General features: G+C 64.9%; 102 protein-coding genes (1 of these 102 only partly in view). 69 read left to right on the top strand and 33 right to left on the bottom strand.

Translation table 11 applies throughout. The annotated features are described in order from the left end of the window. Positions 1-28: 28 nt before the first annotated feature. The 34 genes from fliN to XH81_RS33830 all read left to right on the top strand — a co-directional run bounded on the left by fliN (position 29) and on the right by XH81_RS33830 (position 28,542). Complete coding sequence (fliN, locus tag XH81_RS33995; protein WP_018318435.1) at positions 29-418, top strand: flagellar motor switch protein FliN; 390 nt, start codon at positions 29-31, stop codon at positions 416-418. 2 nt (positions 419-420) lie between these two features. Beyond that, positions 421-1,461, top strand: a complete 1,041-nt coding sequence (locus XH81_RS33990) for a flagellar motor switch protein FliG (RefSeq protein ID WP_028145748.1) — start codon at positions 421-423, stop codon at positions 1,459-1,461. Positions 1,462-1,474: 13 nt separating this feature from the next. Continuing rightward, positions 1,475-2,560, top strand: coding sequence for a flagellar biosynthesis protein FlhB (gene flhB, locus XH81_RS33985; protein WP_028145747.1), 1,086 nt, complete (start codon positions 1,475-1,477; stop codon positions 2,558-2,560). 64 nt (positions 2,561-2,624) lie between these two features. Continuing rightward, positions 2,625-3,026, top strand: coding sequence for a flagellar basal body rod protein FlgB (flgB, locus tag XH81_RS33980; protein ID WP_038950165.1), 402 nt, complete (start codon positions 2,625-2,627; stop codon positions 3,024-3,026). An 11-nt stretch (positions 3,027-3,037) separates the two neighbouring features. After that, positions 3,038-3,454: a flagellar basal body rod protein FlgC gene (flgC, locus tag XH81_RS33975; RefSeq protein WP_028145745.1), complete on the top strand. Its 417-nt coding sequence runs from the start codon at positions 3,038-3,040 to the stop codon at positions 3,452-3,454. 2 nt (positions 3,455-3,456) lie between these two features. After that, positions 3,457-3,786: a flagellar hook-basal body complex protein FliE gene (locus XH81_RS33970; RefSeq protein WP_028145744.1), complete on the top strand. Its 330-nt coding sequence runs from the start codon at positions 3,457-3,459 to the stop codon at positions 3,784-3,786. A 17-nt stretch (positions 3,787-3,803) separates the two neighbouring features. Next, positions 3,804-4,592 (top strand): flagellar basal-body rod protein FlgG, encoded by a 789-nt coding sequence (gene flgG, locus XH81_RS33965; RefSeq protein ID WP_028145743.1) that lies wholly within the window; start codon positions 3,804-3,806, stop codon positions 4,590-4,592. A gap of 13 nt (positions 4,593-4,605) precedes the next feature. Then, complete coding sequence (gene flgA / locus XH81_RS33960) at positions 4,606-5,082, top strand: flagellar basal body P-ring formation chaperone FlgA (protein ID WP_038974583.1); 477 nt, start codon at positions 4,606-4,608, stop codon at positions 5,080-5,082. Continuing rightward, complete coding sequence (gene flgI, locus XH81_RS33955) at positions 5,079-6,209, top strand: flagellar basal body P-ring protein FlgI (protein ID WP_028145741.1); 1,131 nt, start codon at positions 5,079-5,081, stop codon at positions 6,207-6,209. The genes flgA and flgI overlap by 4 nt, the downstream gene beginning before the upstream one ends. Before the next feature lie 67 nt (positions 6,210-6,276). Then, complete coding sequence (locus XH81_RS33950; protein WP_028145740.1) at positions 6,277-7,044, top strand: MotE family protein; 768 nt, start codon at positions 6,277-6,279, stop codon at positions 7,042-7,044. Further along, positions 7,045-7,752, top strand: coding sequence for a flagellar basal body L-ring protein FlgH (flgH, locus tag XH81_RS33945; RefSeq protein ID WP_028145739.1), 708 nt, complete (start codon positions 7,045-7,047; stop codon positions 7,750-7,752). It begins immediately after the preceding gene. 42 nt (positions 7,753-7,794) lie between these two features. Then, a complete protein-coding gene (locus XH81_RS33940; RefSeq protein ID WP_028145738.1) occupies positions 7,795-8,238 on the top strand; it encodes a flagellar basal body-associated FliL family protein in 444 nt (147 codons plus the stop codon). Then, positions 8,235-8,975: a flagellar type III secretion system pore protein FliP gene (gene fliP / locus XH81_RS33935; protein WP_018318447.1), complete on the top strand. Its 741-nt coding sequence runs from the start codon at positions 8,235-8,237 to the stop codon at positions 8,973-8,975. Before XH81_RS33940 ends, fliP begins: the two co-directional genes overlap by 4 nt. Positions 8,976-9,239: 264 nt before the next feature. Beyond that, positions 9,240-10,145, top strand: a complete 906-nt coding sequence (locus tag XH81_RS33930) for a flagellin N-terminal helical domain-containing protein (protein ID WP_028145737.1) — start codon at positions 9,240-9,242, stop codon at positions 10,143-10,145. Positions 10,146-10,408: 263 nt separating this feature from the next. Further along, entirely contained in the window at positions 10,409-11,320 is a 912-nt protein-coding gene (locus XH81_RS33925; protein WP_028145736.1) for a flagellin N-terminal helical domain-containing protein, read from the top strand. 334 nt (positions 11,321-11,654) lie between these two features. Continuing rightward, positions 11,655-13,280 carry a flagellar basal-body MS-ring/collar protein FliF gene (gene fliF, locus XH81_RS33920; RefSeq protein ID WP_018318450.1) on the top strand — a complete coding sequence of 542 codons (1,626 nt, stop codon included), beginning with the start codon at positions 11,655-11,657 and terminating at the stop codon, positions 13,278-13,280. Beyond that, complete coding sequence (locus tag XH81_RS33915; RefSeq protein ID WP_028145735.1) at positions 13,277-13,969, top strand: hypothetical protein; 693 nt, start codon at positions 13,277-13,279, stop codon at positions 13,967-13,969. The genes fliF and XH81_RS33915 overlap by 4 nt, the downstream gene beginning before the upstream one ends. Positions 13,970-13,975: 6 nt before the next feature. After that, a complete protein-coding gene (locus XH81_RS33910; RefSeq protein WP_028145734.1) occupies positions 13,976-15,301 on the top strand; it encodes a MotB family protein in 1,326 nt (441 codons plus the stop codon). Then, on the top strand, positions 15,298-16,476 hold the full coding sequence (locus XH81_RS33905) for a chemotaxis protein (protein WP_028145733.1): 1,179 nt from the start codon (positions 15,298-15,300) through the stop codon (positions 16,474-16,476). The genes XH81_RS33910 and XH81_RS33905 overlap by 4 nt, the downstream gene beginning before the upstream one ends. After that, the gene (locus tag XH81_RS33900) at positions 16,473-17,801 is read left to right on the top strand and encodes a flagellar hook-length control protein FliK (RefSeq protein WP_271596770.1); all 1,329 of its coding nucleotides are present in this window, start codon (positions 16,473-16,475) and stop codon (positions 17,799-17,801) included. Before XH81_RS33905 ends, XH81_RS33900 begins: the two co-directional genes overlap by 4 nt. Further along, on the top strand, positions 17,752-18,333 hold the full coding sequence (locus tag XH81_RS33895; RefSeq protein ID WP_095425967.1) for a transglycosylase SLT domain-containing protein: 582 nt from the start codon (positions 17,752-17,754) through the stop codon (positions 18,331-18,333). The genes XH81_RS33900 and XH81_RS33895 overlap by 50 nt, the downstream gene beginning before the upstream one ends. A gap of 90 nt (positions 18,334-18,423) precedes the next feature. Next, positions 18,424-19,656, top strand: coding sequence for a flagellar hook protein FlgE (locus XH81_RS33890; RefSeq protein ID WP_038970824.1), 1,233 nt, complete (start codon positions 18,424-18,426; stop codon positions 19,654-19,656). Between the two features lie 34 nt (positions 19,657-19,690). After that, a complete protein-coding gene (gene flgK / locus XH81_RS33885; RefSeq protein WP_271596769.1) occupies positions 19,691-21,169 on the top strand; it encodes a flagellar hook-associated protein FlgK in 1,479 nt (492 codons plus the stop codon). Positions 21,170-21,172: 3 nt separating this feature from the next. Then, the gene (locus XH81_RS33880) at positions 21,173-22,219 is read left to right on the top strand and encodes a flagellar hook-associated family protein (protein WP_028145729.1); all 1,047 of its coding nucleotides are present in this window, start codon (positions 21,173-21,175) and stop codon (positions 22,217-22,219) included. Positions 22,220-22,274: 55 nt separating this feature from the next. Beyond that, on the top strand, positions 22,275-22,619 hold the full coding sequence (gene flaF / locus XH81_RS33875; RefSeq protein WP_028145728.1) for a flagellar biosynthesis regulator FlaF: 345 nt from the start codon (positions 22,275-22,277) through the stop codon (positions 22,617-22,619). Further along, on the top strand, positions 22,619-23,029 hold the full coding sequence (gene flbT, locus XH81_RS33870) for a flagellar biosynthesis repressor FlbT (RefSeq protein ID WP_038950148.1): 411 nt from the start codon (positions 22,619-22,621) through the stop codon (positions 23,027-23,029). The genes flaF and flbT overlap by 1 nt, the downstream gene beginning before the upstream one ends. Positions 23,030-23,043: 14 nt before the next feature. Then, positions 23,044-23,466: a flagellar hook assembly protein FlgD gene (gene flgD / locus XH81_RS33865; protein ID WP_018318461.1), complete on the top strand. Its 423-nt coding sequence runs from the start codon at positions 23,044-23,046 to the stop codon at positions 23,464-23,466. Next, complete coding sequence (gene fliQ / locus XH81_RS33860) at positions 23,463-23,729, top strand: flagellar biosynthesis protein FliQ (RefSeq protein ID WP_018318462.1); 267 nt, start codon at positions 23,463-23,465, stop codon at positions 23,727-23,729. Before flgD ends, fliQ begins: the two co-directional genes overlap by 4 nt. A gap of 75 nt (positions 23,730-23,804) precedes the next feature. After that, positions 23,805-25,886, top strand: a complete 2,082-nt coding sequence (gene flhA / locus XH81_RS33855; RefSeq protein WP_028145727.1) for a flagellar biosynthesis protein FlhA — start codon at positions 23,805-23,807, stop codon at positions 25,884-25,886. Further along, positions 25,883-26,635, top strand: coding sequence for a flagellar biosynthesis protein FliR (fliR, locus tag XH81_RS33850; RefSeq protein ID WP_271596768.1), 753 nt, complete (start codon positions 25,883-25,885; stop codon positions 26,633-26,635). Before flhA ends, fliR begins: the two co-directional genes overlap by 4 nt. A 7-nt stretch (positions 26,636-26,642) precedes the next feature. Next, positions 26,643-27,062, top strand: a complete 420-nt coding sequence (locus tag XH81_RS33845; RefSeq protein WP_028145725.1) for a hypothetical protein — start codon at positions 26,643-26,645, stop codon at positions 27,060-27,062. Next, positions 27,059-27,532 (top strand): rod-binding protein, encoded by a 474-nt coding sequence (locus tag XH81_RS33840; RefSeq protein WP_028145724.1) that lies wholly within the window; start codon positions 27,059-27,061, stop codon positions 27,530-27,532. The genes XH81_RS33845 and XH81_RS33840 overlap by 4 nt, the downstream gene beginning before the upstream one ends. Before the next feature lie 42 nt (positions 27,533-27,574). Further along, complete coding sequence (locus XH81_RS33835) at positions 27,575-28,087, top strand: hypothetical protein (protein ID WP_028145723.1); 513 nt, start codon at positions 27,575-27,577, stop codon at positions 28,085-28,087. Beyond that, complete coding sequence (locus tag XH81_RS33830; protein ID WP_028145722.1) at positions 28,084-28,542, top strand: hypothetical protein; 459 nt, start codon at positions 28,084-28,086, stop codon at positions 28,540-28,542. Before XH81_RS33835 ends, XH81_RS33830 begins: the two co-directional genes overlap by 4 nt. A 303-nt stretch (positions 28,543-28,845) precedes the next feature. Here XH81_RS33830 and XH81_RS33825 read toward each other — a convergent pair whose 3' ends face one another. Then, positions 28,846-29,616: a response regulator transcription factor gene (locus tag XH81_RS33825; protein WP_028145721.1), complete on the bottom strand. Its 771-nt coding sequence runs from the start codon at positions 29,614-29,616 to the stop codon at positions 28,846-28,848. An 820-nt stretch (positions 29,617-30,436) separates the two neighbouring features. Here XH81_RS33825 and XH81_RS33820 point away from each other — a divergent pair. Beyond that, positions 30,437-31,393, top strand: coding sequence for a hypothetical protein (locus XH81_RS33820; RefSeq protein ID WP_028145720.1), 957 nt, complete (start codon positions 30,437-30,439; stop codon positions 31,391-31,393). Positions 31,394-31,407: 14 nt separating this feature from the next. On the opposite strand, the gene XH81_RS33815 is transcribed toward XH81_RS33820, so the two are convergent. Then, positions 31,408-31,986, bottom strand: a complete 579-nt coding sequence (locus XH81_RS33815) for a MarR family winged helix-turn-helix transcriptional regulator (RefSeq protein ID WP_028145719.1) — start codon at positions 31,984-31,986, stop codon at positions 31,408-31,410. Between the two features lie 729 nt (positions 31,987-32,715). Between XH81_RS33815 and XH81_RS33810 the strand changes: the two genes are divergently transcribed. Continuing rightward, on the top strand, positions 32,716-33,603 hold the full coding sequence (locus XH81_RS33810) for a dienelactone hydrolase family protein (RefSeq protein ID WP_028145718.1): 888 nt from the start codon (positions 32,716-32,718) through the stop codon (positions 33,601-33,603). Positions 33,604-33,662: 59 nt separating this feature from the next. Here XH81_RS33810 and XH81_RS33805 read toward each other — a convergent pair whose 3' ends face one another. Next, positions 33,663-34,931 (bottom strand): serine hydrolase domain-containing protein, encoded by a 1,269-nt coding sequence (locus XH81_RS33805; RefSeq protein WP_028145717.1) that lies wholly within the window; start codon positions 34,929-34,931, stop codon positions 33,663-33,665. Positions 34,932-35,053: 122 nt separating this feature from the next. Further along, on the bottom strand, positions 35,054-35,902 hold the full coding sequence (locus XH81_RS33800; protein ID WP_028145716.1) for an SDR family oxidoreductase: 849 nt from the start codon (positions 35,900-35,902) through the stop codon (positions 35,054-35,056). A gap of 146 nt (positions 35,903-36,048) precedes the next feature. Here XH81_RS33800 and XH81_RS33795 point away from each other — a divergent pair, with 146 nt between their 5' ends. Continuing rightward, the gene (locus XH81_RS33795; protein WP_028145715.1) at positions 36,049-36,783 is read left to right on the top strand and encodes an HAD family hydrolase; all 735 of its coding nucleotides are present in this window, start codon (positions 36,049-36,051) and stop codon (positions 36,781-36,783) included. A 24-nt stretch (positions 36,784-36,807) separates the two neighbouring features. Here XH81_RS33795 and XH81_RS33790 read toward each other — a convergent pair whose 3' ends face one another. Together XH81_RS33790 and XH81_RS33785 are read right to left on the bottom strand one after the other, a co-directional pair. After that, positions 36,808-37,215: a nuclear transport factor 2 family protein gene (locus XH81_RS33790; RefSeq protein ID WP_028145714.1), complete on the bottom strand. Its 408-nt coding sequence runs from the start codon at positions 37,213-37,215 to the stop codon at positions 36,808-36,810. A gap of 98 nt (positions 37,216-37,313) precedes the next feature. Then, positions 37,314-38,798 (bottom strand): mannitol dehydrogenase family protein, encoded by a 1,485-nt coding sequence (locus tag XH81_RS33785; protein ID WP_028145713.1) that lies wholly within the window; start codon positions 38,796-38,798, stop codon positions 37,314-37,316. A 140-nt stretch (positions 38,799-38,938) separates the two neighbouring features. Between XH81_RS33785 and XH81_RS33780 the strand changes: the two genes are divergently transcribed. The 6 genes from XH81_RS33780 to uxuA all read left to right on the top strand — a co-directional run bounded on the left by XH81_RS33780 (position 38,939) and on the right by uxuA (position 45,212). Then, positions 38,939-39,754: a FadR/GntR family transcriptional regulator gene (locus XH81_RS33780; RefSeq protein ID WP_028145712.1), complete on the top strand. Its 816-nt coding sequence runs from the start codon at positions 38,939-38,941 to the stop codon at positions 39,752-39,754. 81 nt (positions 39,755-39,835) lie between these two features. Next, positions 39,836-40,801 carry a sialic acid TRAP transporter substrate-binding protein SiaP gene (locus XH81_RS33775; protein ID WP_370093434.1) on the top strand — a complete coding sequence of 322 codons (966 nt, stop codon included), beginning with the start codon at positions 39,836-39,838 and terminating at the stop codon, positions 40,799-40,801. A 114-nt stretch (positions 40,802-40,915) separates the two neighbouring features. Beyond that, positions 40,916-41,494, top strand: a complete 579-nt coding sequence (locus XH81_RS33770; protein ID WP_028145710.1) for a TRAP transporter small permease — start codon at positions 40,916-40,918, stop codon at positions 41,492-41,494. A gap of 4 nt (positions 41,495-41,498) precedes the next feature. Next, complete coding sequence (locus XH81_RS33765) at positions 41,499-42,905, top strand: TRAP transporter large permease (RefSeq protein ID WP_028145709.1); 1,407 nt, start codon at positions 41,499-41,501, stop codon at positions 42,903-42,905. Then, complete coding sequence (locus XH81_RS33760; RefSeq protein ID WP_028145708.1) at positions 42,902-43,951, top strand: L-idonate 5-dehydrogenase; 1,050 nt, start codon at positions 42,902-42,904, stop codon at positions 43,949-43,951. The genes XH81_RS33765 and XH81_RS33760 overlap by 4 nt, the downstream gene beginning before the upstream one ends. 73 nt (positions 43,952-44,024) lie before the next feature. Beyond that, positions 44,025-45,212, top strand: a complete 1,188-nt coding sequence (gene uxuA / locus XH81_RS33755; RefSeq protein ID WP_028145707.1) for a mannonate dehydratase — start codon at positions 44,025-44,027, stop codon at positions 45,210-45,212. A 33-nt stretch (positions 45,213-45,245) separates the two neighbouring features. On the opposite strand, the gene XH81_RS33750 is transcribed toward uxuA, so the two are convergent. Then, entirely contained in the window at positions 45,246-45,935 is a 690-nt protein-coding gene (locus tag XH81_RS33750) for an aspartate/glutamate racemase family protein (RefSeq protein ID WP_028145706.1), read from the bottom strand. A 1,414-nt stretch (positions 45,936-47,349) separates the two neighbouring features. Between XH81_RS33750 and XH81_RS33745 the strand changes: the two genes are divergently transcribed. From XH81_RS33745 to XH81_RS33735, 3 genes are all read left to right on the top strand, one after another. Continuing rightward, on the top strand, positions 47,350-49,011 hold the full coding sequence (locus XH81_RS33745; protein ID WP_028145705.1) for a thiamine pyrophosphate-binding protein: 1,662 nt from the start codon (positions 47,350-47,352) through the stop codon (positions 49,009-49,011). 3 nt (positions 49,012-49,014) lie between these two features. Beyond that, positions 49,015-50,280: an NAD(P)/FAD-dependent oxidoreductase gene (locus tag XH81_RS33740; protein ID WP_028145704.1), complete on the top strand. Its 1,266-nt coding sequence runs from the start codon at positions 49,015-49,017 to the stop codon at positions 50,278-50,280. Positions 50,281-50,657: 377 nt separating this feature from the next. Continuing rightward, the gene (locus XH81_RS33735; RefSeq protein WP_028145703.1) at positions 50,658-51,437 is read left to right on the top strand and encodes an SDR family NAD(P)-dependent oxidoreductase; all 780 of its coding nucleotides are present in this window, start codon (positions 50,658-50,660) and stop codon (positions 51,435-51,437) included. 120 nt (positions 51,438-51,557) lie between these two features. Here XH81_RS33735 and XH81_RS33730 read toward each other — a convergent pair whose 3' ends face one another. From XH81_RS33730 to XH81_RS33720, 3 genes are read right to left on the bottom strand one after another with little or no spacing between them, the layout of a single operon-like run. Next, positions 51,558-52,352 carry an IclR family transcriptional regulator gene (locus XH81_RS33730; RefSeq protein WP_028145702.1) on the bottom strand — a complete coding sequence of 265 codons (795 nt, stop codon included), beginning with the start codon at positions 52,350-52,352 and terminating at the stop codon, positions 51,558-51,560. A 17-nt stretch (positions 52,353-52,369) separates the two neighbouring features. Further along, a complete protein-coding gene (locus XH81_RS33725) occupies positions 52,370-54,103 on the bottom strand; it encodes an FAD-dependent oxidoreductase (protein WP_028145701.1) in 1,734 nt (577 codons plus the stop codon). An 8-nt stretch (positions 54,104-54,111) separates the two neighbouring features. Further along, on the bottom strand, positions 54,112-55,326 hold the full coding sequence (locus XH81_RS33720; protein WP_028145700.1) for an ABC transporter substrate-binding protein: 1,215 nt from the start codon (positions 55,324-55,326) through the stop codon (positions 54,112-54,114). A gap of 390 nt (positions 55,327-55,716) precedes the next feature. Here XH81_RS33720 and XH81_RS33715 point away from each other — a divergent pair, with 390 nt between their 5' ends. The 7 genes from XH81_RS33715 to XH81_RS33685 all read left to right on the top strand — a co-directional run bounded on the left by XH81_RS33715 (position 55,717) and on the right by XH81_RS33685 (position 61,604). Continuing rightward, positions 55,717-57,018 carry an MFS transporter gene (locus XH81_RS33715; RefSeq protein WP_028145699.1) on the top strand — a complete coding sequence of 434 codons (1,302 nt, stop codon included), beginning with the start codon at positions 55,717-55,719 and terminating at the stop codon, positions 57,016-57,018. Between the two features lie 209 nt (positions 57,019-57,227). Next, positions 57,228-57,686 carry an Hsp20 family protein gene (locus XH81_RS33710; RefSeq protein ID WP_028145698.1) on the top strand — a complete coding sequence of 153 codons (459 nt, stop codon included), beginning with the start codon at positions 57,228-57,230 and terminating at the stop codon, positions 57,684-57,686. An 85-nt stretch (positions 57,687-57,771) separates the two neighbouring features. Next, the gene (locus tag XH81_RS33705; protein WP_028145697.1) at positions 57,772-58,263 is read left to right on the top strand and encodes an Hsp20/alpha crystallin family protein; all 492 of its coding nucleotides are present in this window, start codon (positions 57,772-57,774) and stop codon (positions 58,261-58,263) included. An 86-nt stretch (positions 58,264-58,349) separates the two neighbouring features. Then, positions 58,350-58,685: a hypothetical protein gene (locus tag XH81_RS33700; RefSeq protein WP_028145696.1), complete on the top strand. Its 336-nt coding sequence runs from the start codon at positions 58,350-58,352 to the stop codon at positions 58,683-58,685. 155 nt (positions 58,686-58,840) lie between these two features. Beyond that, on the top strand, positions 58,841-59,947 hold the full coding sequence (locus XH81_RS33695; RefSeq protein ID WP_095426126.1) for a trypsin-like peptidase domain-containing protein: 1,107 nt from the start codon (positions 58,841-58,843) through the stop codon (positions 59,945-59,947). Between the two features lie 126 nt (positions 59,948-60,073). Next, a complete protein-coding gene (locus XH81_RS33690) occupies positions 60,074-60,859 on the top strand; it encodes a fumarylacetoacetate hydrolase family protein (protein WP_028145694.1) in 786 nt (261 codons plus the stop codon). 361 nt (positions 60,860-61,220) lie between these two features. Next, positions 61,221-61,604, top strand: coding sequence for a hypothetical protein (locus XH81_RS33685; RefSeq protein ID WP_049801823.1), 384 nt, complete (start codon positions 61,221-61,223; stop codon positions 61,602-61,604). Between the two features lie 61 nt (positions 61,605-61,665). On the opposite strand, the gene XH81_RS33680 is transcribed toward XH81_RS33685, so the two are convergent. Next, on the bottom strand, positions 61,666-62,517 hold the full coding sequence (locus tag XH81_RS33680) for an HpcH/HpaI aldolase/citrate lyase family protein (RefSeq protein ID WP_271596767.1): 852 nt from the start codon (positions 62,515-62,517) through the stop codon (positions 61,666-61,668). Continuing rightward, a complete protein-coding gene (locus tag XH81_RS33675; protein WP_333909114.1) occupies positions 62,517-63,020 on the bottom strand; it encodes a MaoC family dehydratase in 504 nt (167 codons plus the stop codon). Before XH81_RS33675 ends, XH81_RS33680 begins: the two co-directional genes overlap by 1 nt. 181 nt (positions 63,021-63,201) lie before the next feature. On the opposite strand from XH81_RS33675, the gene XH81_RS33670 reads away from it, so the two are divergent. Continuing rightward, positions 63,202-64,368, top strand: coding sequence for an acyl-CoA dehydrogenase family protein (locus tag XH81_RS33670; RefSeq protein WP_028145691.1), 1,167 nt, complete (start codon positions 63,202-63,204; stop codon positions 64,366-64,368). A 33-nt stretch (positions 64,369-64,401) separates the two neighbouring features. On the opposite strand, the gene XH81_RS33665 is transcribed toward XH81_RS33670, so the two are convergent. The 3 genes from XH81_RS33665 to XH81_RS33655 form a co-directional block, all read right to left on the bottom strand. Next, a complete protein-coding gene (locus XH81_RS33665; protein ID WP_028145690.1) occupies positions 64,402-65,976 on the bottom strand; it encodes an AMP-binding protein in 1,575 nt (524 codons plus the stop codon). 33 nt (positions 65,977-66,009) lie between these two features. Beyond that, a complete protein-coding gene (gene upp / locus XH81_RS33660; RefSeq protein ID WP_028145689.1) occupies positions 66,010-66,645 on the bottom strand; it encodes a uracil phosphoribosyltransferase in 636 nt (211 codons plus the stop codon). Between the two features lie 250 nt (positions 66,646-66,895). Then, complete coding sequence (locus XH81_RS33655; protein WP_028145688.1) at positions 66,896-67,363, bottom strand: hypothetical protein; 468 nt, start codon at positions 67,361-67,363, stop codon at positions 66,896-66,898. Positions 67,364-67,963: 600 nt separating this feature from the next. On the opposite strand from XH81_RS33655, the gene XH81_RS33650 reads away from it, so the two are divergent. Genes XH81_RS33650 through XH81_RS33620 form a run of 7 tightly spaced genes read left to right on the top strand, consistent with a single transcriptional unit; the run spans position 67,964 to position 76,130 of the window. Further along, the gene (locus XH81_RS33650) at positions 67,964-68,053 is read left to right on the top strand and encodes a K(+)-transporting ATPase subunit F (protein ID WP_018641117.1); all 90 of its coding nucleotides are present in this window, start codon (positions 67,964-67,966) and stop codon (positions 68,051-68,053) included. Between the two features lie 3 nt (positions 68,054-68,056). Next, positions 68,057-68,185: a hypothetical protein gene (locus XH81_RS33645; RefSeq protein ID WP_256379457.1), complete on the top strand. Its 129-nt coding sequence runs from the start codon at positions 68,057-68,059 to the stop codon at positions 68,183-68,185. Then, positions 68,182-69,885, top strand: a complete 1,704-nt coding sequence (kdpA, locus tag XH81_RS33640) for a potassium-transporting ATPase subunit KdpA (RefSeq protein ID WP_028145687.1) — start codon at positions 68,182-68,184, stop codon at positions 69,883-69,885. Before XH81_RS33645 ends, kdpA begins: the two co-directional genes overlap by 4 nt. Positions 69,886-69,903: 18 nt before the next feature. After that, positions 69,904-72,018, top strand: a complete 2,115-nt coding sequence (gene kdpB, locus XH81_RS33635; protein ID WP_028145686.1) for a potassium-transporting ATPase subunit KdpB — start codon at positions 69,904-69,906, stop codon at positions 72,016-72,018. A 56-nt stretch (positions 72,019-72,074) separates the two neighbouring features. Beyond that, the gene (locus tag XH81_RS33630) at positions 72,075-72,680 is read left to right on the top strand and encodes a K(+)-transporting ATPase subunit C (protein ID WP_028145685.1); all 606 of its coding nucleotides are present in this window, start codon (positions 72,075-72,077) and stop codon (positions 72,678-72,680) included. A gap of 40 nt (positions 72,681-72,720) precedes the next feature. Then, positions 72,721-75,444: a sensor histidine kinase gene (locus tag XH81_RS33625; protein WP_028145684.1), complete on the top strand. Its 2,724-nt coding sequence runs from the start codon at positions 72,721-72,723 to the stop codon at positions 75,442-75,444. Then, positions 75,441-76,130 (top strand): response regulator, encoded by a 690-nt coding sequence (locus XH81_RS33620; RefSeq protein WP_028145683.1) that lies wholly within the window; start codon positions 75,441-75,443, stop codon positions 76,128-76,130. The genes XH81_RS33625 and XH81_RS33620 overlap by 4 nt, the downstream gene beginning before the upstream one ends. A gap of 136 nt (positions 76,131-76,266) precedes the next feature. Here the strand turns inward: XH81_RS33620 and ku are convergent, their stop codons facing one another. Then, the gene (ku, locus tag XH81_RS33615; protein ID WP_028145682.1) at positions 76,267-77,151 is read right to left on the bottom strand and encodes a non-homologous end joining protein Ku; all 885 of its coding nucleotides are present in this window, start codon (positions 77,149-77,151) and stop codon (positions 76,267-76,269) included. Between the two features lie 118 nt (positions 77,152-77,269). Here ku and ligD point away from each other — a divergent pair, with 118 nt between their 5' ends. Beyond that, complete coding sequence (gene ligD, locus XH81_RS33610) at positions 77,270-79,954, top strand: DNA ligase D (RefSeq protein WP_028145681.1); 2,685 nt, start codon at positions 77,270-77,272, stop codon at positions 79,952-79,954. A gap of 150 nt (positions 79,955-80,104) precedes the next feature. On the opposite strand, the gene XH81_RS33605 is transcribed toward ligD, so the two are convergent. Continuing rightward, positions 80,105-80,269: a DUF3309 family protein gene (locus XH81_RS33605; RefSeq protein WP_018318514.1), complete on the bottom strand. Its 165-nt coding sequence runs from the start codon at positions 80,267-80,269 to the stop codon at positions 80,105-80,107. Positions 80,270-80,449: 180 nt separating this feature from the next. On the opposite strand from XH81_RS33605, the gene XH81_RS33600 reads away from it, so the two are divergent. Continuing rightward, positions 80,450-80,767, top strand: coding sequence for a polyhydroxyalkanoic acid system family protein (locus tag XH81_RS33600; protein WP_028145680.1), 318 nt, complete (start codon positions 80,450-80,452; stop codon positions 80,765-80,767). Positions 80,768-80,769: 2 nt separating this feature from the next. On the opposite strand, the gene treY is transcribed toward XH81_RS33600, so the two are convergent. The 6 genes from treY to XH81_RS33570 are packed head-to-tail and all read right to left on the bottom strand — an operon-like array spanning position 80,770 to position 94,779. Continuing rightward, positions 80,770-83,556, bottom strand: coding sequence for a malto-oligosyltrehalose synthase (gene treY / locus XH81_RS33595; RefSeq protein WP_028145679.1), 2,787 nt, complete (start codon positions 83,554-83,556; stop codon positions 80,770-80,772). A gap of 1 nt (position 83,557) precedes the next feature. Next, positions 83,558-85,309 (bottom strand): malto-oligosyltrehalose trehalohydrolase, encoded by a 1,752-nt coding sequence (gene treZ / locus XH81_RS33590; RefSeq protein WP_028145678.1) that lies wholly within the window; start codon positions 85,307-85,309, stop codon positions 83,558-83,560. Next, positions 85,306-87,384, bottom strand: coding sequence for a glycogen debranching protein GlgX (gene glgX / locus XH81_RS33585; RefSeq protein WP_028145677.1), 2,079 nt, complete (start codon positions 87,382-87,384; stop codon positions 85,306-85,308). Before glgX ends, treZ begins: the two co-directional genes overlap by 4 nt. Before the next feature lie 3 nt (positions 87,385-87,387). Beyond that, on the bottom strand, positions 87,388-89,535 hold the full coding sequence (glgB, locus tag XH81_RS33580) for a 1,4-alpha-glucan branching protein GlgB (protein ID WP_028145676.1): 2,148 nt from the start codon (positions 89,533-89,535) through the stop codon (positions 87,388-87,390). After that, positions 89,528-92,821 carry a maltose alpha-D-glucosyltransferase gene (gene treS, locus XH81_RS33575; protein WP_028145675.1) on the bottom strand — a complete coding sequence of 1,098 codons (3,294 nt, stop codon included), beginning with the start codon at positions 92,819-92,821 and terminating at the stop codon, positions 89,528-89,530. Before treS ends, glgB begins: the two co-directional genes overlap by 8 nt. An 11-nt stretch (positions 92,822-92,832) precedes the next feature. Next, complete coding sequence (locus XH81_RS33570) at positions 92,833-94,779, bottom strand: maltotransferase domain-containing protein (RefSeq protein ID WP_271596766.1); 1,947 nt, start codon at positions 94,777-94,779, stop codon at positions 92,833-92,835. 204 nt (positions 94,780-94,983) lie between these two features. On the opposite strand from XH81_RS33570, the gene malQ reads away from it, so the two are divergent. Further along, on the top strand, positions 94,984-96,945 hold the full coding sequence (gene malQ, locus XH81_RS33565) for a 4-alpha-glucanotransferase (protein ID WP_028145673.1): 1,962 nt from the start codon (positions 94,984-94,986) through the stop codon (positions 96,943-96,945). A 45-nt stretch (positions 96,946-96,990) separates the two neighbouring features. After that, on the top strand, positions 96,991-98,793 hold the full coding sequence (locus XH81_RS33560; RefSeq protein WP_038950968.1) for a glycoside hydrolase family 15 protein: 1,803 nt from the start codon (positions 96,991-96,993) through the stop codon (positions 98,791-98,793). Between the two features lie 84 nt (positions 98,794-98,877). On the opposite strand, the gene XH81_RS33555 is transcribed toward XH81_RS33560, so the two are convergent. From XH81_RS33555 to XH81_RS33530, 6 genes are read right to left on the bottom strand one after another with little or no spacing between them, the layout of a single operon-like run. Next, positions 98,878-99,690 (bottom strand): Cof-type HAD-IIB family hydrolase, encoded by an 813-nt coding sequence (locus XH81_RS33555; RefSeq protein WP_028145671.1) that lies wholly within the window; start codon positions 99,688-99,690, stop codon positions 98,878-98,880. 25 nt (positions 99,691-99,715) lie between these two features. Further along, positions 99,716-100,246, bottom strand: coding sequence for a gluconokinase (locus XH81_RS33550; RefSeq protein ID WP_038970791.1), 531 nt, complete (start codon positions 100,244-100,246; stop codon positions 99,716-99,718). After that, on the bottom strand, positions 100,233-100,982 hold the full coding sequence (pgl, locus tag XH81_RS33545) for a 6-phosphogluconolactonase (protein ID WP_161966367.1): 750 nt from the start codon (positions 100,980-100,982) through the stop codon (positions 100,233-100,235). Before pgl ends, XH81_RS33550 begins: the two co-directional genes overlap by 14 nt. Then, entirely contained in the window at positions 100,982-102,493 is a 1,512-nt protein-coding gene (gene zwf / locus XH81_RS33540; protein WP_028145668.1) for a glucose-6-phosphate dehydrogenase, read from the bottom strand. Before zwf ends, pgl begins: the two co-directional genes overlap by 1 nt. A 37-nt stretch (positions 102,494-102,530) precedes the next feature. Beyond that, on the bottom strand, positions 102,531-103,529 hold the full coding sequence (gene gnd, locus XH81_RS33535; RefSeq protein WP_028145667.1) for a phosphogluconate dehydrogenase (NAD(+)-dependent, decarboxylating): 999 nt from the start codon (positions 103,527-103,529) through the stop codon (positions 102,531-102,533). 13 nt (positions 103,530-103,542) lie between these two features. Beyond that, a complete protein-coding gene (locus XH81_RS33530) occupies positions 103,543-106,392 on the bottom strand; it encodes a bifunctional transaldolase/phosoglucose isomerase (protein WP_038950965.1) in 2,850 nt (949 codons plus the stop codon). Between the two features lie 304 nt (positions 106,393-106,696). On the opposite strand from XH81_RS33530, the gene XH81_RS33525 reads away from it, so the two are divergent. The 4 genes from XH81_RS33525 to XH81_RS33510 all read left to right on the top strand — a co-directional run bounded on the left by XH81_RS33525 (position 106,697) and on the right by XH81_RS33510 (position 112,435). Beyond that, positions 106,697-107,362 (top strand): STM3941 family protein, encoded by a 666-nt coding sequence (locus XH81_RS33525; protein ID WP_028145665.1) that lies wholly within the window; start codon positions 106,697-106,699, stop codon positions 107,360-107,362. Between the two features lie 297 nt (positions 107,363-107,659). Continuing rightward, positions 107,660-109,603: a PrkA family serine protein kinase gene (locus XH81_RS33520; protein ID WP_028145664.1), complete on the top strand. Its 1,944-nt coding sequence runs from the start codon at positions 107,660-107,662 to the stop codon at positions 109,601-109,603. Positions 109,604-109,622: 19 nt separating this feature from the next. Beyond that, on the top strand, positions 109,623-110,900 hold the full coding sequence (locus tag XH81_RS33515) for a YeaH/YhbH family protein (RefSeq protein WP_028145663.1): 1,278 nt from the start codon (positions 109,623-109,625) through the stop codon (positions 110,898-110,900). Next, a complete protein-coding gene (locus tag XH81_RS33510) occupies positions 110,897-112,435 on the top strand; it encodes a SpoVR family protein (protein WP_028145662.1) in 1,539 nt (512 codons plus the stop codon). The genes XH81_RS33515 and XH81_RS33510 overlap by 4 nt, the downstream gene beginning before the upstream one ends. A gap of 250 nt (positions 112,436-112,685) precedes the next feature. Here XH81_RS33510 and XH81_RS33505 read toward each other — a convergent pair whose 3' ends face one another. The 4 genes in view from XH81_RS33505 to XH81_RS33490 are tightly spaced (at most 59 nt apart) and all read right to left on the bottom strand, a layout consistent with a single transcriptional unit that may run on beyond the window. After that, positions 112,686-113,120 (bottom strand): DUF1801 domain-containing protein, encoded by a 435-nt coding sequence (locus XH81_RS33505; protein WP_095426002.1) that lies wholly within the window; start codon positions 113,118-113,120, stop codon positions 112,686-112,688. A gap of 14 nt (positions 113,121-113,134) precedes the next feature. Further along, entirely contained in the window at positions 113,135-113,329 is a 195-nt protein-coding gene (locus XH81_RS33500; RefSeq protein ID WP_085967818.1) for a hypothetical protein, read from the bottom strand. Between the two features lie 59 nt (positions 113,330-113,388). Continuing rightward, complete coding sequence (locus XH81_RS33495; protein ID WP_028145659.1) at positions 113,389-113,820, bottom strand: SRPBCC family protein; 432 nt, start codon at positions 113,818-113,820, stop codon at positions 113,389-113,391. After that, a protein-coding gene (locus XH81_RS33490) for an ArsR/SmtB family transcription factor (protein WP_028145658.1) crosses the window boundary here: on the bottom strand, positions 113,817-113,999 show its 3' portion. It continues 141 nt past the right edge of the window; only the last 183 of its 324 coding nucleotides appear in the window; the start codon falls outside the window, past its right edge; it ends in the stop codon at positions 113,817-113,819. The genes XH81_RS33495 and XH81_RS33490 overlap by 4 nt, the downstream gene beginning before the upstream one ends.

The raw sequence follows: 113,999 nt of genomic DNA, 5'->3' as shown, positions 1-113,999 counted from the left end.
GAGCGGAAATACCAAGAGGCGATACCAGATGGCGCAATCCTTCGACTATGACTCTGCCACGCGAGCACCTGCCGCCGACGAGGGGCATACCGACACGACTCCGCTGGAGCGGCTCGCGGAGATCGCCGCGCGCACGGCGGAGGAGAGCGGCAAGTTCGCCAATGTCGATGCGATCCTGCGCATTCCGGTCACCATGCAGGTGGTGCTGGGATCGGCGACCATTCCGGTGGCGAACCTGATGAAGCTCGGGCGTGGCGCGGTGGTTCCGCTCGATCATCGGGTCGGCGAGCCCGTCGACGTCGTCGTCAACGGCCGCATCGTCGCCCGCGGCGAGGTGGTCGTCGTCGAAGAGGACAATTCCCGCTTCGGTGTCTCGCTGACGGAGATCGTCGGGCCGCTGGGGCAGGGTGACAGCTGACCATGGCGGCACAGGTCGGCATCGCTCCCGTCAAGCAGCGAGGCGTTGCCACGCTGGGCGGTACGGAAAAGGTCGCGGCGCTGCTCCTGGCCATGGGCCGGCAGGCGGCCGCGAGCGTGCTCTCGCAGTTCGAGCCGCAGGAAATCCGCGTCGTCACCAAGGCCGCGGCCGAGCTGCGGCCGATCACGGCGCAGGAGCTCGAGGGGATCGTCGAGGAGTTCGCCCAGCAGTTCTCGATGGGCGCCAACATTCTCGGCACCATCGGTGGCCTGGAAGCCGTGCTTGGCGACGTGCTTCCGGCCGACCAGGTCTCGGCGATCATGACGGACCTGCTCGGCAATTCGAGCCGCTCGGTATGGGACCGCGTCTCGTCCGTGTCCGAAAACTCGCTTGCGAGCTACCTGTCCAAGGAGCATCCGCAGACCGCGGCGCTGATCCTGTCCAAGGTCAAGCCGGCCTGCGCCGCCAAGGTCATGAGCCAGCTGCCATCGAGCCTGCGCAACGAGCTGATGCGGCGCGTGCTCAGCCTCAAGCCGATCGCCGACGACGCCATGAGGGTGCTCGAGAAGACGCTGCACGAGGATCTGACGCTGAACTTCGCCCGCAATCTCGGCGCCGACACCTACGCCCGCGTCGCCGACATCATCAACAAGATGGAGCGCGGACATATCGAGGACATGCTGAAGAGCCTGTCGGAGAAGCGGCCGAAATCGGCCGAAGTGCTGAAGGAGCTGCTGTTCACCTTCGACGACGTCATCAACCTGGCGCCGAAGGCGCGCACCATGATCTTCGACCAGGTGCCGACCGATCGTATCGTCGTCGCGCTGAAGGGCACCGACAAGCATTTCCGCGAACTGATCCTGTCCGCGGTTGCCTCGCGCGTCCGCCGCGTCGTCGAGCATGAGCTCGCCATCGGCGAGCCGTCGAACCAGCGCGACGTGCTGGAGGCGCGTCGCGTCATCACCGACCTGGCGCTCGACCTCGCGGAGAAGGGCGAAATCGAGCTCAACCCCGATCAGGAGGATGAGCTGGTCTTCCGCTGACCGCTGAACGGGCATGGCAGAATCATCCGATCAGGAGAGCAAGACAGAAGAGCCGACCGAGAAGAAAGTCCGTGATGCGCTCGAACAGGGCAAGATCCCGGTCTCTCGGGAGGCCTCTATTTTCGCCTCGATGGCCGCGCTGATGGTCATTCAGGCGTTCCTGATCGGCCAGGGCGTGCAGCAATTGACGCCGACGTTGAAGAACCTCCTGGACGATCCCGAAGGCTTCCCGCTCTCGACCGGCGCGGACGCGCAGAACCTGCTCACCGTGGTCGGCCTCGAGGCGCTGCGCTTCCTGGTGCCGCTGGTCGTCACCCTCGGCGCGTTCGGGCTCGCCGCCTCGCTGCTGCAGAACGCGCCGGGCCTGGTGCTGGAGCGCATCAAGCCTGACCTGTCGCGGATCTCTCCGATCAGCGGCTGGAGCCGTCTGTTCGGAACGCAGGGACTGGTCGAGTTCGCCAAGTCGCTGTTCAAGCTGGCCGCGGTGACCTCCGTGGTCGCCTTCGTGCTGCGCGCGTCGGAGGCGAAGGCGTTCGAGGCGATGTACACCGATCCGGTTGCGCTGCCGGAGATGATTCTCAACATCGCGATGCGGATCGTCTCGGCGATCTGCATCGCAACCATCGTCCTGGTGGCGATCGATCTCGCCTGGGCGCGCTTCCACTGGCGGCGCCAGCTGCGCATGACCAAGCAGGAGATCAAGGACGAGCACAAGCAGGCGGAAGGCGATCCGCTGATCAAGGCGCGCCTGCGCTCGCTGGCGCGCGACCGCTCGCGGCAGCGGATGATCGCATCCGCATCGCGCGCGACGCTGGTGATCGCGAACCCGACGCACTTCGCGATCGCGTTGCGCTACAAGCGCGAGGAAAATCCGGCGCCGCTCGTGGTGGCCAAGGGCATGGACGTGATCGCGCTGAAGATCCGCGAGGTCGCCGAGCAGAACCGGATTCCAGTGATCGAGAACAAGGCGCTGGCGCGCGCACTCTACGAGGCGGTGCAGGTCGATCAGGTGATCCCGGCGGAATTCTTCCGCCCCGTCGCCGAGATCATCTACTTCCTCCAGTCGAAGCAGGCGTCGCGGACCGAGAAGGTCCAGTAGAATTCAGAGGACGACGTCCGGCCCAACAGCTTGACGAAAGCTTAACGCCCTAGGCTTCTCCCGAATGGACCAGAACGGGGCTGTCGTGGGACCGCTTTATCTCTTCGAACTCGCATCGTCGCAGGCGCGGTACCTCGAGCTCCGCCAGTCGACCATCGCCACCAACGTCGCCAACGCCAACACGCCCGGTTTCAAGGCGCGCGACGTCGAGCCCTTCAACAAGGTGCTCGACGGCATGCCGGTGAGGCTTGCCACGACGTCGCCGTCGCACATGCAGCTGGCCGCGGCCGAGACCGACACGCGGGCGACCGCGAAGAAGGACAGCTGGGAAGTGGTTCACTCCGGCAACTCCGTCAGTCTCGAACAGGAAATGATCAAGGGCAGCGACGTCAGTCGCGATTACTCGATGAATTCGGCAGTCGTGCGGTCGTTTCACCGCATGCTGCTGTCGAGCGCGAAGAGCTGAGGTGAATTGAGATGCTGGACTCACTTCAAGCGTCATTGACGGTCGCGAGCTCCGGGCTCGAAGCGCAGTCGACGCGTATGCGCATCGTCTCGGAGAATTTGGCGAACGCGACCTCGACGGGGCGTACCGCCGGCGCCGATCCCTATCAGCGCAAGACGATCACCTTCGATGCTGCGATGGATCGTGCCTCGGGCTCGCAGCTGGCGAAGGTCAAGGAGATCGGGGTCGACACCACGCCGTACCGCGTGGAGTACGACCCGGGACATCCCGCTGCCGACAAGGCCGGCTACGTCAAGCTGCCGAACGTCAACATGATGATCGAGATGGCCGACATGCGGGAAGTCAACCGGTCCTATGAAGCCAATCTCCAGGTCGTGAAACAGGTGAGGTCGATGCTCGGCATGACCATCGACCTCTTGAGGAGCTGACAATGCTTGAGGCAATTTCATCCACTGCGATTTCCGCCGGGCAAGCGGCGAGCCGTGCGACCGAGGCGCAGGCCATCGCGCCGGCGGCTCCGACCGCCATTCAGTCCACCGACGATGTCGGATTCGAATCGGTGATGAAGCAGGTGACGACCGACGCGATCGGGACGCTCAAGGCAGGCGAAGCGGCGTCGATCTCGGCGATGCAGGGCAAGGAATCCACGCGCAAGGTCGTGGAGGCGCTGATGTCGGCCGAGCAGGCCTTGCAGACGGCGGTCGCGGTTCGCGACAAGGTCGTGCAAGCCTACCAAGAAGTCGTCCGGATGTCGATTTGATCTAAGGGAATGAAGCTGTGAAATCGCTTGCCATTGCGGCCACGGGCATGAACGCCCAGCAGACCAATATCGAAGTCATCGCGAACAATATCGCCAACATCAATTCGACGTCGTACAAGCGTGCGCGCGCCGAGTTCACCGATCTGTTCTACCAGATGGACCGCATGCAGGGCGTCGCGAACGTCAACGGCTCCTCGCCGATTCCGGAAGGCGCCAATCTCGGTCTCGGCGTCAAGTCGGCGGCGATCCGCAAGCTGCACATTCAGGGCGCGCTGACGCAGACCGGCAACCCCTACGATATGGCGATCAACGGTCGCGGCTGGTTTCAGGTGCTCGGTCCGAACAACGAGGTGCAATACACCCGCGCGGGCTCGTTCAACACCAATGCCAACGGCCAACTCGTCACCATCGACGGCTATCTGCTGGACCCCGCGATCACGGTGCCGCAGGGAACGGTCGAGGTCACGGTCAACCAGACCGGCCAGGTCTTTGCCAAGCTGGATTCCGAGGTGAACCCGCGCCAGATCGGCCAGCTCAACCTCGCCAACTTCGCCAACGAGGCGGGCCTCGAGCCGCTGGGCAGCAATCTCTACAAGGAGACCACGGCGTCGGGCACGCCGGTCGTCGGCTTGCCGGGCGATTCCGGATACGGCAAGATCAATCAGAAGTGGCTCGAAGCTTCGAACGTCGATCCGGTCAAGGAGATCACCGAGTTGATCTCGGCGCAGCGCGCCTACGAAATGAATGCCAAGGTCATCCAGGCCTCGGACGAAATGGCCCAGACAGTATCGAAGGGCATGCGCTAGTTCCGGTGTCTCGATGTTGAACAGGGTGGGCCTGATCGTGCGCGGGTTGGCCGCCGTGCTGCTGGTTCTGGCTTCGGCGCGCCTCGCAATGGCCGAGGAGAAGCGCCTTCCCGTGCCGGCGGTTGCGATCCGCGCCGGCGAGCTGATCCGGGACGACATGATCACCGAGCGCGCCTTCGCGCCGAGCCTGCTCGGCGTTGCCATGTTCGTCGACGGGCGCCAAGTCCTGGTCGGCCGCATGGCGCGGCGCGCGCTGTTGCCGGGCCAGCCCATTCCAACCAACTCGGTGGAAGACCCCTGGACCGTCGCCCGCGGCGCCATGGTCAAGGTCGTGGTGGAAGACAGCGGCCTGTCCATCGTCACTTACGGCTCGGCGATGCAGTCGGGTGCGTCCGGCGCGCTCATCCCGGTGCGCAATACGGATACCGGGGTGATCATCAGGGGCGTGGTCCAGCCGGACGGCACCGTGAAGGTCGTGGACGGGTCATGACCAGAATCCTGCTTGCGCTCGTCCTGCTGCTTTCGGCCGCCAGCGCCCATGCCGCCGTCCGCATCAAAGACATCGCGGACATCAAGGGTCTGCGCGAAAACCAGATCGTCGGCTACGGCCTCGTCATCGGCCTGAACGGCACCGGCGACACGCTTCGCAACGCTCCGTTCACGGAGCAGTCCCTGCAATCGATGCTCGAGAACATGGGCATCAACGTCAGGAACGAGACCACGAGCACCAACAATCCGACCCGTCCGACGACGCTGCGCACGCGCAACGTCGCCGCCGTGATGGTGACTGCGGACCTGTCGCCCTCGATCGGGCCCGGCGAGCGCATGGACGTGACCGTGTCGTCGCTCGGCGATGCGACGTCGCTGCTCGGCGGTACGCTGGTCATGACATCGCTGCGCGCGGCGGACGGTGCCGTCTATGCAGTGGCGCAGGGCGCGATCACGGTGGCCGGCTACAGCGTCGGAGGCCAGGCGCAGAACGTCAGTCAGGGTACGCCGACGGCCGGGCGCATCCCGAACGGTGCGCTGGTCGAGCGCGAGGTGCAGGGAAGTCTCCACGAGATGGAGTTCCTGGTGCTGCAGCTGAAGAACCCCGACTTCGTCACCGCAACACGCATCCTGGACGCCATCAACCGCTACGCCGGCGGACGCTACCGCGCGCAGATCGCCTTCGAGCGCGACTACCGCACCATCGTGCTGTCGAAGCCGCGCCACATCGGCCCTGTCCGCTTCCTCGCCGAGATCGGCGAACTGACGGTCGAGCCTGATACGCCTGCACGGGTGGTGATCAACGAGCGCACAGGCACTGTCGTGATCGGGCGCGACGTGCGGATATCGACCGTTGCCGTGACGCACGGCAATCTGACCGTTCGTGTCACGGAGATGCCCGTGGTGTCGCAGCCGGCGCCGTTCTCGCGAGGGCAGACCGTGGTGGTCCCGCAGACCGTGGTCGAGGCCAACGAGGCCGGATCGCAGGTGGCGATCCTCAGCGGGGTCGATCTGCAGCGCCTGGTGCGCGGGCTGAACCAGATCGGCCTGAAGCCGTCGGGCATCATCGCGATCCTGCAGGCGATCAAGACGGCTGGTGCGCTCCAGGCCGATGTCATCGTCCAATGAGGCGCAAGCGTCGTGCAAGCTTGGTCGCTCAATGCTCGTGTCTCGACCGAGAATCGCACGCGGCCCGATGCTGAAGCTGGATCACAAAGCCAAACTCCTCCTGCTGGTCGCGGCCTCAGTGTTCGCGGGCGCGTCGCCCGTGCTGGCCCTGGACGAGGCCAAGCCGACGAAGCCGCTCAATCTGCTCTCCTTCGCGCGCGCCCGCGCCCCCGGCCCGCAGAAGCCGCAGCCGGTCACGGCGGTGCCAGGCGACAATGCGTCGATCCGGGCGACGGCCTGGGCGGCCGAAGACCAGGGACCTGCGACCACTGGCGCGGTTCCCGCTTCCGAGGCGCCAGCGGCCGCACCTGCCGTTGCACCGGCACGTCCGGCCAAGCCCGGCAGCGTCACGGCACCGCCGAAACCTGCGCCGCCACAGGCCGCGGTATCCGCGGACAACGAAGTCGCCCTGTTCTGCAGCAACGTCGCCGATCCCGCCGTCGATGCAAGGCTGGCCTGGCAGCTCAAGGAGCTGGAGAAGGCCGAGAGCCTGCTCCGCGAGCGGATCGCCGAGGTCGAGGCCAAGCGGGTCGAATACGAGAAGTGGATGGCGCTACGCGACGACTTCCTGAAGAAGGCCGAAGCCAGCGTCGTCGAGATCTATTCGCGCATGAAGCCCGAAGCTGCGGCGACCCAGATTGCCGGCATGGCGGACGAGACCGCCGCCGCCGTGCTCGCCAAGCTCAGCCCGAGGAACTCGAGCGCGATCTTCAACGAGATGGATACGGCACGCGCGGCGCACCTGGCCGACCTGCTTGGCGGAATGCGTCGCGTTGATGACGGAAAGACCAAATAGATGAAGAAGCCGATCCTCATCCTCTCGCTCATGCTGGCGTCCGTGCCCTTGGCCGGATGCTTCCATGATCCGTCCGAGGTCCTGACCGGCCCGCAAATGTCGCCGGTCGGCAGCGGCCTCCGGACCCAGGCCGATCCGATTCCGGTGACGCCGCGCATGCGCACGCCGGTCAGCTATCGCTCGACCTGGGACGACGGCACCGATCTCTACCGCGATCCCCGCGCCCGGCGCACCGGCGACGTCGTGACGGTGATCATCTCGATGCAGGACAAGGCCAAGCTCGACAACAAGACCGGCCGCTCGCGCGACTCGCAGGTCAAGTTCGGCCTCGATTGGCTGATGGACGTCGCAGGGTGGAGCGACAAGGGATCGACCAACGCCAATCTCAGCACCAACACGCAGATCAAGGGCAACGGCCAGATCGATCGCACCGAGGATATCAAGCTCTCGATCGCGGCCATCGTCACCGACGTGTTGCCGAACGGCAATATGATGATCAGCGGCTCGCAGGAGTTTCGCGTCAATACGGAGATGCGCGTGCTCAACGTCGGCGGCATCGTGCGGCCGCGCGACATCTCGCGCACCAACACGATCTCCTACGAGAAGATCGCCGAGGCCCGCGTGTCCTATGGCGGTCGCGGGAATCTGTCCGACGTGCAGCAGCCTGGATGGGGACATCGGATCTATGACGCCGTGGCACCATTCTGAAGTCCGCGCCGGTCTGGCCGCGTCGCGAGGGCAGGGGACGTGATGCGCCTGATTGCGGCCATCGTGGCGCTGACCCTTGTCGCGATCGGTGCGGGCGCGCTGGCCGGGCTGCATCTGTTCGCGGCCGCCGAGCGTGTCGCCGACGCGAAGAAGACCGCCACGCCGCCGCCGCTTGCCTCGAGCTACGCCGGCAGCGCGCGGCTCAGGAAGTTGTCCCCGATCGTGACCAATCTCGCCGCGCCGGCCAACAACTGGGCCCGCATCGAAGCCTCCATGGTGACCGAGAGCATGAGCGACGAGGATGCCGGCATCCTGGCCGCCCACATCAGCGAGGACATCGTCACCTATCTGCGGTCGGCGACGGTGACGCAATTCGAGGGATCGCGCGGGCTTCAGCATCTGCGCGACGACCTGACCGAGCGCGCCAGTATCCGTTCGTCGGGCAAGGTGCGCGAATTGATCATTGAGACCCTGGTGATTCAGTGAGAGTGAAAATCCTGCTGCTCGCGTTGGTTCTGGTCGTGCTGCCCGAAGTGGCGCTCGCCCAGATACCGGACCTCAACTCGCTGCTGCCACCCGGAAACGGCTCGACCAGCGGCCGGATCATCCAGCTGATGGCGCTGATCACGGTGCTGTCGGTGGCGCCGGGACTGCTCATCATGGTGACGAGCTTCACGCGATTTGCGGTGGCGCTGTCGTTCCTGCGCGCCGGGCTCGGCCTGCAGACCACGCCGGCCAACCTGGTGCTGATCAGCCTCGCGCTGTTCATGACCTTCTACGTGATGGCGCCGACCTTCGATCGCGCCTGGGAGACCGGCGTCCAGCCGCTGATGAAGAACGAAATCTCGGAAGAGCAGGCCTATCTGAAGATCACCGATCCGTTCCGCGAGTTCATGCTGGCCCATGTCCGCGACAAGGATCTGCAGACCTTCGAGTCGCTCGCCGCCGAGAGCTTTCGCAAGAAGTTCGACGACAAGCGCGTCGATTTGCGCGTCATCATTCCGGCCTTCATGATCTCCGAGCTGAGGCGTTCGTTCGAGATCGGATTTCTCATCATCCTGCCGTTCCTCGTCATCGACATGATCGTGGCGACGCTGACGATGTCGATGGGCATGATGATGATGCCGCCGACGATCCTGGCGCTGCCGTTCAAGATGCTGTTCTTCGTGCTGATCGACGGCTGGAATCTGCTCGCCTCCGGACTGGTGCGCTCGTTCTCGTAACCGCCGCGATCGCCTGGCGCCCCGTCATGGTTAGCGAAAAGTACCGCGCTATGGTTAGCGTTGGGTAATATTAACCATCTGATATTGCTGAAGAATTCAAGCCGATCTTAATCCGCCGGCAAGATTCGACGTGTTAGCAAGGCGTCACGGCGGGTTGGACCTCACCCACATCAGTCCAAAGGCATGATGCCGCCCCTCCGTACCGGTGCAAGTCCGGTATGTCCCCTGATGAAAATGTAACGCGTACATAAAGGGACATTCGCAATGTCAAGCCTGCTCACGAACTCGTCCGCCATGACCGCGCTCCAGACCTTGCGGTCTGTCAGCTCGCAACTCTCCACCACGCAGAGCCGGATCTCCACCGGCCAGCGCGTGGCTACCGCCGCGGACAACGCCGCCTACTGGTCGATCGCGACCTCGATGCGCGCCGACAACGCCGCGCTCTCCGCCGTCTCCGACTCGCTCGGTCTGTCGGCCGCGACCGTCGACACCGAGTACACCGCTCTGAACAAGGTCCTCGGCGACAGCAACTCCGGCCTGACCAAGCTCCAGTCGCTGCTGGTCGAAGCCAAGACCGCCGGTATCGATCGCAGCAAGATCCAGTCGGAAATCACCCAGATTCAGCAGGACATGAAGAACGTCGCCAGCGCGGCGACCTTCAACGGCGTCAACTGGCTGAGCACCAACGCCTCCACGCCGACGACCGTCAATCTCGTGTCGTCGTTCTCGCGTGTCGGCTCCACGCCGACCACCAGCTCGATCACGGTGACCGTCGCCAACTACTCGCTCTACACCTCGAGCACGGGCGGTATCCTCGACACGGTGAGCGGCAGCGCGTCGGTCGACAGCCTCAACATCGGTGCGCTGACCGACTCGGCTGCTGACCAGACCATTCTCGATGGTTACATCGCGAAGGTCACCGCAGCGATCGGCACGGTGTCTTCGGGCGCCGCCAACCTCGGCGCCATCAAGAACCGTATCTCGAACAACTCGGAGTTCGTGAAGTCGCTGATGGACTCGGTGGATCGCGGTATCGGCCAGCTCGTCGACGCCGACATGAACCAGGAGTCCACCCGCCTGGCGGCCCTCCAGGTCCAGCAGCAGCTCGGCGTTCAGGCGCTCTCGATCGCCAACAACAACAGCCAGAGCATCCTGTCGCTGTTCCGCTAAGCCTTCGACGATCTCGGGAGGGCCGCGCTTCTCGCGAAGCGCGGCCCTTTCGTTTGCCTGACGCGCGCACCGCGATTTCGGCTGCCCTGTTGCAGCGGGGGCACAGCGCCACAAGCCCCGCACAAGCTTCGCTGGCTAGTCTGGCCGCTACGACGGATTGGGTTTACGCGCATTTCCGCAGCCCAAAGGCATGATGCCGCCCTGTCGTACCGGTGCAAGCCCGGTATGTCCCCATCCATTCTGCTTTCAAAGGGACATCGAAGATGGCTTCCAGCCTGCTTACCAACTCCGCCGCAATGACTGCGCTCCAGACCCTCCGGAATGTCAGCGCCAGCCTGCAGACCACCGAAAACCGGATCTCCACCGGCCAGCGCGTCTCGACCGCTTCGGACAACTCGGCCTATTGGTCGATCGCGACCTCGATGCGCGCCGACAACGCCGCGCTCTCGGCCGTCTCCGACTCGCTCGGCCTGTCGGCTGCGACGGTCGACACCGAATACACCGCTCTGAACAAGGTCATCGGCGACCAGAACTCCGGCCTGACCAAGCTCCAGGCGCTGCTGGTCGAAGCCAAGACCGCCGGTATCGACCGCACCAAGATCCAGGCTGAAATCACCCAGATCCAGCAGGACATGAAGAACGTGGCCAACGCGGCGACGTTCAACGGCGTCAACTGGCTGAGCACCAACGCGTCCACGCCGACCACCGTCAACCTGGTGTCGTCGTTCTCGCGCGTCGGCGGCACGCCGACGATCAACACCATCACGGTGACGGTCGCCAACTACTCGCTCTACACCGCGACCACTGGCGGCATCCTGGACACGGTGACCGGCAGCGCGTCGGTCAACACCATCGGCATCGGTGCGCTGACCGACTCGACGGCCGACCAGACCATCCTCGACGGCTACATCGCGCAGGTCACCACCGCGATCAACACGGTCAGCCAGTCCGCCGCCAACCTCGGTGCCATCAAGAACCGCATCTCGAACAACACTGAGTTCGTGAAGTCGCTGATGGACTCGGTGGATCGTGGTATCGGCCAGCTCGTCGACGCCGACATGAACGCGGAATCGACCCGGCTCCAGGCGCTGCAGACCCAGCAGCAGCTCGGCGTTCAGGCGCTCTCGATCGCCAACCAGAACAGCCAGAGCATCCTGTCGCTGTTCCGCGGCTAAGCGGCGCTTTCGAAAACGACCGTGCTCCCTCAGGGAGCACGGTCCCCGCCGTGACCGGCGGACGTGGCGGCACAAGACGTCCGCAATCGATCTCCCGACGTTGAATTTCATGCGACACGCCGCGGCCGATCGTGCGGCCGTGCGTCCCGGCGTGCATTGCCGCCGACCGGATTGCGTCGCCAGGGCTTCTTGTAAAATAGGCCTTCTTGTAAAATAGGCCTTCTTGTAAAATTGCAACGCCTCGCCTGCGAACTGACACATTCGTGTCCTCGCGCAACCTTCAGACAAGGTTGGCAGCGGAGTGTCCCGTACGTCCGCATTGGTACGAGGTCATATGCTCAGTCGTGCGCAGGTACAGCAACTGCTCAACAATCTGCTGGAGCTTGGGCCGCGACGCCTGATGGCCCTGGGCCTGATCGGTTTTGCCGTTCTCGTGACCGTCGTCGGCGGCGCGTACTATCTGAGCCGGCCTGAATTCGAGACGCTCTATACCGGCCTCACCCGCGAAGACGTGACGCGCATGGGCGCCGCGCTGCGCGAGCAGAACATCACCTTCGACGTCAATACGGCCGGCGACGCGCTCTCGGTGCGCCCGAGCCAGACCATGCAGGCGCGGATGCTGCTGGCCGAGAAGGGGCTGCCGACCAGCGCCAATTCCGGCTACGAGCTGTTCGACAAGATCGGCTCGCTCGGCCTGACCTCGTTCATGCAGGAAGTCACCAAGCTCCGGGCGCTGGAAGGCGAGATCGCGCGCACGGTGCAGTTGATGAAGGGCGTCAAGGCGGCGCGGGTGCATATCGTGCTGCCGGTGCGGGGCTCGTTTCGCGCGACGCAGCAGCCGCCATCCGCATCGGTCGTGCTGCGCACCGACGGCGCGATCGAGGCCCGCACGGCGCAGTCGATCCGCCATCTCGTCGCCGCCGCCATTCCAGGCATGAACCGCGACAAGGTGACGGTGCTGGACGCCGACGGTTCGATGCTGCTTGCCGAAGAGGACGAGGCGAGCGCCGCCCCGACCAAGATGGCGAGCCTGCAGAAGACGGTCGGCGGCATGGTCCAGGAGAACATCCGCAAGGCGCTGACGCCCTATCTGGGTCTCGACAATTTCGAGGTCAGCGTCGCGCCACAGCTCTCCACAGACAAGCGGCAGATCAACGAGACCGTCTACGATCCGGAGAGCCGGGCCGAGCGTTCGGTGCGGAACGTGCGCGAGAAGGAATCCTCGCAGAACGCCGACCGCTCGACGCCGACCACGGTGCAGCAGAACCTTCCCGATCAACAGGTCAACGCCGGCGGCGGCAAGAACTCCAGCGAGGACAAGACCCGCCGCGAGGACGTCACCAACTTCGAGGTCTCGTCGAAGACCACGACGACGGTGAGCGATGGCTATTCGGTGAAGAAGCTCTTCATCGCCGTCCTGGTCAATCGGGCGCGGCTGGTCGCCGATCTCGGCGACAAGAGCAACCAGGCCATCGTCGACAGCAAGCTCGCGGAGATCAGCCAGCTCGCGGCGACGGCCGGCGGACTGGACAAGCAGCGCGGCGACCAGATCCAGGTGACGGCCGTCGACTTCATCGAGGGCTCGCGCGAGCTGGCGCCGGTGCCGCCGATCAGCTTCGTCGAGATGATCAACAAGCAGCTCGGCAGCGTCATCAACGCGGTGACGATCCTGGCCGTTGCGTCGATGCTGGTCTGGTTCGGCTTGCGGCCGGCGGTCAACGGCATTCTGACCCATCGCGCGGAGCAGGAGCAGGTGGAGGCGGCCGAGGCCGCTGAGATCGAGGCTGCTGCGGCCCTTGCATTGGCCGAGAGTCAGGACCCCGAGCTCAATCTCGTCGAAGATCTCGAAGGCAAGATGCAGCGAACGCCGCAGAAGCGACTGGAGCAGATCGTCCGGCTCGACCAGGCGCAGGCCGCAGCGATCCTTAAAGACTGGATGCGACGCGAGGAGGCGGCATGAACGCGGCAATCGGAAAATTCCTGACGCAGTTCGACGCGAACGGCCGGGCCAAATCACCGCCGCCTCCGCCGCCCAGGATCCAGGATGTGCTGACGAGGCCGAAGGAGGTCATGCGCGAGGCTCCGCCGCAGCCTCAGGCCCATTCGCAGCCGCTGCCCCAGTCGCCGTCTCCTGCGCCGAAGGCGGAAGCGCCGCCGGCCAACGTCCTGGACGACGCCTACCGCCGCGGCCATGCGGCCGGCGTCGCGGAAGGCGACGCCAGGCTGGCCGAGGAGCGCGTCCGCAGCGCGATCCGGCTCGGCGAAGAGCGCGCCAAATGGTCCGACCAGCAGGCAGTCGCGATCGTCAGCGGCTTCGAGACGGCTTGCCGCGAGATCGAGACCAACATCGCAAGCTCCGTGGCGCGGATATTGCTGCCGTTCCTCACCGAGGCGGTCCGCGACAAGGCGATCGGATCGCTGGTCGAGCAGATCGCGGCGCTGACCGGCAATTCGTCGGTGCCGGCGTTCAAGGTCACCGGCCCGAGCGAGCTGCTCGACCTCGTGAAGACGCAGCTCGAGGCGTCGAGGCGCACCGGCATCGAGTACGAGGCGGCCGACACCTTGGAGGTTCGCGTCGTGGCCGACCAGACCGTGATCGAGACGCAGATCACGGCCTGGAGCGAACGCCTGAAGGAAGCACGCCGGTAACCCGCCATGGAAGAGGTCAAGCATGAACTCGTGATTGTCCGCCGGCGCAGCGCCTTCGCCGAGGAGGCGCATCACGGCGGCGTATGGAAGATCGCCTATGCGGACTTCATGACCGCGATGATGGCGTTCTTCCTGGTCATGTGGCTGCTCAACGCGCTCAACCAGGATCAGAAGCAGGTCGTCGCGAGCTATTTCAATCCGATCCAGCTCGCGGAAAATGCCCCCGCGCCGAAGGGCCTGAAGAATCTCTCCAAGAAGGAGCCGACCTCGTTCGAAGGTCAGGACGGCAAGCGTCAGCCGGCCGGCTCGAACGAGGAACGCCGCGGCGACTCGCCGACGGCCGAGAAGCCGGCCTCCTATGAAGAGAAAGTCCTGTTCCGTGATCCCTATGCGACGCTCTCCGAGATCGCGAACAGCGCGAACCAGTCCACGGGACAGCGACGCGCCGGCGCGCTGACGTCCGCCGAAGAGGATGGTCTCAAGGGCGGCGACGCCTACCGCGATCCCTTCGACCCCGGCTATTGGAAGCTGGCGCCGCAAGCATCCAAGGACGCCGATCGCATGATCGAGAGCGAGCCCAAGCCGAATGCTTCCGCGCGCGACGGTGCCTCAGGCACAAATCAGGGCGAGCCGCAGCCGCGTCGTGCCAAGGCGGACGATGCCGGCGGAAGCCTGGCGCCGAACGCGGATGCGTCGTCCGCAAACCTGTCGCCGTTGTTGCCGCCGGGGCCCGCGCCGGCGCAGGCCCCGCGCGAGGGCAGCGCCCAGGCCACCGTTCAGGCGAGCGCTCAAGCCAACGCCGCCGCGCAGGCGCGTCCCAACGATACGACGAAGGAGTCCGAGCCGCGCGATGCGGCGCAAACCCAGCAGCCGACCGTCAAGCAGCTTCAGGCCGCGATTGCCGACGCGCTCTCGGACATCAAGGCTGGCGCCGGGCCGGCGGCCGAGGTGCGTCAGGTCGAGGAGGGCCTCCTGATCAGCCTGACCGACGATGCGAGCTTCGGCATGTTCGCGGTCGGCTCGGCCGAGCCGCGGCCCGAGCTGATCCGCGTGATCGACAAGATCGGGCCGTTGCTGACGAAACGCCAGGGCATGATCATCGTCCGCGGCCATACCGACAATCGACCGTATCGTTCCGAGACTTACGACAATTGGCGGCTGTCGACCGCCCGCGCGCAGATGGCCTATTACATGCTGGTTCGCTCCGGCGTCGACGCGCTGCGGATCGAGCATGTCGAAGGCTATGCCGACCGCCGGCCGAAGCTTCCGAATGATCCGGCGGCCGCGCAGAACCGCCGGATCGAGATTCTGATTCGTGAGAAGCGCCCTTGATCAGGCCGCTCCTCTGCGCCGCCGTGCTGCTCCTGCCGTTCACGGCAGCGAACGCGCTCGCACAATCCGCGCGCCAGTCGGGCGAGCCCTATGAGCTCGTCCGCGCGTTGCAGGCCGTGCAGGACGGCATCGCCAACGGTGACACCGCCGCGCATGGCAGCCACGTCGCGCTGATCCGGCAGATCGGAGAGAAGTTTCTCGCCGCCGATCCGGGCGTGTGGAGCAATGCGCAGAACAGCCAGGCTGCGGTCATCTACCTGCTCAGCGGCGGCGCGCCGCAGATCGTCCGCAAGCTGCCTCGCGACAAGATGAACGTCGACGAGCGGCTGTTCAACGGCGCGCTCGCCTATGTCGAGGGCCGTCAGGAGGAAGCGCGGGAGCTGCTCAAGGACGTCAAGCCGCGGACGCTGTCCTCCGGCCTAGGCGGACAGGTCGCGCTGGTCCAGGGCGCGTTGTTCGCGCGCTCCGAGGCATCGCTCGCGATCGAGCGTCTGGACGACGCGCGCCTGCTCCTGCCCGGTACGCTGGTGGAGGAGGCGGCGTTGCGGCGCGAGATCCTGCTGGTGGGGCAGGCGGAGGATTTCGACAAGTTCGAGTTCCTGGCGCTGGCCTATATCCGCCACTACCGCAACTCGATCTATGCCGGCGATTTCTGGCAGCGCTTCTCCTCGGGCCTGACGCAATCGAGTCTGGCGCTCGACGATCGCCGCTTCGCGCGGATCGCAGCGCTGCTCGAGCAGATCGATCGCGCGAGCCGCCTCAAGCTCTATCTCGTGATCGCGCGCGCGGCGATGGTGCGCGGGCAGATGGCCGTGACGCGGCTTGCCGGCGAGCGGGCGCTGACGCTCAGCGCCGACGCCTCGGCGGATCGCGAGCGGGCGCATTTCTTCCGCGGCGCCGCGCGGGCGCTCACCGACGAGTATGATGGCGGTCTGGCCGAGCTGAAGGCACTCGACCGGTCGAAGCTGCCCGAGCGCGACGTGCCCCTTCTGAATGCCACGGTGCAGCTCGCGCTCGATGTTCGCAAGCCGTTTCCGGGCGGATCCGCCGCTGCTGCCGACAAGCCTCCGGCAACGCCGGCACGTCTCGATCTGGCGTCATCGACCGTGACTCTCGCGCGCGCGCAGAAGCAGCTCGGCGAGCTCGAACTCCTTACCAGGGACCGCCGCCCATGACCAAGCTCAGTGGAACCTCCGGACAGCTCTTCTCGGGTCTCGCCGAGAGCCTCAACATCCGCGGCACGTCGCGTTCGGCAAAGAACGCCGGAGCCAAATCGCAGGCGGGCTCGTCGTTCAACGATCTGCTCCACACCGTCTCGAACCTCGCCAAGCAGGCACTCAACGATGAGGGCAGCGATACGACCGCGAAGGCCGGAGCGCTGCGCACGCGTCTGGCCCACCCCGCGGCCAAGGACAAGTCGAAGGACGAGACGGACGAGCGCACCGAGGCGACCGACCTGCTCAAGGCCGGCGACCAGACGACCGACAAATCCTCGGAGACGCAAAGCCCGGTCGGCCATGATCCGAAGCCAGACGGTTCGAATCGCTCGAACGCTCCCGCGATCGTGGGACAGGATCTCGTTGCCGCATCGGCCGCGAAGCCGCAAATGCCGTCGCAGTCGGGCGACAGGAAAGACGTGCCCGCGCGCGACGAGCGCTCATCCGGGACGAAGCGCGAAGTTGCGGCCACAGGCATCGCGAAGGCAACGACAGCGGATTCCGCGCCGTCTGCTGTCGTTCCGACCGGCGCGCGTGCACAAGGCGATGCATCGCAAGCCGCGGCCGCACAGCCAGGCAGCGAGGCTTCCGCCAAAGCCATGCCCGCGACATCAGGCTTCGAGGCGGTCACCGCAAATGTCGAACGCGCCGCCAAGGTCTCGACGCGCGACGCGTTGCCCGAGACGACCAAGGTCACCGTGGTCCAGCAGGAGACCCATCTGCCCCCGGCGCAGTTCAACGCTCCGCAACAAGTCGCCAATGCGGTCGTCGCCGAACTGAAGGACTCCGCAGGCCCGGCGGGGTCCGCAGCGCCCGATCCCGCAGCATCCCAGACCAATGCGCCGGATCAGCCGCTCAAGATCCTGACCATCAATCTCGAGCCGCCCGCGCTCGGCAACGTCACCGTGCGCCTTCGTCTCGTCGGCACCGAAGTGTCCGTCCACCTTGCCGCCGCGCGCAAGGACACGAGCCAGATGCTGGATCAGCAGCGCGACCAGATCCGCGATCTCATGCAGACGGCGGGTTATGTCGCCGACGTCGCGCCCGTGCAGCACGGCTCGCTGGATGGATTCCAAAGCGGCTCCGGCCAGTCGCAGCCGCAGCTCTCGGGCCAGCAACAGCCCTCGTCGCAGTCGCAAGGTGCGTTCGGTGGCGCAGGCTCGTCGTCGGGGCAATCCGATGGCGGCGCGAAGCAGGCCCGCCAGGAGCGCCAGCCCAGCCAGGAGACGCGTCATGACCAGGACGTGGCGCCGCATCTTCGTCGCGGCCCTGTTTATCTGTAATGCCGGCGCCGCGGACGCGGCCACCGACGCCGCGCGCCCCTGCGAGCGCGAGATGGCGCGCGCGGCCCAGCAGCATGGGATTCCGCTTGGCATTCTCTACGCAGTCGGTCTCACCGAGACCGGCCGCCGCGGCGCGCTGCATCCTTACGCCCTCGGCGCCGACGGCCAGACCGTGTTCGCCAGGGACATGGATGATGCGATCGCAAATTTCCAGGCCATGCGAGGCAAGGGCATCAAGCTGATCGATCTCGGCTGCATGCAGATCAACCATTACTATCACGGCGACAAGTTCGTCTCGGTGCGCGCGATGTTCGATCCCGCGAAAAACGTCGAATATGCCGCGCGCTTCCTGAAAGAGCTGAAGCAGCGCGAGGGCAGCTGGACCATGGCGGTGGCTCGCTACAATGCCGGCCCCAACAACCAGCCGGCGCAGAAGCGCTATGTCTGTCACATCGTGGCTCACCTCGTGTCGAGCGGTTTCGGCGCCTGGACCGACAAGGCACGCTCGTTCTGTCAGCCGAAAACGACATGACGACGTGAAGTTGTGCATGGTTCCGAACCATCAGCCCCGCGCAAGCAAGATCCCCCATTGTAACTGCAACCTACCAAAGGAGCCCACTTCATGAGCCTGTATGGTGTTATGCGCACCGGTGTTTCCGGTATGAGCGCGCAGTCCAACAAGCTGTCGACGGTTTCGGACAACATCGCGAACGTCAACACCACTGGTTACAAGCGGGCTTCGACCGAATTCTCCTCGCTGATCCTGAAGAGCGGCTCTGGCAATTACGACTCCGGCGCCGTCGAGACGACCGTCCGTTACGCCATCAGCGACGCCGGACATACGCAGTTCACGACGTCTTCCACCGACCTTGCCGTGCAAGGCAACGGCTTCTTCGTGGTCTCGAACGCCACCAACACGCAGCAATATTTGACCCGCGCCGGCTCGTTCGTGCCTGATAGCCAGGGCAATCTGGTCAATGCGGCCGGCTACTACCTTCTGGGCCAGCCTGGCCTCGTGACCAATTTCTCGCAGAACAGCCTGGCTGGAATGCAGATCGTGAACATCGCCCAGGTCTCGCAGGTGCCGGTGCCGTCGACTGCGGGCACCCTGACGACCGGCAATCTCGATCCGAAGGCGGCCGTCATTGCCGGTCCGCCCGGCCCGGCGTCATATTCGTCGAAAAGCTCGATCGTCGCCTACAACAATATCGGTCAGGCCGTTACGCTCGACGTCTATATGTCCCACACCGCGACGGCGGCCGGTTCGGATACCTGGCAGGTTCAGGTCTACAACTCCGCGACGGGCACCTCGCTCGCCGCCGCCACCACCTTCACTTTCGATACCACGGCGGCCGGCAAAGGCGCGCTGGCCGCGGCGAGCCCGACGGGCCTTACGTTCACGGTCCCGGGCGGCGCGGCGCTGACCATGGACCTGTCGAACATGACGCAGGTCGGAGCCGACTTCAGCTTCAAGGCCACCGTCAACGGCAGCGTGCCCGCGGCGATCGACAAGGTCGATGTCGACGAGGCGGGCCACGTGACGGCCATTCTCAAGAACGGGCAGCAGCTGACGCTCTACACGATCATGCTCGCCGACGTCGCGAGCCCCGACAATCTGACGCCCGAGCCGGGTAACGTCTATTCGACCAACATGAATTCCGGCAATGCGCAGGCCGGGAATGCTGGCACCGGCGGGCTCGGCACGGTCCAGTCCGGTGCGCTGGAGGACTCCAACGTCGATCTCGCGGACGAGCTCACCGGGATGATCGAGGCGCAGCGCGGCTTCACCGCCAACTCGAAATCGTTCCAGACGGGCGCCGACCTGCTCGACGTCGTCGTCAACCTGAAGCGCTGAATTCTTCGGCGCTCACCCCCGGCAAGAGCAGATCATGTCCCTTACCGCCGCTCTCGACTCCGCTCGCGCCTCGCTCATGGCGTCGGGCATCCAGTCGTCGACGATCTCGCGCAACATCGCCGGTGCCAGCGCCACCGGCTATTCGCGCAAGATCGCCGTGCTGGACAACCTCCCCGGCACCGGCGTCTACGTCGCGGCGATCCAGCGCGCCGCCAGTTCGGGCCTCTATTCGAACGTGCTGACCGCGACCTCGTCGTCGGCCAAGCAGAGCGTGATCTATGACGGCCTGCAGAAGATCGCGGCCGCGACGGTGGACGATCCCGAGCTCGAGCAGTCGCCGACCGCCCAGCTCAACAAGCTGAAGCAGGCGTTGCAGCAATACGCCAACTCCACCGACAATGCGACCCTGGCGCAGGCGGCCGTGACGTCCGCCAAGGACATGGTGACCGGGCTCAACCAGGCCACCAAGACGGTTCAGTCGGTCCGCGAGGGGGCCGACGCCGACATGGCGAATTCGGTCGCCAACATCAACCAGCTGCTGTCCCAGTTCCAGACGGTCAACACCGCCATCGTGAAGGGCACGATCTCCGGCGACGACGTCACCGACTATCTCGACCAGCGCGACAGCATCGTCTCCAGGCTGTCGCAGGAGGTCGGCGTCTCGATGTCGATCCGGACCAATGGAGATGCCGCGCTCTATACCGACAGCGGCGTCGTGCTGTTCGACAAGACGGCGCGGGCCGTGAGCTTTGCGCCGACCAACGCCTATACCGCCGGCACCACGGGCAATGCCGTCTTCATCGACGGCGTTCCCGTGACCGGTGCCAATTCCGTCATGCCGCTCAAGTCCGGCAAGCTCGCCGGCCTGGCCCAGCTGCGCGACAAGGACACGGTCACGTATCAGAGCCAGCTCGACGAAATCGCGCGCAGCCTGATCGAGGCCTTCAAGGAAAGCGACCAGTCGGCTGTCCCGACGCTGGCCGACAGGCCCGGCCTGTTCACCTATCCCGGCGCGCCCGCGATGCCCGCGAGCGCGACGATCTCGGTGGGCCTCGCCGGGAGGATCTCGGTCGCCGCCTCGGTCGATCCGGCCGTAGGCGGAAATCCGAACCTGCTGCGCGACGGCGCCATCAGCGGCGTTGCCGCCTATAATTACAACACGACCGGCAATGCCGGCTTCTCGGCGCGGCTGCAGCAGCTCATCAACAAGATGGAAGCGCCGCAGCCATTCGATGCCACGGCTCAGGGCAAGCCGAGCGGCAGCGTGATCGAGTTTGCGTCTTCCTCGGCGAGCTGGATCGAAAGCCAGCGCAAGACCGCCGACGACAACGTCCAGTATCAGAATACGCTGCTCGACCGCAGCACCGCGGCGCTGTCCAACGTCAGCGGCGTCAACATGGACGACGAGATGGCGTTGATGCTCCAGGTCGAGCGCACCTATTCGGCGTCGTCGAAGATCATTTCCACCGTCGATGAGATGCTGCAGAGCCTGCTGGCTGCCGTAGGGAATTAAGTCATGATGAGCGCGAACTACATCTCGACCCTGATGCTGTCTTCATCGTTGAGGTCGTCGATCACGAACAACCAGAGCGCGCTGACCAAGGCCTCGAAGGAGGCGACCACCGGCCGTTTCGCCGATGTCGGCCTCGAGCTCGGCACGGGAACGGGCCGCGACGTGGCGCTGCGCGCCGATTTCAACTTCGCCGACCAGCTCGTCGACACCAACGAGCTGGTTTCGGGGCGCCTCGATGTGACCCAGAACCGGATCACGCAGCTAGGCAAGACCGCGTCGGAATTCCTCAAGAACCTGATCGCGGCCCGCGACGCCGACAGCGGCGCGAAGATCATCCTGCCGAGCGCGTCCGCGAACCTTCAGGACGTCATCGGCGCGCTCAACGTTTCCTACAACGGGTCGTATCTGTTCGGCGGAATCGATACGCAGACCGTGCCGGTCACGAACTACACGGCCGGCTCTACCAGCAAGAACCAGGTCGATGCGGACTTCCTGGCGACGTTCGGCTTCTCGCAGGCTGCGGCCGGTGTGAGCACCATCACTCCGGCGCAAATGCAGAATTTCCTCGACAACACCCTCGACCCCGAGTTCGCGAGCCCGGCCTGGAACGCCAACTGGTCGTCGGCCACGGACCAGACGCTGTCGAGCCGCATCTCCACGACCGAGGTTGTCGACAGCTCGGTCAGCGCCAACCAGCCCGGCTTCCGCAAGCTGGCCGAGGCCTACACCATGCTCACTGATCTCGGGAACACGAGCCTGAGCAAGGACACGTTTCAGGTCGTCGTCGACAAGGCCATCAGCCTGGTCAGCGGCGCGATCAACGATCTCGCCGTGCTCGGCGGGACCGTCGGCTCGATCCAGCAACGGGTCACCGGCGCGACCGAGAAGCTGAAGATCCAGAAGGACATCCTCAACGACCAGATCGTCAAGCTGGAGGCGGTCGACCCGACCGAGGCCTCGGTCCGCGTCAACACCCTGCAGACCCAGATCAAGACGGCGCTCGCGCTGACCTCGCAGCTCCAGCAGATCAGCCTCATCAACTATCTCTAGAGCCGAGGCTCGCAACCTCGTCCTGTTACCCGGTCTCCTGCGCAGAGTGATGCTGATGACGTTTGAAGCCTATGAATCGGTCGTCGACGAGAGCGGTTACGAGGCGCGGGGCCGCGAGCGGCAGGCGCTCAGCCTCGGCATCGACCGGCTCGAACGGATTCAGCGAGGCGTGTTCCGCCTCGAGGATCTGGTCGAGAGCCTGCTCTATGTGCGGCGCCTGTGGACGATCTTCATTGAGGATCTCTCGCACCCCGAGAACGGGCTTCCGGACAAGCTGCGCGCCGACATCATCTCGATCGGCCTGTGGGTCGTCAAGGAGGCCGATCGTCTTCGCGAGGAGAGGTCGAACGACGTGATGCAGCTCATCGAAATCAACCGCCTGATCCGAGACGCTCTTTGATGAAGATCTCCTTGCGGGCGGGCGAACGGATCTACATCAACGGCGCGGTGCTGCGCGTGGACCGCAAGGTCTCCGTCGAGCTCGTCAACGACGTGATGTTCCTGCTCGAAGGGCAGGTCATGCAGGCGTCCGACGCCACCACGGCGCTGCGGCAGCTCTACTTCATCGTCCAGCTCATGCTGATGAACCCGACCGACATCCGCGACGCCGCGGCACTCTACGCCCAGCATCACGCGGCCCTGTGCGCCGTGTGCGAGAGCCGGGAGATGCTGGACGGACTGGGCGCGGTCGACGAGCTGGTCGAGGCGACCCGCTACTTCGAGGCGCTCAAGCGGATCCGGGCCCTGTTCCCGGTCGAGCAGGCCATCCTGGCCTGCGCCATCACCGAGTCCCCATTCCAGGCTGCCTGACAGCGGAGAGGTACATGAACGTCAACAGTGCGACCGACAGCACGAGCAAGTCGTCCAGTTCGACCGGCTCCACCAATTCGACCTCGAGCAACAGCGTCGACTACAACACGTTTCTTCAGCTTCTCGTCGCCGAGATGAAGAACCAGGATCCGACCAATCCGATGGATACCTCGCAATATATGAGCCAGTTCGCGCAGCTCTCGACGGTCGAGCAGGCCATGCAGACCAACTCGAAGCTGGATGCGCTGCTGTCCTCGCAGTCGTTGTCGCAGGCCAACGGCCTGATCGGGAAAACCGTCAGCTTCACAGACGCCACCGGCGCCAGCTTCAGCGGCAAGGTCGTCTCGGTCTCCATCAACGCCGACGGCTCCATCGCGACCCTCGAGAACGGCACCAAGGTCGCGGTCGGGCCGGGACTCACGATCAGCCAGTCATGAACGAACGCGACGCTCTCGACATCGTCCAGGCGGCGATCTGGACCATCATCGTCGCCTCCGGGCCCGCGGTCGGCGCCGCGATGCTGGTCGGCACCATCATCGCGCTGATCCAGGCCCTGACCCAGATCCAGGAGGTGACGCTGACCTTCGTTCCGAAGATCATCGTCATCCTCCTGGTCGTTGCCGTCTCCGGCTCCTTCATCGGCGCGCACCTCTCCACCTTCACCGAGATGGTCTATTCGCGGATCGAGCGCGGCTTCTGACCCGCGCGGCCTCGGCCATCATCCCCGCGTAAGCTTTGCGGGGCAGATTAGGGGCGGACCCTCTGCCGGTGACCCATGGCCGATACGTTAGCTGCTAGCCTGCCGACCCCACGACGATTGGGGGCCGACGCCTTTTTCGCCGGCGGCATCGTGGCCATGCTCACGATCCTGTTCCTGCCGATCCCGCCGATCCTGATCGATCTCGGCCTCGCGTTCTCGATCGCGCTGTCGGCGCTGATCCTGATGGTCGCGCTGTGGATCCAGCGACCGCTCGACTTCTCCGCCTTCCCGACTGTGCTGCTGATCGCGACCATCCTGCGGCTGGCGCTGAACGTAGCGACCACCCGCCTGATCCTGTCGCGCGGCGGGGAGGGCGAGCAGGCTGCCGGCCACGTCGTCGCCGGCTTCTCCAAGTTCGTCATGGGCGGCGACTTCGTCATCGGCCTGATCATCTTCGCCATCCTGGTCACCGTGAATTTCGTCGTGATCACCAAGGGTGCGACGCGTATCGCCGAAGTCGGCGCCCGTTTCACCCTCGACGCCATCCCCGGCAAGCAGATGGCGATCGACGCCGATCTGTCGGCGGGCCTGATCGACGACAAGGAAGCCCAGCGCCGGCGCCGCGAGCTCGAAGAAGAAAGCGCGTTCTTCGGTGCCATGGACGGTGCCTCGAAGTTCGTTCGGGGCGATGCCATCGCCGGCCTGCTCATCACCGCGATCAACATTTTCGGCGGCATCATCATCGGCGTCACCCATCACGGGCTGACGCTGTCGCGCGCCGCCGACGTCTACACGAAGCTCTCCGTCGGCGACGGTCTGGTGTCGCAGATGCCGGCACTCATCGTGTCGCTGTCGGCCGGCCTGCTGGTCTCCAAGGGCGGCACGAGAGGATCGGCCGAGCAGGCCGTGCTGCGCCAGCTCGGCGGCTATCCCCGCGCTGTGTCGGCCGCCGCGCTGATGATGTTCGTGCTCGCCTTGATGCCGGGGCTGCCGTTGGCGCCCTTCGTGCTTCTCGGCGGCGTCATGGCCTTCGTCGGCTACACCTTGCCGAGGCGGCAGGCGGCGCGGGAGCGGAAGGAAGATGTGCGCAAGGCCGACGAGCGCGCCCAGGCTGAGGCCAAGGAATCCGTCAAGGACCAGCTCAAGACCGCCGAGATCGAACTTGCGCTCGGCGGCCATCTTTCGGTCCATCTGCTGGGCTCGCGCACCGAGCTGGCCCACCGCGTCGCCAAGATCCGCAAGAAGTTCGCCAAGCAGTACGGCTTCGTCATTCCCGAGATCAAGCTCAGCGACAATCTGTCGATCGACCCCAAGGGCTACCAGATCCGGATCCACGACACCCGCGTCGCCCATGGCGAGCTCCGGCTCGGCGAGGTGCTGGTGCTGGTCGACAAGGACGGCAAGCCCGACGTGCCCGGCGAAGAGGTGGTCGAACCCGCTTTCGGCATGAAGGCGCTGTGGGTGACGGAAGCCTTCACGGACGAAGTCAAGCGGCAGGGCTGCAAGCCGGTCGACAATCTGTCGGTGCTGCTCACGCATTTGAGCGAGGTGCTCCGGGCGAACCTCGCCCAGCTCCTGTCCTACAAGGACATGCGCGCGCTGCTCGACCGGCTCGATCCCGAGTACAAGCGCCTCGTCGAGGATCTCTGCCCGTCGCAGATCTCCTATTCCGGCCTGCTGGCGATCCTGAAGATACTGCTGGCCGAGCGGGTCTCCATCCGCAATCTTCACCTCATCCTCGAGGCGATCGCCGAGATCGCGCCTCACGTGCGGCGCTCCGAGCAGGTCGCGGAGCACGTGCGGACCCGGCTTGCCCAGCAGATCTGCGGCGATCTCTCCGACAACGGCGTGCTCAACGTCGTCCGTCTCGGCAACCGCTGGGACCTCGCCTTCCACCAGAGCCTGAAGCGCGACGCCAAGGGCGACGTCGTCGAGTTCGACGCCGATCCGCGCCTGATCGAGCAGTTCGCGACCGAAGCCAGCGCCGCGATCCGCAAGTTCACCGAGAACGGCACCAGCGTGGTGCTGGCGGTGACGCCGGAAGCCCGGCCCTATGTCCGGATGATCCTGGAGCGGGTGTTCCCGACCTTGCCGATCCTGTCGCATGTCGAAGTCGCGCGCAGCGCCGAGATCCGGGCGCTCGGAGCCGTGTCGTGATCAGCGGCCTTGCCGACAGCGTGCTGGTGACGTTCATTGTGTTCTGCCGTATCGGCGCCTGCCTGATGCTGGTGCCCGGCTTTTCCAGCGTCAACGTTCCGGCACAGGTCCGCCTGTTCGTCGCGCTCGTCACGACGTTCGCGCTGACGCCGATCCTGATCGCGGTGCTGAAGCCGCTCACGGACAACGCCGCGCCGCTGACGCTGGCGCTCCTGATCTGCTCCGAGCTCGTGGTCGGCAGCGTCATCGGGCTCGGCGGGCGGGTGTTCTTTCTCGCGCTCCAGACCATGGCGACGGTGATGGCGAGCGCGATCGGGCTCAGCAACATCCCGGGAACGCCGGTCGCCGACAGCGATCCGGCGCCGGCGCTGGTGCCGCTGATCATGGTGTCCGTCACCACGCTGTTCTTCATGACCGACCAGCATTGGCAGGTCCTGCGTGGGCTGATGAACTCCTACGACGTCTGGCGTCCCGGGAGCCGGCTCGGCGGCGGCATGGCACTCGACCTGCTCGTCGGCCGCCTGTCGGAAGCGTTCGTGCTGACGCTGCGGATCGCCAGCCCGTTCATCGTCTATTCGGTGATCGTCAACCTGGCGGTCAGCCTGATCAACAAGCTGACGCCGGCAATTCCAGTCTATTTCAGCTCCGTACCCTTCGTGCTATTCGGCGGCTTCCTGCTGCTCTACCTCACGAGCGACGAGCTGCTGACGCAATTCATGCTCGGCCTCTCGTCCTGGCTGGCGGAGTGAGCCTGTGATGACGTCGCGCGCGGACAAGCTCGGCCGGATGGTGTCGCTGGTGAAGCTCCAGCTCCGGTTGTCCGAATGGCAGCTCGCGCAGCTGCGGCAGCAGGAGCGAAGCCTGCAGGACGAGCAGGAATGGCTGGTGGGAGCCCTGAACGATGGCAAGCCGCCGGCGGGATCGTCGAGCGAATCGATCGCGCGGCGCTTGAACAGGACGAGCGTCGGTGCGCGCGAGATCCGGACGCAGGCCGCGCAGCAGCTCGACCAGGTCCGCGCCGAGAGCCGCCGCGTGAAGCAGCTCGAGCAGGTCGCGAAGGCGGCGCTGGCCGACAAGCTCCGTGACGCCGAGAAGCGCTCCCTCGAGGAGATGACGGGAATAAGCCCAGCCGTGCGCGCGTGGACGCCACGGCCAGCCAATCGGAACAAGCCATGATCGTGACCGCGACGCCCGACCTCGTTCTCGACGTCCTCGAGGCCGCCGATCCCGTGACCCAGCGCGCGGCGACCGCGAAACTCGATGCGCTGAAATCCTCCGATGCCGACTTCGCCGCAACGATGGACGCGGAGGCCGGCAAGGCGGCAGCTGCCGAGCAGTCCGCGACGAAGGTCTCCGAGGCGTCGTCGGATGCGGTGAATGGGGCCCCGGTGCGGATGATCAAGGCGCCGGCGTCGGGCGAGGTGTACCGGAAGTTCGAAGCTTTCATCCTCCAGACCTTCGTCGAGACGATGTTGCCGAAGGAATCCGAGCAGGTCTTTGGCAAGGGCACGGCCGGCGGCGTCTGGAAATCGATGCTGGCGGAGCAGCTTGGCAGCCAGCTGGCAAAGGGCAACGGCATTGGCATCGCCAAGCAGCTGGCCGCCGCCAATCCGGCGGGGCCGAACGGTGCCGGCAAGGCCGGATGATGATCCGCGAACGGGTGACAGAAGTTGAAGGGTGAATTTCCTATGCAGGCACAAGACAGCGCGGCGGCCATGGTGATCGAGCAGCCGGTCGTGGACACCGGGGTGATGACGACGGAAGCAGCAGAAGCCGATGCGCTGCTGCCGGTGCTGCTGCCGATCATGAGCGGCGAGGCCGTGGTCGACGGCGCGGATGCGGCGAGATTGGATGAAGTGCGGGGCCTGCTGGCAGCGATCCGCCGGCTCGAGAGCATCGTCGAGGAGGAGACGGTCGCGCTCACGACGCGTCAGAAGATCGATTTCGACGACTTCAGCGCGCGGAAGAGCCGGAGCATGCTCGAATTCGTCCGCCTGATGCGGGCGCGGATGCATCTCGGCGGCGACGTCGAGGTCACCGACGAGATTCAGCGGCTGCGCGAGAAGCTCGAGCGGAATCGCTCGATCCTCGAAATGCACTACGACGCGGTGCGCGAGATCGCGGGCATCATCGTCAAGGCGATCAAGGAGGCCGAGTCGGACGGCACCTATACCGGCCGCGCAGCGCAGGACGGAAAATGATCAGACTGGTGCTGGCCGGGCTCTGGGTATGCATCCTCACCGCGGGCACGAGCTATGGCGTGGCCTATTGGAAGGAGAACGGCAGCCTGCTGCCGGCGAAGGACGAATATCTCGACGGGCTGCAATACCAGAAGACCAGGGCTTTGAGCGTGCCCATGGTCGAGAACGGCAATGTGCAGGGCTATATCGTCGCGCGCTTCGTCTACACCGTGGAGGCGCGGACGATGCACCAGCTCAACGTTCCGCCGGAGCCGTTCGTCGTCGACGAGGCCTTTCGCAGGATCTATGCCGACGACCGTCTCGACTTCAGGAAGCTCGCCCGCTACGACCTCTCCATCCTGACGGCCGCCATCAAGCAGCGCGTCAACGAGCGGATGCAGGCTGACGTCGTCCAGGACGTCCTGGTCGAGGATTTCAATTACGTCTCCAGGGAAGAATTCCAGCAGAAGCCGTAGAGCGCGGGCTGAATAGGCGCAGCTGGTTCGTCACAAAGACGTCGTCATGCCCGGGCTTGCCCCGGGCATCCACGTTCTTGGTCCGGCGTAGCAACCCGTGGATGGCCCAAGCCCGGCCATGACGACGTGGAGACTCTTGCGCCCAATAGCTCCGATGGGATTGCCTCTTCACAAGAGGAAAACGCACCTCCATCGAGGCGCTATAGGGGGCTCATCCCACATCTCCCGCCGCCGAAAATGCAACGGCCTCTGCGATGGTGCTTCGCAGAGGCCGTTGTCTGTTCGTGGCAGGCTTGTGCCGTGTCAGTTGCCGACCGGATAGGCGGCCGGGACGGCATGCGCCCTGTTCAGGATGATGCCGACCTCGTCGAGCTCCTGCATCGGCACGTCGAGGGTGTCGCGGGCAGGGATGTCGAGGCGGTATCCGACGTAACGCCGGGCCACGATCGCGTCGAAGCCGAGGCGGTCGCGGAGTTTCTTGCGCAGCTTGCTGACGTGGCTCTCGATCACGCTCTCGTCGAAGGTGGACTCGAAGATGCCGTAGACCGCGTTGAAGATCTGCGTCTTGGTGATCCACTTGCCGTGATTGCTGACCATATATTCGAGAATGCGCAGTTCGCGGCGGGGCAGCGTGAGGGCGTGGCCCGCGATCTCGGGGTCACGGCCGTTGAAGAAGACCTGGATCCTGCTCTCGCAGGGCCTCGGCAGCTCGCCCACCCGGCGGCGCGCGATCGCGGCCGTTCGGGCAAGGATCTCGCGCAGGTGGATCGGTACGTGCACGACGTCGTCGACACCCGATTCGAACAGCTCCAGCGTGTTCTTGAGCATCTTCTGGCCGCTCATGGCGATGATGGGAGCCGAGGAACGCTTGCGCATCGCCCGCGGCAGGCTTCCGCGGGCATCGCAATCCCCGAGGAGGAAGGCGTCCACCGCTGCCAGATCCGATTCACTCGCGGATTGCAGCCAGTCCCAGAATTCCCCGGAGGAGAAGCCGATCGACGATACGCCTTCGCGAACGAGCCCTCCGACATAGCTGTTCGCGACGCTCTCGCGATCATCAACGATAATATACATCAGTCTTTCGCCCCTGTTTCGCACCTGTCGCGGCCGGATGGTTGTTGTGATGCCCGGCTCGGCAACGATGCTGTTTGACGACATTCCTTCCCGCGAACCGTTGTTATGGTTTCGATATTCGCGGGCAGCCCTACGCATTCAGTGCCTGCGTCTCGCAGGCCTGGTACTTCAACTCGATACTGAACGCTTACTGCGTGAGGCCCGGCGGGTGTCTTACGGATCACCTCGCGGGGCGGATTGAGAAACGACCTAGAACAGTTGCGCCAAGTTGCTCATCGCGTCCGAACGCCACTGAATCTGTGTCGATCTCCTCGCCAACTGGCGAGAATCACTTGAGTAGGACCGTAACAATTGCCGATTTCCGATCAAGCGTGCGAAACAAAGCGATTGCTACGTGTGCTTGATGCTGTTGGTTTGTTTCGGGTTGTTTCTTGATATATTCAAACGCATCAGTTGATTTGGAAACTAAACTAGTTCTGCATCGTGATGGGTCTAAGGTTCCGCATCCCCGTACAATCACAGCTATTTTAGGTGGTGGGGTGGATCAGGCATATCGAGGGGTTTTCAACTCGGGATTGACTCTCATGGGCGTGTTTCGCCGTGCGACAATTCGACTCACGTGTGGCGGCGAGACTCCAGCTTGGCGAAATCTTGGCGAGTGTGTGTCTTTCGAGTCGCACTCTCGCCACGTCCATGACGCGATTGACTCATGTGACGTCGCATCGCGCGCGATGGAAAAGTTTTCGATGCGCACGTTTCAGGCAAGCTTCGGCAAATAACGTCATCGTTCGACAGATCGAACCGAACGGAGCATTTTCACATGTTGTCCGATGGACAAGCTCGTCCCAACGCGACCACTGATGTTTCCGCAACGACGAAGCCGGCTCCCGAAGCACGCGATACGAAGGACGATACGGCGCGAGCGCCCAGGCCTGCCGCGGGCCCAAAGCGAGCGTCGGCCGCGGCAAGTGATGAAGCTCTGGCGAAGGAGGCACTCGAGGGGCTGAAACGTATTCGGGCCAAGGCGCGTCTCGACAAGATGGCGATCCCCAAGCCCGCGCCGACCGTGATCAAGCCGGCCGTGATCGTCGCCAAGCCCCCGCCGCCCCGTCCGACATGGGTTGCGCCGCTCGCGACATTGGCGGTCGCCGCCATGTTGGTGGTCTGCGCCTGCACCGGCGTGATCGCCTATCTCACCACGCAGCCCGCCCAGAACAACGTTGCAGCCAATACGGAGATCAGGAATCTGCGCGAGACCGTCGCGCATCTGCGCAAGCAGGTGTCGGGCGTGTCGGAAAATCTCGATGGCCTGCGCACCGCGGTGGATCAGTCGAGCAAGGCGACCAATGACCGTTTCGGCAGGTTCGCCGAGAATTTGGACCGTATCGAGCGGGTGAGCTCGTCCTCGACGGTGAAGCTCGACAAGCTCGCCCAAGCGCAGGTTCAGACGCCGGCTCCGGCGCCGGCCATGGTGCAATCGCAGCCCTCGCCACAGCAAGGATCGATGATGGCCTCGGTCGCAGCGCCCGAGTTCACGGGCTCGGTGTCTCCGTCCGAGCGCGCGCCGGCGCCGCGGAAGGTGATCAAGGGTTGGTCGGTGCGCCAGGCCTATGAAGGCATTGCGATCCTGCAGGGTCCGAACGGCGTCATCGAGGCCGTGCTGGGACAGCAGGTGCCGGGTCTTGGCCGCATCGAGGAGATCAGGAGCGAGAACGGGCGCCTGGTGGTGGAGGCGAGCGGCGGTGTCATCTATTCGTCACGTAAGGCGACGCCCTGATCGAGGGCTGTCCTCTATTGGCGGTGATGCTCGAAGCTGGTGCATAGCAGATCGACCTCCGCCTCCGCGATCGGCGAGCGGAACAGACGGCAGCTGAACTCGGCCGCTGCCTTGCTGTCGTTGGTGGTGCGCTCCTCCCGGAGGAAGATGCATCGTTTGCAAACGTCGGTGTGGTGCCGCTGCTCGGCCGCGTCCGACTGATCCAGCACGTGCCTGAAGGTGTCGCGGAAGCGGATCTTGACCTCCTCGTCGAGGACGGCAATCGCCTCGACCAGAACGCTGACGGGGTCGCGCACCAGGAACTTCTTGCCCTGCTGCGTCACGCTCAGCATCACCGAGCGTTTGTCGGTGGCCGAGCGTTTTCGCTCGATATAGCCCAGCCGCTCGAGCTCCCCGATGATGAACGAGGCGGTGCCGCGCGTGGTGCCGACGTAACTCGCGAGCGCCGAAGGCGTCCGGGAAAAACGGTTGGCGCGGGAAAGGAAGCGCAGCGCCATCCACTCGCGGTCGCGCAAGCCGTGCTTGGTGCCTTCGAACCACAGGATTCGTGCGACCTGCTCCAACAGTTCAATCGATTCGCGAGCCAAATTCATTTCAATTCCAGATCGGATAAAGCTTTATTCAATTGAGCCTTGGGGTGCGCAATCTGTGTGGACGAGAATGAAGTCCTCGCGTGACCCTTCGTCCGTTGCCGGACGGCGGACCGCGTGGGGAAGAAGCTCTCTGTTGCAGAGATGGAACTTCCGGCCGTGGAACTAGGGCGTCACAAAGAAAGTTCGAGTAAATCGCACGGCTCAAGTCCTCCGAAAATTTCAATCAAATGACGACGGCTCGCGCGTGATTGACGGTGATGAGTCGATGCGCGAGCAACATGATGTGTCATTGTGGCCACTGCGGTGCCCATTTGTTGCGGGTGAGCGTCTCGAAGGCGCACACATGCGCATCACCTGCAGCACTTGGCGGTGCGGCCGGCCGCGGGAGAACCCTCTTTTTCGGTTAATGGATGTTGCGATGCAGTGCAGCTGGACGGTTAAGTCCGGCACACGAGCGAAGCGAATGTCAGAGTGCCGTTGGGAGTCGAAACAGTCAGCGTTGTTCAACGTCCTGCAGCGTTGGCAGCCACGGTCGGCTCCTGCGTGGCGCAATCGTCGAACTTTGGCGCGATGAGCCCGATGCCCGAGATTGCGCCGGTGCAGAAACCGCACGGTCTGGCCTGAAAGCGCGCGTGCTCGCAGGCTGGTGATTTGCATCTCGCCGGCAACTATTGGCGAATGCGTCGCCCCCCGGGGATACCAGCACAGGCAGCAGCAAGGGATAGATCGATGAGCTTCGAAACTACCATGGCATCCGACGTCGTCGGGTTGACGAAAGTCGCCCCGGTCTCTCGCCGCGGGTTCATGAGCGCCACCGCGGCCGTCGCCGCCGGCTACACGCTTGCGGCCGGGCCCGTGCGCGCCGAGGCGATCACGACCGACGCCAATGGCCTTCAGGTCAGTGACGCCAGGATCAAGGTCGGCTCCGAAGAGATGCCCGTCTATTTCGCCCGTCCAGCCGGCAACACCAAGGCGCCGGTGATCATCGTGGCGATGGAGATTTTCGGCCTGCACGAATATATCAAGGACGTGACGCGGCGCCTCGCCAAGCTTGGCGCGTTCGCAATCGCGCCCGACTATTACTTCCGCAAAGGCATCGATCTGACCAAGGTCGCCGAGGTCAAGGATCTGCTCCCGGTGGTCAATGCCAAGCCCGACGCGGAGCTGCTGTCCGATCTGGACGCGGTGGCGGCCTGGGCTGGATCGCAAGGCGGCGACACTGCAAAGCTCGGCATCATCGGCTTCTGCCGTGGCGGGCGCACCGTCTGGGAATATGCCGCCCATAGCAGCACGCTCAAGGCCGGCGTCGCCTTCTACGGCACCTTGGTCGACCCCGAAAATCCGCTGCTGCCGAAGAGCCCGATGCAGCTCGCCCCCGAGATGAAGGCGCCGGTGCTCGGCCTCTATGGGGGCGCCGACACCGGCATTCCCGTCGCCCAGGTCGAGCAGATGAAGGCCGCGCTCGAGCAGAACAAGAAGACGGCCGAATTCAAGATCTACCCCGAAGCGCCGCACGGCTTCCATGCCGACTACCGCGGCAGCTACCGCAAGGACGCCGCGGAAGATGCCTGGAAGCAGGCGCAGGCCTGGTTCAAGAAGTACGGCGTGTTGAGCTGACGCTGGGTCAAAACAAAAGGGCGGCCCGATCGGCCGCCCTTTTTCTTTCAGTGCCGATCTCACTTCACCATCGCACCATAGACGATGTCCTGAACCTGCTCGCGATAATACTTCCTGAGCTCGCCGGGCGCAGCCGTTCCCACCACGACCACGAGACGCTCCTTCGGGTCGCAGAAGAACTGCGTTCCGTAGGCACCGTTCCAGGTGAACTCGCCGGGATTGCCGGGGACAGACGACAGCCCTTCGCTGGTGCGAACCGCGACCGAAAGGCCGAAGCCGAAGCCGCCGCGATGCGGCTCGACATTGGCCACGTTGTTCTTGATCTCGGGGCCAAGGTGGTTGGTCGTCATGTGATGCACGGTCTTCGGACCCAGGATGCGCTGGCCGTCGAGCTCGCCGCCGTTGAGCAGCATCTGCCCGAAGCGGGCGTAGTCGCCGACCGTCGCAAACGAGCAGGCGCCGCCGCAGTCGAACTTGGTCGGGGTGTCGAGCAGCTTGATCGCCTGCGGCTTGCCCGTCAGCGGATCGTTGGCAAACGGGCGGGCGAGGCGAGGGCGTTGCGCGTCGGTCGGGTGGAAGGTCGCGTCCTTCATGCCGAGCGGCTGCCAGACATTGGCGGCGAGATACTCGCCGAGCTTCTGCTCGCTCACCTTCTCGACGACGGCGCCGAGCACGTCGATCGAGAAGCCGTATTCGAACTCGGTCGAGGGCTGATGCGCCAGCGGCAGTTTGGTGATGCGGTCGATGAACGCCTGGGTGTCACCTTCGATCGCGGGCGCGACGCCGTCAGGATATTGCCGGGCCACCGGGCTCGAACTGTCGGGCCGGCCGCCATACATCAATCCGGAGGTGTGCCGGTAGAGATCGTGGATGAAGATCGGCGAGGCCTGCGGCTCCAGCTTGAGCGAACCGTTGGCCTCGGTCACGCCGATTTTCATGTCGGAAAAGCCGGGATAGTAATCGGACAGCTTGGCCTGGAGCGGCAGCCGTCCCTGCTCCATCAGCGTCAGGCCCGCGACCGCTGCCATCGGCTTGGTCATCGAGGCCAGCGCGAAGATCGCATCGATCGGCATCGGCGTGCCCTTGTCCGGATCCAGCATGCCGTAAGCCTTGTAGTGCACGAGCTTGCCGTCGCGCGCGATGGCGACGACCGCGCCGGGGACGCGCTTGGCGGCGATCTCCCGAGCGAAGAAATTGTCGAGGCGCGCAAGGCCCTGACTGGAGAAGCCGACATCGTCGGGTTTGGCTTCGGGCAGTGGCCCGGCGATGGCCGTGCCGAATGTGATGACGGCAGTCGCCGCCGCGATCATGGCGATCGTCTTGTTCATTATGTTCCTCCCGCACGAGCTCGTTGTGTGAGTGGCTCGTTGCACGCCCAGATCACGACTGCACCGACGCGAAGTCAAGCGCGGGCAGGGCATGTCTGGGACGTGCCGGACGCGGCGGTGCCTTATCGTGCTTCGCCTGCATGCCACAGCGCATCGAGGCCGCGCCGATAGGTCGGGTGGACAAGCGTGACGCCGAGCTCGCGCTTCAGTTTTGCATTGGAGACGCGGGCGCTGCTGGCATAGAAGCTGCGGGCCATCGCCGACATCTCGGCCGTCGCGAACGCCTCTTCCGGCGGCGGCACAACGCCCATCAGTTTCGCCGCATAGGCGATCACGTCCTGCGGCGGCGCCGGCTCGTCGTCGCAGACGTTCCAGATGCCGCCGGTTCGGTGGGGAATGGCGGCCATGATCGCGTTCGCGATGTCGTCGACATGGATGCGGTTGAAGACCTGGCCCGGCTTGATGACGCGGCGGGCTGTCCCACCCCGCAGTGTCGCCAGCGCGTTGCGGCCGGGGCCGTAGATGCCCGCAAGCCGCAGGATGGCGGCATCGCCGCGCGCCATGTCCATCCAGGCCTGCTCGGCGGCAACCCGCATGCGGGCGCGGTCGAGCGTTGCCTGCGGCGGAGTACTCTCGTCGACCCAGCCGCCGCCGTGATCGCCGTAGACGCCGATGGTGGAGAGATAGACGATCTCGCGGCGGCCCGTCGCCAGCACGTCGCCGAACGCGGCGATGGCGGGATCGCCGCTGCTACCGGGCGGGATCGATATGAGAAGGACATCGGCCTCGCGAACCTGCTCGACCGTCTCGCGTGCAGGAGGCTCGCCGGAAAAGGCATGCACCTCGATGCCGGCGAGGTCATCCCGCTTTCCGGGATCGCGCACGGTGCCGGCGATATGCGAGAAGCTGCCGCCATGTTTGCGGACGAAATGCCGGGCACTATAGCCGAGGCCAAGGATGAAGAGCCGCATGCGTCTCCTGTGCAGGTCGAAAGTTCCCGTCCGCGCCGTCGCGCGTCGTTTGCTCATAAGAGATTTTTGGGTCCGGCAAAAGATATTGCGATTTGTCTCGCCTCCTGCCTCGGGCGATGTTCGCCTGTCACCGGGAGGCATCGATCATGCAGGCAGAAGCGCTCGCCTTGGTGCCGCCGGATGCCAATGAGCTGGTCCGGCGCGCGGCCGCGCTGATCTTCGACGTCGACGGCACCCTGGCCGAGACCGAGGAGCTGCATCGGCAGGCCTTCAACCACGCCTTCGCGCACCACGGTCTCGGCTGGCAGTGGGACCGCGCGGTCTACAAGGACCTGCTGCGGGTGACCGGCGGCAAGGAGCGCATGCGCGCCTACCACGGAAGGCTGCGGAACGTCCCGCCGCTGCCGGACGAGGACATTGCCGCGCTTCACCGCATCAAGACCGCGCATTACGCCGAGCGGGTCGAAACCGGCTGCTGTTCCTTAAGGCCGGGCGTGATCGAACTGCTCGCTGCGGCGAAGGCGCGCGGCCAGCGGCTTGCGATCGCGACCACGACCTCGCACGGCAATATCGATGCGCTGCTGTCGCAGGCGCTGGGGGCGGGTTGGGCTGCGCAGTTCGACGCCATTGTCGCCGGTGACGATGTCAGGCACAAGAAGCCGGCACCGGACGTCTATCTGGAAACGCTGGCGCGGCTGCAACTCGGCGCGGCCGACTGCGTGGCCATCGAGGATTCCGCCAACGGGCTGATTGCGGCCTCACGCGCCGGCATTCCGGTTCTGATCACCCGGAGCATGTTCTTCGCGGATGATGATTTTTCCGCGGCGCGGGCCGTGCTGGATGACCTGTCGGAACTCGAAAAACAACCCCATGCACAGTAGCTCACGCCCGCGGGTCCGCCGCAGTCAGTGCACGCGGTGGCTCGCTCTATCGTCTTCAGCCTGCTCGACAATCTGCGCGATCGGGCTCGATTGGTGATGCACTAGCAGCCACTCGTCGCCGACGCGGCGAAAATGGTTCGCCGCGGCCAAGGCGGTGCCGTCGACGATCTCGATGCAGAGCACGCGGGCGCTGTCGCCGTCGACGATGACCTGCGGCTCGGCGCAGACGATCTGCGGCCGCTCCGGGCTTTGCAGGATGTCGCGCCAGCTTCCGATCACCGTGGCGCGCCCGATGATGGCCGGCCAACCGGGATGGATGCAGGAAATGGCGTCGTCGTCCGCCCACAACCGTTCCATGCCGTCGAAGTCGCCGGTCGAGAACGCGGCGTAAAAGGCCGCGTTGGCGGCGATGATCTTGTTGTCCTTTGCCATCGCTCTCGGGTGGGGCAAGGACAGGCAAAAATCAAGCGCGACTTCCGTTCGACCTTGTGTCCGATTTGGACCGCAGTGCAGCATTGCCCGCTCAGTGGTCAGGCCGCGACGAGCGTCTCCACGGCCCGCCGCGCACCATCCTTGTAGAGACGGCCGAGCGCCGTGGTCACGGCCTCGCGCAGGCGCGGCTCGGACCCCAGCGGCCCGAACACCTTCTGAACCCCGAGCAGCGCAGGCGCGAGCCGCTCGGCAACGGGCCCCGCCTCGCGCGCCAGCGCGGCGAATTCGGCGGCGAGGGGATCGCGCACGTCGATGGCGCGGCCCTGCTCGTCGAGGCCGCTGACGTAGCGCATCCAGCCGGCCACCGCGAGCGCATGGGTCGAGATCGGCAGGTTCCTGGCGAGGCGGTCCTGCATCGCGCCGAGCAGCCGCTGCGGCAGCTTTTGCGAGCCGTCCATCGCGATCTGCCAGGTGCGGTGATGCAGCGCCGGATTGGCGAAGCGCTTGAGCAGTGAAGCGCGATAGGCGGCGAGATCAGTGCCGGCAGGCATCGTCAGCGTCACCGCGGCTTCCTCCATCACCTGCGCGGCCAGCCGCGCGAAGTGCGGATCCTGCATGGTGTCGGCGATGGTCTCGTAGCCCGCGAGATAGCCGAGATAAGCCAGCGCGGAATGGCTGGCGTTGAGCAGCCGCAGCTTCATCAGCTCGAACGGCTTGACGTCGGCAACGAGCTCGACGCCCGCGGCGGCAAGATCGGGCCGGCCCGCCGTGAAGCGATCCTCGACCACCCATTGCGTGAACGGCTCGGTCATCACGGGCCAGGCGTCGCGCATGCCGAGTGCGTTCGCGACCGCATCGCGGTCGCTATCCGTCGTCTCCGGCACGATGCGGTCGACCATGGTCGAGGGAAAAGCGGCATTGTCCGCGATCCACTTGCCGAGTTCCCTGGAGCGGAGCGCGGCGAACTGCGTCACGATGCGCTGCACGGTGTGGCCGTTGGCGGCGAGATTGTCGCAGCACAGCACTGTGAAGGGCGGTGCGCCTAGCGCGCGCCGGCGTGCCAGCGCCGCGACGATGAAGCCGGGCGCCGAGCGCGGCGCGTCGAAATTGTTGAGATCGTGCACGCTGTCAGGATGCCGTTCGTCGAGATCGCCGGTCTGCGGCGTGTGGCAATAGCCTTTCTCGGTGACCGTCAGCGAGACGATGCGAATGGCGGGATCGGCCATCCGCTCGACCAGCGCCGCCGGCTTCTCGCGCGAGACGACGCTGTCGAGCAGCGCGCCGATCACGCGGTGCTCGGTGCCCTCGGCGGCACGCACGGCAACGGTGTAGAGATGATCCTGCGGGGCGAGGGCGTCGCGCGTATCCGGGCTGCGCAGGCTGGCGCCGACGATGCCCCAGGACGAGCTGCCGCTGGCAAGGCAATCGTCGATGACGACGGCCTGATGCGCGCGATGAAAGGCGCCGAGGCCGAGATGCACGATGCCGGGCGTGATGCGCGAACGGTCGTAGGCCGGGCGGCGGACGGCCGGCGGCAACCGGTCGAGATTGGCGCTGCCAAGACGCACGGAACCTGGGCGCATGGACGTCTCCCCTTGCTTTGCCGCTGCTTGACATGGCGCCCGTATCAGGTCAATGCTCCGGTCAATTGGTAAGACCAATTTTCCAAAATTGGCGGGCCGCGGGTCGAAATGCCTCGCGCGACCCTTTCGGGAGGACCAGCGTGCCGCTGGAAGCTGTGGAGGCGAGACGGCTCTATCGCCAGGTCGCCGATCAATTGCGAAGCCTGATCGACAGCGGCGAGTACGCGGTCGGCAGCCGCTTGCCGACCGAGCGCGAGCTCGCCGAGCAGCTCAAGGTGTCCAGGCCGACCGTGCGCGAAGCCTTGATTGCGCTCGAGGTCGAGGGACGCCTGCGCATCCGCGTCGGCTCCGGCATCTATGTGATCGAGCCCGCTGCCATCGCCGCGCCCGCAGCCGCCTCCGTCATCGAGGGCCCGTTCGAGCTGCTGCGCGCCCGCGAATTCCTCGAAAGCGCCATCGCCGAACAGGCCGCGCGCGTCGCGACCAAAGACGACATCGCCCGCATCGACGCCTCGCTCCTCGCAATGGAGAATGTCGAGCATCCCGGCGAAGCCTCGATGGTGCATGACCGCGCGTTCCACGTCGCGATCGCCGGCAGCCTCGGCAATGCCGTTCTGGTGCGCGTCGTCGGCGAGCTGTTCGACCAGCGCCTCAATCCCTATTTCGCGCAGCTCGCGCATTATTTCGAGAGCCCGGGCACCTGGCGCACCGCGCTCGACGAGCATCGCGCCGTGCGCGAGGCGATCGCGGCGCATGATCCGCAAGCCGCGCGCGAAGCGATGCGCGCGCATCTGGCGCGCTCGCAGGAGCGCTTCGCGCAGAATTTCGGCGCCGAGAACGCGGCAGGATCATCTTCGGGGCGGGGCCGGACGGCGCGAGCACCGGCAAAGCCATCGAAACCGAAACCGGCGCCGAAGAAGAAGCAGGCCGGAGGCGGCAGCGCGCGGCGGCGATGAGATTGTACGGCCCGCTTCCAGCCGGGGCGGGTGAACAAGAAGCAGACTTGAACGATGGAGGAAAAGCCGATGTTGAAGAAAATGACGATTGCAGCAGTGATGTCCGCCGCCACGCTGTTGGCGGCCATCCAGGCCAGCGTGGCGCAGACCAAGCTCAAATGGGCCCATGTCTACGAGACCTCGGAGCCGTTCCACACCGCTTCGGTCTGGGCCGCGCAGGAGATCGGCAAGCGAACCAACGGGCGCTATGCGATCGACGTCTATCCGGCCTCGCAGCTCGGCAAGGAAGCCGACATCAACCAGGGCCTCTCGCTCGGCTCGGTCGACATCATCATCTCCGGCTCGAGCTTCGCGGCCAAGAGCTTCCCGCCGATCGGCGTGACCTATTATCCCTACACCTTCCGCGATGCCGATCATCTGCTCGCCTACACCAAGAGCGACATCTTCAGGGAGCTCGCCAAGGGCTATGAGGACAAGAGCGGCCACCACATCGTCGCTGTGACCTATTACGGCGTGCGCCAGACCTCGTCGAACAAGCCGATCAAGACTTGCGCGGACCTCAAGGGCCTGAAGATGCGCGTGCCTGACGTGCCGGCCTATCTCGCGATGCCGCGCGCCTGCGGCGCCAACACCGCGCCGATCGCCTTCGCCGAAGTCTACCTCGCGCTCCAGAACGGCACCGTCGAGGCGCAGGAGAACCCGCTGACCACGATCGAAGCCAAGAAGTTCTACGAGGTGCAGAAGCACATCGTGCTGACCGGCCACATCGTCGATCACCTCAACACGGTGGTCGCTGGCGCGCTGTGGAAGAAGCTCTCCGACGAGGACAAGAAGATCTTCACCGACGTCGCCCAGGAGGCTGCCGCCAAGGCGACCGCGGAGATCAAGCAGAACGAGGCCAAGCTGGTCGCCTTCTTCAAGGAGAAGGGCTTGAGCGTGACCGAGGTGGACAAGAACGAGTTCCGCGACACCGTGCTGAAGAACGTCGCCTTCGAGACCTTCGGCTATCGCAAGGCCGACTGGGAAAAGATCCAGGCGGTGAAGTGACGACGTAGTCGTCATCCCGGGGCGGCTCGAAGAGCCGAGCCCGGGATCTCGAGGTTCCGGGTCTGGTGCTAACGCACCATCCCGGAACGACGGAGCCAGTTTGAGGAGTCCCCCATGTCCACCGCCGAAATACACCGGCAGATCACCGCGGACGAGATCGCCCACACCTTCGAGGAGGAGGCGACGCCGAAGGTCGACCTCGGCATCTACGCGTTCGAGGACTGGGTGGCGCTCGCGATCTTCTGGGTGATGGCGCTCGCCGTCTTCCTCCAGTTCTTCACGCGCTACGTGCTCAACGACAGCTATGCCTGGACCGAGGAGATCGCGACCTATTGCCTGATCGGCGTCGTCTTCATCGGCGCCTCGATGTGCGTGCGGCTGTCGCGGCACATCCAGGTCGACCTCCTCTACCGCTATTTGCCCCACATCGTGGCGCGCGCGCTGTCGACGGTGATCGACCTGATCCGGATCGCCTTTTTCGGCTACGCCATCAAGCTGGTCTGGGTCTACATCCAGATCATCGGCGACGAGCAGATGACCACGATCAATCTTCCCAAGGACTACGTCTACTACGCCGTCCTGGCCGGCTTCGTGCTGATGTTCGTGCGCTCGGTGCAGGTGGCCATACAACATTTGCGACAGGGTTATTCGATCCTCGAACGTCCCGGCGCCTACGACGGTTTTGAAGGGTAATCCCATGTTGCTGCTGCTTGGAGGCTTCCTCATCCTGATGCTGCTCGGCGTTCCCGTGGCGATTGCCATGGCCGCGTCGTCGCTGCTCTACATCCTGGTCAGCGGCGTGACGCCCGACGTCACGCTGGCGCAGCGCATGATCGCCGGCGTCGAGAGCTTTCCGCTGCTCGCGGTGCCGTTCTTCATCCTGGCCGGCAACCTCATGAACATCGCCGGCGTCACCGGGCGCATCTACAAATTCGCCGTCGCGCTGGTCGGCTGGATGCGCGGCGGCCTCGGCCACGTCAACATCATCGGCTCGGTGATCTTCTCCGGCATGTCCGGCACCGCGATCGCGGATGCCGCCGGTCTCGGCACCATCGAGATCAAGGCGATGAAGGACCACGGCTACTCCACCGAGTTCTCGGTCGGCGTCACCGCGGCCTCCGCGACGCTCGGCCCGATCATCCCGCCGTCGCTGCCCTTCGTGATCTACGGGATGATGGCGAACGTCTCGATCGGCGCGCTGTTCCTCGGCGGCGTCATTCCCGGCATCGTCATGACGCTGCTGATGATGGCGACCGTCACTTATTTCGCGCACAAGAACAAATGGGGCAGCGACACGCCGTTCTCCTGGCCGCAGCTCGGCTCGGCCGGCCTCGAGATCGCCATCGTGCTGGCGTTCCCGATGGCGATCTGGCTGATGGTGCTCGCGGGCATGTCGGTCAACATGGCCGTCGTCATCGGCCTCGGCACGCTGCTCATCATCGACTGGTATTTCGACTTCTCGGCGGTGATGGCGCTGATGGCGCCGGTGATCCTGATCGGCGGCATGACGCTCGGCTGGTTCACGCCGACGGAAGCCGCGGTTGCCGCCGTGATCTGGTCGCTGTTCCTCGGCCTCGTCCGCTACCGCACCATGACGCTGAAGACCGTGGCGAAGGCGACGTTCGACACCATCGAGACCACGGCCTCGGTGCTGTTCATCGTCACGGCGGCCTCGATCTTCGCCTGGCTGCTGACGGTGTCGCAGGCCGCCCAGATGCTGTCGGACTGGATGCTCAGCATCACTCACAACAAATGGGTGTTCCTGGCGCTCGCCAACGTGCTGATCCTGTTCGTCGGCTGCTTCATCGACACCACGGCGGCGATCACCATCCTGGTGCCGATCCTGCTGCCGATCGTGCTCAAGCTCGGTATCGACCCGATCCATTTCGGCCTGATCATGACGCTGAACCTGATGATCGGCCTGTTGCATCCGCCGCTCGGCATGGTGCTGTTCGTGCTCGCCCGCGTGGCCAAACTCTCGGTCGAGCGCACCACGGTCGCGATCCTGCCCTGGCTGGTGCCGCTGATGCTGGCGTTGATCGCGATCACCTACATCCCCGAACTGACCCTCTGGCTGCCAAAATACATGGGACTCTCCAAATGACCTCCACCGCTCTCGCCGCAACCCTGTTCGGTCCCGAAGATCTGCGCATGGTCGAGCATCCGCTCGACAAGCTCGCAGACGGCATGGTGCGCATCCGCTTCGGCGCCGGCGGCATCTGCGGTTCGGACATGCACTATTTCCGCCATGCCCGGACTGGCGATTTCGTGGTGAAGTCGCCACTGGTGCTCGGCCACGAGATCTCGGGCGAAGTCGTGGAGATCTCCGGCTCCGCTGCCAATCTGAAGGTCGGCGACCGCGTCGCGGTCAACCCGTCGCGCTGGTGCGGCCATTGCGTCGCCTGCCGCGAGGGCCGGCCGAATCTGTGCGAGAACATCTACTTCATGGGCTCGGCCTCGAAGACGCCGCACATGCAGGGCGGCTTCGCCAACTATTTCGACGCGGTCCCCGCGCAGTGCGTGAAGATTCCCGATCACGTGTCCTATCAGGCCGCAGCGCTCGCCGAGCCGCTCGCGGTCTGCCTGCACGCGGTCGCGCGCGCCGGCAATATCGAGGGCAAGCGCGGCATCATCTTCGGCGCCGGCCCGATCGGGCTGTTGACCATGCTCGCCGCGCATCGCGCCGGGATGGCCGACATCACGGTCGCCGACATCGCGCCGGCACCGCTCGCCTTCGCGACCAAGCTCGGCGCTTCGCATGTGGAGAATGTCTCGGGCGTTGAGGAAGGACTGAAGGCGCAGGCTGCGTCGCGTCCCTATGACGTTGCGTTCGAGGTCTCGGGCACGGCCGCGGGCCTTGCGAGCGCCATCGGCATCGTCAGGCGCGGGGGCATCGTGGTGCAGATCGGCAATCTGCCCGGCGGCCAGATCCCGACGCCGTCGAATGCGGTGATGGCCAAGGAGATCGACCTGCGCGGTTCGTTCCGTTTCGGCTTCGAGTTCATGACGGCGGTGGAACTGATTTCCTCCGGCGGCGTCGACGTGCTGTCGCTGGTCACCGCCGAGCGGCCGCTCTCGACCGCGCCCGATGCGCTGCGGCTGGCGCTCGATCGCTCGCAGAGCGTCAAGGTCGTGCTGACCGCGAACTGACCTTGTTTTGACGCGTTTTCTTCACGCGAACCGGTATCCACTTCGCTCGAAAACGCTTTAGGAGATATCCATGATGCTGCAGGGTTGGCGCTGGTACGGGCCCGATGATCCCGTGTCCTTGGATGACGTCAGGCAGGCCGGGGCGACGGATATCGTCTCGGCGCTGCATCAGGTGCCGATCGGCGAGGCCTGGACCCGAAAGGCGGTCGAGGAGCGCAAGAACTTCATCGAGAACGGCCAGCCCGGCCGCTCGCAGCTGACCTGGTCGGTGGTGGAATCGATTCCGATCCCCGACGACGTCAAACGGCTCGGCGGCAAGGCGACGAAGTCGATCGAGGCGTGGATCGCAAGCCTCGAGGCGGTGGCCGCTTCCGGCATCAAGATCATCTGCTACAATTTCATGCCCGTGGTCGATTGGTGTCGCACCGACCTCGAATGGGAGATGCCGAACGGCGCCCGCGCCATGCGCTTCGACCAGGACCGCTTTGCTGCGTTCGAGCTGCATATCCTCGAGCGCCCGGCTGCCGCACAGGACTATTCGCTCGAGCAGCAGGCGCGCGCGAAAAAGCTGTTCGACCAGATGAGCCAGGCCGACATCGATTATCTCGTCATGGTGATCGCCAGCGCGCTGCCCGGCTCGACCACCGAGCCGATGACCATTCCGCAATTCCGCGACCGGCTCGAGACCTATCGCGACATCACGCCAAATATCCTGCGGCAGCATCTCGCCGAATTCCTCGCGCGCGTGACGCCGGTGGCTGAGCAGCTCGGGGTGTCCTTGACCCTGCATCCGGACGATCCGCCGCGCCCGTTGTTCGGCCTGCCGCGCATTGCGTCGAGTGCCGACGACTATCAGGCGCTGTTCGACGCCGTGCCGTCCAAGGCCAACGGCATCTGCCTGTGCACCGGCTCGCTCGGCGTGCGCGCGGAAAACAATCTGCCTGAAATGGCCGAGCGCTTCGGCCCCCGCATCGCCTTTGCCCATCTGCGCGCAACCAAGCGCGAGGCCGACGGCCTGTCGTTCTACGAATCCGATCATCTCGACGGCGACGTCGACATGGTCGCGGTGCTCAAGGCGCTGCTCAAGGAGAACGCCACGCGTTCGCCGGACAAGAGAATCGTGTTCCGCCCCGATCACGGCCACCGCATGCTCGACGACCTCGCGGCGACCAAGCGCACCAATCCCGGCTACACCGCGATCGGCCGCCTGCGCGGCCTCGCCGAGCTCCGCGGCGCGATCCGCGCGATCGAGCATCGGTGATAGAGGCGGGGCTCGGCGACGGCCGACATCGCATCAACCCATGGCGAAATCGGCCGCCGTCTCGGCGTGAATGGCCGTGGTGTCGAACGTCTCCACCGTTGTGTCATCAGGGCCGACCATCATCGTGATCTCGGTGCAGCCGAGGATGATGCACTCGGCGCCGGCGGCGACCAGCGCTGCCATCACGTCCTGGTAGCGGCGGCGCGAGGGATCGGCGACGATGCCGAGGCACAGCTCCTCGTAAATGATGCGGTTCACGTCGGCGCGCGCCTCAGTGGGAGGAACCAGCACGTCGAGATCATGCGCGCGCAGCCGGTCGATATAAAAGTCCTCCTCCATTGTGAACTTGGTGCCGAGCAGCCCGACCCGCCGATAACCTTTCGCCCGGATCCGCTGCGCCGTCGCGTCGCCAAGGTGGATGAACGGAACGGTCACGCTGGAGATGATGTCGGGCGCCAGCTTGTGCATCGTGTTCGTGCACAGCACGATCGCCCGCGCGCCAGCGCCTTCGAGACGCCGCGCGACCTCCGCCAGGCTGGCCGCCGCCTCGCTCCAGCGGCCCGCATACTGCATCTGCTTGATCACCTCGAAATCGTAGGAGTAGATCAGCAGCGGAGCCGAATGCAGCTTGCCCATGCGGTCGCGGACCCGCTCATTGATGAGCTTGTAGTAGAGCGCCGTGCTCTCCCAGCTCATGCCCCCGATCAGACCGATGGTTTGCATTCCGGTATCCTCGACGATGTGGTTCGGCCGGATCGTAAACGAAGACGTCGAAGCGCGGTAGCTGATTGCGGGTTAATGCACCGTCGGTCTAACCATCTCAGCGCTCGTAGCCCGCAGGGAGCGTTAGCGTAATCCGGGCCGCTCGCCCGGCATCTGGCACCGCCCCGGATTAAGCTGGCGCTCCATCCGGGCTACGCCATCGTGCCTGTGTCGCCCGCTGTCAATTGCCACGCACAAAAATATTCCACTTTACCGAAATTCGGTTTCGGCGTATGTGTCGGCCATCCTGATCCGGCGAAAGGGGCGGTCGTACGTCGTCACGAGCCGCGGATCGGGGAGCGGTGGACGCGGCAGCGCCGTGCACGAGAGGCGGGAACAGGGCGGGAGAACCCCGTGAGGTCCCGGCGGCGTGCGGACGAACGGCGCTTGAAGCGTACGGCCAAATCGCGTGGTCCTGGTTGTCGTTGCTACAGCCAAGCCTTGCGGAGGTGCGCCGAGCCCGACCGGGCGAAGCGCATCGCCAATCCGCGAGGTGACGGAGGCAAGCAGGAACTCGTCTCCGGGGAGAGCGCGCCATACGCCGTCAGACCATCGCGCAGGGAAGGCCGGATGATCGGCTGCCCTGTGTCTCCCTCGTGCATTGCGTGTGCAATGTCTTCGCACGGGGGTCTTGCGGGTGCCAGCCGGCACCCGGCCTTCCCTGCGCCCTTTCTATTGAGGGCGTGACGCGAAGCGCAAAACTCGGGCGGAAGCGCCGCGAGGACGTGAAGGCGTGTCTGCGGGTTACAACCTCCGAATCGTAGGGTGGGCAAAGCGCAAGCGTGCCCACGCATCTCGTGTCGCGATTGAGTCTGGTGGGCACGGCGCGGTGCGCCTTTGCCCAACCTACGGCCCTGAAACTTGAAATGCACGTTGGAGAGCTGCAATGCCACCGGCTGCTCGAAGCAGTCCAGCTTCTCTCCGCGGAGGGATTCTGGATTGCTTCGTCGCAAGAGCTCCTCGCAATGACGGTGTGGAGAGAGCGCGCACTACTCTCCGCTCTCGTGCCCCGGACGCAGCGCAGCGGCCCGGCGATGCGGAGCATCGTCCGGGGTGGTGCGCTGCAAAGCCGGGGCCCATGTCGCCGCGTGCCGTGCCGCCTTCTGGGTCCCGGCTCTGCGCCGCAACGCCATAAGCGCGTTCACGCGCGTCTTCGACGCGCTATGCGCGTCGCGGCGCGTCCGGGACACACTGGCGGCGTTATGTCGACCGCCATCCTTCCATCAAGCCCGACGAATGGGCGGTCGTGCAAACGGCACCGACGGGCATGACGTCTGCGCAGGCTAGGAGAAGCCTTTCGATCTTGCGTGCCCACCGGGCCTGTCCTACGCAGTCTCCGAATAAGTACGCATCGCCAAAGCCTTGAGGAGCCGTCATGACCATCCGCAACAGCCGCACCGGGGGCCAGATCCTGATCGATCAGCTCGTCGCCCAAGGCGTCGAGCGCGTCACCTGCGTGCCGGGCGAGAGCTATCTGGCCGCGCTCGATGCGCTGCATGACAGCCCGATCGACGTCATGATCTGCCGCGCCGAGGGCGGCGCGGCGATGATGGCGGAGGCCTACGGCAAGCTCACGGGCCGGCCCGGCATCTGCTTCGTCACCCGCGGTCCCGGCGCGACCAATGCCAGCCACGGCGTCCACATTGCGATGCAGGATTCGACGCCGATGATCCTGTTCGTCGGCCAGGTCGACACCGGCATGCGCGAGCGCGAGGCGTTCCAGGAGCTGGACTACAAGGCGGTGTTCGGCACCATGGCGAAATGGGCGGTCGAGATCGATCGTCCCGATCGCATTCCGGAGCTGGTGGCGCGCGCCTTCCGCGTCGCCATGCAGGGCCGTCCCGGTCCCGTCGTGATCTCGCTTCCCGAGAACATGCTGACCGAGACCGCCGCCGTAGCCGATGCCATGCGCATCGAGCCTGCCGTGAGCTGGCCCGCGCCGGCCGATATCGAAAAGCTCGGCGCCATGCTCGCGACCGCCAAGGCGCCTCTCGTCATCCTCGGCGGCTCGCGCTGGACCGATGACGCCACCAAGAGCATTGCCCGCTTTGCCGAGCGCTTCGACCTGCCGGTCGCAACCTCGTTCCGCCGGGCCTCGCTGATCGATGCCGACCATTCGCATTATGCCGGCGATCTCGGCATCGGGCCGAGCCCGGGCCTGAAGGCGCGCATCGACAACGCCGATGTCGTTCTCCTCGTCGGCGGCCGCATGTCGGAGATGCCGTCCTCGTCCTACACGCTGCTCGACATTCCGAACCCGCAGCAGAAGCTGATCCACGTGCATCCGGGCTCCGAAGAACTCGGCCGCGTCTATCAGCCGGCGCTGGCGATCCAGGCGACGCCCGCGGCGTTTGCCGCCGCCGTCGAGACGCTGAAGCCTTCAGGCGCGGTGGCCTGGAAGGGCGAGGCCGCCAAGGCGCACGCCGATTATCTCGCCTGGACCGAGAAGGCGCGCGAGCTGCCGGGCACGTTCCAGTACGGGCAGGTCATGACCTGGCTGCGCGACCGCCTGCCGAACGACGCCATCGTCTGCAACGGCGCCGGCAATTATGCCGGCTGGATCCATCGTCATCACCGCTTCCACAGCTTTGCCTCGCAGCTGGCGCCGACCTCGGGCTCGATGGGCTACGGCGTGCCGGCGGCGGTGCTGGCCAAGCGGCAATATCCGGATCGCACCGTCGTCGCCTTTGCCGGTGACGGCTGCTTCCTGATGAACGGTCAGGAGTTCGCAACCGCCGTGCAGTATGACGCGCCGCTGGTCGTGATCGTGGTCGACAATTCGCAATACGGCACCATCCGCATGCACCAGGAGCGCGACTATCCCGGCCGCGTCGTCGGCACCCAGCTCAAGAACCCCGATTTTGCGATGTACGCGAAGGCGTTCGGCGGCCATGGCGAGCGGGTCGAACGCACCGAGGAATTCGCGCCGGCGTTCGAGCGCGCGCTCGCCTCCGGCAAGCCGTCGATCCTCCACTGCATCATCGATCCGCGCGCGATTTCGGTCGGCAAGGACTTCGCGCCCGCGGTGAAGGCTTAGGCGATGGCGGCCGGCCGCCACGTCGCCATCATCGGCGCCGGCGCTGTCGGTGTCATCAGCGCGATCGAGGCGCTGCGCGAGGGCCATCGCGTCACGCTGATCGATCCGGGCGAGCCTGGCGGCGAACAGGCGGCGAGCTATGGCAATGCCGGCTGGCTGTCGTCACATTCGGTGATCCCGCCGGCGGAGCCGGGCATCTGGAAGAAGGTGCCGGGCTATCTCATGGACCCGCTCGGGCCGCTCGCGATCCGCTGGTCGTATTTGCCGAAAGCGCTGCCCTGGCTGGTCAAATATCTGCTCTCGGGCTGGACCGAGGCGCGGGTCGAGAAGACGGCGTTTGCCCTGCGCGACCTGTTGAGGGACGCGCCGCTGCTGCACCGGAAGCTGGCGGAAGAAGCGGGCGTTTCTGAATTGATCGAGCGCAATGGCGTGATGCATGTGTTTCCGTCGCGCGTCAATTTCGACAACGATCTCGGCTGGCGCCTGCGCAAGAAGGTCGGCGTCGAGTGGATGGAGCTCAACGCCGACGAGATGCGCCAGCGCGAGCCCGATCTGCATCCGCGCTACACCTTTGGCGTGGTGGTGGAGGAGGCCGGGCGCTGCCGCGATCCCGGTGCTTATGTCGCGGCGCTTGCCAATCATGCGATCGCCAGCGGCGTCACGCATGTGCGGGCCAAGGCGACCGGCTTGAGGTTGAATGGCGACAAGCTCGTGGCCGTCCTTACCGAGACCGGCGAGATCGCCTGTGATGCTGCCGTCGTCGCGGCCGGCGCCCGCTCGAAGCAGCTCACCGCATCGGTCGGCGATCCCTTGCCGCTCGAGACCGAGCGCGGCTACCACGTCATGATAGAGAACCCGGAGTCAGGTCCGCGCAGCTCGATGATGGCATCCGACGCCAAGATGGTGGTGAACTGGACCAACAAGGGCCTGCGCGCCGCCGGCACCGTCGAGATCGCCGGCCTCGAGGCCGCGCCGAACTGGAAGCGCGCCGAGATCCTGCGCAACCACCTCATCAGTATGTTTCCAAAACTTCCGAAGGATATTCCGCCTTCGCGCATAAAAACCTGGTTCGGGCATCGGCCGAGCATGCCGGATGGACGTCCCTGCATCGGCTATGCGCGCGCCTCGCGCGACATCGTCTATGCCTTCGGCCACGGCCATGTTGGCCTGGTTGGTTCGGCCCGCACCGGGCGGCTCATCGCGCAGCTGCTCAGCGGCAAGGCGCCAGAGATTCCGCTGGCGCCGTTTGCGCCTGAACGCTTCCTCTGAGGTCGTGCATCCGGACTGCGCTCGCGCGTCTTGCCGGATTCCGATCGTCGCAAGGGCCTGAACAATCTCTGGTAGCGCTGCCGTGTGCATTGCCTTCGTCCACGCGGCCCCGGTATATAGAGCTGTGTCCGGGCATCAATGCAGCTGATGAAGAGCAACGTGGAACTCGCTTCCGACAGCATCGTCGATCGCGTCTATGAACAGCTCAAGGCGATGGCCGTGAGCTACGCGTTACTTGCGTCTCCGTGCTGGAAAAGCACATCGACCGCCGCCTCGACCGCATCACCGCCGCGATCAAGGAAGGCTACGCGCAGATTTACATGCCGGCGACGGCAAGGTCGGCGGCGAATTGAGGTTCTCTTGTCTGGAGTGAGACCATGAAGCTATCCGGTAAGGTCGCCGCCATCACTGGCGCAGCGCGCGGCATCGGCAAGGCCTGCGCGAAGAGATTTTTGGATGACGGCGTCAAGGTCGTGATTTCGGATGTCGATGCCGAGGGCCTCGCCAAGACGGCGGCCGAGCTCGGACATCCGGAGGCCTTGCGTACCGTCGTCGGCAACGTCGCCAGGCGCGCCGATGTCGACCAGCTCGTCGCCACCGCCGTGAAGGAGTTCGGCCGGCTCGACATCATGGTCAACAATGCCGGCGTCGCCCGCAACCGGGACATCCTGGAGATATCCGAAGAGGAATTCGACGAGATCATCGGCATCAATTTGAAGGGCGCGTTCTTCGGCGTCCAGGCGGCGGCGAAGCAGATGATCGCGCAAGGCGGCGGCGGGGTCATCATCAACATGTCCTCGGTGAACGCGCTGCTGGCGATTCCGGCGCTGGCAACCTACGCGATGTCCAAGGGTGGCATGAAGCAGCTCACCTCGGTCGCCGCCGTCGCGCTCGCCCCGCACAACATCCGCGTCGTCGCGGTCGGGCCGGGCACGATTTTGACCGACATGGTGGCATCGTCCATCTACACCTCCGAGGACGCCCGCAAGACCGTGATGTCGCGCACCCCGGCTGGCCGCGGCGGTGAGCCGAGCGAGGTGGCCTCTGTCGTCGCGTTCCTGGCGAGCGACGATGCGTCCTACATCACCGGGCAGACGATCTATCCTGATGGCGGAAGGCTGATCCTGAACTATACGGTGCCGGTGAAGGAGAAGTAGGAGCGCGAGTTCTCTCGGTCGTCATGCCCGGGCTTGTCCCGGGCATCCACGTCTCTCGGCAGTCGTCGCGCTACGTGGATGGCCGGGACAAGCCCGGCCATGACGGCGCATCTGACAGCCTCACTCCGCCGCAACCGTCATCCCGTAGCCCAGCCGCTTCGAGATAGCGCCGGCGCAGTCGCGCAAGGCATGCGCGATCGGGCTGTCCCAGCGCGCATCGAACGTGCCTTCCGGCCCCATCGCCGTGATGACCAGCGCGACATGGCCGGAATGATCGAACACGGGGGCCGAGAACGCATTGACGCCGGGCAGGGGATCGCCGAGCGCGCGGGCGAGGCCGTGCTTGCGGACCTCGGTCAGCATCTCGGCGACCTTCGGGCCCTTCACGGTGCGCTTCGGATTGTAGCCGACGCCGTGACGATCGAGCCCGCTCTCCAGCGCGGCGTTGATGGTCTTCTCCGGCAGGAACGCCGCAAAGGCGCGGCCGGTGGCCGTCTCCAGCAGCGCCATCACCGACCCCGCGCGCATCACGATGTGGACCGGCTGGGCCGGCTCTTCGAGCTGGACGACGGTCGGGCCGTACGTGCCCCAGACTGCCAGTGAGACCGCATGTCCGATCTGGCTCGCGAGCGCGGCGATCTTCGGCCTTGCGATGCGCACGCCGGAGAGGCGGCGCAGGCTGATCAGGCCGAGCTCCAGCGCCAGCGCGCCGATCTCGTAGCGGCCGGTGGTCTCGTCCTGCTCGATCAGCCCGATGCGGGAGAAGCTGGCGAGATAAGGATGCGCCTTGGCCGGCGACATGCCGGCCTCGCGCGCGAGATCGCGCAGCATCATCGGCTCGCCGCACCTTGCGAGCGCGCGGAGCAGCTCCCCGCCGACCTCGATGGACTGGATGCCGCGGCTTTCCCTCTTCATGCGCCTCCTGGCGTGGCTTAGGCCGCGTCGCGCTTGGCGGCGCTGTCGGCGAGATGACGCCCGGCAATGTAGCCGAAGGTCAGCGCCGGCCCAAGCGTGATGCCGGCCCCCGGGTAATTGCCGCCCATGATGCTCGCCATGTCGTTGCCGGCGGCATAGAGCCCGGGAATGACGCGGCCCTCGGCATCGAGCGCCCGCGCGCTCTCGTCGGTGACGATGCCGGCATAGGTGCCGAGATCGCCGACCACCATCTTGATGGCATAGAACGGCCCGTTCTCGATCGGCGCGACGCAGGGGTTCGGGCCGTGCATCGCGTCGCCCTGGTAGCGGTTATAGGCCTTCGAGCCCTTGCCGAAGGCGGCATCATGGCCTTGCGGCGCGGTGGCATTGAACTGCCTGACGGTGTCGATGAACGCCGCCGCGTCGATGCCGGCCTTCGCCGCGAGCGCCTCCAGCGTATCGCCGCGCATGAGATAGCCGGTATCGAGGTGATGACCCAGCGGCATCGGGAAGGGCGGCACGCAGCCGAGGCCGTATTTGCGCAGCGTCTTGTGATCGCAGACGAGATAGGCCGCGATCTCCTCGCCGGGCTTGGCCGCCTTGACCATGGCCTGGACGAAGTCGTGATAGGAATTGCCTTCGTTGGCAAAACGCCGGCCGTCGCGCATCACCGCGATCACGCCCGGCTTGGCGCGGTCGATGAAATGCGGCATCACGCCTTTCGAGCCATCCTTACGCGTGGTCAGCGACACCGGTACCCAGGCCGCCGCGTTCGGCAGGCGATCCTCGATATGTCCGCCGGCGCGCTCCGCAAGACGCAGTCCATCGCCGGTGTTGCCGGTCGGCCCCGGCGAGAAATGCTCGCTGCCGGTCGGCGCGTGCGGAAACATCTTCTTGCGCCGCTCCACATCATGCGGGAAGCCGCCGCAGGCCAGCACGACGCCCTGGCGTGCGCGGACGCGCACCTCGCGTCCCTCGCGCGAAACGATCGCGCCGGTGACCGCGCCGTTCTCGACCGTCAGCTCGCGCACCGGCGCGGACAGCCACATCGGAATCTTCAGATCCTGCGCGGATTTCGCCAGCCGTCCGGCGAGCGCATTGCCGTTGGTCAGCGTCATGCCGCGGCCGTAGCGCAGCACGTCCATTAGATGTCGCGACAGGCGCTTGGCGACGTAGACCGCGGAAGTCAGCGACTTCGTCACCCGCATGAAGTGGATGATCTCCTTGCCGCTTCCCAGCATCATGCCGAACACGGTCAGCTCCGGCAGCGGCATGCCCAGCGTCTTGATGAGGTCGCCGAGCTCGCGGCCGTCGAACGGGCGCGTCACCATGGAGCGCCCGCCTTGCGCGCCGCCGGGTGCTTCGGCGTGATAGTCGGGAAACACCAGCGGCATGTCGAAGCGGAGCGCGGTCTTGGTGGTGAAGAAATCGACGGCCTCGGGACCGGCCGAGAGAAATGCATCGACCCGTGCCGCGTCGTAATTGTTGCCGGCCTCGTGCCGCAAGTAGGTGCGGGCCTGTTCCGGCGTCTCGGCGATGCCGTAGGCCTTTGCCAGCGAGGTGCCGGGAATCCAGAGCCAGCCGCCGGAGCGGGCGGTGGTGCCGCCGAAGCGCGGCTCCTTCTCGACGATCAGCACGTCGAGGCCGCGATGGCGCGCGGTGATCGCGGCCGACATGCCGGAGCAGCCTGACCCGGCCACGAGCACATCGCACTCGTAAGTTTCAATTGCGCTATGCTCGCTGCCGGTCATGCTTGGCCTCACTTCTTCAGGAGCGGACATTTGGACTCGGAGACCGGGCGGAAGGCGTCCTCGCCCTTCACGGTCTTGACGATGTCCAGATAGTCCCACGGCTCCTTCGACTGTTCGGGCTTCTTCACCTTGGCGAGATACATGTCGCGGATGACGCGGCCGTCCTCGCGCAACTTGCCGCCGTGGACGAATGTATCCTCGATCGGCAGCTCGCGCATCTTGGCCATCACCTTGGTGGAATCGTCGGTGCCGGCCGCCTTGATGGCCTTGAGATAGTGCAGCACCGAGCCGTAGACGCCGGTCTGGATCATGGTCGGCATCACCTTGGTGCGCTCGTAGAACTTCTTCGACCAGGCGCGGGTTGCCTCGTCCATGGCCCAGTACGAGGCCGTGGTCATGTAGGTGCCCTGCGCGGCCTTGAGGCCGATCGCGTGCACGTCGGTGTCGAACATCAGGAGGCCGACGAGCTTCTGGCCGCCCTGGACGAGGCCGAACTCGCCGGACTGCTTGATCGCGTTGTCGGTGTCCTGGCCGGCATTGGCGAAGGCGACGACGTCGGATTTCGAGCTTTGCGCCTGGAGCGCGAAGGAGGAGAAGTCCGCGGTGTTGGTCGGATGCTTCACGCCGCCCAGGACCTTTCCGCCCATCTCATTGACGAAACGCGTGGCGTCCTTTTCGAGCTGCTGGCCGAAGGCGTAGTCCGCGGTGATGAAGTACCAGGACTTACCACCCTCCTTGATCACGGCGGAGGCCGTCACCTTCGACAGCGCATAGGTATCGTAGGTGAAGTGCACGGTGTTCGGGCTGCACAGCTCGTCGGTCAGCGAGCTTGCGCCGGGACCGGAGAGCAGCGCGACCTTGCCCCGCTCGCGCACCATGTTGTGGACGGCGATCGCGATGCCGGAATTGGGGATGTCGACGACCGCGTCGACCTTGCCGTTGTCGAACCAGCCGCGCACGATCTGCACGCCGACGTCGGTCTTCATCTGGTGATCGGCGCTGATGATCTCGATGGGCTTGCCGAGCACGGTCGGCCCGAATTCTTCCACCGCCATTTTCGCGGCCTCGACCGAGCCCGGCCCCGAGTTGTCGCGGCCCCAGCTCGACAGATCCGTCAGCACGCCGATCCGCACCGCGTCGTCGGAGACTTGCGCGGTGGCGACTGTGGTCATGGCTGCCGAAGTCATGGCCGCGAGCATGGCGCAGGCCAGAAGCCCTCTCATCGTCGTTTCCTCTCTTTTATTGGCCGCATGGCGCGGCAGGCTGTTCTCGAGACAAATTAGATATAAGCAAATAAGTTTGTCAATGGTGAATTCGGGTCTGGATGGGTTCCTCTCGGCGGGTGAGACGACAGGAGGCACCGCTGCTTCAGCACCCGCGATTGCGAGGGCAGCGACTTGTCCGCCGAAGCCTTGGCGAAGGCGGAAGCAATCCAGACTTTCTCCACGGAGGCAGCCTGGATTGCTTCGTCGCAAGAGCTCCTTGCAATGAAGGATGTTGCGACACCTGCGCACAAAATCCCGCGTTGTTATCCTGTGAGAGCCATCACCCCTGCAGGTTGCAACCCTCGGCACGATTGGCCATGATGCTCTCCGGAATCTCTGGGGCGGGGCATGACGGCAGCAACGGGAGTCTCCGCGGCGGCGGAGAAATCGACGACGGCGCATGTGGTGTGGGCGAGCGCGCTCGGCACCGCGATCGAATGGTACGACTTCCTGATCTACGGCACGGCGGCGGCGCTGGTCTTCAACAAGCTGTTCTTCCCGAGCTTCGATCCCTTCGTCGGAACGCTGGCGGCGTTCTCGACCTATGCGGTCGGTTTCGTGGCGCGGCCGATCGGCGGCGCCATCATCGGGCATTACGGCGACCGGCTCGGCCGCAAGACCATGCTGGTCGCGACCATGATCGCGATGGGGCTCGGCACCTTCCTGATCGGCTGCCTGCCGACCTACAGCCAGATCGGCGTGTGGGCGCCGATCCTACTCATCGTGCTGCGCTTCGTCCAGGGCATCGGCCTGGGCGGCGAATGGAGCGGCGCAGTCGTCATGGTGATCGAGCATGCCGGCAATCGCCGCGGCTTCTATGGCAGCCTGGTGCAGATCGGCTTTCCCGTCGGCGTTGCCGCATCGACCGGCATTTTCGGCTTGATGACCAAGCTGCCCGAAGCCGATTTCCTGAGCTGGGGCTGGCGCGTGCCCTTCCTGATCAGCATCCTGCTCGTCGGTGTCGGCTTCATCGTGCGGCTCAAGCTCGCGGAGACGCCGCACTTCAAGGAGGTGGTCGAGCGCAAGGAGGTGCTGGCGCAGCCGGTGCTGGAAGTGCTCCGCCGCGACTGGCGTAGCTTTCTGCTGGCGATCGGCATCACGGTGTCGGAGGTCGGACTTGCTTATCTCCTCACCGTCTTCACCGTGGTCTATGCCACGACGAAGCTCGGGCTGTCGCGCCAGGTGATCCTGGATGCCGTGGTCTATGCTGCCCTCGTCGAATTCGCGACGCTGCCGCTCGCCGGCTGGCTGTCCGACATCTTCGGCCGCAAAGCGCTGTATCTCGCCGGCGGCGTGTTCTCGGTGGCGTTGGCGTTTCCGTTGTTCTGGTTCCTCGATACCAAGGAGCCGGCACTGATCACGCTGGCACTCGTCGTCACGATGACGCTGACCCATGCGCTGCTGTTCGGGCCGAAGGCCGCGTTCATGCCGGAGTTGTTCCGCACCCAGGTGCGCTACAGCGGAGCCTCGCTCGGCGCCAATGTCGCGGCGGCGCTGAGCGGCGGCTTCTCGCCGCTGATTGCGACTGCGCTGCTGGCGTGGGCCGGCTCGTACTGGGCCGTGTCCGTCTACATCATCGCCCTCTCGATCATCACGATCGTCGCGACGCTGATGGCGCCCGAGACGGCGCGGGAGGCGCTGAGATCCTGAGGGGCAGCGCCTGCCCGGCGGCCCAAAAATTTTTCGGGCTGGCCCCTTGAAACCGACTTGCGATTTTCTAAGTCGTGTCTCGCCGCGAGAGCGGTGTGCCGGATGCCAAAAACAGGGTCCGGCACGGGCGCTTGGCTGGTCTTTCGGACCCGTCTGAAATCCCGCCTTGCGCTCCTTCGTATCCATCTTGCTCTTTGGAGGACTTGGTTATGAGGACCAGTTTTGACTTCGCGCCCCTATGGCGTTCCACCATCGGCTTCGACCACCTGGCCGACCTCGTCGACAGCACGCTGCGCCAGACGACTGAGGACAACTATCCCCCCTACAACATCGAGCGTTCCGGTGAAGACCATTATCGGATCAGCCTTGCGGTGGCGGGGTTTGGTGCCAACGACATCACCGTGACCGCCGAACAGAACGCGCTCACCATCGAGGGCAAGAAGCCCGAGACGGCTGCGCGCGAATACCTGTACCAGGGCATCGCCGCGCGTCCGTTCCGGCGCGTGTTCAACCTGGCCGACTATGTCCAGGTGAAGCAGGCCTCGTTCCAGGACGGGCTTCTGATCATCGACCTCGTCCGTGAGATTCCGGAAGCGATGAAGCCGCGCCGGATTCCGATCGCGGGCGCCCCTCCTGCGGCATCGCAGATCGAGAAGAAGGCAGCCTGACGCTCGATCAACGCTCGATCAAGACAGTGACGGAACGCGGCGCGCCGATGCGCGTCCGCGCTCCCGATGCATGGAGGAGAGAATAATGGGTTTTCGTAATCTCATTCCCTGGTCAGGGAAACAGGACCTCGCGCCTGCGCGCGACAATTTCGATCCCTTCCTGACACTTCATCGCGAGATGAACCGTCTGTTCGACGACGTTTTCCGCGGCTTCGGCGGGACGAGCCTGTCGCGGCTGATTGAGGGCCGTTTCGACTGGCCGAAGGTCGAGCTCAGCGAGACCGATAAGACGCTGACCGTCTCGGCCGAACTTCCCGGCCTGACCGAGAAGGACGTTCAGGTCGAGATTGCGGGCGGCGTCCTGACCCTCCGCGGCGAGAAAAAAGCCGAGCGCAACGGCGAAGGCAGGTACTTCACCGAGCGCTACTACGGTGCGTTCGAGCGGCAGATTCCGCTGGAGGGTGTCGAGGAGGACAAGGCCGAGGCGTCGTTCAGTAATGGCGTGCTGACCGTGTCGCTGCCGAAGTCGGAGAAGGCACGCGAAGGCGTCAAGCGCATCGCGATCAACACGCACTGACATCAAGCGGGACGGCGGCGGTCGGCGCCGCCGTCCAACGTCCACAAACCGGTCCCTTGGAAAGGAGCATGAGGGAGGCACGACCGATGACCAACGTGAACACCAATGCCGGCACTCTCAATCCGCTGTTTCACCCAGCTGCCCATTACGGTTCGCCCGCTGACGTCCTGAAGGCCGAGGAACTCTCCGCGCCGGAGAAGCGGATCATCCTGTCGTCCTGGGCGTCCGACATGTACGCGGTCGAATCATGTCCCGCGCTGCGCGAGATACCGGGCATGAGCCACACCATCCGGCTTGCCGATGTTCTGGCGGCGTTGCGTAAGCTCGACGGCGACAATGACAATGATGATCCGCCACGCGGGGGCGGCGTCCCGATGCGGCTGCGACGGCCCTGGGCCGCCGCAGAGAGGCGCGCCGCATGATCGTCACGCACACCGTTTTGACGCTCGTGCTGCTCGGCCAAGCCTCGGCGGCCTTCGCCGTGCCATTTCTCGCGGTACACGGTTTGGTCGCCGCACCGCGTGACTGAGGCCACCAGTTCTTCCATCCACATTGGACCATGCGGCAGGTGACCAAGATGAATGTCATGCGTTTGCTTTGGCTTGCATTGCTGGTGCTCGCGCTCACGGCATCGCAGCCGGCCGCTGGCCAAATTCCAGACCTGAAGACGGGCGGCTCGGTGCCCACGCTGGCGCCGCTCGTGCGTCAGGTGACGCCGGCCGTCGTCAACATCTCCGTGCATGGCCGCGTTCGCGAGGACAATCCGCTCTATCGCGACCCGCTCTTCCGCGAGTTCTTCGACGTCCCCAGGCAGATCGAGAAGGAGGTCAACGCGACCGGCTCAGGGGTCATCGTCGATGCCCAGCGTGGCCATGTCCTGACCAACAATCACGTGGTCGAAGGCACTTCCGCCGTTCAGGTCACAACCAAGGACGGCCGGCAATTCTCCGCCAAGGTCATCGGCCGGGATCCGCCGACGGACATTGCCGTGCTCCAGATCCAGAACCCATCCGGGCTCCAGGCGCTGTCCTTCGGCGACAGCGATGCGCTTGACGTCGGCGACTTCGTGCTTGCGATCGGCAACCCTTTCGGCCTCGGCCAGACCGTGACGTCCGGCCTCGTCAGCGCGCTCGGCCGGACCGGACTCGGCAAGCAGGGCTATGAGGACTTCATCCAGACCGATGCAGCGATCAATCCCGGCAATTCCGGCGGAGCGCTGGTCAGCCTGCGCGGTGAACTGGTCGGCATCAACTCGGCCATCATTTCGCCTGCCGGCGGCAATGTCGGCATCGGCTTTGCAATTCCCGTCAACATGGCGCGGAAGGTGATGGAGCAGATCGTCGCCAAGGGCCGCGTCGAGCGCGGCCGGATCGGCGTTTCTCTGAAGGACCTGCATCCCTCGGTCAACAAGGGATTGAACCAGGGAGCCGTCGTCGCGGAGATTGCGGCGGATTCGCCGGCGCAACAGGCGGGCCTGCGCAAGGGCGATATCATCACGAAAGCCGACGACCGTCCGATTCGCACCGCAGCCCAACTCCGCAACACGATCGGCCTCGCGCGCGTCGGCGAGGAGGTGAAGCTCACGGTGTCGCGAAATGGCGCACCGGTTGCGATCGTCGTGAGAGTGGCGCCCGCGTCCGATACGAGTAGTGCTGTCGCAGGCGGCGATCGTTTCGTCCGCTAGTGGATTTGTGCCGCGCGGCGATCAAGCTGCCGGCGCCGATCCATGTTGCTGGCATGCCAAATATCGACTATCAGCCGGATCGGCGCGCATGACGCTGCCCAAGCAAAGGCAAAGGGAGCACCCGAGATGACCTCACCCACGCGACGTGATCTGCTCGCAACCGCTGCGGCGGCCGCCGCCGTTTCGATGGCCGAGGTCGCACCCGCCGCCGCGCAGGCCGGACCCAAGTTCCCGGTGCCGATGGTGACGATCCCGATCGTCGGCGAGAGCCAGGTGTTTCAGGTCCGCCGCATCTACTGCATCGGGCGCAACTACGCCGCGCACGCGATCGAGCGCGGCTCGGACCCGAACCGCGAGCCGCCGTTCTTCTTCCAGAAGCCGACCGACGCGATCCAGAACGTCGCGGTCGGCGAGGTCGCCGATCATCCCTATCCGTCACTGACCAAGAACTATCATCACGAGGTCGAGCTGGTCGCCGCGCTGAAATCAGGCGGCACCAATATCCCGGTCGATAAGGCGCTCGACCACGTCTATGGCTACGCGCTCGGCCTCGACATGACCCGGCGCGACCTCCAGAACGGCATGGCCGCGGAGAAGAAGCCCTGGGAGATCGGCAAGAGTTTTGACCACGCCGCGGTGATCGGCCCGATTCATCCGGCCAGCAAGACCGGGCATTTCGACAAGGGCGCCATCTCGCTGGCGATCAACGGCACGGTGAAGCAGAACTCGGATCTCAGCAAGATGATCTGGAACGTGGCCGAGCAGATCGCAAAGCTGTCGGAAGCGTTCGAATTGAAAGCCGGCGATATCATCTATTCCGGCACGCCGGAGAATGTCGGTCCCGTCGTGAAGGGCGACGTGCTGCTGTGCAAGCTCGAGGGCTTGCCGGATATGTCGATCAGGATCGTGTAGTTGCTGCCGCCTCTCCCCGCTTGCGGCGGGGGCGATCGCGTTTGAGAGCTGTCCTGCGCCATCCTTCGAGACGCCCGCTCTAGGCGGGCTCCTCAGGATGAGGACGGAATGCGTAGCGGCAGTTCAACGGGTACGATGCTGCTTAGCCTCATCGTGAGGAGACCGCGAAGCGGTCGTCTCGAAGGACGAGGCGCGCCGTGAGGTGTTGCCAAAGTCAAATACGACGACCGCGCTCTCCAGGAACAGAGGCCATTGTCGCCCCACAGCCGGGTTCCCCGCCGATTGCCTTTTGTTGGCCGGCAAGCGAACCTCGTGCGGCCATATTTGAGCAGGAGTGATTTCCCGTGAGGGAGGCGCTCCGATGACCAAGGCTTTGATTATTGCTGTTGCAATGTTGGCTTGTGTGCCGGTGAGTGCGGTTGCGCAGGAGCGCGCCGGCGATGCAGCACTCGGTGCCGTCTCCGGCGCGGTCGTGTTGGGGCCAGTCGGTGCGGTTGCCGGAGCCTTGATCGGCTACACTGCCGGACCTTCGATCGCCCGTTCCTGGGGTATGAGAGGTTCGCACTCGGCAGGACATCGGCCGCCGCCGCGCCGCGCGGCCGCGACCAGGAGCCCGACGCGCACCCGCGAGGCGATGGCAGCCAACGGTCAGATGCGAGCTGCCGGCAATCCGGCTCCGCCGGTTCAGGCCGCTCCCGCCGCTCCGGCGCAAGCCTCGGCGCCGCCGGTTCAGGGGTTCGACTGAGGCCGTCGCATGACGGGATGAGGGTCGATCGATGCTACGACGAACCTAAAGACATTCCACGCTAGGGCTGGCCGAGAATCTTCTTCGCGGCGCGAAGATGCGGCTTGTCGATCATCTGGCCGTCGAGCCGCAGCGTGCCTGAATTGGGATTGCTGGCGAACGCGGCGATCACTTTTTCCGCCCAGGTGCGTTCGGCCTCGGTCGGCTCGAACGCCGCGTTGACGACATCGACATGCTTGGGATGGATCAGCGCCTTGGCGGAAAACCCGTCGCGCCGCGCGGCGCGGGTCTCCTGCTCGAGGCCGGCGAGATTGTCGATGTCGGTATAGACGGTGTCGATCGGCGCGACCTCGGCCGCGGCCGCTGCCATCAGGCAGAGATCGCGCGCGAGGCGATAGGGGCTGTGGAACACGCCGCCGGACGCCTTTTCGGTGGCGCCGAGCGAGGCCGAGAGATCCTCGGCGCCCCACATCAGGCCGGCGAGGCGAGGGGAGCAGCCCTTGTAACTGCCGAGCCCGAAGATCGAAGCCGCGGTTTCCGTCGCCACGCAGACGATGCGGGTGGTGCCGATCGCGATGCCGGCCGCTGCTTCCAAGGCTTCGAGCCAGGTTGCGACCTGCCTTACGTCGTCGCCGCCTTGCGATTTCGGCAGCACGATGCCGTCGGGTCTGCCGGGCAATACCGCGGCGAGATCGGCCAGCGTCATGCCGGTGTCGAGCGCGTTGAGGCGGACATAGAGCTGGTGCGGGCCGCGTCGGCCCTTGAGCATCGTCAGCGTTAACCCGCGCGCCTCCGCCTTCTTCTCGGTGACGACGGAATCCTCGAGATCGATGATCAGCGCGTCGGCCTTGCCTTCGCTCGCCTTCTCGAATTTGCGCGGGGAATCGCCCGGCACGAACAGCATCGAACGCATCAAACCGGCCTCTTGTGCATCATCGCCATGCGGCGGCATTTGCCGACGATCTCGTCGTTCTGGTTCAGGGCATGGTGCTCGAACTCGACGATGCCGGCCTTGGGCCGCGATTTGGATTCCCTCAACGAAAGCACCTTCGTCGTCGCCCGCAAGGTGTCGCCATGGAAGACCGGCTTTGGAAACGTGACGTCGGTCATGCCGAGATTGGCAACGGTGGTCCCCATGGTCGTATCATAGACCGTCATGCCGATCATGATGCCGAGGGTGTAAAGGCTGTTGAAAATGCGCTGGCCGAACTCGGTCTTTTCGGCGAAATGCGCATCGATGTGCAGCGGCTGCGGATTGAGCGTCAGCAGGCTGAACATGGTGTTGTCCATCTCCGTGACGGTGCGGGTCAGCGGATGCCTGAACTCCTGGCCTACGGAAAAGTCTTCGAAATACAGTCCGGCCATCGCGGTTTCCTCCCTGCGAAATAACGGCGCGCTCATAGCTTTGCGTCGCATGACCCTATGCATGGTAGACACAGTTGATAGACAAATTCACGTATCTGTACGCGGTTTTTCGAGCTAAGAACCCAGCCAAGGGCACGTCAGGGCGCGAAGCAAGCGGCCGCGGCCTTCGAGCGGGGAACGCGAAGAGACGGGAGATGGCGCGGTCGCGGCTCCCGACAAGGAGATCAAGACCATGGATTTCGCGCTCACCGATCAGCAGGAAGCGATTCGCGATGCCATCGCCAAGATCTGCGAAGGCTTTCCGGATGCCTACTGGCTGAAGAAGGATCATGACGGCGGCTTCCCGCACGATTTTCATAAAGCACTTGCCGACACCGGCTGGCTCGGCATCTGCGTGCCGGAGGAATATGGCGGCTCGGGGCTCGGCATCACCGAAGCTGCGATCATGATGCGCACCATCGCCGAATCCGGCGCCGGCATGTCCGGCGCATCCGCCGTGCACATCAACGTGTTCGGCCTCAATCCCGTCGTCGTGTTCGGCACCGAGGAGCAGCGCAGGCGCATGCTGCCGCCGATGGTGGAGGGCCGTGAGAAGGCCTGCTTCGCCGTCACCGAGCCCAACACCGGCCTCAACACCACGCAGCTCAAGACCCGCGCGGTCGCCAAGAACGACCGTTACATCGTCAACGGCCAGAAGGTGTGGATCTCGACCGCGCAGGTCGCGCACAAGATCCTGCTACTGGCCCGCACCACGCCGCTGGAGGAGGTGCGCTCGCCGACCCATGGCCTCAGCCTGTTCTACACCGATTTCGACCGCACCAGGATCAAGGTCCACGAGATCGAGAAGATGGGCCGCAAGATCGTCGATTCCAACGAGCTGTTCTTCGAGGACTTTGAAATTCCGATGGAGGATCGCATCGGCGAGGAAGGCAAGGGCTTCCAGTACATTCTCGAAGGCATGAACCCCGAGCGTATCCTGATCGCGGCGGAGGCGGTCGGCCTTGGCAAGCTGGCTCTGGCGCGGGCCACGGAATATGCCAAGACGCGCGTGGTGTTCAACCGGCCGATCGGCAAGAACCAGGGCATCCAGCATCCGCTCGCGGTGAACTGGGTCGAGCTCGAGGCGGCGTGGCTGATGGTGATGTCGGCGGCCTGGCAATACGACAAGGGCATGCCGTGCGGCGCTGCGGCCAATGCCGCAAAGTATCTGGCGGGCGAAGCCGGCTTCTCGGCCTGCGAGCAGGCGGTGATGACCCATGGCGGCTTCGGCTACGCCAAGGAATTCCACGTCGAGCGCTATTTGCGCGAGGTCCTGATCCCGCGCATCGCGCCGGTCAGCCCGCAGCTCGCGCTCAGCTTCATCGCGGAGAAGGTGCTGGGGCTCGCGAAGTCGTACTGAACGAGCCTTGTGGCGCAAACCAAATAGGCCCGCCTATTCGGCGGCGATGCGCTCCATCGCCATGGCGCGTAGCCGGGCGCGCTGGATCTTCACGCCGTTGGCGCTGTCGGTGACGGGGAAGGCGTCTACGAGATAGATTCGCGCCGGCACCTTGTAGCCGGCGAGCCGCTCGCGCAGGCGCGCGACCAGCGTCTCCTGCATTGGCGGCTCCTTTGCCGGGATCACGAAGGCGACGCAGCGCGCCTGACCCTTGAGGTCGACTGCAACCACCTGGGCATCAGCCACGCCGGCACATGATTTGAGCTCGTCCTCGATCTCGCCGGGCGCGACGAGGAAGCCGCCGAGCCGCATGGCGTCGCCCGCGCGGGTCTCGTAGACGAAGGAACCGTCGCCGCGCAGCCGGCCGATGTCGCCGGTGCGGAAGAACCCGTCCGCGGTGATCGCATCGCGCGTCGCATCCGGATTGTTGAAATAGCCGAGGAAACGTGACGGCGCGCTGATCTCGATCTCGCCGGAAACGCCTTCGGCCGCAAGTTCGCCGGTCTCGGTGTCGCGCACGCGCACGCTTGCCTCGGGTGACATCGGCCAGCCGCCGCCCTCGATGCGGTCGGAAAAGGTGTCGCTGGTGCGGGCGATCGAGAATAGGGCCTGAACCTCGCTCGACCCGTAGAGGCCGAACAGCGGCAGGCCGCGCGCCTCGGCCTCCGCGGCAAGCTCGCGCCAGCCAGGCTGGAACGCGGCGAAGCCGCAGAGTTCGAGATGCGGGAATGGGCGTGGCGTACCGCTGAGGGCGACAATGCGCCGGAACATCTCGTCGGAGCCGAAGGCGTGCGTGATCCCCTGCGTGCTGAGGATCTCCAGTGCCGGTGCCGCCTCGAAGGCGTCGAGCACATGGACGGTCGCGCCCGCCGCGACGAAGCCGAGCAGGCTCGTCATGCCGAACGTGCCGCAGAACGGAAGCATGGCCAGCAGCGAATGACGCTGCGGATCAAGCCGAAGCGCCTTGGCGACAGAGACGGCGTGGCCCGCCAGCGTGCGCTGCGAATGCGCGACGAGCTTCGGGCCCTTGGTGGTGCCCGATGTCGTGTAGAGCAGCACCGGCAGATCGACGTCGTCCCGTATCGGAGAGGCGGCCGGATAGGGCTTTTCGAAAGCGTCGAAGCGGACACAGGGCCAATTGGCCTTGATCGCGTCCGCGCCGACCACCGCAAGCCGCTGCAGCGCCGGCACTTCGTCCTTGGCGATGTCGGCGAGGATCGCGGCAAAATCCACCGAGCGGAATGCGGCTTCGACCACCATCAGCCTGGCGCCGGACAAACGAAGCAGATGCGCGACTTCCGCGCTGCGATAGCGGGTATTGACGGCCGCGACGATCGCGCCAAGGCGGGCGGCGGCGAACAGCAGCGCGATCCATTCGATCCGGTTGACCAGCCAGACCGCGATCACGTCGCCCTTGCCGATGCCTTGCGCCGCAAGCCAGGCCGCGGTCTGCTCTATCCTTTCGGAGAACTCAGCGCGCGAGACCCGCGTGCCGTCGAATACGAAGGCGGTATCGGCGGCGGCCTCGGTCCGGATCAGCGATTGCAGTGAAAACGCGTTGGCACTCATGGCAAGGGGAGTAACCCGATCGCGCCAACCTGTCTACTTGGTGCCGAACATCCGGTCGCCGGCATCGCCCAGGCCCGGCACGATGTAGCCGTGGTCGTTGAGCCGCTCGTCGATCGCGGCGGTCCAGATCGGCACGTCAGGATGCTCGCCCTGGAATTGCGCGATGCCCTCGGGCGCGGCCAGGAGGCACACGAAGCGGATGTCGCGGGCGCCGCGGGCCTTGAGCAGAGAGGCGCCGGCGCAGGCCGAGTTGCCGGTCGCCAGCATCGGATCCATCAGGATCACGGTGCGATCCGACAGGTCCTGCGGCGCCTTGAAGTAATATTCCACGGCTTGCAACGTCTCGGGGTCGCGGTAGAGCCCGATATGGGCGATGCGCGCCGATGGCATCAGCGCCAGCATGCCGTCGAGGAAGCCGACGCCGGCGCGCAGGATCGGCGCCAGCGTGAGCTTCTTGCCGGCGATCTTGGGCGCCCGCATCGGCGCGATCGGCGTCTCGATCTCGACCAGCTCCAGCGGCAAATCCCGGGTCACCTCATAGCCAAGCAGCATCCCGATCTCGTTCAGGATCTCGCGAAAGCTCTTGGTCGAGCGATCCTTCTCCCGCATCAGCGAGAGCTTGTGCTGGACCAGGGGGTGGGCGACGATGTTGACATTGCCAGTGCTCATGAAACCGCTCTACACGTTTCCCTAGAATTGCGCCAGATCGGCCCGGCTTTTTCCGCCGGACAGGCGGCGTCAACCGGGCATCGCCACCGCGCTGCGGGCCGGGTTGCTCGCGGCATAGGCAGCCATGGTCAGTTCGCGGTTGGAGCGGAGGAGCTAGACGCCGAGCCTGCGTGCGACAAGGATGAGTGCAGCGGTTGTTCAAAGCCATCTGTCAGCACCGGCATTTTCCAGGATCCTTCCGTCAGGCTGCCTAGCCGCAATTGTCGCAAGCGAGCGGCTCGTAAAGCGGATCCAGCACAGGACGAACGGAAGGAACGCTCGGCCGCGGCACGTCCGCGGCCAATGCCCGGACCTCGACGAGGGCCGACAGCAGAGCCAGCGCGAGGTCGGAATGGCGCGCCTCGACCGCGGCGTCCAGCCAGTCCGGCAGCTCACGGGCGCGCGACAGTGCGCAATGCCACTCGCCCTCGTCATAGGCGATGCGGCGGACCTGCCACATCGGCAGCTCGAGCTCGATCAGCGCCAGCACCGCATCGGCCCAGGCCTCGACGTCGATCAGGCGCATGATGCGTGCGGGGCGTTCGCCTTGGCCGAGCGTGGGGACACGCCGGCAGGCGTGCGCGATGATGTCGAGCATCAGCGGTCGGGTCATCGCCGGTGCCGCGCGAAGCTGCTGGCTGAGGAAAGGTGGGTCGAGGCGTCCAAGAGCGGCGGTCATGTCAGGCCTCCTGGAATTGGCGTCGGTCAGTCGGCCGGCCTTGCCAGGATGGCGGGCAGTGCATTTGAAAACGAGATGGGGAAGCGGGGGGAGATATAGGGATTTCATAAGTGGCGCGTGGGTGGGCGAGGGGCGCAATCGCCCCATTCCCCGCTGTCATCCCCGCGCACGCGGGGATCCATAACCACAGGCAGTAGCTGAGGCGCAAATCAGGTCACTCCGAGTCCTCGCCCAACCTCTCCCTGTGGCTATGGATCCCGGATCTGCGCTGCGCTTGTCCGGGACTACGGGGGTTGTCTTCCGATCTCGGCCCGCGCCGGCCTTTATGAGATTCCTATATCTTCGCCATAGCCCTCATCTCGAAAACCTATGTCCGGGGTGGCACTTCAGCACGGTCGAGAATCCCGACTGTCGCCCGTGGAAATGCGTTCCATTTCCGGCGCGAGCCGCCGGGTCACCGTGAGAAAGTTGCGCCGGATCTTACGGCGCAATGAGGAGTATCGCCATGATGGACATCCTGATGCTGGCGCTGGGCTTCGTCTTCTTCGCCCTCGCGATCGGCTACACCTACGCCTGCGAACGGCTGTGACGGAGCAAACCATGATCTTCGATTATGCGCTCGCCGGTGCCGTCTCGTTCGGTCTGCTGGTCTACCTCACCTATGCGCTGCTGCGGCCCGAGCGGTTCTGACCCGTGCTGCTGCTCGTCGAATTGCTGCTGGCGGACGCGGTGCTCGTCGCCTGCCTGCTGACGGTGCTCCTGCCGCTGTTGCGGGCAAAAAGTCTGAAGGATTGCACCAAGCCTGAAGGGTTGATTCCATGACTGTGATCGGTTGGCTCCAGATCATTCTGTTCTGCGCCATTATTGTTGCGCTGACCAAGCCGCTCGGCTGGTACATGACGCGCGTATTCAACGGTGAGCGGACGTTCCTGTCGCCAGTGCTGCGCCCGATCGAGGCCGGCGTGTACTGGATCTCCGGCGTCGACGAGAAGCGCGAGCAGCATTGGCTGACCTACACGGTCGCCATGCTGCTGTTCCATGTCGGCGGCTTCCTCATCATCTACGGCGTGATGCGGCTTCAGGCCGTGCTGCCCTTCAATCCGGCCGGACAGGGCGCGGTCGCTGAGGATCTTTCCTTCAACACCGCGGTCTCCTTCATCACCAACACCAACTGGCAGAACTACGGCGGCGAGAGCACGCTGTCCTATCTCGTCCAGATGCTCGCCCTGACGCATCAGAACTTCCTGTCGGCGGCAACCGGCATCGCGCTGGCGATGGCCCTGATCCGCGGCTTCTCGCGCGCCTCAATGCGCACGGTCGGCAATTTCTGGGTCGACGTGACCCGCTGCACGCTCTACGTGCTGCTGCCGATCTGCGTCGTCTACGCGCTGTTCCTGGTCTGGCAGGGCATGCCGCAGACGCTCGGCCCATATATCGAGGCGACCACGCTCGAAGGCGCCAGGCAGACCATTGCGGTCGGCCCGGTCGCTTCCCAGGTGGCGATCAAAATGCTCGGCACCAATGGCGGCGGCTTCTTCAACGCCAACGCCGCGCACCCGTTCGAGAATCCGACCGCGCTGTCGAATTTCGTGCAGATGCTGTCGATCTTCGCGCTCGGCGCCGCGATGACCAACGTGTTCGGCGGCATGGTCGGCAACCAGCGCCAGGGCTGGGCGATCCTGTCCGTGATGGGCGTGCTGTTCGTCGCAGGCGTCGCCATCACCTATTGGGCGGAGGCCAATGGCACCTCGACCATGCATGCGCTGGGCCTGACCGGCGGCAACATGGAGGGCAAGGAGGTTCGCTTCGGCATCGTCGCGTCCTCGCTGTTCGCCGTCGTCACCACGGCCGCTTCGTGCGGCGCGGTCAACGCCATGCATGACAGCTTCACCGCGCTCGGCGGCATGATCCCGCTGATCAACATGCAGCTCGGTGAGATCATCATCGGCGGCGTCGGCGCCGGCCTCTATGGCATGCTGCTGTTCGTCGTGCTCGCGATCTTCGTGGCGGGGCTGATGGTCGGCCGCACGCCGGAATATGTCGGCAAGAAGATCGAGGCACGCGAGGTCAAGATGGCGATGCTCGCGATCCTGGTGCTGCCGCTGATGTATCTCGGCTGGACCGCGGTCGGCGTGGTCTATCCGGCGGCGGTCGCCTCGATGGCCAATGCCGGCCCACACGGCTTCACCGAGGTGCTCTATGCCTTCACCTCGGCGACCGGCAACAACGGCTCGGCCTTCGCGGGCCTCACCGGCAACACGCTGTTCTACAACCTCACGCTGGCAAGCGCGATGTTCGTCGGCCGCTTCTTCATGATCGTCCCGGCGATGGCGATTGCGGGCTCGCTGGCCGCCAAGAAATCCATCCCGCCGTCGGCAGGCACCTTCCCGACCACGGGCGGGCTGTTCGTCGGCCTCGTCGTCGGCGTGATCCTGATCATCGGCGGCCTGACCTTCTTCCCGGCACTCGCGCTCGGCCCGATCGTCGAGCATCTGGCGATGAACGCTGGCAACCTCTTCTGATTGTCTGGAGTGACCTCCATGGATACGATGAAACTGCAAAAGCGTGCTGCCGTCTCGGCAATGCTCGATCCGAAGATCGTGCTGCCGGCGATCCGCGCCTCCTTCACCAAGCTCGATCCGCGGCTGATGGTCAAGAACCCCGTGATGTTCGTGGTCGAGGTCGTGGCCGCGCTGACGACGGTGATCTTCCTGCGCGACGTCGTCGCGGGCGGCGCTGGCCTCGGCTTCACCTTCCAGATCATCGTCTGGCTCTGGTTCACGGTGCTGTTCGCCAATTTCGCCGAAGCGGTGGCCGAAGGCCGCGGCAAGGCGCAGGCTGAATCGTTGCGCAAGACCCGCACCGAGAGCCAGGCCAAGCTGCTGACCGGCGCCGGCCAGGACTTCAATCTCGTGCCGGGGACCAGCCTCAAGGTCGGCGACATCGTGCTGGTCGAGGCCGGCGACACCATTCCCTCCGACGGCGAGGTGATCGAGGGCGTCGCGTCCGTGAACGAGGCCGCCATCACCGGAGAGTCCGCGCCCGTCATCCGCGAATCCGGCGGCGACCGTTCCGCGGTGACCGGCGGCACGCAGGTGCTGTCCGACTGGATCCGTGTCCGCATCACGGCGGCGCAAGGCTCGACCTTCATCGACCGCATGATCAAGCTGGTCGAAGGCGCCGAGCGGCAGAAGACGCCGAACGAGATCGCGCTCAATATCCTGCTCGCCGGTCTCACCATCATCTTCGTGTTCGCAACCGTGACCATTCCGAGCTATGCGGCCTATGCCGGCGGCTCGATCTCGGTGATCGTGCTGGTCGCGCTGTTCGTGACGCTGATCCCGACCACGATCGGCGCACTGCTGTCGGCGATCGGCATCGCCGGCATGGACCGCCTGGTGCGCTTCAACGTGCTGGCGATGTCCGGTCGCGCCGTCGAGGCCGCCGGCGATGTCGACACGCTGCTGCTGGACAAGACCGGCACCATCACGCTCGGCAACCGGCAGGCGACGGCGTTTCGCCCGGTGCGCGGCGTGACCGAGCAGGAGCTCGCCGACGCAGCCCAGCTCGCTTCCCTCGCCGACGAGACGCCGGAAGGCCGCTCCATCGTGGTGCTGGCGAAGGAGAAATACGGCATCCGCGGCCGCGACATGGCGGAGCTCGGCGCCACCTTCATTCCGTTCACGGCGCAGACCCGCATGAGCGGCGTCGATGCCGGCGGCTCGTCGGTGCGCAAAGGCGCGGTCGATGCGATGCTCAACTATGTCGGCGGCGGCGCGCAGCTGGCGGTTGCTTCGGGCAACGCGGCGCGCGCCATTCAGCCCAGCGGGCTCTCTGAGATCGGCCGCGAGATACAGACCATCGCGGATGAGATCGCCAAGGCCGGCGGCACGCCGCTGGCGGTCGCGAGGGACGGCAAGCTGCTCGGAATCATCCAGCTCAAGGACATCGTCAAAGGCGGTATCCGCGAGCGTTTTGCCGAGCTGCGCCGCATGGGCATTCGCACCATCATGATCACCGGCGACAACCCGATGACGGCGGCTGCCATCGCAGCGGAGGCAGGGGTCGACGACTTCCTGGCGCAGGCAACCCCCGAGGACAAGCTCAAGCTGATCCGCAACGAGCAGGCCAAGGGCAAGCTGGTTGCGATGTGCGGCGACGGCACCAACGATGCGCCGGCGCTTGCGCAGGCGGACGTCGGTGTCGCCATGAACACGGGCACGCAAGCCGCCCGCGAAGCCGGCAACATGGTCGACCTCGATTCCAACCCGACCAAGCTGATCGAGGTCGTCGAGATCGGCAAGCAGCTCCTGATGACGCGCGGCGCGCTGACGACGTTCTCGATCGCCAACGACGTCGCAAAATACTTTGCGATCATCCCGGCGATGTTCCTGGCGTTCTACCCCCAGCTCAACGTCCTCAACGTCATGAACCTGTCGAGCCCGCAGAGCGCCATCCTGTCGGCGATCATCTTCAACGCGTTGATCATCATTGCGCTGATCCCGCTCGCGCTGAAGGGCGTCGCCTATCGCGCCGTCGGTGCCGGCGCGCTGCTCCGGCGCAACCTCTTGATCTACGGCCTCGGCGGCATCGTCATTCCCTTCATCGGTATCAAGGCGATCGACCTCGTCGTCGTTGCTTTACACCTGGCTTGACCGTCCCCGCGCGGCGCAAGGCGCCGCGCGCCATGACGAAGACTTAGGAGACCAACATGCTCAGAGAAATCCGCCCCGCCATCGTCCTCTTGCTGGTGCTCACCGCCATCACCGGCCTTGCCTATCCGCTGGCGATGACGGCCATCGCCGGCGCGCTCTTCCCGGCGCAGGCTCAAGGCAGCCTGCTCGAGAAGGACGGCAAGGTGATCGGCTCCGCCCTGATCGGGCAGGAGTTCAGGGACAACAGATACTTCCACGGCCGTCTCTCGGCGACGGTGGCGCCCGACCCGAACGATCCGACCAAGACGGTGCCGGCGCCGTACAACGCCGCCAATTCCGGTGGCTCCAACCTCGGCCCGACCAGCAAGGCGCTGGCCGACCGGCTCAGGGAAGATGTAGACAAGCTCAAGGCTGAGAATCCGAACGCTGCCGTGCCGGTCGACCTGGTGACAACCTCCGCCAGCGGCCTCGATCCTGATATCTCGCCGGAAGCGGCGCAATTCCAGGTGCCGCGCGTGGCCAGGGCGCGGAATATGCCGGAGGATCAGGTCAAGCAGATCGTGACCGCCAATACCGAAGGCCGCTTGTTCGGTCTGATTGGCGAACCCAGGGTTAACGTTCTGGCACTGAATCTCTCGCTGGATCGCGCCGCCGCCAGGTAGCGGTCTAGGCTCGCGTCACGCAGATGATTATATTGGCAAAATGGTCCGAGAGCGCCGCGATCCCGAACAACGTCCGTCGCCCGAGGCGCTGCTGGAAGCGGCGCGGCGGGAAGGGAGCGCGAGCGGCAAGCTGAAGGTTTTCGTCGGCGCCGCTCCCGGCGTCGGCAAGACCTATGAGATGTTGCAAAGTGCCCACGCCAAGCGCAAGGCCGGCATCGACGTCGTGGTCGGTTTCGTCGAGACCCACGGCCGCGCCGAGACCGAGGCGCTGGTGCGCGGTCTCGAAGTGGTCCCGCGCAAGCGGCTGGACTATCGCGGGCAGATCGTCGAGGAGATGGATCTCGATGCGGTGATCGCGCGCCGGCCGCAGATCGCGTTGGTCGACGAACTCGCCCACACCAATGCGCCCCTTTGCCGCCATCCCAAGCGCTATCTCGACGTCGAGGAATTGCTGTCCCACGGCATCGACGTCTACACCGCCGTCAACATCCAGCACATCGAGAGCCTGAACGACGTCGTCGCCCAGATCACCCATGTCAGGGTACGCGAGACCGTGCCGGACTCGGTGTTCGATCGCGCCGACGCGATCGAGCTGATCGACCTCACGCCCGACGATTTGATCCAGCGCCTGAAGGAGGGCAAGGTCTATGTGCCCAAGCAGGCCGAGCGTGCGCTGGAGCATTATTTCTCGCCGGGGAACCTGACGGCGTTGCGCGAGCTCGCTTTGCGCCGCACGGCGGAGCGGGTCGACGAGCAGCTCCTCAATCACATGCAGGCCAATGCGATTCCCGGGCCCTGGGCCGTCGGCGAGCGCATTCTCGTCTGCGTCAGCGAGGATCCGCGCGCCGCCGGTCTCGTCCGCTACACCAAGCGGCTGGCGGACCGGCTGCATGCCCCTTTCACCGCGGTTTCGATCGAGACGCGGCGATCGCTGCAATTGTCCGATGAGCAGCGCGACCGGCTGGCCGATACGCTGCGGCTCGCGGAATCGCTCGGCGGCGAGGCGTTGACCATTCCGGCGGTCGGTCGCCGCATCGCCGATGACGTCGTCAATTTCGCGCAAGGCAACAACGTCACCCAGATCGTGATCGGCAAGTCGACCCGCTCGCGCTGGTTCGAGATGACACGCGGCTCCGTCGTCCATGATCTGGTTCGCCGCGCGGGCAATATCAGCGTTCACGTCATCCCCGGCGACGAGCTTCCGACCGAAGACGTGCCCAAGACGGCGGTACAGACCGCTGCGCGATCCGAGCCGTTCGATCCGCTGCCCTATCTCAAGGCACTCGGGGTTGTGCTGATCGGTCTTGGTGCCGCCAAGTTGATCCAGCCCTATTTCGGCATCGAAAACGTCGATCTCGTGCTGCTGACCTCGGTCGTGGCAGTTGCCCTGCGCTATGGCCTGTGGCCGTCCCTGCTGGCGACGGTAGCGGCGTCACTCTGCTACAATTTCTTCTTCATCCCGCCGATCTACACCTTCACGATCACCGATCCGACCAACGTCGCCGCGTTCTTTTTGTTCATGGTGGTGGCCATGCTCGTCTCCAATGTTGCGGCGCGCGTGCGCACCCAGGCCGATGCCGCCATCGGCCGGATCAGGATGAGCGAGCAGCTCTACGCCTTCAGCCGCAAGCTCGCCGGCACCGCAACGCTCGACGACGTGCTGTGGGCGACGGCCTACCAGATCGCGTTGATGCTGAAAGTCCGGGTGGTTTTGCTGCTGCCGGAAGCAGGTCTGCTCACGGTGAAATCCGGCTATCCGCCCGAGGACGAGCTCGATCAGGCCGATCTCGCCGCCGCCAACTGGGCCTGGAGCAACGACCGCCCCGCCGGCCGCGGCTCGGACACGCTGCCGGGTGCAAAACGGCTGTTCCTGCCGATGCGCACCGGGCGCGGCCCGATCGGGGTGATCGGCATTGACGACGACCGCACCGGTCCGCTGCTGACGCCGGACCAGCGCCGCCTGCTCGATGCGCTGGTCGACCAGGGCGCGCTCGCGATCGAGCGCGTGCTGCTGGTCGAGGACATGGACCGCGTCAAGCGCACCGTCGAATCCGAGCGGCTGCGCTCGGCGCTCCTGACCTCGATCTCGCACGATTTGAAGACGCCGCTCGCCTCGGTGCTCGGGGCGGCCTCGACCATGCGCGATCTCGCCGGCGCGCTTTCCGACACCGAAAAGCGCGACCTGCTCGCGACCGTGATCGACGAATCCGAGCGGCTGAACCGCTTCATCGCCAATCTGCTCGACATGACCAAGCTCGAGTCGGGTGCCGTCGTGCCCAACGCGGCGCTGCACGATCTCAGTGAGATCGTCGGCAGCGCGCTGCGGCGTGCAGCCAAGATTCTCACCGCACACGAGGTCGAGCTGGTGCTGGCCGCCGATCTGCCGATGCTGCAGCTCGATGCGGTGCTGTTCGAGCAGGTGCTGTTCAACCTGCTCGACAACGCTGCGAGATATTCGCCACCCGAGACCACAATCTCGATCCGCAGCCGGCGTGACAGCGATCATGTCGTGCTCGAGATCGCGGACGAGGGGGCCGGCATCCCGCCTGATGAGCTCGAGAGCGTGTTCGACAAGTTCTACCGCGTTCAGAAAGGCGATCACGTCCGTCCCGGCACGGGGCTCGGGCTCGCCATCTCGCGCGGCTTCGTCGAGGCGATGCGGGGCACGATCTCGGCCGCCAACCGCAGCGACCGCAGTGGCGCTGTCCTCACCATCCGTCTTCCCGTTCCGGCAGAGAGCCGCGCATTGGATACCGCCGCATGAGCGCTGCCCCGATCAAGGTCCTGGTCATCGACGACGAGCCGCCGATCCGCAAATTGCTGCGGATGGGGCTGACGACGCAAGGCTATGAGATCCTGGAAGCGTCGAACGGCAAGATCGCACTGGAGAAACTCGTCGAGGAGCCGGCGCTGATCATCCTCGATCTCGGTCTGCCCGACGTGCAGGGACACGAGCTGCTGCGCACTATCCGCGCACGTAACGAAGGCGTGCCGATCGTGGTGTTGTCGAGCCGTGGCGACGAAGCCGGCAAGGTACAGGCGCTCGATCTCGGCGCCGACGATTATCTGACCAAGCCGTTCGGCATGGACGAGCTCCTGGCCCGCCTGCGCGCGGCGCTGCGGCACCAGCTCCAGGTCCAGGGCGAACGCCCGGTGTTTCGCAGCGGTGATCTCTCGGTCGATCTCGTGCGCCGCATCGTCAAGGTCGGCGAGCGCGAGGTGAAGCTGTCGCCGAAGGAATACGACCTCCTGCGCGTGCTGGTGCAGCACGCCGGCAAGGTGCTCACCCACCGCTTCCTGCTGAGGGAGCTCTGGGACGAATTGACCGACGCGCAATACTTACGCGTCTATGTCCGCCAGCTCCGCCAGAAGATCGAAGCCGACCCGGAGCGGCCGCAATTTGTGCTGACCGAGACGGGGATCGGGTACCGGTTGAAGGCGGGGGACTAGGCTCCGACTTCGACAGCCCGTAGGGTGGGCAAAGGCGCAAAGCGCCGTGCCCACCATTCTCGCGATTTTGATAAAGGTGGTGGGCACGCTCCGCTTTGCCCACCCTACGATATCGAGTGCCGGGCGAGCGATCCCCTCAACCCGCCTTCCGATGTCGCGCCGTGGACCGATGCGTCTTCTTCGCGGCCCGCTGCCGTCCAGTTGCCCGCCGCGCATGCGACTTCGCGGCCGTCTTCTTGCCGCCACGTCCTTTCAGGCTCTGCTTCAGCGCATCCATCAGGCTGACCACGTTGCTGGGGCGCTCCTCGGGCTCCGGCAGCTCGATCTTCTTGCCGCTGGCCTTGCGTTTCACCAGCGCCTTCAGCGCGTTCTCGTACTCGTCCTTGAACTTGCCGGGGTCGAAATGGGCGGCCTTGGTCTGGAGAATGTGGCCCGCGAGCTCGACCATGTCCTTGGTGATCTTCGGGCTCTTGATGTCTTCGAAGAACTGGTCCTCGTCGCGCAGCTCGTAAGGAAAGCGCAGCGTGGTGCCGAGCAGGCCCTTGCCGAGCGGTTCGATCGCCATGATGTGTTCGCGGTTGGTGAGCACGATCTTGGCGAGCGCCACGCGCTCCTGGTCCTTCATGGCGTCGCGGATCACCGCAAAGGCATCGACCGCGGCCTTGCCGTCGGGTGCAAGATAATAGGGATGGTTGAGGTAACGCTGGTCGATCTCATCGCTCGGCACGAAGCTCTCGATGTCGATGGTATGGTTGCTCTCGATCTGGACCGCCTCGAGCTCCTCCGGCTCGATCTCGACATATTTGCCCTTGCGCAGCTCGTAGCCGCGGCCCTTCTGGTCGCTCTCGACGACATCGCCGGTCTCGGCATCGATCATCTGCTGCTTGAGCCGGTTGCCGGTCTCGCGATTGATCAGATGAAACCGCGTCTTCTCGGCCGCCGTGGTCGCCGGATAAAGCACGACCGGGCAGCTGACCAGCGAGAGCTTCAACGTTCCCTTCCAATAGGCGCGCGGGGCCATTCCATTCTCCAGCGTTTTCAAGGCGTTTTGGAACCCCAACCGCCCCGCGGGGTTTTGGTTCCGGATGGGACTTTGGCCGTGATAGGCTTGAATCCCCGAAAGAGAAGCGGGACCGGTCGTGCTGCAAAAACTCTCCACTTACCGACAGAAGCGTGATTTCGAGAAGACACCGGAGCCGTCGGGCAAGACGGCGGTGACGCCGTCGAAGCAGCGGCGCTTCGTGATCCAGAAGCACGATGCGAGCCGGCTGCATTATGATCTCAGGCTCGAATTCGACGGCGTGTTCAAGTCCTGGGCGGTGACCAAGGGTCCCTCGCTCGATCCGCACGACAAGCGGCTGGCGGTCGAGGTCGAGGACCATCCGCTCGACTATGGCGATTTCGAAGGCACGATTCCGGAAGGGCAGTACGGCGGCGGCACGGTGATGCTGTGGGATCGCGGCACCTGGGAGTCGGAAGATCCCGAACGCGGCTTCAAGAAGGGCGATCTGAAGTTCACCCTGCATGGGGACAAGCTGCAGGGAAGCTGGGTCCTTGTGCGCATGCGCAACGACCGTACCGGCGGCAAGCGCACCAACTGGCTCTTGATCAAGCACCGCGACGAATTCGTCCGCGAAGGGGCCAAGAACGACATTCTCGACGAGGACAAATCGGTCGCCTCCGGCCGTGCGATGGAGCAGATCGCCGAGGGCAAGGGGCGCGCGCCAAAACCGTTCATGCTGGCCAAGGGTGCCAAGACCAAGGCCGACGCGGTCTGGCAATCCAACCGGGCCGAGGAAGCGAAAGGGCAAACGGTCAAGCCGGCGCCACGTACGGCATTGAAGGGCGGCAAGATCTCTAAGAGCGGGGCGGCGAAGAAGGCCACAACTGCCATCAGTGGCAAGAAGGTCACCGAGATGCCGGACTTCGTGCCGCCGCAGCTCTGCACGTCGGTCGAGCGGCCGCCGGGTGGCGAGGGCTGGTGCCACGAGATCAAATTCGACGGCTACCGCGTGCAGCTCCGGGTCGAGGACGGCAAGGCGACGCTGAAGACGCGCAAGGGCCTCGACTGGACCGACAAGTTCGCCTCGATCGCGAACGAGGCGGCTGCGCTGCCGGACGTGATGATCGACGGGGAGATCGTGGCGCTCGATCACGACGGTGCGCCGAATTTCTCCTCGCTCCAGGCCGCGCTGTCGGACGGCAAGACTGAAGAGCTGATCTTCTTTGCCTTTGACCTCCTGTTCGCGGAGGATCTCGATTTTCGGCGTCTGCCGCTCGGCGAGCGCAAGGCGCGGCTGAAACAGCTGCTGGGAGCGCGCAGGCGGAAATCGGCTCAGATCCGCTATGTCGAGCATTTCGAGAGCGGCGGCGATGCGGTGCTGCAATCGGCCTGCAAGCTCGAGCTGGAGGGCGTGGTGTCAAAGAAGCTGGAGGCGCCCTATCGCTCCGGCCGCACCGAGAGTTGGACCAAGGCAAAGTGCCGTGCTGGCCATGAGGTCGTGATCGGCGGCTACAAGACCACCAACGGCAAATTCCGTTCGCTGATGGCCGGCGTGCATCGCGGCGATCATCTTGTCTTCGTCGGCATGGTCGGCACCGGCTTCGGCGCGGACAAGGTCAAGCGCATCATGCCGTCCCTGAAGGCCATGGAGGCCAAGGAGAGCCCCTTCGGCGGCAAGAACGCGCCGAAGAAGAGCCGCGAGGTGCACTGGCTGAAGCCGGAACTCGTCGCCGAGATCGAGTTCGCCGGCTTCACCGCCGACGGCAATATCCGCCAGGCCGCGTTCAAGGGCCTGCGGCAGGACAAGCCCGCCGAGGAAGTCGAGGCGGAGACGCCTGTCGACACCGAGCTCGCCGAGCCCACGCCCCGCAAGCGCGCGGCGAAGACAGCCAAGCGATCGAAGGACACCGGCACCGCCGAGGTGATGGGCGTCGTCATCTCCAAGCCGGACAAGGAGCTGTGGCCCGACGGCGGTGACGGCGAGGGCGTGACGAAGCTGGATCTCGCGCGCTATTTCGAGGCGGTCGGCGCCTGGATGATCGAACATCTGAAAGGGCGGCCGTGCTCGATCGTGCGTGCGCCCGACGGCATCGGCGGCGAGACGTTCTTCCAGCGTCATGCCATGCAGGGCACCTCGAATTTGCTCGAGCTGGCCAAGGTCTCGGGCGATCGCAAGCCGTATTTGCAGATCGATCGCGTCGAAGGGCTGGCCGCCGTCGCGCAGATCGGCGGCGTCGAGCTGCATCCCTGGAATTGCGCGCCTGATGCCTACGATACGCCGGGCCGGCTGGTGTTCGATCTCGATCCGGCGCCGGATGTGGAGTTCGCCGATGTCGTCGAGGCCGCCAAGGACATGCGTCAGCGGCTCACAGACCTCGGCATGGAGAGCTTCTGCAAGACCACGGGCGGCAAGGGCCTGCACGTGGTGGTGCCGCTGCTTCACGGCGCGCGCGACAAGGTGAGCTGGAAGGAAGCCAAGGCCTTCGCGCAGGGCGTCTGCCAGTGGATGGCCGACGACGATCCAGAGCGCTATCTGCTCAACATGTCGAAGAAGCTACGCAAGGGGAAGATCTTCCTCGACTATCTCCGTAACGACCGGATGTCGACGGCGGTGGCCCCGCTGTCGCCGCGTGCGCGGGCCGGAGCCACGGTTTCGATGCCCGTCACCTGGGCGCAGGTGAAGAGCGATCTCGATCCGAAGCGCTATACGCTGCGGACCGTGCCGGGCCTGCTGCCGCGGTCGAAGGCGTGGGAGGGCTATGACGGTGCGGCCGCGTCGATCAAGGCGGCGATCAAGAAGCTTGCGGAGAAGATGAAGTAGGGTGGATTAGACGGCGCAGTCCCCGCTCCAGCCGCGACACTCTAGGGTGGGCAAAAGCGAAGCGTGCCCACCACCTTCTTGTTGCGGTGAGGGAAGGTGGGCACGGCGCAAGAGCGCCTTTGCCCACCCTACGAAATCCTCGCTGGGTCGCTAGATCCGTCCCATCAGCAGCAGGATCAGCAGAATGACGATGACCAGTCCGAGGCCGCCGCCGCCGTAATAGCCGGTGCCGTAGAACGGGCCGCCGCCGATGCCGCTGAAGCCGCCAAGCAGGGCGATGACCAGAATGATCAGAATGATCGTACCGATTGACATGCGAATCTCCTCAGCCCTTTGTTGCAAGGGTCGTTTGCACCTGTCCCCTCGTGCGAGGGCAACTTGCCGCAGGGTTTTAGGTTCCGTTTTTGAAACAGGGCCACAGGTCCAAGTTGCATGGAACCTTTGCCGCGTCGTCCGGCATGACTATGTGAGGATCGATCATCACAGGGCAGGGCCATGTCAGCACCGCTTGTCGTTTCAATTCCGCATCATCTCGGCCGCGAGGAGGCGGTCCGCCGGCTCAAGACCGGGCTCGGCCGGGCGGCAGCCAGCATTCCGGTGATGCAGGTCGAGGAGGAGCGCTGGACCGGCGACAGCATGGCCTTTCGCATTCGCGCGCTCGGGCAGATCGCGACGGGTCAGGTCGACGTCGCCGAAGACCATGTCAAGGTCCAGGTGGTGCTGCCCTGGCTGTTGCAGCGCTTTGCCGAGATGGCGCAGGCCACGATCAGGAAGCGCGGGCAGTTGCTGCTGACCAAGGACGACGGAAAGTAGCTTCAGGCGCGCACGCGCGGGCGCGCGGGCCTGATGGCGCTTGCCGTGCGGGCCTCGATGACAGCGGCGGGAAAATCACGGAAAGCCTGCGTGACCGGCAGTTCGTGGCCCTCATGGCCTGTCGCGGCATAGCCCGTGATATCGACGGTCGCGTCAATTCCCTCCACCGCGGGCCATTCCCGGCCCGCTTGGGTAAACGGCGCGAACTGGCGCCCGACCACGACGATCGCCGCAGCGCGGCCATGGCGCCGGGCGTAGGCAATGACATGGTCGGCATGGGCGCCGCGCACCGCCAGCGGCTGATAGTCGCCTTGAGCGAAGACGTCGGCGAGTTCATTGCGCAGCTTGAGAAGACGCCGTGTCCAGGCCAGCTTGATCAGGCCGTCGGGCCAGCTCTTGGTCAGGCCACGCCAATCCGGATCGTCCAGTGAACTCAGCGCCGCGTGCCGCGCGCCAAAATCGACCGGGCGACGGTTGTCGGGGTCGACCAGTGACAGGTCCCAGAACTCGGTGCCCTGGTAGAAGTCGGGCACGCCGGGCAAGGTGGCCTTGAGGGTGAGCTGGCTCAGAGAATTCAAGGCGCCGAGCAGCGCCAGGCGCCGGGCCAGCGTTTGCAGTGAATCCAGGAATTCACCGGATAGTGCGGGATCGAGAATCTTGTCGATGAAGCTCTTGGCGCCGTTCTCATAGGCTTCATGCGGGTTGAGCCAGCTCGTCTCTTCCTTGCCCTCGCGCGCGGCCTTCAGCGCATAGGCCTGGATGCGCTCGACGAAGCCGGCATCGACCGGTCCCTGCAGCGGCCAGGCTCCGAGCAGGGTCTGGTAGAGCATGTATTCGAACGTCGCCGACGGCGCGCGGTAATTGCCATGGAGCGTGAGGTGTGGCGCGTTCAGCACCTTCCATCGCGCCACCGCGCTGGTCCATTCGCCGGGAATCTCGCTGATCGCCGCGATGCGCGCGCGGGCGTCCTCGCCGCGCTTGGTGTCGTGGGTGGCGGTCGCCGTCATTCCCAATGGCCATTCCTTGGCGCGGGCCTGCATGGTCTCGTGGAAGGTGGAAATCGTGAGCCCGGTGCTGGCGGGATCGCCGCCGACCTCGTTCAGCGCGAGCAGCCGGTGGAATTGATAGAACGCGGTGTCCTCCAGCGACTTCGCCATCATCGGCCCGGTGAATTGCTGCACCTTCAGCGCGAAACGACGCACGCGCGGGGCGCTGTGCGGGGGGCGGCCGGGCTTGAGCAGGTCCATGGTCAGCGCGTCGCGCAGGAAGTCGAAGATGCCTTCGTCCGCGGCGAACCATTCCGCGCGGGCGCGCGCGATGGTGTCATCGATCAGCTTGCGGTCGGGCGCGGTCGGGCCGCTGTTGGTCAGATAGGTGCGGTACACCGGGAAATGCAGCACATAGAGCTCCAGCGCCTGCCGCAAACTGTCGGCGGAGAAATCGCGCGTCGAGTAATGCCCGTTGGCGATGCGCGCGAGCAGGCGGGTCAGCACGGTGAATTCGCTGGTGAGCAGCGTCTCCAGCACGCGCCGCTTGGCGTCCTTGACGTAAGGCGCAAGCCGCGGCGGCCGGTTGCTGACCTGCCGCCAGGTCTCGTCAAGCGCCCCCAGGCCCCCGGCCTCGACCAGCGCATGGGTGATGACGTTCATCCATTCATAGCCGGTGGTGCCCTGAACGCCGGCGAGGTGCGGCAGGCGTTCGTGCTCGCACAGGATCTTCTCGATCACGGTGTAGAACGGCTTTGTATTTCCTTGCGCGTCGCGCACCAGCCGGCGCAGCCGCTGGCAATATTGCGCGGGGTCGCGCAGGCCGTCGATGTGATCGAGCCGGATGCCCTGCAGCTTGCCGCTGGCGATGAGCTGCTTCACCAGCCGGTGCGTGGCGGCGAAGGTGCTCGCGTCCTCGACGCGCAGACCTGCGAGCCCGTTGACGTCGAAGAAGCGGCGATAGTTGATATCGCTGGAGGCAAGCCGCCAGTGCCCGAGCTTGTAGTGCTGGCGCTCCAGCAGATGGTGCAGGGCCAGCGTCTGCGCGGGACGATCCTTGGCGGCACGATAGGCGGCAAGGCCGCGTGCGATCACCTCGGCAGCACCAGGGATCTCCCTGAGCTCGGTCTTGAACGCCGGTGCCTCCTTGCGATTGGGACGACGCAATCCCGTATAGCGCGCCGCAAGCGACAGCAGAAGTTTGCCGGCCTCCGTCTCGGCGGCATCCGCTTCCTTCACGATCATGCGCAGCATCTCGCCATAGCGCTCCGGCGCGACGGGCAGGCGATGCTCGAAATACCAGGCAGAGAAGCTTCCCTGGTCTGGATCGTAGCGTAGCTCGATGTCGCCGCGCTCGAGCGCCTCGCCATAGGACGCGCCGAGGATGGGCAGCAGCACACCGCCGCGGGCGCGATAGGCGAGCTGATCCCAGTCGATGTCGAAGGAGACCGCGTGGGGCGAAGCCTGGCCCCATTCCAGCACGTCGAGCCACCAGGGATTGTCGGCAAAATGCACGCCGACATGGTTGGGTACGAAGTCGATGATGAGGCCGAGGTCGTGCTTGGTCAGCGCCTCGCTCAGCCGGGCGAAGCCGGCCTCGCCGCCAAGCTCCGGATTGAACTGGCTGTGATCGACGGTGTCGTAGCCATGGGTCGAGCCCTTGCGCGCCTTCATCACCGGCGAGGCATAGAGATGCGTGATCCCCAGCGCCTTCAGATAGGGGACCACCGCGGCCGCCTTGTCGAAGTCGAAATCCGCGGTGAGCTGAAGCCGATAGGTCGCGAGCGGAATGGCGGGAGGCATCCTAACCTCCGAGGCGCCAGACCACCGACCAGGGCGGAAGCCGGTCGCCGGTCTCGCCGCCCCAGATCGGCGTACCCGCGCTGACATTGGAGACGATCCCGTGGTCCGACAGGTTGGCGGTCAGGCGCAGCACCGTGCCGTCGCCCATGCGCCAATGCGCGGTGAGCAGGCCGCTGTCGGCCGCCTCGGCTTCGCCGAAACTCGCGCCCCTCAGCCGCGGCATGATCTCCTTGCGGCGAAGCGCAAGCAGCTCCCGGACCAGCGCGAGCCGCGCGTCCTGCTGCGGCGTGCGGCCGGTCCAGTCGAGCACGGCCGATTGCAGCGTTGCCGGATCGAGCGGGTCGGGCACCTCGTCGCCGTACTTCTCGTAAGCCCAGGCATATTCCTGCTTACGCCCCTTGCGGACGGCATCGGCGAGTTCGCCGTGGAAATCGCAGAAGAACGGAAAAGGCGCCGTGGAGCCCCATTCCTCGCCCTGAAACAGCATCGGCACCATCGGCGCGAGCAGTGTCACTGCAAGCGCCGCTTCGATCTGCTGCGATGATGCCAGGCTCTCGAGCCGGTCGCCGAGCGGACGATTGCCGATCTGGTCGTGGTTTTGCAGGAAATTGACGAAGGTCGCCGGCGGCAGCTTGCCGCTCGGCTCGCCGCGCGGCTTCTTGCCCCAGAACTCCGAAACCTCGCCCTGGTAGACGAAGCCGGAGGCCAGCGCGCGGGCGAGATCGAGCCGTGGCGTTTGATAATCCGCGTAGTATCCGGCGAGCTCGCCGGTCAGCATCACGTGCCAGACGTGGTGATAATCGTCGTTCCACTGTCCCCGATATTTGCCGTTCGGCGGCTCCTGCGCCGCGTCGAGCAGGCTGGCGCGATTGTCGCCGTTCTCCAGCACGAGATGGATGTGCCGCCCCGTGGCCTTGGCAAGCTCGCCGGCGGCGACGCTGAGGTCCTGCAGCATCGACTGCTCGCCGGGGATCGCCATGATGTGATTGGCGGCATCCAGCCTCAGGCCATCGAAACGGTAGTCGCTGAGCCAGGACAGCGCGTTCTCGACCGCGAATGCGCGCACCTGCGGCACGCGATAGTCGATCGCACTGCCCCAGGGCGTGTGAGCATCGGTGAAGAAGGTCGGCGCATAGCGGCCGAGATAATTCCCCTCGGGCCCGAAATGATTGTAGACGACGTCGAGGAATACCATCAGCCCGCGCAGATGCGCTTCGTCGATCAGCGTCTTCAGGTCTTCGGGCCGGCCATAGGCGCTGTCGGGCGCGTACCACAGCACGCCGTCATAGCCCCAGCCGCGGCGCCCGGCGAAATCGGCCAGCGGCATCAATTCCAGCGCGGTGATGCCGGTTGCGACAAGATGATCGAGCTTGTCGATCATGGCGCGGTAAGTGCCTTGGGAGGTGAAGGTGCCGACATGGGTCTCGATCAGCACCGTCTCTTCCCAGGGCCGGCCGCGCCAATCGCGCGCACGCCACGAAAAGGCGTCGTGATCGATCACCTCGCTCGGGCCGAACACATCCTCGGGCTGAAAGGCCGAGGCGGGATCGGGTACCTCGATCTCGTCGTCGATCCTGAACTTGTAGGGACTGCCGGCGGTGAGGCCGGAAATATCCGCCACGTACCAGCCATCCTGCCGGCGCTGCATCGCGTGTCTTCGGTCGAGCAGGAGGTCGACACGGCGAGCGCCAGGCGCCCACAGGCGGAACGACACGCCGTCCTTTGTCGGCCTCGCCCCGAAGGATGGCCTCATAGCGCCCCCGCGAAGGCGAGTACGGAGCGCGGCGGCGCCTTGCTATCGCTCCCGGGCGGGAACTCGACCGTATTCAGCTTGGCATCGGTCGTGTTCAAGATCTGCTGCCAGCTCTTGTATTCGGGCATTTTGGGCAATTTGAATGCGATCTCTTCGGGGGCGGCGTTCAGTACGATAAAGATCGCGGCCCCACCCGGTTCCATCGGGCCCATCACATAGGAGAGGAATCTTCCCTCCGGGAATTTCCAGTCGTTCTCCGTCATCTCGTCACCCGCAGGTGTCAGCCACAATGCGCCGTACGACACGCCGTCTGCGGGGCGGCCGTCGAGCCAGCGATGGCTGCGAAGTTGCGAGAACCGGCGGCGGATGTCGGCGAGATGGCCGACGAAATCGACCATGTCGTCGCCCTCTTTGCCGAGATTGTCCCAGCCGACCCAGCCGATCTCGTTGTCCTGGCAATAGGCGTTGTTGTTGCCGGATTGCGAGTTGCCGACCTCGTCGCCGGCGAGGATCAGCGGAACACCCTGCGCCAGCATCAGACAGGCCAGCACGTTCTTGCGAAGCTGGCGGCGCAGGGCGATGATATCAGGATCGTCGGTCGGACCCTCGACACCGCAATTGTTGCTGTGGTTGTCGTTGGAGCCGTCGCGGTTGTCCTCGCCGTTGGCCTCGTTGTGCTTCTCGTTGTAGCTGAAGAGGTCGGCGAGCGTGAAGCCGTCGTGGACGGTGATGTGATTGATGCTGGCGCGCGGCCGCCGTCCGTCATGGTTGAACAGGTCGGAGGATGCCGTCATCCGGCTGGAGATGTCGCCGATCAGGCTGCCTTCGCCGCTCCAGTAGCGGCGCATGGCGCTGCGATAGCGATCATTCCATTCCGACCATTGCGAGGGGAATGCGCCGACCTGGTAACCGCCGAGGCCAAGGTCCCAGGGTTCGGCGACGAGCTTGACCGTCGCGAGCACCGGATCCTGCCGGATCGCGGTCAAGAACGAGATGCCGCGATCATAACCGTTCGGTCCGCGCGCGAGCGTGGTGGCGAGGTCGAAGCGGAAGCCGTCGACGTGGCAGACCTCGACCCAGTAGCGCAAGGAATCCATCACCATCTGCAGCACGCGCGGATGGGTGAGATTGACCGACGAGCCGCAACCGGTGAAGTCGTCGTAATAGCGCGGGTTCTCGCGGTTGAGCCAGTAATAGGAGGCGTTGTCGATGCCGCGGTAGCACAGCGTCGGACCAAGATGGTTGCCTTCGGCGGTGTGGTTGTAGACGACGTCGAGCATCACCTCGATGCCGGCATCGTGCAGGCGCGCCACCGTGGTGCGGAAGGAGTCGAGCGCGTTGTCCTGGGCGTAGCGCAGCTCCGGCGCGAAGAACGAGAGCGAGTTGTAGCCCCAGTAATTGGCGAGCTTCTTCTCCACCAGGATGCGGTCGTCGACGAAGCTGTGCACCGGCAGCAGCTCGACCGTGGTGACGCCGAGCTTCTTCAGGTGCTCGATCATCGCGGGCGAAGACAGCCCGCCATAGGTGCCCCGCAGGTTCGGTGGCACGTCGTCGCGCTTCTGGGTCAAACCCTTGACGTGAGCCTCGTAGATGACGGTGTCTTCCCATGGGATGTTGGGACGGATCTCGCGGCGGCCCCAGTTGAAGGTCTCGTCGACCACGACGGCCTTGGGCATGCCGCGGGCATTGTCGCGCCGGTCGAAGGAGAGATCCTCGCGCGCGCTTCCGGTGCGGTAGGCAAAATGCGCATCGCTCCAGACCAGGCGTCCCGCGAGCCGCTTGGCATAGGGGTCGAGCAGCAGCTTGTTCGCGTTGAAGCGGTGGCCGTGCTCAGGCTCGTAGGGGCCGTGCACGCGATAGCCGTAGAGCTGGCCGGGCGAGACGTCGTTGAGATAGCCGTGCCAGACATCCTCGGTTCTTTCAGGCAGCTCGATGCGTTCGAGCTCGCGGCGGCCTTGCGCGTCGAACAGGCAGAGTTCCACCTTCTGTGCGTTCGCGGAGAACAGCGCGAAATTGGTGCCGCGTCCGTCCCAGCTTGCGCCGAGGCGTGCAGGCGATCCAGCAGTCAGGCGCATGTGTCAGCTTTCCGGAACGAGGAAGATCGCGGCGAGCGGCGGAATGGTGAGGCGGAGCTCGGGCGCCTTGCCTTCAACGGCATGAACCTCGCCGATGTTCCCGACATTGCTGCCGCCATAATGGGCGGAGTCCGAATTGAACACTTCCTTCCATTTGCCGGCAAAGGGCACGCGAACGCGATAGTTGCGATAGACATTGGGAGAGAAGTTGATGATGACGAGACACCGCGCCTGCTCGTCGAATCCCTTGCGCAGCCAGGCGAACACGTTGCGGTTGGCATCATCCGTGATCAGCCATTCGAAGCCGGCCTGGTCGCAGTCCATCTGGTGCAGCGCCGGCACCGCGCGGTAGAGCCGGTTGAGGTCGCGGATCAGTGACTGGATGCCGGAATGATACTTGTATTCGAGCAGGTGCCAGTCGAGCGACTGGTCGTGATTCCATTCGCGGCTCTGGGCGATTTCCGCGCCCATGAACAACAGCTTCTTGCCGGGATGGCCGAACATGAAACTGTAATAGGCGCGCAAATTCGCAAAGCGCTGCCACTCGTCGCCGGGCATGCGGCCGAGGATCGAGCGCTTGCCGTGCACGACCTCGTCATGCGAGAGCGGCAGGATGAAGTTTTCCGAGAAGGCGTAGTGCAGGCCGAACAGGATGTCGCCGTGATGGTGCTTGCGATGGATCGGATCCTTGCTGATGTAGTTCAGCGTGTCGTGCATCCAGCCCATGTTCCACTTGTAGCCGAAGCCGAGCCCGCCGAATTCGACCGGGCGTGAGACCTGCGGCCAGGCCGTGGATTCCTCGGCCGCCGTGGTCGCCTGCGGGAAGCGCGCGAATACTTCCGTGTTGAAGCGGCGCAGGAAGTTGATCGCCTCGATGTTTTCGCGGCCGCCATATTGGTTCGGGATCCAGGCGCCGGGCGGCCGGCTGTAGTCGAGATAGAGCATGGACGCGACGGCATCGACGCGTAAGCCGTCAATGGCATAACGCTCCATCCAGAACAGCGCGTTCGACACCAGGAAGTTCGTCACTTCGGTGCGGCCGTAATTGTAGATCAAGGTGCCCCAGTCGAGGTGGCGGCCCTGGAGCGGGTTGGCGTGCTCGTAGAGCGCGGTGCCGTCGAAGCTGCCGAGCCCGTGCGGATCGTCGGGGAAGTGACCGGGCACCCAATCGAGCAGCACGCCGACGCCTTCGCGGTGGCAGGCATCGACGAGGGCGGCAAAATCCTCCGGCGTGCCGAAGCGGCTGGTCGGCGCATAGAGGCCGGTCGGCTGATAGCCCCAGGAGCCATCGAAGGGATGCTCGCTCACGGGCAGGAATTCGAGATGGGTGAAGCCCATGTCGCGGGCATAGGCCGGCAACTGTTCGGCCAGCTCGCGATAGGTCAGCCATTCATCGCCGTTCTTGCGACGCCACGAGCCGAGATGGACCTCGTAGATCGACATCGGCGCCGACAGCGCGTTGATGCCGTCAGGCGCCGGGCGCGGACGCGCCAGATCCGCCTCGTCGAACACGATGGAGGCCGTCTTCGGCCGGACTTCGCTGGCAAAGGCCATCGGGTCTGATTTCAGCGGAAGCAGATGGCCGTGCGGCCCGATGATCTCGAACTTGTAGTGATCGCCGGCTTTGGCATGCGGAATGAACAATTCCCAATACCCGGCGCCGCGCACCCGCATCGGATGGCGACGTCCGTCCCAGAAATTGAAATCGCCGACCACGGAAACGCGGCGTGCGTTCGGCGCCAGCACCACGAAGCCGATGCCGTCGATGCCCTCGAGCCGCATCGGATGCGCCCCGAGCTTGTCGTAAAGGCGCTGATCGGTGCCTTCGCCCAGCAAATAGAGGTCGAAATCGGTCAGGATCGGCGGAAAGCGGTAGGCGTCCTCGAACTCGACGACGTTGCCGCCGAATTTTGCGCGCAGCTGATAGTGCTTCGAGCCATTGGGCAGGGCGCCGATGAACAGGCCGGAATCGTGCACGCGGTCGAGCGGAGCGACTTCGCCACGCTCGCCGACTGCCTCGACATTCGAGGCCTCGGGGAGAAAGGCGCGCACCACGCTTTTACCGCCCTCGGGATGCAGCCCGAGATAGTGGAAGGGGTCGGAGTGGCGGCCCTCGATGATCGCATAGGCCTCGGCAGGCAGTTTAGGCATGGGCTTCGCTCCCGGCACTGGACAGAATGCGAAGCAGTCCGGTCAGCGGCGCATGGAGCCCCTCAGGCCGGTTGGACAGCTCGTACTCTACTTCATCGAAGGCGTGATCAAGCAGGAAAAACCTTAACAGGCCTTCTGCGGATTGCCGATCCTCCGGCCACAGCCGTCGATCGGTCACGGCCTCGCGATAGGCGGACAGGAAGGTTGCGGCGGTTCGCTCGCGCCATTCGTCGAGCGCGGCGGTGATCCGGCCCTGCTCGTCGGAGGCACCCGTGAGTGCGCGGCTCAGCGCCGCGTTAACCGAAAGATCGATCGAGCGGATCAGGCCGGCGACGTCGCGCGCGGCAGGCAGCTTGCGCCGCTTGTCGGCCAGCGGCACACGGGGATTGCCGTCAAAGTCGATGATGAAGATATCGTCCTTCACGATCAGAGTCTGCCCGAGGCGGAAGTCGCCATGATGACGGATGTTCAGCCCGCCGATCCCGGAAGGCAATAGCGCATTCAGGGTGGCGGGCAGGGACGCGCGCACGGCGGCGAGCTGGTCGATCAGCGGCCGGTCCGCCTCCCGCAGGCCGTCGCGGCTGTCGGCCAGCCGTTCGAAAATCCGCTCGGCCCGCGCCTTGAGGTCGGACACGAGGCGTTTGACGTGCGCAGAGCCGATCAGCTCCGGGGCGAGATCGTCCGGCTTTGCCGCCGCCAGGGCAACATGCAACTCGCCGAGCCGCCGGCCGATCTGCGCGATGAAGTGCAGATAAGGCGCTTGCTCCTGGGTCTCGCGCGGCGCTTCGCCTGCCGACAACACGCGTTGCTCGTCGATATAGCGATCGAGATAACCCGTGGTCACGGTCCAGCCGTCACCCTGGTTCTCGACATAGGCATGGAGCACGCCGAGCGTGCTGCGCTGATCGCCCTCGACCAGCTCGACGCTGCCGAGCAACGCCGGCGTATTGGCAAAGCGCGCGACCTCGGTGAGATAATGGCCGATCTCGATCTCGGGATTGATGCCACTTTCGAGCTGGCGGTAGAGCTTGGCGACGTACTGGTTGTCGACCAGCGCGGTGCTGTTCGATTGCTCGATCGCGCGGATGCGTTCGGGCTCCTTGATGGTGTAATCGGCGAATCGGCTGGTCGCCTTGAACTCCAGCCGCAGATTGTTCTCTTCCACCACCAGGTTCTGCGACAGGTTGCGCAGGAACAGGCCGATGAAGATCTGATCGGTCGCCACGTCGAGCAGCGTGCCCTCGCGCGCGCCCTGGCGCACGGCGGCGAGCGCCTTCGGGTTGAACCGCTCGCGGTCGAAGCGCACCCACTCGATCTGCATCGGCAGCACGTAACGCGGCGCAGCGTCCTGGTCCGGCCTCTCAAAGAACGCGATCCAGGGCCTGTTGTCGCCGATGTCGCAGAACGGCACCGCCGAGGTCAGCGCGGTCTTGATGTGCTTGGGATTGTGCTCGGGATACCACCGCGTCCGCGACAAGAATCCCGGCAGCACGTCGCGCTCGAACACGCCGCGCTCGCGGGCGAGCGACACCCAGTTCGAGTTCACCGGCACCACCAGCGTCTCGAACTCCGGCACCGCGCGCGGCGTCACCGGCTCGGACTTGTCGCGCTCCTGGAGCTGGAACCAGTAGAAGCCGTAGGGCCCCAGCGTGATCATGTAGGGCAGTTCGCCGATCGCCGGAAAACGCGTCCGTCCCAGCATCTCCTGCGGGATGCGGTCCTTCCACGGCGACAGGTCGAGCTCGGTCGCTTGCGCTGCGCGCGACAAATTGGCGACGCAGAGGATCACCTCGTCGCGGTATTGGCGGACATAGGCGAGCACGGCGCGATTGGCCGGGCGGATGAAGGTCATGGTGCCGCGGCCGAAAGCGAGCGTCGACTTGCGCACCGAGATCAGCCGCTTGGTGGCGCTGAGCAACGACGACAGGCTGCGCGACTGCGCCTCCACATTCACCGATTCGTAGCCGTAGACGGGATCCATGATCAGCGGCGCGTAGAGGCGGGCCGGGTCGCAGCGTGAGAAGCCGCCGTTGCGGTCAGGGCTCCACTGCATCGGCGTGCGGACGCCGTTGCGGTCGCCGAGATAGATGTTGTCGCCCATCCCGATCTCGTCGCCGTAATAGATGATCGGCGTGCCGGGGAAGGACAGCAGCAGCGAGTTCATCAGCTCGATCTTGCGCCGGTCATTGTCCATCAGCGGCGCAAGGCGCCTGCGGATGCCGACATTGATGCGGGCACGGGGATCGTTGGCGTATGTGGTCCAGAGATAATCGCGCTCGACGTCGGTGACCATCTCCAGCGTCAGCTCGTCATGGTTGCGCAGGAACAGCGCCCATTGGCAGCTTGCCGGAATGTCCGGCGTCTGGCGCAGAATGTCGGTGATCGGAAAGCGGTCCTCCTGCGCGATCGCCATGTAGATGCGCGGCATCAGCGGGAAGTGGTAGGCCATGTGGCACTCGTCGCCACGGCCGAAATATTCCTGCACGTCCTCCGGCCATTGATTGGCCTCGGCGAGCAGCAGCTTGCCCTTGGAGTAGGAATCCAGCTCGTGGCGCAGGCGCTTGATGATCGCATGCGTCTCGGGGAGATTTTCGTTGTTGGTGCCGTCGCGTTCGCACAGATAGGGAATGGCGTCGAGCCGGAAGCCGTCGACGCCGGCGTCCAGCCAGCGCTTCATCACCTGGATGAGCGCGCTGACCACGCGCGGATTGTCGAAATTGAGATCGGGCTGGTGCGAGAAGAAGCGGTGCCAGTAGAACGCGCCGGCCTCGTGATCCCAGGTCCAGTTCGACTTTTCGGTGTCGGTGAAGATGATGCGCGTGCCCTGGTATTTCTGGTCGGTATCGCTCCAGACATACCAGTTGCGGGCGCTGGAGCCGGGATGGCTGCGGCGCGCGCGCTTGAACCATTTGTGCTGGTCCGAGGTGTGGTTGACGACGAGTTCGGTGATGACGCGCAGGCCGCGCTTCTGCGCTTCCTGGATGAAACGCTTGAAGTCCTTCATCGTCCCGAAATCGGGATTGACCGAGCCGTAGTCGGCGATGTCGTAGCCGTCGTCGCGGCCGGGCGAGGGGTAGAACGGCAAAAGCCACAGCGCGGTGACGCCGAGTTCCTGGAGATAGGGCAGCTTCTCGGTCAGGCCGGCGAAATCGCCGATCCCGTCATTGTTGCTGTCGGCGAAGGCCTTGACGTGGAGCTGATAGATAATGGCGTCCTTGTACCAGAGCTCATCCACGATCTCAGCAGCCTCAAGCTTCTTGGTGTCGACGGAAGACAGAACATTCATGGCGTGGCCCCTTACGCCAGGCAGCGGAACAAGAGCGCCGGATCGCGGTCGGGATCGATACGCAACCTGATCCCGCCCCATTCGATGCGGGACTGTTCGCCGGTGAGAAGGTTTTCGAGTGTCGTCACATGATGCCGCTGCCCGCCGGCGTCAACGGTGACGTCGCCGAGCGGCAGCCAGCACTCGCGCAAATGGCCCGAAAGCGCGATCACGATGAGGATGGTGTTGGCCGGCTCGGCCGCCTTCTTGACGAAGGCGATCGTCTCGCCGTCCTCAATGCCGAGAAACCGCAAATTTGCCGTTTGCTGGAGCGCGGCATTGTCGTTGCGGATGCGGTTGAGACCGGCAATGTAGGACTTGATGTTGCCGGGCCGGTCCCAGTCGCGTTGCCGGATCTGGTATTTCTCGGAATCCAGATATTCCTCGCGGCCGGGCATCGCCTCGTGTTCCAGCAGCTCGAAGCCGCTGTAAACGCCGTAGCTGCCCGACAATGTCGCCGCCAGCGCAACGCGCGATTTGAACGCCCAGGCCTCTCCGCCCTGGAGATGATAGGGCAGCAGGTCGGGCGTGTTGACGAACAGGTTTGGGCGATAGAAGTCGCGCTCGGGATAGCGCGTCAGCTCGCCGAGATATTGCTCCAGCTCCCACTTTGTCGTGCGCCAGGGGAAATAGGTGAAGGACTGCGCAAAGCCGAGCTTGGCGAGGCCTTTCATCAGCTTCGGCCGGGCAAACGTCTTGGAGAACAGGATCACCTCGGGATGCCGGCGGCGGATGTCGCGGATCAGCCAGTCCCAGAATGCAAGCGGCGCGGTGTCGTGGTTGTCGATGGCGAAGATGGTGACGCCTTGGTCGATCCAGAACAGCATGGCATCGCGAAACCCGTTCCACAGCCCGGCCCTGTCGACGGAGTCGAAATCGGGGATCACGATGTCCGAATAGGGTCCATCCGCGGTCCGCACCGAGCGGTCCGGCCGCCATTTGAACCATTCCGGATGCAGCGTCAGCCAGGGATGGTCGGGCGAGCATTGCACGGCGAAATCGAGCGCGAGCTCGAGACCGTATTCCAGGCAGGTCGCAACCAGCGCGCGGAAATCCTCGATGGTGCCGAGATCGGGATGCAGCGCATCGTGGCCGCCCTCGGCGGCTCCGATCGCGTAGGGCGAGCCGGGCTCGCCGTCGGTTGCCACCGGCGCATTGTTGCGGCCCTTGCGACGGCTGCGGCCGATCGGCTGGATCGGCGTGAAATAGAGCACGTCAAAACCCATCGCGGCGATATCGGGCACGCGGGCGATGCAGTCGCGCAGCGTCCCGTGCTGGCCGGCGACCTGGCTCTGGCTGCGCGGCATCATCTGATACCAGGCGCCGAAGCGCGCCTTGTCGCGGTCGACGGTCAGCGGGAAAGGCTGCGAGCGGGTCAGGTCTGGCCGGGACTGGCTCTCTGCCATGGCATTGCCGAGCTCGGCCGCAAGCAGCGAGGCGACGTCGCCGGTCTGAAGATAATCCTCGCACTGTCTGACGATGACCGCCGCCGCGTCCTGTTGCGCGCCATGCGCCTTGGTCAGGAGCCCGGCCCCCTCGATCGCATCGAGGCTGACATCGGCACCCATTCGCTGCTTGCGCGCGACTCCGTGCGACCAGGTGGCGAACTCGTCGGTCCAGGCCTCGATCGCGTAGACATGTTGGCCGGGCTCAACGGGTGTGAATCCGCCGGACCAGCGGTCATTGCCCCGATGGTCCATCGGCTCGCGCTTCCAGTCGCGGTCCTGCTCGCGGCGCCAGATCAGCGCGGCCCCGACCACGGCGTCGCCATCGCGGTAGACATCGGCCCACACCTCCATGCGCTCACCCGCGATCCGCTTCACCGCGAAGCGGCCGGCGTCGATTGCGGGATAGACGTCCTCGATCAGGAAAGCGCTGCCGGCTGCGGCACTTTCGACAGTTTGAATTGTCTTGTTCACGGTGATGCCATTGACAAGAAAGCAGGAGCCCGTTTCCCTTGTCGGGAACCTACGCTTGGTACCTATATAGAAAGCCGGTTGTGTGTCATTAGTTCCCTCGGGAACGGGTGGCGCGGTCTGCGAGTTAGGGCTGACTAACGTCTTCCACCGTCTCGTTAAAATCGATGCCCCCGGCAAAAGGGTGGCCTGCAAGCTGCGTGCCGAATGGATCTTTTAGCTCAAGCCCGGATCAAGGGCGTTCAATCCGAATTCATCGACGCCCTCGGAAAGCTGCGGGTCACCGATCCCGTGGCCCTCAAATCCATTCTCGATGCCCTGCCGGAGAAGCGGGTTTACCGCTTCGTCAGCGGGCCGGTCGTGGTCCGCGCCTTGGGGCATCCGCGCACCGAATTGGCGACGATCGGCGCGCCGCCGCTGAAGTGGAAATTGGCCGCAAAGGGGGAGGTGACCGCCGAGGGCGAGACGCGCGAGCCCGTGATCGCCTGGCCTGCCGGCCTGCCGCTCGGCTATCACCGGTTGACACTGACCGATGCCGAAGGTGTGACGGAAGAGGTGCCGATGATCGTGGCGCCCGAGCGCGCCTTCGGCGGCGATTTCGATCGCGGCTGGCTGCTTGCCGTGCAGCTCTACAGCGTCCGTTCGGACCGCAATTGGGGCATCGGCGATTTCACCGATCTCGCCGATCTCGTCCGGCTCGCAAAGCAGCTGGGGGCTGACGGTGTCGGACTCAATCCGTTGCATGTCCTGTTCGACGACCACCCGGCCGATTGCAGTCCCTACTCGCCGAATAGCCGGCTGTTCCTCAATCCGCTCTATATCGACGTCGAAGCCATTCCCGAATTCTCCGCAGACCTCGTGCCCGACGCGGCCGCGACCGCGGCCCGTCTGCGCCAAGGCGATCGCGTCCCCTATGCCGACATGGCGGCGTTGAAATGGCTGGGCCTGCGCGCCGCCTTTGACAGCTTCGTGACGACGGCAAGCGCGGCGCGCCGCAAGGCGTTCGACGCCTTCCGCGCCGCCCGCGCGCCGCTATTGTCCCGCTTCGCCTGCTTCGAGGTGCTGCGCCATCGTTTCACCGCGCCATGGTGGGAATGGCCGGTTGAATGGCAGCAACCGGACGAGGCGAAATGCGCCAGCTTGCGCAATGGGCCTGACAAGCGCGAGGTCGAGTTCGTCGAATTCGTGCAATGGACCGCAGATAGCCAGCTGCATGCTGCCAAGGAGCTTGCCAGCCAGCTCGGCATGCGCGTCGGGCTCTATCTCGACGTCGCCGTCGGCGTGCAGTCCAACGGCTTCGATGCCTGGAACGAGCAGATGGCGATCTCCCGTCATCTCGCCGTCGGCGCGCCGCCCGACGTGCTCAACACCATCGGCCAGGACTGGGGCCTTGCCGGCTTCAACGCCGGCGGCCTGGAAGCGCAATCCTTCGTGCCGTTCGCCGACATGCTGGCGGCCTCGATGCGCCATGCCGGCGCGATCAGGCTTGATCACGTGCTGGGCCTGAAGCGGCTTTATCTCGTGCCGCGCGGCTTCAAGCCGGATAACGGCGCCTATGTGCAGATGCCGTTCGAGGCGCTGCTTGGCGCCGTGGCGCGCGAGAGCGCGGCCCACAAATGCATCGTGATCGGCGAGGACCTCGGCACCGTGCCGGAAGGTTTTCGCGAGACCATGCAGGATTTCGGCATCTGGTCCTATCTGGTCATGATGTTCGAGCGCGACGATGCCGGCCATTTCCGCAATGTCGACCATTACCGGCCCAACGCGCTGGTCACGCTGAACACGCATGACCTGTCGACCTATGCCGGCTGGCGCTCCTTCGGCGACCTGAAGATGAAGCGCTCGCTCGGGCTCGATCCCGGCGAGAACGACCAGGCGCGCTGGGATGCGCTCGGCAGGCTCGACGAGATCCTGCGCCAGAACGGCATTCGTGCCAACGACCTCTATTCGGTGCTCGCCTTCCTGTCGCGCACGCCGTCGCGGCTGCTCGCGGTCTCCATGGAGGATCTGCTCGGCGTGATCGACCAGCCCAACATTCCCGGCACGATCGACGAGCATCCGAACTGGCGCCAGCGCCTGCCTGTTGCGCTCGACAAGATCGCCGCGAAGGTCGATCTCACGGCCTTGCGAGCAGCGACGCGGGAACGTTCGTTGAATGGCGGGAGTTGACGGCGTAAAGGGCTTCCAGGGGCTGTTTTCAAGGCTCGCACGACGTTGTCTCAGAGGATCGAGGACTATGCGCTGATCGGTGATTGCGAGACCGCGGCGCTGGTCGGGCGCAACGGCTCGATCGACTGGCTGTGCTGGCCCGCCTTCGATTCCGATGCCTGCTTTGCCGCCATCCTCGGCAGCGATAAGAACGGCCGCTGGCTGGTTACGCCGGCCGAGGACGTCACCAGCATCTCACGCCGCTATCTCGGCAACACTCTCATCCTCGAAACGCGTTTCGAGACGAAGAGCGGCACCGTCGCGCTGATCGATTTCATGCCGCCGCGCGGCAAGGCGTCCGACATCGTGCGGCTGGTCCGCGGCGTCAGCGGCGCGGTGAAGATGCGGATGGAGCTCGTCATCCGCTTCGGCTTCGGCATCGATATCCCCTGGGTGCGGCGGATCGACCATTCGCTGATGGCCATCGCCGGCCAGGATATGACCGTGCTGCGCACGCCTGTCGAGACTCGCGGCGAGGATCTGACCACGGTTGCCGATTTCGAGGTGAAGGCCGGCGAGACGGTACCCTTCGTGCTGACCTACGGCCCCTCGCATCTGGAGCCGCCCGCGCCGATCGATCCGGAGATCGCGCTTCAGGACACCGAAAAGTTCTGGCAGGATTGGTGCGGCCATTGCACCCGCGACGGCGACTATCAAGACCTCGTCATGCGCTCGCTGATCACGCTGAAGGCGCTGACCTTCGCGCCGACCGGCGGCATCGTCGCGGCACCCACCACCTCGCTGCCGGAAAAGCTCGGGGGCAGCAGGAACTGGGACTATCGCTTCTGCTGGCTGCGCGATGCCACCTTCACGCTGCTGGCGCTGATGAACTCGGGATACACCGAGGAAGCCCTGGCCTGGCACAATTGGCTGCTGCGCGCGGCGGCCGGCTCGCCGGCGAACATGCAGATCATGTACGGCATCTGGGGCCAGCGGAGGCTCTTGGAATGGGAGGCGGGCTGGCTCGAGGGCTATGAGGGCGCCAAGCCGGTGCGCGTCGGCAATGCCGCCCATGCGCAGCTCCAGCTCGACGTCTATGGCGAATTGATCGACGCCTTCCACCAGTCGCGCATGGCCAAGCTCAAGCTGGACGACGAAACGACATGGGCGCTGGAATGTGCCGTGCTCAATCATCTGGCCGAAGTCTGGGACCGGCCCGATCACGGCATCTGGGAGCGGCGCGGCCAGCCCAGGCACTACGTCTTCTCCAAGGTGATGACCTGGGTCGCCTTCGACCGCGGCATCAAGAGCGCCGAGACCTTCGGCTTCAAGGCGCCGCTGCTGCACTGGCGTACGTTGCGCGAGGCCATTCATCGCGACGTCTGCAACCGGGGGTTCGACGTGGAGGAAAATGCCTTCGTCGAATCCTACGGCTCGAAATTGCTCGATGCCAGCGTGCTGCTGCTGCCGGCCGTGGGCTTCCTGCCGCCGTCGGACCCGCGCATCCGTGGCACCATCGCCGCGGTCGAGACATGCCTGGTGCGCGACGGCTTCGTGCTGCGGCACGATCCGCGCGAGCTGCCTGCAGGGCAGCCGCCGCTCGAAGGCGCGTTCCTGGCCTGCAGCCTGTGGCTCGCCGATGCCCATGTGCTCGCCGGCGATCTCGACAAGGCGCAGATCTTGCTCGATCGCGTGGCCGGCATCGCGAACGACGTCGGGCTGCTGGCCGAGGAATACGATTCAGTCGCCCGGCGCCAGACCGGCAATTTCCCGCAGGCGCTGACCCACATCGCGCTGATCAACACCGCGCACAATCTGTCGGCGGCAAGGCAGCAGTGCGACAAGCCGGCGGTGCAGCGGTCGAAGTAGTAGCGCTCTCTCCGTTCTCTCCCCCACAAGAGGGGAGGGAACGCACGGCAGTGGAGGAGCCTGTCGAGGCTCTTCACATCAAGCTCAGCCCACCCCATTCCACTTCAAGATCATCTCCATCGCCTCGGCAAAGCCATCCTGCTCGTTGCTCGCAGTGACGTGCGTCGCCTGGTCCTTGACGTAGTCGGTGGCGTTGCCCATGGCGATCGAGATGCCGCTGACGGCGAACATCGCAAGGTCGTTCTGCATGTCGCCGATGGTGGCGACGGCGCCGGTCGCAATGCCCAGGCGCCTGGCCATCGCCTCCACGAATGTGCCCTTGTTGAAGCCCGGCGGGGTGATGTCGAGATAATAGGTCTGCGAGCGCACCGCGGTGGCCTCGCTGCCGAGCGCCTCCTGCATCGCCTTCTCGCAAGCCTCGAGGCCGGCGGCGTCGGCGCTGGCGCCGACGATCTTGCAGGCGCTCGACAGGTAAGGCGAAAAGTCCGTCACGATGGTGGGATCGGAGCGGATCGTATGCTGCTCGTGCGCGACGTATTTACCGCTGGGGTTGTCGATCAGCCACTTGTCGGTGGTGAACAGCCAGATGTCGGCGCCGAATTCGCGGAGGATCTGCAAGGACCGCTCGGCCGCACTGGCCGGGATCAGGTGCTGTTCGACCGGCCGCATCTCGGGATCGACGATCGAGGAGCCGTTGAAGGGGCCGACCGGCAGCCAGAGCGCCAGCGGCTCGATCAGGAAGCGCATGCCGATGGCGGGACGGCTGGAGGTGATGGTGAAGCCGATGCCGGCCTTGTGCAGCCGCTGCACCGCACCCCTCGCGCGTTCCGTCAGCGTCTTGTCCTTGGTCAGCAGCGTGCCGTCGACGTCGGAGACCACGAGGGAGATTTGCGTCATGACAGAACCTTCAGGTTTCCAAATCTCAGCGCTTCGCCCCGCCCAGCTTCAGCTGCCGTACGATCCCGTCCACGATCGCTTCGACGGTTTCGTCGATCGAGACGGTGATGACGTGCTCGCCCGCCTCCGGCGGCTCCAGCGTGTCGAACTGGCTCGTCAGTAGCCCAGGCGGCATGAAATGACCCCTGCGCTGCGCGAGCCGTTCGGCGATCAGCTCCTTGGTGCCCTTCAGGAACACGAAGCGGACGTCGTCGCGTCCACGCAGCAGCACGTCACGATAGGTGTGCTTCAGCGCCGAGCAGGCGATGATGATATGCCCGCCCTCGTCGCACACCCGTGCGATCTCGTCTGCGATGGCGTTGAGCCAGGGCCAGCGGTCCTCGTCGGTGAGGGGATGGCCGGCCCGCATCTTCTCGACGTTGCTGGCGGGATGAAAGCTGTCACCGTCCTCGAAGCGCCAGCCGAGCCGCTCGCCGAGCGCTTCCGCAACCGTGCTCTTGCCCGAACCCGACACGCCCATCACGATCAATGCACAAGGTGCTTCAACGCCCGCCACGAATGTCCTCCGGAAGCGCGGCCCTGTCGACCAGCCAGACGGTCTCACCATTCGAGCGCGCGCGTAAGGCCGGCAGAGTCTCGCCATTGACGATGCGCGTCAAGATCGGCTGCTTGTCATGCCCGGCAATCTCGAACAGCATTTCGCGGCAGGACGCCAAAGCGGGCAAAGTGAGCGAGACCCGCGGCACGAAAGGCGCGACATTGGCCTTGGGCACCCCGACGACCCAGCGTTCGGTCTCCTCGATTTCGGGGAAGCCCGGGAAGAGCGAGGCGGTGTGGCCGTCGGGGCCGGCGCCCATCAGCACCAGGTCGAACAGCGGCCGCGCCGGATCGAGACTTTCAGAACCGTAGAAGGCCTGCAGCTCGCGCGCATAGGCCTCAGCGCTTCGGTCTGGATTGTCGGCCGTGGTCGGGATCGGGTGGATATGGCCGGAAGGCGCATTGCGGTCGAGAAAGGTCGCGCGCGCGACCGCCATGTTGTTGAGCGGATCGCTGTCGGGCACGAAGCGTTCGTCGCCGATGAACCAGTGCACGCGGTCCCACGGGATCTTGCCCCGCCAGGGGTCGCTGCCGAGCAATTGATAGAGCTTCTTCGGGCTGGAGCCGCCGGTGAGGCAGATCGCGATGCGGGAGGGGTTGGCCGTGATCCGCGCAATCACCCGTTCGGCCGCGGCCTGCGCCAGCGCCCCGGCGTCGGCCGCGACGATCAGCTCCGGCGGTCCGGCCGCCGCCATCACGAAAATTTCCGCCAGCTTCGTCCGTCGCGCCGCAGCAGCTCGTCGGCGCAGGCCGGGCCGTCGCTGCCGGCTTCGTAGGTCTCGATGCCGTTGGTGCCCGCGCTTTTCCAGGCGTCCAGGAACGGCTGCACCGCCTGCCATCCGGCCTCGATGCCGTCGGCGCGCTGGAACAGGATGTTGTCGCCGATCATGCAGTCGTAGATCAGCGTCTCGTAGCCGGTCGAGGGATCGGCCCGAAAATAATCGCCATAGCGGAATTTCATCTCGACGCCGTCGATGGTGACGCTCGGTCCGGGGATCTTGGCGTTGAACTGCAGCTCGATGGTCTCGGTCGGTGCGATGCCGATGGTGAGAAAATTCTGCGACAGGCGATCGACTGTCGTGCCTGAGAACATCGACAGCGGCGCCTGCTTGAACTTGATCGCGACCTCGGTGCGCTTGTGGCCCAGCGCCTTGCCGGTGCGTAAATAGAAGGGCACGCCGGCCCAGCGCCAATTGTCGATCATAAGCTTCAGCGCAACGAAGGTTTCGGTGCTGCTCCCGGGCTTGACGTCCTGGGTCTTGCGGTAGTCCGGGATCTCGTCATCGCCGACGCGGCCTGCGAGATATTGCGCGCGGACCGAGTTCTTCAGCGCATCCTCCCGGCTCGGCTGCTGGATCGACGTGAGCACCTCGGCCTTCTCGGAGCGCACGGAATGGGCGTCGAAGCGCGCCGGCGGCTCCATCGCCACCAGCGACATCAGCTGGAACAGATGGTTCGGCACCATGTCGCGCAGCGCCCCGGTGGCATCGTAGAAGCCGCCGCGGTGGCCGACGCCGAGCTTCTCCTCCACCGTGATCTGGATGTGGTCGATGTGGTTGCGATTCCAGATCGGCTCGAACATGCCGTTGGCAAAGCGCAGCACCAGGATGTTCTGCACGGTCTCCTTGCCGAGATAATGATCGATCCGGTAGATCTGGTGCTCGTCCATGATCTTCAGCAACTCGGCGTTCAGCGCCTTGGCCGAGGCGAGGTCGGTCCCGAACGGCTTTTCGATCACCAGCCGCCGCCAGGCGCCGTTCTCCTTCGTCATGCCGGTGCGGCCGAGCTCGCGCGCCGTCGGTGCGAACGCAGTGGGCGGCGTCGCCAGATAGAACAGTCGGTTGCCGCCGGTTTCCTGCGCGCATTCCAGCGAATCCAGGTGCTCGCGCAGGCGATCGAACGACGGCGGGTCCTTCGGATCGGCCTCGACGAAGGTCACGCATTCCAGCAGCTTCTTTGCGATGTCGTCGTCCACGGGACGGGTCGCGAACTGGCGCAGTCCCTTCAACAGGCTGTTGCGCAGTTCGTCATCCGACTGCCCCCTGCGGGCCACGCCGACGACGCAGAACTTTTCCGGCAACAGATGCTCGGCCGCCAGATTGTAGAGCGACGGCATCACCAGCCGATGAGTGAGGTCGCCGGTCACGCCAAAGATGACGAAGGCGCAATTTTCCGGCTTGCGCTTTACTTGCGGGTCTTTTGTCACGAATTGTCGGCCTTCGCTTGGTACGCTTACTGAGCTCTTATTTGGACTTCGCGGCGCCCGGCTGCTTCGGCTCCTTGTGGCCGCCAAAACCTGCGCGCATCGCGGAGAGAATTTTTTCGGCGAAGGTGTGTTCCTGGCGGGAACGGAAACGTGTGTAGAGCGCCGCGGTCAAAACTTCGGCCGGCACGGCCTCGTCGATCGCCGCGTTCACGGTCCAGCGTCCTTCGCCGGAATCTTCCACGAAGCCGGAATATTCCGTCAGCTGCGGACTGTCGGCGAGGGCCGTCGAGGTGAGGTCGAGCAGCCAGGACGGGATTACGCTGCCGCGCCGCCACACTTCGGCGATGTCGGCGAGATCGAAATCGTAGCGGTGATCCGCCGGGAGAGCCTCGATATTGGCGTTCTTGAGGATGTCGAAACCTTCGGCATAGGCCTGCATCAGGCCGTATTCGATGCCGTTGTGGATCATCTTGACGAAATGGCCGGCGCCGACCGGGCCGGCATGGATGTAGCCCTGCTCGATGCGGGGATCGCGGCCCTCGCGTCCTTCCGTGCGTGGAATGTCGCCGGCGCCGGGCGCCAGCGCGGCGAAGATCGGATCGAGCCGGTCGACCACCTGCTTCTCGCCGCCGATCATCATGCAATAGCCGCGGTCGAGGCCCCAGACGCCGCCCGACGTGCCGACGTCGACATAGTGGATGCCGCGTTCCTTCAGCGCCTTGCCGCGGCGGACATCGTCCTGCCAGAAGGTGTTGCCGCCATCGATGATGACGTCGCCCGCCTGCATCACGCCCGCGATGGTCTCGATCGTGGTCTGGGTGATGTGCCCCGCAGGCAGCATCACCCAGGCCGTGCGCGGCCGCTCGAGCTTCGAGATGAAGTCTTCGAGCGTCGAGGAGCCGACCGCACCGTCCGCGGCAAGGCCCGCGACGGCCTTGGCGTCCTTGTCATAGACCACGGTCGAATGTCCCTGGCGCATCAGGCGGCGAACGATGTTGCCGCCCATCCGGCCGAGGCCGATCATGCCGAGTTGCATCTGCAATATTCCCTTAGTTCAGCGCGTCGTTGAGCGCCGCATTGAGTGCCGCGAGGCCCTTCTTGAGCCCGCCCTTGAGGTGGACGCGCAGCGCGCGCCGGCCGCGTTCGGTGAGCACGTCGAAATCGCCGCGTGCCTGCGCCGCCTTGATCACGCCGAAGCTCGCCTTCTGGCCGGGTACCGCCAGGTCCTTGGCATCATCAGCGGTGATCTGGAGGAACACGCCGCTGTCGGGTCCGCCCTTGTAGGCCTGCCCCGTGGAGTGCAGGAAGCGCGGTCCGAACTCGGCACAGGTTGCGACCTGCCGCTTCTCACGGACTTCGAGCCGCATGGCCTGGAGCGCGTCGATGGTCAGCTTGTCCCGCGCGACATAGCCGAGCAGGGCGACGTAATCGCCGTCGCCGGAGCGCGACAGATGCGCCTTCAGCCACGAGGTGAGGTCGCCGTTGGCGCCGGCGGCGCGCAGCGCGGTGGCGTTGGCCTCGTCGGTGTAGAGATCGGCCTCATCGGTGCTGACCACCGGCTGCTCTTCCGGCAACGCGCCGGTCTTCTCGAACGACGCGGTAAGCTCGCGGGTCTTGATCTTGGCGGCTTCCACGTCCGGCTGGTCGAACGGGTTGATGCCGAGGACCGAGCCCGCCACAGCGGTCGCCATCTCGAAGCGGAAGAACTCCTGGCCGAGATGGTCGATCGACTTCATCACGATGCGCACCACGGGATGGCCGGCCGCCTCGATCGCGGCAAGCTTGGAGTCGTGGGCGGCGTCCGCTTCGCCTTCGACGCGGATGTCGATGAAGAACCGGTCGTTGCCGTAGACGGAAGGGTCGCCCAGCGGCTCGCCCTCGATCGGGATCAGGCCCTTGCCCTCCTTGCCGGTCGATTCCGCGATGAGCTGCTCGGCCCAAGCTCCGAAATCGGCGATCTTCTTCGACGACAGGATCGTCACCTTGTCGCGGCCTTCGAGGCCGGCGAGGCCGATGGCAAGGCCAAGCTGCACGCCCGGGTTTTCGCTCGGCGGCACGTCCGGTCCGCAGGAGCGCGCCATGGCGAGCGCGTGCTTGACGAAGGTCTTGACGTCGATGCCGGCGGTCGCCGCCGGCACGAGGCCGAACGGCGACAGCACGGAATAGCGTCCGCCGATCGAGGGCTCGCCATGGAAGATGCGGGCGTAGTTCAGCTTCTTGGCGGCCTTCTCCAGCGATGAGCCGGGATCGGTCACCGCGATGAAGCGGAAGCCCGTCTTCGCCTTCGGGCCGAGCGCTTGCGCAACGCGCTCATGGAAATAGTCCTTCATCGCGTTCGGCTCGGTGGTGCCGCCCGACTTGCTGGAGACGATGAACACGGTGTTGGCGATGTCGATCCGGGCCTCCATCGCCCGCACCTGCGCCGGATCGGTGGAATCCAGCACGTGCAATTTTGGGAAGCCGGGCTTTTTCCCGAAAGTCTCGGCCAGCACCTCCGGCCCGAGGCTCGATCCGCCCATGCCGAGCACGACGGCGTCGGAGAACTTTTGCCCCTTCACGCGGCCGGCATAGTCCTCGTAATCGGCGACGTCGGCCTTGGCGGCGCTGTCGAGCCAGCCGAGCCATTTGTCCTCGTCCGTGCCGGTCCAGACCGACTTGTCGCGCTGCCACAGCCTGCGGATCTTGGCCGATGCACGCCATTCCTCCGTGCTCTTGGCCATCGCCTTGCCGAGCCCGTCGCCGAGCGAGAGAGACTGGCGGTCGAGCGCGGGCCCAAGCACCGTGGCGCGCTTGTGGGCGACGGCGCCGTAGAGCTTGTCGGCGGCGTCCGCGAACAGCTTGACGCCGTCCTTGACGAGCTCTTCGGTGATGGCGTCGAGCGAGACGCCGGAGCGCTCCAGCTCTTCCAGCACTCGGTAGGCGTCCTCGACGTTCTCTTCCAGGCTGTCGCGCGGCTTGCCATGGTCGCGGAACGCATCCAGCGTTGCCGGCGGCACGGTGTTGATGGTGTCGGGGCCGATCAATTCTTCGACATAGAGGACGTCGCTGTAATCCTTGTTCTTGGTGCCGGTGGAGGCCCACAGCATCCGCTGCGGTTTGGCGCCCTTGGCGGCGAGCTTGTCCCAGCGGGGACCCGAGAACAGGCGCTTGTAGTCCCGGTAGGCGACCTTGGCGTTGGCGATCGCGACCTTGCCCTTGAGCGCGGCGAGCCGCTCCTTCTCGGACGGATCGTTGGCGCGGGCGATCTTGTCGTCGAGCTGCTTGTCGACCACGGAGTCGATACGGCTGACGAAGAAGCTGGCCACGCTCGCGACATGCGAGGGATCGCCGCCGCCTGCGACGTATTTTTCGAGGCCGGCGATGTAGGCTTCGGCCACCTGGAGGTAGACCGCCTTGGAGAACAGCAGCGTGATGTTGATGCTGATGCCGTCGCCGATCAGCTGCTCGATCGCCGGCAGGCCCTCCGGCGTCGCCGGCACCTTCACCATCAGGTTCTTGCGGCCAACGTCCTTCCAGAGCCGGCGCGCCTCAGTGACCGTGCCTGATGTGTCCATGGCGAGATAGGGCGAGACCTCCAGGCTGACATAGCCGTCACCGCCCTTGAGGCGGTCATAGACCGGGCGCAGCACGTCGGCCGCGTTCTGGATGTCTTCGATCGCGACGGCCTCGAACAGGTCGGCCACGGTCCGGTCGCCGCGCTTCAGCGCTTTGCCGATCGGGGCGTCATATTCGTCCGAGCTGCCGATCGCCTTCTCGAAGATCGAGGGGTTGGAGGTGACGCCCTTGACGCCGTCGGTCTCGATCAGCCGCTTCAGGTCGCCCTTGGCGATGAAGCCGCGGGCCAGGAAGTCCAGCCAGACGGCTTGTCCGTGCTTTTCCAGTTCTTTGACGGGATTCATGATGCTTATTTATCTCCAAGCCTGCGGGCGAGGGGTTTCCGCGCCGGTCCTGACGCGCTATCCTCTAGCTTACATGCTCCCGGGAGGGAACCAATCAAGGGTACAGGCGTCATACCCTCCAGTGTAACTCCGTCGCGATCATGGCGATCCGGGCGGCAGTAGCGGTTGTTGCGTAAAAAGTCGTTGGCCGAAGGTTCGGCCGGGTCTCCTTGCGTAACGCCGGCCGCTTCGTCGTCAGCCAGTGGCTGCGTGGAGTGCCATCAGCGGATTCCGGTCCGTCTGGTGCATCGTGGTTCGGCCGCGAATGGCCATGCTGGGGAAGAGCATGCACGCCCATCCTGAAGGTCTGGCGTTTGCTGTCGCCGACAGCCAGCAATCTGCCATGACCATCGACGCATCCCGCGATCTCGAAATCAGGCGATGCGCGACGCAGTTGCGGCTGCTGGTTGCAGCGGGGTTTGCGATGACCCTGCTCAGCGCGAGCCTCGCTTTCGACTTGTGGGACGGTTTGGGCGACTACGACACGACGCTCGGCTATGCCGGCGTCGTGCTGTTCGGCCTGGTGACCTGCCGGCTGATCTGGATGCTGCCCGCCGAACGGGGGGCGGTCGTGGTCGTCACCCCCTACGGCATCCGCGATCTGCGCATCGGCAATGAATTTCTGCCGTGGGATTCGATTGCAGAGATTTCGGCTGAGGAAAGCCGCGGCCACAAGATGATCGTGCTGACGCCGACGCCGGCTTTGCAGCAGCAGCTCTGCGGCATCCGCGATCTGGCCCGTTGCGCGCGAAACGATCGCATCGTCATCCTGTCGGACGGCCTGGCGACCGATTTTGATACATTGCTGCGCGCTTGCCGCGACTGTCACGCTGCCAGCACTCCGCGCGCCGCATTGCAGCAGGAAGATGAACGCGGCACCCAAGGTGGTAACCAAGGCGGCGCTCAAGGCTTCGCCGTACAAGCGTCATAAGATCGCCGCTCGCCGATCGCTATGCTGCAACGCCGGATGGTCTCATCCCCGGTAACGCCCGGATGTTGCGACCGAGTGACATTTTGTGGAAATGAGCCAATATAGACAGAGATTCGCACAAAATACGGGCAGGTGCCTGTTCGTAACTCAACGAGTGCCTACGTTGTGCGTTGCGTCGTGTCTGCACCCGGGTGTCCAATGATCGTCATGTGCTCACGCTGATTCGAAACGGCCTGAGGAACGGTCCGGCAACTGCTTTCGTTTCAGCTTGTAGCGGAACTCACGCGGAGAGGGATCATGTACAACGATTCTCTATTCAACGCTTTCGCTAAGTCGTTCGAGGCGAGAAGCCAACACGACATGTCGATGGCGGAATATCTGGAATCGTGTCGAAGCGATCCCATGAAATACGCGAACGCGGCCGAGCGACTGCTAGCGGCGATCGGTGACCCCCAGACGATTGACACGGCTAAGGATACCCGCCTTGGCCGTATTTTTTTGAACCGTACGATCCGTACCTATCCGGCCTTCGCCGGCTTCTACGGCATGGAAGAAACCATCGAGCGCATCGTCGGTTTCTTCCGCCATGCGGCGCAAGGTCTCGAAGAGCGCAAGCAGATCCTCTATCTGCTCGGCCCGGTCGGCGGCGGCAAATCCTCGCTCGCCGAGCGCCTGAAGTCGCTGATGGAAGTGCATCCGATCTACGTGCTCAAGGCCGGCGATGAACTCTCGCCCGTGTTCGAGAGCCCCCTCAGCCTGTTCGATCCCGATCAGCTCGGCCCGATGCTGGAAGAGAAATACGGCATTCCGCGCCGTCGTCTCACCGGCCTGATGAGCCCGTGGTGCTACAAGAGGCTGGAAGCCTTCGGCGGCGATATCTCCCAGTTTCGTGTCGCAAAAATCCAGCCGTCGCGGCTGCGCCAGATTGCGATCTCCAAGACCGAGCCCGGTGACGAGAACAACCAGGACATCTCCTCGCTGGTCGGCAAGGTCGATATCCGCAAGCTCGAGACCTACGCGCAGAACGACCCCGACGCCTACAGCTATTCCGGCGGCCTCAATCGCGCCAACCAGGGCGTGCTCGAGTTCGTCGAGATGTTCAAGGCGCCGATCAAGATGCTGCACCCGCTGCTGACCGCGACGCAGGAAGGCAACTATATCGGCACCGAAAACATCGGCGCGATCCCGTTCACCGGCGTCATCCTCGCGCATTCCAACGAGGCCGAGTGGTCGAGCTTCAAGGCCAACAAGAACAACGAGGCCTTCATCGACCGCATCTGCGTCATCAAGGTGCCGTACTGCCTGCGCGTCACCGAGGAGCAGAAGATCTACGAGAAGCTGATCCAGGGCTCCGAGCTCGCGTCGGCGCCTTGCGCGCCTTCGACGCTGGAGACGCTGGCGCGGTTCTCGGTGATGTCGCGCCTTCGCAAGCACGAGAACTCCACCCTGTTCGGCAAGATGCGGGTCTATGACGGCGAGAGCCTGAAGGAATCCGATCCGAAGGCGCGCAGCGTCCAGGAATACCGCGACGCCGCCGGCGTCGACGAGGGCATGGACGGCGTCTCCACCCGCTTTGCCTTCAAGATCCTGGCCGCGACCTTCAACCACGATCCGCAGGAGGTCGCCGCCGACGCCGTGCATCTGATGTACGCGCTGGAGCAGTCGATCCGCCGCGAGCAGCTGCCGGAGGAGGTCGAGAAGCGTTATCTCGAATTCATCAAGGCGGATCTGGCGCCGCGCTACGCCGAGTTCATCGGCAACGAGATCCAGAAGGCCTACCTGGAATCCTACTCGGATTACGGCCAGAATCTGTTCGACCGCTACGTCGACTATGCCGACGCCTGGATCGAGGACCAGGACTTCAAGGATCCCGACACCGGCCAGCTGCTCGATCGCGAGCTTTTGAACCAGGAGCTGACCAAAATCGAGAAGCCGGCGGGCATCGCCAACCCCAAGGACTTCCGCAACGAGGTCGTCAAATTCTCGTTACGGTCGCGAGCCCAGCACGGTGGCAAAAATCCGACCTGGACCTCCTACGAGAAGATTCGCGACGTGATCGAAAAGAGGATATTCTCGCAAGTCGAGGACCTGCTTCCGGTCATCTCTTTCGGATCGAAGAAGGACGGCGAGACGGAGAAGAAGCACGGCGAGTTCGTCGCACGCATGGTGGAGCGTGGCTACACCGAGCGTCAGGTTCGCCGGCTCGTCGAATGGTACATGCGTGTGAAGCAGGCCGGTTGAGGCGGATGGTAAAGTGCCCATTCACATTATTGACAGGCGCCTGAATCCAGGCGGCAAGAGTCTTGAGAACCGCCAGCGGTTCTTGCGTCGGGCCAAATCCCTGGTGCAGGGCGCCGTCAAGAAGACCTCGCAGGAACGCGACATCAAGGACGTCCTGGAGGGTGGTGAGGTCACGATCCCGCTCGACGGCATGCACGAGCCGCGCTTCCGCCGCGAAGGCGGAACGCGCGACATGGTGCTGCCCGGGAACAAGAAGTTCATCGAGGGCGACTATCTGCAGCGCTCCGGCCAGGGCAGCGCCAAGAATTCCGGCCCGGGCGAAGGCGACAGCGAGGACGCCTTCCGCTTCGTGCTCTCCCGCGACGAGTTCGTCGATCTCTTCCTCGACGATCTCGAACTGCCGGATCTCGCCAAGCGCAAGATCGCGCAGACCGAGAGCGAGGGCATCCAGCGCGCCGGCTACACCACGTCGGGCTCGCCCGCCAACATCTCGGTGAGCCGGACGGTGAAGCTGGCGCTCGCCCGCCGCATCGCGCTCAAGCGTCCCCGCAAGGAGGAGATCGAGGAACTGGAAGCCGCGCTCGCCGCGTGTACGGACGAGGACGAGCGCGTGGAGCTTCTCGCCCAGCTCGAAAAGCTGAAGGCGAAGTCCAAGCGGATTCCCTTCATCGATCCGCTCGACATCCGCTACCGCCGCTTCGAGACGGTGCCGAAGCCGGTGGCGCAGGCGGTGATGTTCTGCCTGATGGACGTGTCGGGCTCGATGTCCGAGCACATGAAGGATCTCGCCAAGCGCTTCTACATGCTGCTCTACGTGTTCCTGAAGCGCCGCTACAAGCACGTCGAGATCGTCTTCATCCGCCACACCGACCGCGCCGAGGAGGTGGACGAGCAGACCTTCTTCTATGGCCCGGCCTCGGGCGGCACGCTGGTCTCGAGCGCGCTGCAGGCGATGCACGAGATCGTGCGCGAGCGCTTCAACCCGTCGGACTGGAACATCTACGCCGCGCAGGCCTCCGACGGCGACAATTCCTATTCCGACGGCGAGCTCACAGGGCTCCTGCTGACCGACAAGATCCTGCCGGTCTGTCAGTTCTTCGCCTATCTCGAGGTCGGGGAATCCGGCGGCAGCGCCTTCGATCTCTCCGACTCCTCGCTCTGGACCCTTTACGAGCGCCTGCGCAACGGCGGCGCACCGCTCTCGATGCGCAAGGTCAGCGAGCGCAGCGAGATCTTTCCGGTGTTCCACGATCTGTTCCAGCGCCGCGAAACTGCCCAGGAGAAAGCCGCTCCATGACGGAACGATTGTTCGAAGGCGCGGATTGGGATTTCCACACCTTGCAGCGCATCACCGATGCCTGCGAGATGGTGGCGACGAAAGATCTCGGGCTCGACGTCTACCCGAACCAGATCGAGGTCATCACCGCCGAGCAGATGCTGGATGCCTACTCCTCCGTCGGCATGCCGCTGTTCTACAAGCACTGGTCGTTCGGCAAGCAATTCGCTTTCCATGAGGCATCCTATCGCAAGGGCCTGATGGGGCTCGCCTATGAGATCGTGATCAACTCCTCGCCCTGCATCTCCTATCTGATGGAGGAGAACACGGCGACGATGCAGACCCTCGTGATCGCGCACGCCGCTTTCGGCCACAACCACTTCTTCAAGAACAACTACCTGTTCAAACAGTGGACCGACGCCGACGGCATCCTGGATTATCTCGACTTCGCCAAGACGTATGTCATGCAATGCGAGGAGCGCTACGGCCGCGTCGAGGTCGAGCGCACGCTCGATGCCGCGCATGCGCTGATGTCGCACGGCATCGACCGCTATCCCGGCAAGAAGAAGCTGGACTTGCGCGCCGAGGAGAAGCGGGCAGGGCGGCGCCGCCAGCACGAGGAGGAGGTCTTCAACGACCTCTGGCGCACCGTCCCCAAGGGCGCGGCCAAGAGCCGGTCAGCGCTCAGCATCGAGCGCCGCCGCAAGCTGCTCGGCCTGCCGCAGGAAAACCTGCTCTACTTCCTGGAGAAGAGTGCGCCGCGGCTGGCGCCGTGGCAACGCGAGCTGCTGCGCATCGTCCGCCACATCGCGCAATATTTCTATCCGCAGAGCCAGACCAAGGTGATGAACGAGGGGACGGCCACCTACGTCCACTATCGCATCATGACCAAGCTGCACGAGCAGGGCCGCATCACCGACGGCAATTTCCTGGAATTCCTGGGATCCCACACCAACGTGGTGTTCCAGCCCGAATTCGACGACCCGCGCTTCTCCGGATTCAACCCCTATGCGCTCGGCTTTGCCGTGATGCAGGACATCGAGCGCATCGTCACCAAACCGGAGGACGAGGACCGCGAATGGTTCCCCGACATCGCCGGCAAGGGCGACGTGATGGGCGTGCTGCGCGACGTCTGGGCCAACTACCGCGATGAAAGCTTCATCGCCCAGTTCCTGAGCCCGAAGCTGATGCGGCACTTCCGCATGTTCCATCTGCACGACGATCCCGAGGAGCGTGCCGGCATCCGGGTCGATGCCATCCACGACGAGCGCGGCTTCCGCCGTGTCCGCCGCGAGCTGGCGCGGCAGCACGATGTCGGCTTCATCGACGCCAATATCGAGGTCGTCGACGTCGATCTCTCCGGCGACCGCCGGCTGATCCTGCACCACCACGTCATCAAGGGCTCGCAGCTCAACGAGACCGATGCCAAGCGGGTGCTGCAGCACCTGGCCGATCTCTGGACCTACGACGTCGCGCTGATCGAGGTCGATGCCAACGACAAGGTCATGCGCGAATACGTCGTCAGCCCGCGCCCGATCCCGGCGGCGGTGGCTTGAGGCGGCTGACTGTGCCGGACGTCTGATGGGTTACCCTCAACTAGCGCACCGGCGGAGGTGCGTTCCCTCCCCCCTTGTGGGGGAGGGTTAGGGAGAGGGTACCTAGCAAAAGGTGCTGGTTGTTGATGATGCACCGAGTGTGATCGCGCGACGGAAAGAATCCCCGTGTCGCACCCCCCTCCCTGCCCCTCCCCCACAAGGGGGGAGGGAACGGAGAGAGGCTCCGAACTCGCTTTGAACTCGCTACCCCTTAGCGCTTCGCCGGCTTCTTCACCTTGCTCATATTCAACTCCACCGCCGCGCGGATCAGCGCCTTCAACGCCTTTTCGTTGATCTTCTCGCCCTCGCGAATGTCGATCGCGCGCCGGACATTGCCCTCGAGGCTGGAATTGAACAGGCCGGCCGGGTCGTCCAGCGCGGCGCCCTTGGCAAAGGTCATCTTCACCACTTCCTTGTAGGTCTCGCCGGTGCAGATGATGCCGTCGTGCTCCCAGACGGGAACGCCGCGCCATTTCCATTCCTCGACGACCTCGGGATCCGCCTGCTTGATCAGGCCGCGGACCCGCGTCAGCATTTCGCCGCGCCAGTCGCCGAGCTCCTTGATCCTGCCGTCGATCAGCTTGGAGGGCGACGGCCCAGTCGCGTCTTTCGTGCTGGTCTTCTTCGCCGCTACTGCCTTCTTCATCGTCTCGCCTCGTGTCACGCGTTGCCGCGGCGGCCGAGATAGGGCAGCGCGAACAGATAGAGCCCGGTCGCCAGCAGCGGGATCAGCGGGACCAGCGCGAGGAAGCCGATCCAGACGGCCTGGAGCTGCATGGTCATGGCGACGATGTTGGCGATGACGGCAAGCGTGAAAGCCATCGACAGCCAGCGATGGATCTGACGAATCCGCATGTCTGTGCTCACTGGGGTCTCCTTCTAGAGATGATTGGAATGGATATGGCCGGCCGGAGCTATTCTCCCCGCGCCAGCACCTCGTCCAGCTTGGCAAGGAACTGCTTCCAGCCGGCATGCGCGCCGCCGTAAGCCTGCTTCTGCGTCGGGCTGAAGCCCGCCTGCTCGACGCGTAAGTGCGTGCCCGCGCCGGTCGGAGTCAGCGTGAAGGTGACGACGCTCTTGAGGTCGAACGCGGCGTCCTCATGCGAGAAATTCCAGGTGTAGGCGAGCGTCTTCTGCGGCTCGATGGTGAGCACCTCGCAGTCCAGCACGCCGCCCCATTCGCCGCGAAGATTGAAGCGATGACCGACTGACGGCTTGAAGTCGTTCTTCATCAGCCATTCCTCGATCAGATGCGGTTGCGTCAGCGCGCGCCAGAGCCGCTCGGCCGGGAAGGCGAATTCGCGCTCGATCACGACGGAGCGCGTTTCGCTTGAGGCTTCGGTCATTGGTCCATCCTCTTCAGGAGATCGTCGAGTGCGTCGAGCCGCCTCTGCCAGAATCCGGTCATCTGGCTGGTCCAGTCGAGCAGCGGATCGAGTGCGCCGGGCTGCGCGCTGTAATGGGTCTGCCGTCCCTCATGGCGGTCGCGCACCAGGCCGGCCAGCTTCAACGCGCCGAGATGTTT

The organism is Bradyrhizobium sp. CCBAU 25360 (assembly GCF_028128695.1).
Lineage (GTDB): Bacteria > Pseudomonadota > Alphaproteobacteria > Rhizobiales > Xanthobacteraceae > Bradyrhizobium > Bradyrhizobium ottawaense.
Note: the sequence above shows the minus strand (reverse complement) of the source record. Positions and strands in the feature narration are given on the sequence as shown.

What these genes read in the sequence shown, in the direction of transcription:
- fliN (WP_018318435.1), top strand. Translation starts at nt 29, where the DNA reads ATGGCGCAATCCTTCGACTATGACTCTGCCACGCGAGCACCTGCCGCC.
- XH81_RS33990 (WP_028145748.1), top strand. Translation starts at nt 421, where the DNA reads ATGGCGGCACAGGTCGGCATCGCTCCCGTCAAGCAGCGAGGCGTTGCC.
- flhB (WP_028145747.1), top strand. Translation starts at nt 1,475, where the DNA reads ATGGCAGAATCATCCGATCAGGAGAGCAAGACAGAAGAGCCGACCGAG.
- flgB (WP_038950165.1), top strand. Translation starts at nt 2,625, where the DNA reads ATGGACCAGAACGGGGCTGTCGTGGGACCGCTTTATCTCTTCGAACTC.
- flgC (WP_028145745.1), top strand. Translation starts at nt 3,038, where the DNA reads ATGCTGGACTCACTTCAAGCGTCATTGACGGTCGCGAGCTCCGGGCTC.
- XH81_RS33970 (WP_028145744.1), top strand. Translation starts at nt 3,457, where the DNA reads ATGCTTGAGGCAATTTCATCCACTGCGATTTCCGCCGGGCAAGCGGCG.
- flgA (WP_038974583.1), top strand. Translation starts at nt 4,606, where the DNA reads ATGTTGAACAGGGTGGGCCTGATCGTGCGCGGGTTGGCCGCCGTGCTG.
- flgI (WP_028145741.1), top strand. Translation starts at nt 5,079, where the DNA reads ATGACCAGAATCCTGCTTGCGCTCGTCCTGCTGCTTTCGGCCGCCAGC.
- XH81_RS33950 (WP_028145740.1), top strand. Translation starts at nt 6,277, where the DNA reads ATGCTGAAGCTGGATCACAAAGCCAAACTCCTCCTGCTGGTCGCGGCC.
- flgH (WP_028145739.1), top strand. Translation starts at nt 7,045, where the DNA reads ATGAAGAAGCCGATCCTCATCCTCTCGCTCATGCTGGCGTCCGTGCCC.
- XH81_RS33940 (WP_028145738.1), top strand. Translation starts at nt 7,795, where the DNA reads ATGCGCCTGATTGCGGCCATCGTGGCGCTGACCCTTGTCGCGATCGGT.
- XH81_RS33930 (WP_028145737.1), top strand. Translation starts at nt 9,240, where the DNA reads ATGTCAAGCCTGCTCACGAACTCGTCCGCCATGACCGCGCTCCAGACC.
- XH81_RS33925 (WP_028145736.1), top strand. Translation starts at nt 10,409, where the DNA reads ATGGCTTCCAGCCTGCTTACCAACTCCGCCGCAATGACTGCGCTCCAG.
- fliF (WP_018318450.1), top strand. Translation starts at nt 11,655, where the DNA reads ATGCTCAGTCGTGCGCAGGTACAGCAACTGCTCAACAATCTGCTGGAG.
- XH81_RS33915 (WP_028145735.1), top strand. Translation starts at nt 13,277, where the DNA reads ATGAACGCGGCAATCGGAAAATTCCTGACGCAGTTCGACGCGAACGGC.
- XH81_RS33910 (WP_028145734.1), top strand. Translation starts at nt 13,976, where the DNA reads ATGGAAGAGGTCAAGCATGAACTCGTGATTGTCCGCCGGCGCAGCGCC.
- XH81_RS33900 (WP_271596770.1), top strand. Translation starts at nt 16,473, where the DNA reads ATGACCAAGCTCAGTGGAACCTCCGGACAGCTCTTCTCGGGTCTCGCC.
- XH81_RS33895 (WP_095425967.1), top strand. Translation starts at nt 17,752, where the DNA reads ATGACCAGGACGTGGCGCCGCATCTTCGTCGCGGCCCTGTTTATCTGT.
- XH81_RS33890 (WP_038970824.1), top strand. Translation starts at nt 18,424, where the DNA reads ATGAGCCTGTATGGTGTTATGCGCACCGGTGTTTCCGGTATGAGCGCG.
- flgK (WP_271596769.1), top strand. Translation starts at nt 19,691, where the DNA reads ATGTCCCTTACCGCCGCTCTCGACTCCGCTCGCGCCTCGCTCATGGCG.
- XH81_RS33880 (WP_028145729.1), top strand. Translation starts at nt 21,173, where the DNA reads ATGATGAGCGCGAACTACATCTCGACCCTGATGCTGTCTTCATCGTTG.
- flaF (WP_028145728.1), top strand. Translation starts at nt 22,275, where the DNA reads ATGACGTTTGAAGCCTATGAATCGGTCGTCGACGAGAGCGGTTACGAG.
- flbT (WP_038950148.1), top strand. Translation starts at nt 22,619, where the DNA reads ATGAAGATCTCCTTGCGGGCGGGCGAACGGATCTACATCAACGGCGCG.
- flgD (WP_018318461.1), top strand. Translation starts at nt 23,044, where the DNA reads ATGAACGTCAACAGTGCGACCGACAGCACGAGCAAGTCGTCCAGTTCG.
- fliQ (WP_018318462.1), top strand. Translation starts at nt 23,463, where the DNA reads ATGAACGAACGCGACGCTCTCGACATCGTCCAGGCGGCGATCTGGACC.
- flhA (WP_028145727.1), top strand. Translation starts at nt 23,805, where the DNA reads ATGGCCGATACGTTAGCTGCTAGCCTGCCGACCCCACGACGATTGGGG.
- XH81_RS33845 (WP_028145725.1), top strand. Translation starts at nt 26,643, where the DNA reads ATGACGTCGCGCGCGGACAAGCTCGGCCGGATGGTGTCGCTGGTGAAG.
- XH81_RS33840 (WP_028145724.1), top strand. Translation starts at nt 27,059, where the DNA reads ATGATCGTGACCGCGACGCCCGACCTCGTTCTCGACGTCCTCGAGGCC.
- XH81_RS33835 (WP_028145723.1), top strand. Translation starts at nt 27,575, where the DNA reads ATGCAGGCACAAGACAGCGCGGCGGCCATGGTGATCGAGCAGCCGGTC.
- XH81_RS33830 (WP_028145722.1), top strand. Translation starts at nt 28,084, where the DNA reads ATGATCAGACTGGTGCTGGCCGGGCTCTGGGTATGCATCCTCACCGCG.
- XH81_RS33825 (WP_028145721.1), bottom strand. Translation starts at nt 29,616, where the DNA reads ATGTATATTATCGTTGATGATCGCGAGAGCGTCGCGAACAGCTATGTC.
- XH81_RS33820 (WP_028145720.1), top strand. Translation starts at nt 30,437, where the DNA reads ATGTTGTCCGATGGACAAGCTCGTCCCAACGCGACCACTGATGTTTCC.
- XH81_RS33815 (WP_028145719.1), bottom strand. Translation starts at nt 31,986, where the DNA reads ATGAATTTGGCTCGCGAATCGATTGAACTGTTGGAGCAGGTCGCACGA.
- XH81_RS33810 (WP_028145718.1), top strand. Translation starts at nt 32,716, where the DNA reads ATGAGCTTCGAAACTACCATGGCATCCGACGTCGTCGGGTTGACGAAA.
- XH81_RS33805 (WP_028145717.1), bottom strand. Translation starts at nt 34,931, where the DNA reads ATGAACAAGACGATCGCCATGATCGCGGCGGCGACTGCCGTCATCACA.
- XH81_RS33800 (WP_028145716.1), bottom strand. Translation starts at nt 35,902, where the DNA reads ATGCGGCTCTTCATCCTTGGCCTCGGCTATAGTGCCCGGCATTTCGTC.
- XH81_RS33795 (WP_028145715.1), top strand. Translation starts at nt 36,049, where the DNA reads ATGCAGGCAGAAGCGCTCGCCTTGGTGCCGCCGGATGCCAATGAGCTG.
- XH81_RS33790 (WP_028145714.1), bottom strand. Translation starts at nt 37,215, where the DNA reads ATGGCAAAGGACAACAAGATCATCGCCGCCAACGCGGCCTTTTACGCC.
- XH81_RS33785 (WP_028145713.1), bottom strand. Translation starts at nt 38,798, where the DNA reads ATGCGCCCAGGTTCCGTGCGTCTTGGCAGCGCCAATCTCGACCGGTTG.
- XH81_RS33775 (WP_370093434.1), top strand. Translation starts at nt 39,836, where the DNA reads ATGACGATTGCAGCAGTGATGTCCGCCGCCACGCTGTTGGCGGCCATC.
- XH81_RS33770 (WP_028145710.1), top strand. Translation starts at nt 40,916, where the DNA reads ATGTCCACCGCCGAAATACACCGGCAGATCACCGCGGACGAGATCGCC.
- XH81_RS33765 (WP_028145709.1), top strand. Translation starts at nt 41,499, where the DNA reads ATGTTGCTGCTGCTTGGAGGCTTCCTCATCCTGATGCTGCTCGGCGTT.
- XH81_RS33760 (WP_028145708.1), top strand. Translation starts at nt 42,902, where the DNA reads ATGACCTCCACCGCTCTCGCCGCAACCCTGTTCGGTCCCGAAGATCTG.
- uxuA (WP_028145707.1), top strand. Translation starts at nt 44,025, where the DNA reads ATGCTGCAGGGTTGGCGCTGGTACGGGCCCGATGATCCCGTGTCCTTG.
- XH81_RS33750 (WP_028145706.1), bottom strand. Translation starts at nt 45,935, where the DNA reads ATGCAAACCATCGGTCTGATCGGGGGCATGAGCTGGGAGAGCACGGCG.
- XH81_RS33745 (WP_028145705.1), top strand. Translation starts at nt 47,350, where the DNA reads ATGACCATCCGCAACAGCCGCACCGGGGGCCAGATCCTGATCGATCAG.
- XH81_RS33740 (WP_028145704.1), top strand. Translation starts at nt 49,015, where the DNA reads ATGGCGGCCGGCCGCCACGTCGCCATCATCGGCGCCGGCGCTGTCGGT.
- XH81_RS33735 (WP_028145703.1), top strand. Translation starts at nt 50,658, where the DNA reads ATGAAGCTATCCGGTAAGGTCGCCGCCATCACTGGCGCAGCGCGCGGC.
- XH81_RS33730 (WP_028145702.1), bottom strand. Translation starts at nt 52,352, where the DNA reads ATGAAGAGGGAAAGCCGCGGCATCCAGTCCATCGAGGTCGGCGGGGAG.
- XH81_RS33725 (WP_028145701.1), bottom strand. Translation starts at nt 54,103, where the DNA reads ATGACCGGCAGCGAGCATAGCGCAATTGAAACTTACGAGTGCGATGTG.
- XH81_RS33720 (WP_028145700.1), bottom strand. Translation starts at nt 55,326, where the DNA reads ATGAGAGGGCTTCTGGCCTGCGCCATGCTCGCGGCCATGACTTCGGCA.
- XH81_RS33715 (WP_028145699.1), top strand. Translation starts at nt 55,717, where the DNA reads ATGACGGCAGCAACGGGAGTCTCCGCGGCGGCGGAGAAATCGACGACG.
- XH81_RS33710 (WP_028145698.1), top strand. Translation starts at nt 57,228, where the DNA reads ATGAGGACCAGTTTTGACTTCGCGCCCCTATGGCGTTCCACCATCGGC.
- XH81_RS33705 (WP_028145697.1), top strand. Translation starts at nt 57,772, where the DNA reads ATGGGTTTTCGTAATCTCATTCCCTGGTCAGGGAAACAGGACCTCGCG.
- XH81_RS33700 (WP_028145696.1), top strand. Translation starts at nt 58,350, where the DNA reads ATGACCAACGTGAACACCAATGCCGGCACTCTCAATCCGCTGTTTCAC.
- XH81_RS33695 (WP_095426126.1), top strand. Translation starts at nt 58,841, where the DNA reads ATGAATGTCATGCGTTTGCTTTGGCTTGCATTGCTGGTGCTCGCGCTC.
- XH81_RS33690 (WP_028145694.1), top strand. Translation starts at nt 60,074, where the DNA reads ATGACCTCACCCACGCGACGTGATCTGCTCGCAACCGCTGCGGCGGCC.
- XH81_RS33685 (WP_049801823.1), top strand. Translation starts at nt 61,221, where the DNA reads ATGACCAAGGCTTTGATTATTGCTGTTGCAATGTTGGCTTGTGTGCCG.
- XH81_RS33680 (WP_271596767.1), bottom strand. Translation starts at nt 62,517, where the DNA reads ATGCGTTCGATGCTGTTCGTGCCGGGCGATTCCCCGCGCAAATTCGAG.
- XH81_RS33675 (WP_333909114.1), bottom strand. Translation starts at nt 63,020, where the DNA reads ATGCGACGCAAAGCTATGAGCGCGCCGTTATTTCGCAGGGAGGAAACC.
- XH81_RS33670 (WP_028145691.1), top strand. Translation starts at nt 63,202, where the DNA reads ATGGATTTCGCGCTCACCGATCAGCAGGAAGCGATTCGCGATGCCATC.
- XH81_RS33665 (WP_028145690.1), bottom strand. Translation starts at nt 65,976, where the DNA reads ATGAGTGCCAACGCGTTTTCACTGCAATCGCTGATCCGGACCGAGGCC.
- upp (WP_028145689.1), bottom strand. Translation starts at nt 66,645, where the DNA reads ATGAGCACTGGCAATGTCAACATCGTCGCCCACCCCCTGGTCCAGCAC.
- XH81_RS33655 (WP_028145688.1), bottom strand. Translation starts at nt 67,363, where the DNA reads ATGACCGCCGCTCTTGGACGCCTCGACCCACCTTTCCTCAGCCAGCAG.
- XH81_RS33650 (WP_018641117.1), top strand. Translation starts at nt 67,964, where the DNA reads ATGATCTTCGATTATGCGCTCGCCGGTGCCGTCTCGTTCGGTCTGCTG.
- kdpA (WP_028145687.1), top strand. Translation starts at nt 68,182, where the DNA reads ATGACTGTGATCGGTTGGCTCCAGATCATTCTGTTCTGCGCCATTATT.
- kdpB (WP_028145686.1), top strand. Translation starts at nt 69,904, where the DNA reads ATGGATACGATGAAACTGCAAAAGCGTGCTGCCGTCTCGGCAATGCTC.
- XH81_RS33630 (WP_028145685.1), top strand. Translation starts at nt 72,075, where the DNA reads ATGCTCAGAGAAATCCGCCCCGCCATCGTCCTCTTGCTGGTGCTCACC.
- XH81_RS33625 (WP_028145684.1), top strand. Translation starts at nt 72,721, where the DNA reads ATGGTCCGAGAGCGCCGCGATCCCGAACAACGTCCGTCGCCCGAGGCG.
- XH81_RS33620 (WP_028145683.1), top strand. Translation starts at nt 75,441, where the DNA reads ATGAGCGCTGCCCCGATCAAGGTCCTGGTCATCGACGACGAGCCGCCG.
- ku (WP_028145682.1), bottom strand. Translation starts at nt 77,151, where the DNA reads ATGGCCCCGCGCGCCTATTGGAAGGGAACGTTGAAGCTCTCGCTGGTC.
- XH81_RS33605 (WP_018318514.1), bottom strand. Translation starts at nt 80,269, where the DNA reads ATGTCAATCGGTACGATCATTCTGATCATTCTGGTCATCGCCCTGCTT.
- XH81_RS33600 (WP_028145680.1), top strand. Translation starts at nt 80,450, where the DNA reads ATGTCAGCACCGCTTGTCGTTTCAATTCCGCATCATCTCGGCCGCGAG.
- treY (WP_028145679.1), bottom strand. Translation starts at nt 83,556, where the DNA reads ATGCCTCCCGCCATTCCGCTCGCGACCTATCGGCTTCAGCTCACCGCG.
- treZ (WP_028145678.1), bottom strand. Translation starts at nt 85,309, where the DNA reads ATGAGGCCATCCTTCGGGGCGAGGCCGACAAAGGACGGCGTGTCGTTC.
- glgX (WP_028145677.1), bottom strand. Translation starts at nt 87,384, where the DNA reads ATGCGCCTGACTGCTGGATCGCCTGCACGCCTCGGCGCAAGCTGGGAC.
- glgB (WP_028145676.1), bottom strand. Translation starts at nt 89,535, where the DNA reads ATGCCTAAACTGCCTGCCGAGGCCTATGCGATCATCGAGGGCCGCCAC.
- treS (WP_028145675.1), bottom strand. Translation starts at nt 92,821, where the DNA reads ATGAATGTTCTGTCTTCCGTCGACACCAAGAAGCTTGAGGCTGCTGAG.
- malQ (WP_028145673.1), top strand. Translation starts at nt 94,984, where the DNA reads ATGGATCTTTTAGCTCAAGCCCGGATCAAGGGCGTTCAATCCGAATTC.
- XH81_RS33555 (WP_028145671.1), bottom strand. Translation starts at nt 99,690, where the DNA reads ATGACGCAAATCTCCCTCGTGGTCTCCGACGTCGACGGCACGCTGCTG.
- pgl (WP_161966367.1), bottom strand. Translation starts at nt 100,982, where the DNA reads ATGGCGGCGGCCGGACCGCCGGAGCTGATCGTCGCGGCCGACGCCGGG.
- gnd (WP_028145667.1), bottom strand. Translation starts at nt 103,529, where the DNA reads ATGCAACTCGGCATGATCGGCCTCGGCCGGATGGGCGGCAACATCGTT.
- XH81_RS33530 (WP_038950965.1), bottom strand. Translation starts at nt 106,392, where the DNA reads ATGAATCCCGTCAAAGAACTGGAAAAGCACGGACAAGCCGTCTGGCTG.
- XH81_RS33525 (WP_028145665.1), top strand. Translation starts at nt 106,697, where the DNA reads ATGGCCATGCTGGGGAAGAGCATGCACGCCCATCCTGAAGGTCTGGCG.
- XH81_RS33520 (WP_028145664.1), top strand. Translation starts at nt 107,660, where the DNA reads ATGTACAACGATTCTCTATTCAACGCTTTCGCTAAGTCGTTCGAGGCG.
- XH81_RS33510 (WP_028145662.1), top strand. Translation starts at nt 110,897, where the DNA reads ATGACGGAACGATTGTTCGAAGGCGCGGATTGGGATTTCCACACCTTG.
- XH81_RS33505 (WP_095426002.1), bottom strand. Translation starts at nt 113,120, where the DNA reads ATGAAGAAGGCAGTAGCGGCGAAGAAGACCAGCACGAAAGACGCGACT.
- XH81_RS33500 (WP_085967818.1), bottom strand. Translation starts at nt 113,329, where the DNA reads ATGCGGATTCGTCAGATCCATCGCTGGCTGTCGATGGCTTTCACGCTT.
- XH81_RS33495 (WP_028145659.1), bottom strand. Translation starts at nt 113,820, where the DNA reads ATGACCGAAGCCTCAAGCGAAACGCGCTCCGTCGTGATCGAGCGCGAA.